This is a genomic window from Nocardia sienata NBRC 100364 (genome assembly GCF_001613205.1).
Taxonomy (GTDB): Bacteria; Actinomycetota; Actinomycetes; order Mycobacteriales; family Mycobacteriaceae; genus Nocardia; species Nocardia sienata.
In genome coordinates, this window is sequence record NZ_BDBX01000024.1 from 168,534 (window position 1) to 263,573 (window position 95,040).

At 67.8% G+C, this 95,040-nt stretch carries 91 protein-coding genes and 1 pseudogene (1 of these 92 cut by a window edge); 43 read left to right on the top strand and 49 right to left on the bottom strand.

Annotation, left to right across the window (positions count from 1 at the left end):
• On the top strand, window positions 1-377 hold the 3' end of the coding sequence (locus NS4_RS15280; protein ID WP_063060192.1) for an SDR family oxidoreductase. 481 nt of this gene lie to the left of the window's left edge; only the last 377 of its 858 coding nucleotides appear in the window; its start codon lies off the left edge, out of view; its stop codon occupies window positions 375-377.
• 45 nt (window positions 378-422) lie between these two features.
• Window positions 423-920: a VOC family protein gene (locus NS4_RS15285; RefSeq protein ID WP_063060193.1), complete on the top strand. Its 498-nt coding sequence runs from the start codon at window positions 423-425 to the stop codon at window positions 918-920.
• A 291-nt stretch (window positions 921-1,211) separates the two neighbouring features.
• On the opposite strand, the gene NS4_RS32235 is transcribed toward NS4_RS15285, so the two are convergent.
• A complete protein-coding gene (locus NS4_RS32235) occupies window positions 1,212-1,676 on the bottom strand; it encodes a hypothetical protein (protein ID WP_157106066.1) in 465 nt (154 codons plus the stop codon).
• Between the two features lie 559 nt (window positions 1,677-2,235).
• On the opposite strand from NS4_RS32235, the gene NS4_RS15295 reads away from it, so the two are divergent.
• From NS4_RS15295 to NS4_RS15305, 3 genes are all read left to right on the top strand, one after another.
• Window positions 2,236-3,357, top strand: a complete 1,122-nt coding sequence (locus NS4_RS15295; RefSeq protein ID WP_063060195.1) for a class II histone deacetylase — start codon at window positions 2,236-2,238, stop codon at window positions 3,355-3,357.
• Window positions 3,358-3,537: 180 nt separating this feature from the next.
• Window positions 3,538-3,921 carry a nuclear transport factor 2 family protein gene (locus NS4_RS15300; RefSeq protein ID WP_063060196.1) on the top strand — a complete coding sequence of 128 codons (384 nt, stop codon included), beginning with the start codon at window positions 3,538-3,540 and terminating at the stop codon, window positions 3,919-3,921.
• A gap of 1,049 nt (window positions 3,922-4,970) precedes the next feature.
• Window positions 4,971-5,990, top strand: a complete 1,020-nt coding sequence (locus NS4_RS15305) for an alpha/beta hydrolase (protein ID WP_063060197.1) — start codon at window positions 4,971-4,973, stop codon at window positions 5,988-5,990.
• A gap of 48 nt (window positions 5,991-6,038) precedes the next feature.
• Here NS4_RS15305 and NS4_RS15310 read toward each other — a convergent pair whose 3' ends face one another.
• From NS4_RS15310 to NS4_RS15330, 5 genes are all read right to left on the bottom strand, one after another.
• On the bottom strand, window positions 6,039-7,481 hold the full coding sequence (locus NS4_RS15310; RefSeq protein WP_063060198.1) for a wax ester/triacylglycerol synthase family O-acyltransferase: 1,443 nt from the start codon (window positions 7,479-7,481) through the stop codon (window positions 6,039-6,041).
• 608 nt (window positions 7,482-8,089) lie between these two features.
• The gene (locus NS4_RS15315) at window positions 8,090-10,309 is read right to left on the bottom strand and encodes a glycosyltransferase family 39 protein (protein WP_063060199.1); all 2,220 of its coding nucleotides are present in this window, start codon (window positions 10,307-10,309) and stop codon (window positions 8,090-8,092) included.
• Window positions 10,306-11,559, bottom strand: coding sequence for a bifunctional glycosyltransferase family 2/GtrA family protein (locus tag NS4_RS15320; protein WP_063060200.1), 1,254 nt, complete (start codon window positions 11,557-11,559; stop codon window positions 10,306-10,308). The genes NS4_RS15315 and NS4_RS15320 overlap by 4 nt, the downstream gene beginning before the upstream one ends.
• Before the next feature lie 347 nt (window positions 11,560-11,906).
• Entirely contained in the window at window positions 11,907-12,746 is an 840-nt protein-coding gene (gene thiD / locus NS4_RS15325; protein ID WP_063060201.1) for a bifunctional hydroxymethylpyrimidine kinase/phosphomethylpyrimidine kinase, read from the bottom strand.
• 80 nt (window positions 12,747-12,826) lie between these two features.
• A complete protein-coding gene (locus NS4_RS15330) occupies window positions 12,827-13,384 on the bottom strand; it encodes a TetR/AcrR family transcriptional regulator (protein ID WP_063060202.1) in 558 nt (185 codons plus the stop codon).
• A gap of 40 nt (window positions 13,385-13,424) precedes the next feature.
• Between NS4_RS15330 and NS4_RS15335 the strand changes: the two genes are divergently transcribed.
• Window positions 13,425-14,669 (top strand): KasA/KasB family beta-ketoacyl-ACP synthase, encoded by a 1,245-nt coding sequence (locus NS4_RS15335; RefSeq protein ID WP_084487300.1) that lies wholly within the window; start codon window positions 13,425-13,427, stop codon window positions 14,667-14,669.
• A 181-nt stretch (window positions 14,670-14,850) separates the two neighbouring features.
• Here NS4_RS15335 and NS4_RS15340 read toward each other — a convergent pair whose 3' ends face one another.
• A complete protein-coding gene (locus tag NS4_RS15340; RefSeq protein WP_063060203.1) occupies window positions 14,851-15,204 on the bottom strand; it encodes a nuclear transport factor 2 family protein in 354 nt (117 codons plus the stop codon).
• Window positions 15,205-15,321: 117 nt separating this feature from the next.
• Here NS4_RS15340 and NS4_RS15345 point away from each other — a divergent pair, with 117 nt between their 5' ends.
• Window positions 15,322-16,101 carry a helix-turn-helix domain-containing protein gene (locus NS4_RS15345; protein WP_245665422.1) on the top strand — a complete coding sequence of 260 codons (780 nt, stop codon included), beginning with the start codon at window positions 15,322-15,324 and terminating at the stop codon, window positions 16,099-16,101.
• Window positions 16,102-16,224: 123 nt separating this feature from the next.
• On the top strand, window positions 16,225-16,848 hold the full coding sequence (locus tag NS4_RS15350) for an NAD(P)-dependent oxidoreductase (RefSeq protein WP_063060204.1): 624 nt from the start codon (window positions 16,225-16,227) through the stop codon (window positions 16,846-16,848).
• A gap of 215 nt (window positions 16,849-17,063) precedes the next feature.
• Here NS4_RS15350 and thiC read toward each other — a convergent pair whose 3' ends face one another.
• Complete coding sequence (gene thiC, locus NS4_RS15355; protein WP_063060278.1) at window positions 17,064-18,692, bottom strand: phosphomethylpyrimidine synthase ThiC; 1,629 nt, start codon at window positions 18,690-18,692, stop codon at window positions 17,064-17,066.
• A 180-nt stretch (window positions 18,693-18,872) separates the two neighbouring features.
• Here thiC and NS4_RS15360 point away from each other — a divergent pair, with 180 nt between their 5' ends.
• Window positions 18,873-19,451: a Uma2 family endonuclease gene (locus tag NS4_RS15360; RefSeq protein ID WP_232330679.1), complete on the top strand. Its 579-nt coding sequence runs from the start codon at window positions 18,873-18,875 to the stop codon at window positions 19,449-19,451.
• A gap of 5 nt (window positions 19,452-19,456) precedes the next feature.
• Here the strand turns inward: NS4_RS15360 and NS4_RS15365 are convergent, their stop codons facing one another.
• Genes NS4_RS15365 through NS4_RS15375 form a run of 3 tightly spaced genes read right to left on the bottom strand, consistent with a single transcriptional unit; the run spans window position 19,457 to window position 21,907 of the window.
• A complete protein-coding gene (locus NS4_RS15365; RefSeq protein WP_063060279.1) occupies window positions 19,457-20,272 on the bottom strand; it encodes an exodeoxyribonuclease III in 816 nt (271 codons plus the stop codon).
• 44 nt (window positions 20,273-20,316) lie between these two features.
• Window positions 20,317-21,327, bottom strand: a complete 1,011-nt coding sequence (locus tag NS4_RS15370) for an N-acetylglutamate synthase, CG3035 family (RefSeq protein WP_063060206.1) — start codon at window positions 21,325-21,327, stop codon at window positions 20,317-20,319.
• Window positions 21,317-21,907 carry a peptide deformylase gene (locus NS4_RS15375; protein ID WP_063060207.1) on the bottom strand — a complete coding sequence of 197 codons (591 nt, stop codon included), beginning with the start codon at window positions 21,905-21,907 and terminating at the stop codon, window positions 21,317-21,319. The genes NS4_RS15370 and NS4_RS15375 overlap by 11 nt, the downstream gene beginning before the upstream one ends.
• Window positions 21,908-22,154: 247 nt before the next feature.
• Between NS4_RS15375 and napA the strand changes: the two genes are divergently transcribed.
• The 5 genes from napA to NS4_RS15400 all read left to right on the top strand — a co-directional run bounded on the left by napA (window position 22,155) and on the right by NS4_RS15400 (window position 26,996).
• Window positions 22,155-22,502: a nucleoid-associated protein NapA gene (gene napA, locus NS4_RS15380; protein ID WP_063060208.1), complete on the top strand. Its 348-nt coding sequence runs from the start codon at window positions 22,155-22,157 to the stop codon at window positions 22,500-22,502.
• 410 nt (window positions 22,503-22,912) lie between these two features.
• Window positions 22,913-23,476 carry a LytR C-terminal domain-containing protein gene (locus tag NS4_RS15385; RefSeq protein WP_063060209.1) on the top strand — a complete coding sequence of 188 codons (564 nt, stop codon included), beginning with the start codon at window positions 22,913-22,915 and terminating at the stop codon, window positions 23,474-23,476.
• Between the two features lie 125 nt (window positions 23,477-23,601).
• On the top strand, window positions 23,602-24,288 hold the full coding sequence (gene sodC, locus NS4_RS15390) for a superoxide dismutase[Cu-Zn] (protein WP_063060210.1): 687 nt from the start codon (window positions 23,602-23,604) through the stop codon (window positions 24,286-24,288).
• A gap of 21 nt (window positions 24,289-24,309) precedes the next feature.
• A complete protein-coding gene (locus tag NS4_RS15395) occupies window positions 24,310-25,455 on the top strand; it encodes a glutamate--cysteine ligase (protein WP_063060211.1) in 1,146 nt (381 codons plus the stop codon).
• A gap of 89 nt (window positions 25,456-25,544) precedes the next feature.
• Window positions 25,545-26,996, top strand: coding sequence for a phosphatase PAP2 family protein (locus NS4_RS15400; RefSeq protein WP_063060212.1), 1,452 nt, complete (start codon window positions 25,545-25,547; stop codon window positions 26,994-26,996).
• Here the strand turns inward: NS4_RS15400 and mnhG are convergent.
• From mnhG to NS4_RS32240, 9 genes are all read right to left on the bottom strand, one after another.
• Entirely contained in the window at window positions 26,959-27,303 is a 345-nt protein-coding gene (mnhG, locus tag NS4_RS15405) for a monovalent cation/H(+) antiporter subunit G (protein ID WP_063060213.1), read from the bottom strand. The two genes, NS4_RS15400 and mnhG, sit on opposite strands and share 38 nt — an antisense overlap.
• Window positions 27,300-27,560, bottom strand: coding sequence for a monovalent cation/H+ antiporter complex subunit F (locus tag NS4_RS15410; RefSeq protein WP_063060214.1), 261 nt, complete (start codon window positions 27,558-27,560; stop codon window positions 27,300-27,302). Before NS4_RS15410 ends, mnhG begins: the two co-directional genes overlap by 4 nt.
• On the bottom strand, window positions 27,557-28,099 hold the full coding sequence (locus NS4_RS15415; RefSeq protein ID WP_063060215.1) for a Na+/H+ antiporter subunit E: 543 nt from the start codon (window positions 28,097-28,099) through the stop codon (window positions 27,557-27,559). The genes NS4_RS15410 and NS4_RS15415 overlap by 4 nt, the downstream gene beginning before the upstream one ends.
• An 8-nt stretch (window positions 28,100-28,107) precedes the next feature.
• Window positions 28,108-29,703, bottom strand: coding sequence for a Na+/H+ antiporter subunit D (locus NS4_RS15420; RefSeq protein ID WP_063060216.1), 1,596 nt, complete (start codon window positions 29,701-29,703; stop codon window positions 28,108-28,110).
• Entirely contained in the window at window positions 29,700-30,080 is a 381-nt protein-coding gene (locus NS4_RS15425; protein WP_063060217.1) for a Na(+)/H(+) antiporter subunit C, read from the bottom strand. Before NS4_RS15425 ends, NS4_RS15420 begins: the two co-directional genes overlap by 4 nt.
• Entirely contained in the window at window positions 30,077-32,866 is a 2,790-nt protein-coding gene (locus NS4_RS15430; RefSeq protein WP_063060218.1) for a Na+/H+ antiporter subunit A, read from the bottom strand. The genes NS4_RS15425 and NS4_RS15430 overlap by 4 nt, the downstream gene beginning before the upstream one ends.
• A gap of 161 nt (window positions 32,867-33,027) precedes the next feature.
• A complete protein-coding gene (locus NS4_RS15435; protein ID WP_063060280.1) occupies window positions 33,028-35,280 on the bottom strand; it encodes an AAA family ATPase in 2,253 nt (750 codons plus the stop codon).
• Window positions 35,281-35,541: 261 nt separating this feature from the next.
• Window positions 35,542-36,012 carry a hypothetical protein gene (locus tag NS4_RS15440; protein WP_084487306.1) on the bottom strand — a complete coding sequence of 157 codons (471 nt, stop codon included), beginning with the start codon at window positions 36,010-36,012 and terminating at the stop codon, window positions 35,542-35,544.
• 108 nt (window positions 36,013-36,120) lie between these two features.
• The gene (locus NS4_RS32240; protein WP_157106067.1) at window positions 36,121-36,282 is read right to left on the bottom strand and encodes a hypothetical protein; all 162 of its coding nucleotides are present in this window, start codon (window positions 36,280-36,282) and stop codon (window positions 36,121-36,123) included.
• 200 nt (window positions 36,283-36,482) lie between these two features.
• Between NS4_RS32240 and NS4_RS15445 the strand changes: the two genes are divergently transcribed.
• On the top strand, window positions 36,483-36,935 hold the full coding sequence (locus NS4_RS15445; RefSeq protein ID WP_063060281.1) for an SRPBCC family protein: 453 nt from the start codon (window positions 36,483-36,485) through the stop codon (window positions 36,933-36,935).
• On the opposite strand, the gene NS4_RS15450 is transcribed toward NS4_RS15445, so the two are convergent.
• Window positions 36,910-37,956: a beta-ketoacyl-ACP synthase III gene (locus tag NS4_RS15450; protein ID WP_063060220.1), complete on the bottom strand. Its 1,047-nt coding sequence runs from the start codon at window positions 37,954-37,956 to the stop codon at window positions 36,910-36,912. The two genes, NS4_RS15445 and NS4_RS15450, sit on opposite strands and share 26 nt — an antisense overlap.
• A gap of 258 nt (window positions 37,957-38,214) precedes the next feature.
• Here NS4_RS15450 and NS4_RS15455 point away from each other — a divergent pair, with 258 nt between their 5' ends.
• The 8 genes from NS4_RS15455 (at window position 38,215) to NS4_RS15490 (ending at window position 44,319) form a co-directional block, all read left to right on the top strand.
• Complete coding sequence (locus tag NS4_RS15455) at window positions 38,215-38,475, top strand: GlsB/YeaQ/YmgE family stress response membrane protein (protein ID WP_063060221.1); 261 nt, start codon at window positions 38,215-38,217, stop codon at window positions 38,473-38,475.
• Window positions 38,476-38,618: 143 nt separating this feature from the next.
• Entirely contained in the window at window positions 38,619-39,344 is a 726-nt protein-coding gene (locus NS4_RS15460; protein ID WP_063060222.1) for a phosphatidylserine decarboxylase, read from the top strand.
• Window positions 39,344-40,267, top strand: coding sequence for a CDP-alcohol phosphatidyltransferase family protein (locus NS4_RS15465; RefSeq protein ID WP_063060223.1), 924 nt, complete (start codon window positions 39,344-39,346; stop codon window positions 40,265-40,267). Before NS4_RS15460 ends, NS4_RS15465 begins: the two co-directional genes overlap by 1 nt.
• Before the next feature lie 58 nt (window positions 40,268-40,325).
• Window positions 40,326-41,084 carry a Clp protease N-terminal domain-containing protein gene (locus NS4_RS15470; protein ID WP_063060224.1) on the top strand — a complete coding sequence of 253 codons (759 nt, stop codon included), beginning with the start codon at window positions 40,326-40,328 and terminating at the stop codon, window positions 41,082-41,084.
• Between the two features lie 170 nt (window positions 41,085-41,254).
• Window positions 41,255-41,548, top strand: coding sequence for a DUF222 domain-containing protein (locus NS4_RS15475; RefSeq protein WP_030524663.1), 294 nt, complete (start codon window positions 41,255-41,257; stop codon window positions 41,546-41,548).
• Between the two features lie 364 nt (window positions 41,549-41,912).
• Window positions 41,913-43,538 carry a chaperonin GroEL gene (gene groL / locus NS4_RS15480; protein ID WP_063060225.1) on the top strand — a complete coding sequence of 542 codons (1,626 nt, stop codon included), beginning with the start codon at window positions 41,913-41,915 and terminating at the stop codon, window positions 43,536-43,538.
• Between the two features lie 149 nt (window positions 43,539-43,687).
• Entirely contained in the window at window positions 43,688-43,906 is a 219-nt protein-coding gene (locus NS4_RS15485; protein ID WP_030524661.1) for a type II toxin-antitoxin system VapB family antitoxin, read from the top strand.
• Entirely contained in the window at window positions 43,903-44,319 is a 417-nt protein-coding gene (locus NS4_RS15490) for a PIN domain nuclease (protein WP_063060226.1), read from the top strand. The genes NS4_RS15485 and NS4_RS15490 overlap by 4 nt, the downstream gene beginning before the upstream one ends.
• 110 nt (window positions 44,320-44,429) lie before the next feature.
• Here NS4_RS15490 and NS4_RS15495 read toward each other — a convergent pair whose 3' ends face one another.
• The 3 genes from NS4_RS15495 to NS4_RS15505 are packed head-to-tail and all read right to left on the bottom strand — an operon-like array spanning window position 44,430 to window position 47,298.
• On the bottom strand, window positions 44,430-45,221 hold the full coding sequence (locus NS4_RS15495; RefSeq protein WP_063060227.1) for an ABC transporter ATP-binding protein: 792 nt from the start codon (window positions 45,219-45,221) through the stop codon (window positions 44,430-44,432).
• Window positions 45,218-46,300, bottom strand: a complete 1,083-nt coding sequence (locus NS4_RS15500) for a FecCD family ABC transporter permease (RefSeq protein ID WP_169811767.1) — start codon at window positions 46,298-46,300, stop codon at window positions 45,218-45,220. The genes NS4_RS15495 and NS4_RS15500 overlap by 4 nt, the downstream gene beginning before the upstream one ends.
• The gene (locus NS4_RS15505; RefSeq protein ID WP_063060283.1) at window positions 46,297-47,298 is read right to left on the bottom strand and encodes a FecCD family ABC transporter permease; all 1,002 of its coding nucleotides are present in this window, start codon (window positions 47,296-47,298) and stop codon (window positions 46,297-46,299) included. Before NS4_RS15505 ends, NS4_RS15500 begins: the two co-directional genes overlap by 4 nt.
• Window positions 47,299-47,492: 194 nt before the next feature.
• On the opposite strand from NS4_RS15505, the gene NS4_RS15510 reads away from it, so the two are divergent.
• The gene (locus NS4_RS15510; protein WP_063060228.1) at window positions 47,493-48,509 is read left to right on the top strand and encodes an ABC transporter substrate-binding protein; all 1,017 of its coding nucleotides are present in this window, start codon (window positions 47,493-47,495) and stop codon (window positions 48,507-48,509) included.
• A 163-nt stretch (window positions 48,510-48,672) separates the two neighbouring features.
• Here the strand turns inward: NS4_RS15510 and NS4_RS15515 are convergent, their stop codons facing one another.
• Complete coding sequence (locus NS4_RS15515; RefSeq protein WP_063060229.1) at window positions 48,673-49,506, bottom strand: siderophore-interacting protein; 834 nt, start codon at window positions 49,504-49,506, stop codon at window positions 48,673-48,675.
• Window positions 49,507-49,584: 78 nt separating this feature from the next.
• On the opposite strand from NS4_RS15515, the gene NS4_RS15520 reads away from it, so the two are divergent.
• Window positions 49,585-51,657, top strand: coding sequence for a prolyl oligopeptidase family serine peptidase (locus NS4_RS15520; RefSeq protein ID WP_063060230.1), 2,073 nt, complete (start codon window positions 49,585-49,587; stop codon window positions 51,655-51,657).
• Window positions 51,658-51,668: 11 nt separating this feature from the next.
• On the opposite strand, the gene NS4_RS15525 is transcribed toward NS4_RS15520, so the two are convergent.
• The gene (locus tag NS4_RS15525) at window positions 51,669-52,529 is read right to left on the bottom strand and encodes an alpha/beta hydrolase family protein (RefSeq protein ID WP_063060231.1); all 861 of its coding nucleotides are present in this window, start codon (window positions 52,527-52,529) and stop codon (window positions 51,669-51,671) included.
• A 43-nt stretch (window positions 52,530-52,572) separates the two neighbouring features.
• Window positions 52,573-53,205 (bottom strand): TetR/AcrR family transcriptional regulator, encoded by a 633-nt coding sequence (locus NS4_RS15530; RefSeq protein ID WP_063060232.1) that lies wholly within the window; start codon window positions 53,203-53,205, stop codon window positions 52,573-52,575.
• A 245-nt stretch (window positions 53,206-53,450) separates the two neighbouring features.
• Here NS4_RS15530 and NS4_RS15535 point away from each other — a divergent pair, with 245 nt between their 5' ends.
• A complete protein-coding gene (locus NS4_RS15535) occupies window positions 53,451-54,137 on the top strand; it encodes a ZIP family metal transporter (protein WP_063060233.1) in 687 nt (228 codons plus the stop codon).
• 62 nt (window positions 54,138-54,199) lie between these two features.
• A complete protein-coding gene (locus NS4_RS15540) occupies window positions 54,200-55,492 on the top strand; it encodes an MFS transporter (protein WP_063060234.1) in 1,293 nt (430 codons plus the stop codon).
• 178 nt (window positions 55,493-55,670) lie between these two features.
• Here the strand turns inward: NS4_RS15540 and NS4_RS15545 are convergent, their stop codons facing one another.
• Both NS4_RS15545 and NS4_RS15550 read right to left on the bottom strand, forming a co-directional pair.
• Window positions 55,671-56,693 (bottom strand): NADP-dependent oxidoreductase, encoded by a 1,023-nt coding sequence (locus tag NS4_RS15545; RefSeq protein WP_063060284.1) that lies wholly within the window; start codon window positions 56,691-56,693, stop codon window positions 55,671-55,673.
• Between the two features lie 299 nt (window positions 56,694-56,992).
• Window positions 56,993-58,063, bottom strand: coding sequence for an AraC family transcriptional regulator (locus NS4_RS15550; protein WP_245665424.1), 1,071 nt, complete (start codon window positions 58,061-58,063; stop codon window positions 56,993-56,995).
• Between the two features lie 117 nt (window positions 58,064-58,180).
• Here NS4_RS15550 and lpdA point away from each other — a divergent pair, with 117 nt between their 5' ends.
• Together lpdA and NS4_RS15560 are read left to right on the top strand one after the other, a co-directional pair.
• Entirely contained in the window at window positions 58,181-59,584 is a 1,404-nt protein-coding gene (lpdA, locus tag NS4_RS15555; RefSeq protein ID WP_063060235.1) for a dihydrolipoyl dehydrogenase, read from the top strand.
• Window positions 59,585-59,710: 126 nt separating this feature from the next.
• Complete coding sequence (locus NS4_RS15560) at window positions 59,711-60,133, top strand: hypothetical protein (RefSeq protein ID WP_063060236.1); 423 nt, start codon at window positions 59,711-59,713, stop codon at window positions 60,131-60,133.
• A 114-nt stretch (window positions 60,134-60,247) separates the two neighbouring features.
• On the opposite strand, the gene NS4_RS15565 is transcribed toward NS4_RS15560, so the two are convergent.
• A complete protein-coding gene (locus NS4_RS15565; RefSeq protein WP_063060286.1) occupies window positions 60,248-61,069 on the bottom strand; it encodes a maleylpyruvate isomerase family mycothiol-dependent enzyme in 822 nt (273 codons plus the stop codon).
• A 328-nt stretch (window positions 61,070-61,397) separates the two neighbouring features.
• On the opposite strand from NS4_RS15565, the pseudogene NS4_RS33890 reads away from it, so the two are divergent.
• Window positions 61,398-62,033, top strand: a pseudogene (locus NS4_RS33890) (phosphatase PAP2 family protein); the annotation flags it as partial.
• A gap of 15 nt (window positions 62,034-62,048) precedes the next feature.
• On the opposite strand, the gene NS4_RS15570 reads toward NS4_RS33890, so the two are convergent.
• The 6 genes from NS4_RS15570 to NS4_RS15595 form a co-directional block, all read right to left on the bottom strand.
• Window positions 62,049-62,573 carry a LuxR C-terminal-related transcriptional regulator gene (locus NS4_RS15570; RefSeq protein WP_084487310.1) on the bottom strand — a complete coding sequence of 175 codons (525 nt, stop codon included), beginning with the start codon at window positions 62,571-62,573 and terminating at the stop codon, window positions 62,049-62,051.
• A 495-nt stretch (window positions 62,574-63,068) separates the two neighbouring features.
• A complete protein-coding gene (locus NS4_RS15575; RefSeq protein WP_063060237.1) occupies window positions 63,069-63,614 on the bottom strand; it encodes a carboxymuconolactone decarboxylase family protein in 546 nt (181 codons plus the stop codon).
• 121 nt (window positions 63,615-63,735) lie between these two features.
• A complete protein-coding gene (locus NS4_RS15580) occupies window positions 63,736-64,452 on the bottom strand; it encodes a polysaccharide deacetylase family protein (protein WP_063060238.1) in 717 nt (238 codons plus the stop codon).
• A gap of 50 nt (window positions 64,453-64,502) precedes the next feature.
• Window positions 64,503-64,901, bottom strand: a complete 399-nt coding sequence (locus tag NS4_RS15585; RefSeq protein ID WP_063060239.1) for an ArsR/SmtB family transcription factor — start codon at window positions 64,899-64,901, stop codon at window positions 64,503-64,505.
• Entirely contained in the window at window positions 64,901-65,557 is a 657-nt protein-coding gene (locus NS4_RS15590) for an SRPBCC family protein (protein WP_063060240.1), read from the bottom strand. The genes NS4_RS15585 and NS4_RS15590 overlap by 1 nt, the downstream gene beginning before the upstream one ends.
• Before the next feature lie 645 nt (window positions 65,558-66,202).
• A complete protein-coding gene (locus NS4_RS15595) occupies window positions 66,203-67,057 on the bottom strand; it encodes a patatin-like phospholipase family protein (protein WP_084487312.1) in 855 nt (284 codons plus the stop codon).
• A gap of 171 nt (window positions 67,058-67,228) precedes the next feature.
• On the opposite strand from NS4_RS15595, the gene NS4_RS15600 reads away from it, so the two are divergent.
• The 3 genes from NS4_RS15600 (at window position 67,229) to NS4_RS15610 (ending at window position 70,643) form a co-directional block, all read left to right on the top strand.
• The gene (locus tag NS4_RS15600; protein WP_063060287.1) at window positions 67,229-67,606 is read left to right on the top strand and encodes a VOC family protein; all 378 of its coding nucleotides are present in this window, start codon (window positions 67,229-67,231) and stop codon (window positions 67,604-67,606) included.
• A gap of 174 nt (window positions 67,607-67,780) precedes the next feature.
• Window positions 67,781-68,653, top strand: a complete 873-nt coding sequence (locus tag NS4_RS15605) for a nuclease-related domain-containing protein (RefSeq protein WP_063060242.1) — start codon at window positions 67,781-67,783, stop codon at window positions 68,651-68,653.
• A 166-nt stretch (window positions 68,654-68,819) separates the two neighbouring features.
• Window positions 68,820-70,643: an acyl-CoA dehydrogenase gene (locus NS4_RS15610; protein WP_063060243.1), complete on the top strand. Its 1,824-nt coding sequence runs from the start codon at window positions 68,820-68,822 to the stop codon at window positions 70,641-70,643.
• Window positions 70,644-70,705: 62 nt separating this feature from the next.
• Here the strand turns inward: NS4_RS15610 and NS4_RS15615 are convergent, their stop codons facing one another.
• Complete coding sequence (locus tag NS4_RS15615; RefSeq protein WP_063060244.1) at window positions 70,706-71,185, bottom strand: MarR family winged helix-turn-helix transcriptional regulator; 480 nt, start codon at window positions 71,183-71,185, stop codon at window positions 70,706-70,708.
• Window positions 71,186-71,236: 51 nt separating this feature from the next.
• On the opposite strand from NS4_RS15615, the gene NS4_RS15620 reads away from it, so the two are divergent.
• The 5 genes from NS4_RS15620 to ramB all read left to right on the top strand — a co-directional run bounded on the left by NS4_RS15620 (window position 71,237) and on the right by ramB (window position 75,983).
• Window positions 71,237-72,463, top strand: a complete 1,227-nt coding sequence (locus tag NS4_RS15620) for a multidrug effflux MFS transporter (protein WP_281219112.1) — start codon at window positions 71,237-71,239, stop codon at window positions 72,461-72,463.
• Between the two features lie 93 nt (window positions 72,464-72,556).
• Complete coding sequence (locus tag NS4_RS15625; protein ID WP_063060245.1) at window positions 72,557-73,762, top strand: inorganic phosphate transporter; 1,206 nt, start codon at window positions 72,557-72,559, stop codon at window positions 73,760-73,762.
• The gene (locus NS4_RS15630; protein ID WP_063060246.1) at window positions 73,762-74,043 is read left to right on the top strand and encodes a hypothetical protein; all 282 of its coding nucleotides are present in this window, start codon (window positions 73,762-73,764) and stop codon (window positions 74,041-74,043) included. Before NS4_RS15625 ends, NS4_RS15630 begins: the two co-directional genes overlap by 1 nt.
• Complete coding sequence (locus NS4_RS15635; RefSeq protein ID WP_063060247.1) at window positions 74,043-74,396, top strand: DUF3349 domain-containing protein; 354 nt, start codon at window positions 74,043-74,045, stop codon at window positions 74,394-74,396. The genes NS4_RS15630 and NS4_RS15635 overlap by 1 nt, the downstream gene beginning before the upstream one ends.
• Before the next feature lie 180 nt (window positions 74,397-74,576).
• Complete coding sequence (gene ramB / locus NS4_RS15640) at window positions 74,577-75,983, top strand: acetate metabolism transcriptional regulator RamB (protein WP_063060248.1); 1,407 nt, start codon at window positions 74,577-74,579, stop codon at window positions 75,981-75,983.
• A gap of 21 nt (window positions 75,984-76,004) precedes the next feature.
• Here the strand turns inward: ramB and NS4_RS15645 are convergent, their stop codons facing one another.
• Together NS4_RS15645 and NS4_RS15650 are read right to left on the bottom strand one after the other, a co-directional pair.
• On the bottom strand, window positions 76,005-76,961 hold the full coding sequence (locus tag NS4_RS15645) for a hexose kinase (protein WP_245665426.1): 957 nt from the start codon (window positions 76,959-76,961) through the stop codon (window positions 76,005-76,007).
• 96 nt (window positions 76,962-77,057) lie between these two features.
• Window positions 77,058-78,047, bottom strand: coding sequence for an XdhC family protein (locus NS4_RS15650; protein ID WP_063060290.1), 990 nt, complete (start codon window positions 78,045-78,047; stop codon window positions 77,058-77,060).
• A 733-nt stretch (window positions 78,048-78,780) separates the two neighbouring features.
• Here NS4_RS15650 and aceA point away from each other — a divergent pair.
• From aceA to NS4_RS15675, 5 genes are all read left to right on the top strand, one after another.
• Window positions 78,781-80,070: an isocitrate lyase gene (gene aceA, locus NS4_RS15655; RefSeq protein WP_063060249.1), complete on the top strand. Its 1,290-nt coding sequence runs from the start codon at window positions 78,781-78,783 to the stop codon at window positions 80,068-80,070.
• A 299-nt stretch (window positions 80,071-80,369) separates the two neighbouring features.
• Entirely contained in the window at window positions 80,370-81,239 is an 870-nt protein-coding gene (locus NS4_RS15660) for a 3-hydroxybutyryl-CoA dehydrogenase (RefSeq protein ID WP_084481302.1), read from the top strand.
• A gap of 103 nt (window positions 81,240-81,342) precedes the next feature.
• Window positions 81,343-83,649, top strand: coding sequence for a 5-methyltetrahydropteroyltriglutamate--homocysteine S-methyltransferase (metE, locus tag NS4_RS15665; RefSeq protein ID WP_063060250.1), 2,307 nt, complete (start codon window positions 81,343-81,345; stop codon window positions 83,647-83,649).
• 61 nt (window positions 83,650-83,710) lie between these two features.
• Entirely contained in the window at window positions 83,711-84,766 is a 1,056-nt protein-coding gene (locus tag NS4_RS15670) for an NAD(P)-dependent alcohol dehydrogenase (RefSeq protein ID WP_063060251.1), read from the top strand.
• A 543-nt stretch (window positions 84,767-85,309) separates the two neighbouring features.
• Window positions 85,310-86,434 carry a S1C family serine protease gene (locus NS4_RS15675; protein ID WP_245665428.1) on the top strand — a complete coding sequence of 375 codons (1,125 nt, stop codon included), beginning with the start codon at window positions 85,310-85,312 and terminating at the stop codon, window positions 86,432-86,434.
• A 19-nt stretch (window positions 86,435-86,453) separates the two neighbouring features.
• On the opposite strand, the gene NS4_RS15680 is transcribed toward NS4_RS15675, so the two are convergent.
• The 10 genes from NS4_RS15680 to NS4_RS15725 form a co-directional block, all read right to left on the bottom strand.
• Window positions 86,454-86,987 carry a vitamin K epoxide reductase family protein gene (locus NS4_RS15680; protein WP_157106071.1) on the bottom strand — a complete coding sequence of 178 codons (534 nt, stop codon included), beginning with the start codon at window positions 86,985-86,987 and terminating at the stop codon, window positions 86,454-86,456.
• Between the two features lie 29 nt (window positions 86,988-87,016).
• On the bottom strand, window positions 87,017-87,763 hold the full coding sequence (locus tag NS4_RS15685) for a DsbA family protein (RefSeq protein ID WP_084487316.1): 747 nt from the start codon (window positions 87,761-87,763) through the stop codon (window positions 87,017-87,019).
• Window positions 87,764-87,902: 139 nt separating this feature from the next.
• A complete protein-coding gene (locus tag NS4_RS15690; RefSeq protein WP_063060252.1) occupies window positions 87,903-88,748 on the bottom strand; it encodes a polyphosphate kinase 2 family protein in 846 nt (281 codons plus the stop codon).
• A 12-nt stretch (window positions 88,749-88,760) separates the two neighbouring features.
• Complete coding sequence (locus NS4_RS15695) at window positions 88,761-89,501, bottom strand: ESX secretion-associated protein EspG (protein ID WP_063060253.1); 741 nt, start codon at window positions 89,499-89,501, stop codon at window positions 88,761-88,763.
• Window positions 89,498-90,070, bottom strand: a complete 573-nt coding sequence (locus NS4_RS15700) for a hypothetical protein (RefSeq protein ID WP_157106068.1) — start codon at window positions 90,068-90,070, stop codon at window positions 89,498-89,500. Before NS4_RS15700 ends, NS4_RS15695 begins: the two co-directional genes overlap by 4 nt.
• Window positions 90,063-90,491, bottom strand: coding sequence for a hypothetical protein (locus NS4_RS15705; protein ID WP_063060255.1), 429 nt, complete (start codon window positions 90,489-90,491; stop codon window positions 90,063-90,065). Before NS4_RS15705 ends, NS4_RS15700 begins: the two co-directional genes overlap by 8 nt.
• A 181-nt stretch (window positions 90,492-90,672) precedes the next feature.
• Window positions 90,673-91,353, bottom strand: a complete 681-nt coding sequence (locus NS4_RS15710) for a class I SAM-dependent methyltransferase (protein WP_063060256.1) — start codon at window positions 91,351-91,353, stop codon at window positions 90,673-90,675.
• The gene (locus NS4_RS15715; RefSeq protein WP_063060257.1) at window positions 91,350-92,591 is read right to left on the bottom strand and encodes a saccharopine dehydrogenase family protein; all 1,242 of its coding nucleotides are present in this window, start codon (window positions 92,589-92,591) and stop codon (window positions 91,350-91,352) included. Before NS4_RS15715 ends, NS4_RS15710 begins: the two co-directional genes overlap by 4 nt.
• A gap of 35 nt (window positions 92,592-92,626) precedes the next feature.
• Window positions 92,627-94,030 (bottom strand): ABC1 kinase family protein, encoded by a 1,404-nt coding sequence (locus tag NS4_RS15720; protein ID WP_063060258.1) that lies wholly within the window; start codon window positions 94,028-94,030, stop codon window positions 92,627-92,629.
• A 127-nt stretch (window positions 94,031-94,157) separates the two neighbouring features.
• Window positions 94,158-94,844 (bottom strand): TetR/AcrR family transcriptional regulator, encoded by a 687-nt coding sequence (locus NS4_RS15725; protein WP_063060259.1) that lies wholly within the window; start codon window positions 94,842-94,844, stop codon window positions 94,158-94,160.
• Between the last annotated feature and the right edge of the window lie 196 nt (window positions 94,845-95,040).

Below are 95,040 nucleotides of genomic sequence, written 5' to 3' on the forward strand. Positions count from 1 at the left end.
GTGCCGCGGGCCGGGGCGCGATCGCCTCGGCCACCCGCGCCGACCTGGCCGAAGCCGCTGCCATCGTCCTGACCTCCCCCGACGACCAGGCGGGCAAGATCTACGAGCTGACCGGTGATACGGCCTGGACGCTCGACGACCTCGCCGCCGAAGCGGCCGCCGTATCCGGAAAGAGCGTCACCTACACCGATCTCCCCGCCGCCCGGTACGCCGAAATCCTGACCGGCGCGGGTCTTCCCGGATTCCTGGTCGAACTTCTCGTCGACGCCGATACCCGGATCGCCGAGGGCGCACTCGCCACCGTCGCACCCGATCTGGTCGACTTACTGGGCCGGCCCGCCACCTCCCTGCACGACGCCGTCGCCGCCGCGCTCTGACAACTCCGCCCACCATCCCGGTGGTAGACCCAGAAGGGAAGCACCATGGCCGTACGCAGGCTCAACCACGCTGTCCTCTACATCCGCGATCTGGACCGCGCAGTCGACTTCTACACCGCCACCCTGCGGTTCGTCGTCGCCCACCAGGTCCCGGGCAAGGCTGCCTTTCTCCGGGCGCCGGACACCGAGAACGACCACGATCTGGGCTTGTTCGCGCTCGGTGACCGCGCCCCCGGCCCGCACCCCGGTAGCGTCGGCCTCTACCACCTCGCCTGGGAGGTCGGCACCCTCGGTGAACTCGCCGAAGTCGGGCAGCGGCTGCGGTCCCGGGGCGCGCTCGTCGGCGCCTCCGACCATCTGATGTCCAAATCTTTCTACGCGCAAGACCCGGACGGAAACGAGTTCGAGGTGATGTGGCGGGTACCCCGCGCCGACTGGCCCGATACCGAGGACCTGCGGCCCCATCCGCTGGATCTCGACGCGGCGGTCGAGCGCTGGGGCGCGGACCTGGCAACCGGCGCGGCGGCGGGCTCGCCGACCTGATACGCCGCGATTCGCGGGTGCATCCACCTGATGATTCGCGATCGCGGGTGCCCCCACCTGATACGTCGCGGTTTGCGGGTGCCCAGGACCTGATACCGGCAGGTGGACGAAGACGGACGACATCCCCGGTCCATCGCTGATACGCGGCCGACTCCGGTGCGCGAAGGTTCCCGGGCCGATATCCGGCGGGCCGGGGCGGCCGTGCACGGCACTGCCACCGGGTGGGGCCCCGTGCCGACCCGGCGGCAGTGGTCGCGCCGGTCCCGTTACCCCCGGCGACCCGTTCCCGCGCTATCCCGTGGGGCCGTAGTCCTGCACGCCGCCCTGCTGGTCGATAGTGGGATCCTGCTGCTGATCGATGGCGGGTGCCTGCTGGTCGGTGTCGCCGGGCTCCTGTTGGTCGGTGTCGCCCGGCGCTCGTTGGTCGGTGCCGCCCGGTGCCTGTTGGTCGGTGTCACCGGGTGCTTGCTGGTCGGTGTCGCCCGGTGCTTGTTGGTCGGTGTCACCGGGTGCTTGTTGGTCGGTGTCACCGGGTGCCGGCTCGTCTTCTGCCTCGTCCTGGACGGGCAGGCCCAGACCCAGAAGCAGGTCATCGATACCGGGAAGGCCCGGAATACCCAAGAGACCGGGTTGGCTGTCCTGCTGATCGACGGCTCCCTCGGCGGGTTGCGCGGTGGCCGCCGGCGCGGCGAGGGCGACCGCGGCGGGGACGGCCAGTGCGGCGAGCGCGACGGCGGCGGTGTTGCGGATCGACATGTGTAACCCCTTCTCTCTCGGTGATCGGGTGGGAAGTGGTACGCGTGCGGATCGAGCACTTCGGACCATACGGGGAGCCGAGCGCCCTCCGGGGCAGGTCGGTAGAGTCGGCGATTACGCTTGGAGCTATGCAGAAGATCTAGATAAATCTCCAGGTCAGGCATGATTTTCCGCTGTGTAGTGACGTGCGATACCGCTTCGGTGACGCTGTATGCGTTGCGCGGGAGCGGCCACCGGCCCCTCCTCGCGAAGATGGAGAACTTTCGCGCCACCGATGAGTTCTCGCCGCCCGCCTCGTCGGTAGCTGTAGGGGCGGCGGGCCGTAGATCCGAGATACTGGACCGCCGCTCCGCTGTCGGATGTAGGACCGCTGCCCGAAGGCATCATGCGCCCGCTCGCGATGAGCCGGGAGATCTCCGCGGGCAGAAGCTCGACTGCCCGTGTTCCGGTTGCGGCCCCGGCGTGGTTATGGCTCGATGAGTCGGCGCTGTCGATCGACTGCGCTCGGTTTTCCGTCCGCGCTCGCTCGAGCGGGTAGCGGACACCAAGGAGTTCGACCATGACGATCGGATATGTCTGGAACACGGTCTACGGATGGGCCGACACCGGTTCGGGAAGTCTGTTCCCCGCCGATGCGACCGCCGGACTCCAGCCGATAGGTCACCATCTCGCCCACCCCGATACCAAGCGGCGGTTCCACGAACTGGTCGCCGTTTCCGGGTTGCTCGACCGGCTGCAACCGGTGCGGGCGGTTCCGGCCACGGAGGCGGATGTTCTCCGTGTACACACCGCCGAGCATCTGGCCCGGATCAAGGAGGAGAGCCTCCGGCCCAAGGGCGGGGACGCCGGTGACGGATGTTCGCCGTTCGGGCGCGGGGGTTACGAGATCGCGGCGCTGTCCGCCGGCGGTGCGATCCGGCTCGTGGACCAGGTGGTCTCCCGGGCCGTCGAGACCGGTTACGCGTTGGTCAACCCGCCGGGACATCACGCGTACCGGGCCGGTGGGATGGGTTTCTGCATTTTCAACAATGTTTCGATAGCCGCCGCCTACGCCAAGGACGTCCTCGGGCTGGAACGGGTGGCCGTGGTGGATTGGGATGTCCACCACGGCAACGGCACCCAGGAGATCTGGTACAGCGACCCGTCGGTGCTGACGATTTCGCTGCACCAGCATCTGTGCTTCCCGCCGAACTCCGGCTATCCGCAGGAGCGGGGCGCCGGTGCGGGCGAGGGTTTCTCGATCAATATCCCGCTGCCACCGGGCAGCGGTGACGCCGCCTATGTGCACGCCGTGGACCAGGTCGTACTGCCGGCGCTGCGCGGGTTCCGGCCCGAGCTGATCCTGGTGGCCTCCGGTTTCGACGCGAGCATAATGGACCCGTTGGCCCGCCAGATGGTCACCAGTGCCGGATTCGCACAGCTCACCCGCCGCGTGCTCGATGTGGCGGCCGAACTCTGCGAGGGGCGGATCGCGTTCGTCCAGGAGGGTGGATACAGCCCGCACTATGTGCCGTTCTGTGGGCTGGCGGTGCTGCGCGAAATGCTCGGTGACCCCTACGAGCCGGACCCGTACAGCCCGATCGTCTCCACCCAGGGTGGAGATGTGCTCCTGGAGCACGAAGCCGCAGCGATCCGGGCGGCAGTACCGGGCTCGCCCCGGGCAGCGGCCGAGGCGCGGTAGGTCCGGGGCCCGGCGGAAGAAACTCCGCGCCGCCGCCTCGAAACCATTGCTACAGGTCTCGGCTCAGCTGAACGCAGGGCGCTCCGCGATGTTCGGCGCGCCGCGTGCGCATCCACTACTGTGTGCTCGCAGTAATCGAAAACCGTTCCCTGCGCAGGGAACTCAGCGAGGAGTTGGTTGATGACGTCGGTCCGGAAGGCCGTGGAGGACTACTACGAGCACATCGACTCCGGCCGGTTGGCCGATGCCGTGCAGTTGATGACCGATGACGTGAAGCTGACCTTCGCCAATGCCGAACCTGTGACCGGGCGGGAAGCGGCCGCCGCCTCTATCCAGTACGTGCTCGACCAGTGCACCAAGATCCGGCACACCGTCTTCCACTGGATGGAGCCGCAGACGGCCGCGGACGGTACGGCCGAGGTCACTTTCGAGATCCGCATCCACTACTGGCTGAAGAACGGTAAGGAGCTCGATATCCCCGGCGCGGTGTACGCGAGCTTCGACGCGGACACCCAGTGCACCGAGCAGCGCCTCTACGGGGACCTCACCCAGGTGTTCGCCTGAACCTGCCGCATATGGTGCGCTGATACGTCGATGGCTCGGGCCCGTCCGGTCCGAGCCATCGCCATATCAGCGACGATCACCTCCGGCCCATGCGTTTTGCGGCACGTCCGGCACCCGAGTCGCGGAGGGGCGCTCCGCAGTTCATCGCCCGCCGAGGAACCGGCGCGTCTTCCCGATGCGGGTGGCGTGCGCCGTCGATACCGCGGGATACGGCTTGTGATCCGGTCCGGGGCCTAGTGCCGTAACAGGAGCGGGGGCCCGAAGGGTGAGCCAGGTCGGTAGTTTTGGTAAGAGGAGGCGCCCGCCGGCGCCGACTTGTTCTGGCGCGCTTCGGCACAGTACCGGCCCAGACACCGGCGGAGTCCAGCGCATGCGGTGCCGGCTTATCGCTTCCGCGCCGCGCGTTCGGCGATTTCGCCACCGGGCGGCCTGCCGTGTCGTGGACCCCGTGCGTATCCGTCCTCGGGGTTCCGGTGGCGGGCGCAGCGGGTCACGACCGATTGCCAATGAGTTGCCAGCTTTCCGTAACCGGAATTAAGAGGAATTTCTTGCGGTAAAACTGGTCGCTTGATATGTTGCCTGGGTCACTGCCAGATACCGCGGCCGTGACCGTCCTCCCCGGCTGTGGGCCGTATCCGTGAGGACGTCTGCACCCTCTCGAGGAGTTTCACTATGGGTTCGATGGGCGATCTGCTCACCGCGTTGATTCCGGCACTCGGTTCGGCCGTCGCAGGTGACGGCCTCCTGGATGTCTTCCTCGGTTCCCTGCAGGGAATCATCGCCTGATCCGGCAAAAGGCAAACCCACTTTCATCGAAATTCCACGCGGATTTTCGATAATTCAGCACTAAGGAGCACGACATGGGATCCCTCATGGACATTCTGGGCATGGGCACCGCCAGCGCCGGAGGTATCGGTACGAATATCGTCAACGCGCTGATCACCCTGAGCGGGGGCACCCCCGCCGCCGGTAAATAATTCGACGGTCGCATATGGGGTCCGCCCGATCGCGACGGGTGGACCCCGTGCTCGAAAGCCACGTGTAGGTTCATGATTCCACGACGCAGGAGATGGCCGGTATATCTGCCGGCGATACTGTTCGTTCTCGCCCTCGGCGCGGCACCGCGCGCCGCCGCCACACCGGAAGCGCACATTGTTTCGGTCGAGCCCGGCACCGGGCGATCGGTCGAGGTCACGGTGTATTCACCGGCCATGCGGCGTGATATCGGTCTGCAGATCCTGCGTCCGGCCGATACCGGCACTCCCGCGCCGACGCTCTACCTGCTCAACGGTGCCGGCGGCGGCGAGGACGCCGCGACCTGGTCCGCGCAGACCGACGTATCCGATTTCTTCGCCGACGAACACGTCAATGTGGTGATCCCCCGGGAGGGGGCCTTCAGCTACTACACCGACTGGCAGCAGGCGGATGCCGGCCTGGCCGCGAAACTGGGCAACAACGGCCGGAACATGTGGGCGACCTTCCTCACCGAGGAACTACCGCCCGTGGTCGATTCCGCGTTCAATACCACGGGCCGGAACGCGATCGCGGGAATCTCGATGGCCGCGACCTCGGTACTCGACCTCACCATCCGCGCGCCCCACCTCTACAGCGCGGCGGCGGCGTACAGCGGATGCGCGATGACCAGCGATCTTCTCGGTCAGGCGTTCGTCACGCTGGTGGTGAGTCTGGGCGGCGGCGATGCCGAGAACATGTGGGGCCCGACCGGCGGCCCGGGGTGGCGTGAACACGACCCCTACCTGCAGGCCCACCGGCTCCCCGCTATCCCGATGTACATCACCAGCGGCACCGGGCTGGCCGGGCGATACGACAGCGCCGACGATCCGCGGCTCGACGGAAATCAGCGAATGCTGTGGAACCAGCTGCTCATCGGTGGCGGAATCGAGGCCGCGGCCGACTATTGCACCCGGGCGCTCCAGCGCCGCACCCAGGAGCTCGGCCGAACCGATATCGTCTACGATCTCCGTCCTTCCGGCACCCATTCCTGGGGGTACTGGCAAGACGATCTGCACCGATCCTGGCCGCTGCTGGCCGGTGCACTGACCTCCTGAACCCTTCGCGGCCGGGCCCCGCCGGTATCCGGCGGGGCCCGCGGCGCGTCAGTCCAGGGCTTGCACCAGCGCGCGGAACGATTCCCGCAGCAGCTCCCGGTAGCGGGCGGGGTCCGGCATCATCGCCTTGTCGACGCTGAAGGTGAGCACTAACTCCTCGCCCTGTGCCGAGATCAGATGCCGCAAACCGTCACCGTCCATCGGCGGCAGGACACCGAACACCCGCAGCAGCGGGGCGCCGCGGAAGGTCAGCCCGGCACCCAGCGGCGGAACATTGCTGATCGTGGTGTTGTGCAGCGGAACCGAGGACAGATCGGCGAACGAGCGATGTGCCCGCGCCCGGCCCGCCGCTCGCAACAACCACGCCGGCGCGGTCTCGACCCGCGCGGCGTGCCGGAGTACCGCCGGATCGCTGTGCCGGCGCCGCTCCCGGCGCACCGACTCACCGATCGCCGACAATCGCGCTCGTGGATCGCGGTGGCCGGTGTGCAGATCGACCGTCATCTGGCACAGCTGGTTCGCCGAATTCCATTGCGCGATACCGCGCATCGACATCGGAACCATCGCCGCCAGCCCGTCCGCTGGCGTCTCACCCTTTTCGTCCAGGTAGGCGGCGAGCGCGCCGGAGACCACGGTCAGCATGACATCGTTGACTGTGACGCGTTCGGCGCACCGGGCGCGCAATGCCGTCACCTCGGACAGCGGCAGGTACACCTGCTCCATCAGTACGGTCGGGCCGATCGCGCGGTTGAAGCGGGTCGCGGGACGTACGGGTATCGGCTCGTGTAGCAGCCCCGCCTCGATCCGGGCCCGCGCCGCGGCGTTCGCCGCCCGGGTACGCGACAGTCCCCTTGCGAAGTGGCCGATACGGTAGGGAAACAGCACGGCGGCACGTAATGTCGCCGCCGATCTCGACCACTGGTTCGCCGTCGGTGCGGCCGGCGCCTCCCGGCCGCCGAAGAGTTCCAGTTCGAGCTTCCGGGTCGCCATACCGTCGCAGGCGCTGTGATGGAATTTCAGTGCGACGACCGTGGCGTCTCCCGGGATCTCCGGAACAGCGCGGACTCTGTCGAACACCTGGATCTGCCACGGCGGTCGAGTGAGATCCATACGTGCCATGGCCATCTCCGCGAGCCGGGCTCGCACGGTGTCCCAGTCGGCTCCCGACGGCCCGGCCACCACATGCTCGGCGATATCGAGCGCCGGATCGGGAACCCAGTACGGCAGGTCCAGATCCATTGGGACACGCCGCAATCGCCGCTGGAACAGGGGCGCGAAACCCAGCCGCGCCCGAGCCCAATCCCGCAGCGCGTCGGTATCCACCGGTTGGGCCCCGGCGGCGTCGAAAACATAGACCGCAACGATATTGGACGGGTGCCGCTCGGTTTCGTCGTAGACGAACACCGCGTCGCGGGGCGCCAACTGCTGTTTCGCCACAATGCCTGCGGGCTTTCTCGCGGCGAGTACTCCACTGTTCCCGTATATCACCATGTTTCCTGCCGGGCGGTACCGATATGAAGAATTGCCTGGTCGTGACAGGCAGCTTGGTCGATCCTAACGGTCCGGCGCGCGGTGTCCAGGGGAATGCGTCTGTCAGGAACGCCGAAATTTCAGAACCTGGTGAATTATCGGCAATGCGCGGGCACGTACCACTCGGATTTTTTCTCTGTCTCGGACGGCCTGTCGGTTGGTGCAGTGCGGCCGGTTTTCGGAATGGAGTTACTTCTCCGCTTCCGGGGCATTATCTCGTTCGCCGGGCGGCGCGAGACCGGTCGGTGCCGCCCGTCGGAGTCGTCACTCCAACGGCGGACGGAGAACCTCGCATAATAGCGGAGAAGAATCAATCTGAGCTGGTCGCCGGATATTTGCCCGAGACGGTGTCTGATCGTGGGAACATCTGTGCCACAGCCTGATTCCGACCGGTAGCGCAGGACGTCGCCTGCTGGGCCCGGTGCGCGAGGTCCGACTCGGACAACCGAGTCCGGCAGTGGCGCTACGGCGCGTCCGCTCGGTGTCCCTCCCGGCCCGAGCGGCACGGCGAGTCGGAACGCTGCCGGCCCGTCCCGATACGGACCGGGCCGGCAGTGTTCAGTGCCGGCTCACTTCGGCGCGGTGAGATCGTAGAGCGTGACCCCGTCCACCTCTTTCGCGGTGAAGTTGTCCGCGACCCACTGGGATATCGCGGAGGTCGTGCCCTGCCGGCCGCCCGGTCCGGATCCGCCACCGATGAAGTAGTGGATCTGCCCGGAGGCCACGTATTGCTGGAACTGCTCCAGCGTGGGGGAGGGGTCGCTGCCGTTGAACCCGCCGATCGGCATGATCGGCAGCTCGGTGGCCAGCTGATATCCGGCGGCGCCGTTGGAGGAGATGGCGGCCGCCGCCCAGGTGTAGGCGTCGCCGTTCTCCCGCAGCAACGCCACCAGCGCATCGCTGGGACTGCTCGCGTTCAGGAATCCGCCGCCGGGCCCGCCCCGGCGATTGCCGTCACGTCCACCGTCGCCGCCGATCGCGCCGCCTCCGGGCCCGGTCCCGCCGGCGATCATCCCGGGCAGGCCGCCCGGCCCGCCGTTCATACCGGGTATCCCACCCGGACTGCCGTCGATATTCGGCAGACCCGCCGGCCCCCCTGGAAATCCGCCGGTGCCGTCGTTCGTGCCGGACATCTCGTCGGGGTTTCCGGTCGTGCCGGGCATCCCGCCTGGATTGCCGTTCATGCCGGGCATCCCGCCGGGATTACCGTCGATACCCGCCATCCCGCCCGGACCACCGTCCATTCCGGCGGGGAATCCCGGCATCTCGCCACCCATACCGGGCGGTCGCATACCGCCGAACATCCCCGTGTTCGGCCCGGCGGTCGGAATCGAGCCGGCGTGGCCGGTGTTCAGCGTGTCCACCGTGTAGGCGACCGGTCCGGCCAGACCCACCGCCGCGGCGAGCACGGCAGCCGCCGCGGTCGCTCGGCCGGGCAGCGGTGCGAGGAGCGCGGCCGTCGCGACGATACCTCCGGCCAGTACCGCCCACCGCAACCACGGCAGGAAGTCCGCACTGCGTGAGAGCAACATCCAGGCTGTGGCGGTGGTCAGGCCGACCGCGAGCGCGGCCGCTGCCCTCACCCACCACCGGGACCGTTCGCGCCAGAACAGCACCGCGCCGATACCCACCAACGCACCGACGGCCGGGGCCAGCGCCACCGTGTAGTACTGGTGGAAGATCCCGGCCATGAAGCTGAACACGAGCCCGGTGACCAGCAGCCAGCCACCCCACAGCAGCACCTGCGCGCGGGGACCGTCGGTACGGGCCGCCCGGCCGCGCAGCAGCAGTCCGGCGACCAGCGCGACCAGCGCCGCGGGGATCAGCCAGGCGATCTGCCCGCCCTGCATCTGGTCGAACATCCGGGTTATCCCGGTCCGGCCCCACATACCGTTACCGCCGGGTGGTAGTTCGCCGCCCGGGCGGACACTGCCGGTCTCGTTACCGTTCAACCGACCCAGCCCGTTGTAGCCGAGGGTCAGTTCGATGATCGAATTGTTCTGCGAACCACCGATGTAGGGGCGCGAATCGGCCGGCCACAATTCCACGGCCAGAATCCACCAGCCCGCGGCCACCACCATGGCGGCACCGGCGGCGAACAGCTGCGCGATACGTTTGCCGAGTCGCGGCGGTCCCGCGAACAGATAGACCAGAGCGAGGGCGGGCACCACCAGCACGACCTGCAGCTGTTTGGCCAGGAATCCGAACCCGATGAAGGTCCCGGTGAGTACCAACCAGCGCCAGCGCCCGTCGTCCAGCGCGCGCATCATCGCCCACACCGCGGCGACCATCAGCAACACCAGCAGCGCGTCCGGATTGTTGAACCGGAACATCAGGGCGAACACCGGGGTCACCGCCGCTGTCAGCCCGGCGATCAACCCCGCCGCCGGGCCGAACGAACGCCGCACGATCGCCCGGACCAGCGCCACCGTCGCCACCCCCAGCAGCACCTGAGGAACGAGGATGCTCCAGCTGCTCAAACCGAACAGGCGCACCGACAGCTCCATGAGCCACAACGACGCGGGTGCCTTGTCCACGGTGATGGAGTTCGCGGCATCGGAAGAACCGAAGAAGAACGCCTTCCACGACACCGAACCCGCCTGGATGGCGGCGGAGTAGAAGGAGTTGGCCCAGCCGTTGGCACTCAGGTTGTACAGGTAGGAGAGTCCGGTGGCGAGCAGCAGCGCCGCCAGCGCGGGGTACTCCCAGCGGTTCGCGCGCGCCGGTCCGGGAGCGGTCGTGCCGACCGGGGGCGCCCCGGTTCCGGGAGGAGTCGCGGTCACCGTCATCGCACGACCTGCTCGGCTACCGGTGCGGGGCGGCCGCTCTCACGGAACACCCAGCGCAGCCCGACGAACCGCATGAGAGTGGCGATCAGGTTCGCGACGACCAGGACGAACAACTCCAGCTGCACCGGTGCGCCGGGCGCCCAGTGGTGCAGGGCGAACAGGGAGCCGCTGGTCACCAGCAACCCGAAACCGAAGATCAGCAGACCCTGGAACTGGTGCGACACCATCCCGCTCTGCCCGCGCACCCCGAAGGTGAACGCCCGGTTTGCGGCGGTATTGCCGACCGCGGTGATCAACAGGGCCGTGAAATTGGCGACCTGCGCACCGGCCATCGGTTGCAGCAGCAGGTAGAGCAGCATGTAGGCGAGGGTGGAGCCGACCCCGACCAGTGCGAACCGCACCAGCTGGCCGACCATGCCGAGCGGCACCCCGGGTACCAGCGGCTCGCGGCCCACCGCCGCGCGGAGCTCGGCCAGCGGGAGCGATCCGGTGGCCAGCGCGCGGCCCATCCGCCAGATGCCGCGCAGATCCTTGTAGGCGGTATCGACGATATCGACGCGACTGTCGAGGTCGTCGATCCAATCCACCGGCACCTCGTGGATCCGCAGCCCGGCACGTTCGGCGATGACCAGCAGTTCGGTGTCGAAGAACCACTCCACGTCCTCGACCAGCGGCAACAGTTTGCGCGCCACCTCGGCGCGCATGGCCTTGAAACCGCACTGGGCGTCGGAGAAATGCGCTCGCAGCGTTGCTTTCAGCAGCAGGTTGTAGCAGCGGGAGATGAATTCGCGCTTCGGTCCGCGCACCACCCGGGACCCGGAGCCCAGCCGGGTGCCGATCGCCAGATCCGAATGACCGGAGACCAGCGGTGCGACCAGCGGCAGCAGCGCGTTCAGATCGGTGGAGAGGTCGACATCCATATACGCGACGACCTGCGCGTCCGAACCCTGCCACACCGTGCGCAGCGCCCGTCCGCGACCTTTGGCGTCGAGGTGGACCACCCGGACGCCGTCCAGTTCATCGGCGAGGAGTTGCGCCACCGCCAGCGTGGAATCGGTGCTGGCGTTGTCGGCGACAGTGATCCGCGCCGGAAACGGGAACCCGCGGTCGAGATAGTCGCGAAGTCGGCGCACACACACGCCGAGATCGGTTTCTTCGTTGTACACGGGAACGACCACATCCAGCACCGGCGGCGCCGCGGTGTGTTCCCTGAGGTCCGCCGCTGCGGCGAGGGTCACGGTCTCGGTCATGTGGACCAGAGTCGGTGGGCGGGCTGGGGCCCGGCTCCAGCCAACCTGGGAGGTAGCTGTGTACCTCGCTCCGCCGGGCCCGGACCTTCACGCTCCCGGCCGGGAGCACCGACCGTCCCCGCACGGCACTGCCGGTGCCCGGTGGACGCCCGGCCGCGAATGCCGGCGGCGGCCATCGGCCCGGCCGATGGTGAGCGCTGACCAGGCGGGAAGGCGGCGCGCCGGGGCCGACCCGTCCGGTGTCACTGAGCGAACGTCGTTGTTCCGGTCTCCACTCCGTTGTGGGGATGTTCGTGACACCTCGAGTATGGACCCGCCCACCGACAGGTTCGCCGACTCGGCCGACGTCAGCTCAGCCGCCACAGCGGGGAGACCGGACCGTGGCCTTTACCCAGGTCATAGGCGGCTTCCAGGCTGCGCCGGGTCCATTCCTTGGCGAATTCGAAGGCGTCGGGGACCGAATAGCCGTGGGCCAGCGCGCAGGCCAGTGCCGCGGCGAGGGTGTCGCCGCCGCCGTGATCATTGCCGGTCTCGATACGCGGGGCGGAGAACTCCAAGAACTGGTTGCCGTCGAACAGCAGATCGGTGCTCTGCGCCGAGGTGCGCAGATGGCCGCCCTTCACCACCACCCAGCGCGGTCCGAGCCCGTGCAGCGCCTCGGCCGCGCGGCGCGCGGACCCCGCGTCGGTGACCTCCACCCCGGTCAGCAACCGGACCTCGTCCAGATTCGGAGTGACGATGGTGGCCAGGGGGAACAGCGTGTATCGCACGGCGTCGAGCGCTTCGGTGTGCAGCAGCGGATCGCCATGCATGGAGGCCGCGACAGGGTCGACCACCAGCGGCACCCCGGCGTCGTGCCCGATGCCGACCTCCCGGCAGACCCCCGCCACGGCCTCGATGATGTCACCGGAGGCGAGCATGCCCGTCTTCGCGGCGCCGATACCGATATCGCCGACCACCGAGCGCACCTGGTCCGCGACCACCTGCGGGGGAATCTCGTGGAACCCGCTCACGCCCACCGTGTTCTGCACGGTCACCGCGGCCACCGCCACCAGTGCGTGCACTCCGCACAGGGCCATGGTCCGGGTATCGGCCTGGATTCCGGCCCCGCCTCCCGAATCGGTCCCGGCGATGGTGAGCACCCGGACCGGCGTCTGTCCCGGGGGTGTCAACGGCAACAATCTCACGCGGTCACCCTACGTGGGCGGGGTTCGCGCCCGGGTGGGTGTCTCGAGTCGGCAGGCGTAGGACCCAGGTTTCCGGCGGGTCAGCGGATGGTGTGGTCGATGAGCCGGCGGGCCGCCCGGTCGGTGCGTTCGATATCGCCGGTGATGAGCCGGTCCTGCAGGATGCCGCGCAACCCGGAAACCAGCACCGTCGCCACCACTTCGGGTTCGTCGTCCGGGTTCAGTGCGCGCAGGCCCGCGGTGAGGGCGGTGACGAATGCCGCCGTGGCCTTGTCGGCGTAGCCCGCGTAGGGGCCGTGGGGTGCGCAGGCCGCGCCGAGGACCTGGAGCATCACCCGCACACTGACCGATCCCGAGCCGGTGGTGTTCGAACGCCAGAAATCCCACAGCCGTTCCCGCAGCGCGGCGGCGTCGTGTACTTCGGCGAACACGGCCGTGAGATCCGGGCGATGGGTCGCCAGGGCCTGGACCAGCAGTTCTTCTTTGGTGCCGAAGTAGTAGATCAGCATCCGGGAACTGGTGCCCAGGGCGGCGGCCAAGGGGCGCAGCGAGAGGTCCGCGAGGCCGCGTTCGGCGATATAGCGCACCACGGCATCGAGGATCTCGGCGCGTTTGGCGTGGTCGAGTGGGCGGGCCATGGGTTGACTGTAGCGAACGCTACAGGTATTCATTGACCCCGTGACTGTACCGATCGCTTCAGAAACTCCGGCGGCGGCGCAGGTGGTCGTCACCGGGTACGCGGGCGCCACCTCGATCGCCGGGGATATGGACGAGACCTGGTCGGGGCTGCTGGACGGCCGGACCGGTATCACCACCCTCGACGACGATTTCGTCGCCGAATACGACCTGCCCGTACGTATCGGAGGCAAGCTCGCCGCGCATCCGGGTGCGCAGCTCACCCGGGTCGAACAACGCAGGCACTCCTACGTCGAACAGCTCGCCCTGGTGCTCGGACGGCAGGTCTGGTGCGCGGCGGGCCGGCCGGAGGTGGAGGGTGAACGGCTCGCGGTGAGTATCGGCACCGGGCTGGGCGGCGGCGACGCGCTCATCGACGCGGTCGACGCGATGCGCGCCGGTGGCTACCGCAAGGTTTCGCCCATGTCGGTGCCCATGGTCATGCCCAACGGCCCGGCGGCGGCAGTCGGCCTGGAAATCGGCGCGAAGGCAGGAGTTTTCGCGCCGGTCTCGGCGTGCTCGTCCGGTACCGAGGCCGTCGCGCAGGCCTGGCGGCTGATCGCCACCGGCGAGGCGGATGTAGTGGTGGCCGGTGGCGTCGAAGGTCATATCCACGCCGTGCCGATCGCCGGTTTCGCCATGATGCGGGCGATGAGCACCCGCAACGACGATCCCGCCGCTGCCTCGCGGCCGTTCGACCGGGACCGGGACGGTTTCGTCTTCGGTGAAGCGGGTGCGCTGCTGGTCCTGGAATCGGAGCGGCACGCCCGCGCCCGCGGTGCCCGCATCCACGCCCGGGTGCTCGGCGCCGGAATAACCTCCGACGCCTATCACATCGTCGCTTCGGATCCGGCGGGCGAGGGCGCGGCGCGCGCCATGCGCAAGGCGATCGCCGTCGCGGGACTGGCGCCCGCCGATATCGGGCATGTCAACGCACACGCCACTTCGACCTCCATCGGTGACGCCTCGGAGGCGGCCGCGATCGAGGCGGTCACACCCGACGCCTCGGTCTACGCGCCCAAATCCGCGCTCGGACATTCCATCGGCGCGGTCGGCGCCCTGGAAACCGTCCTCACCGCGCTCACCCTCCGGGAGCAGGTCGTACCGCCCACCCTCAACCTCGAGAATCCCGATGCGGACCTGGATATCGTGCACGGCCGCGCCCGGCCGCAGCGGATCGAGTACGCGCTGACGAATTCGTTCGGGTTCGGCGGTCACAATGTGACGCTGGCGCTGGGCCGCGCCTGACGCGGCGACCGGCGCAAGCACGACCGGGCTGCGATGACCGATTCCCGAGCCCCTCGGCATCCGGGGGCGGACGCATTTCGTCGCGTCCGGCCCCGGACCCGTCACCGCGGAAGGCCGGGTCGGCACAGGTGTAGCCGAGTAGGCTCCCGGCCGCAACCGGCGCCGGACCGACCGTCCGGGATCAGCCCGGCACCTTGTCCAGGAAGCCCAGCACCGTTTCGATGCGGCCCTGCTCGTCGGTGACCAGAACGTCGAAACCGATGATCACCGGCTCGGCACCCGCGGGCCCCAGGCCCCACTGGAACCGGACCTGGCGGTGGTGGGCATCCGGTTCTCCGACCGGGGTGAACACGAATCCGGGGAACTGCTCGTGCACCGCGCCGATGGTCGCGCCGATCGCGTCGAGACCGGCCGCCTCGGCCAGCGGATCGATATAGGACGCTTCCGGGGCCCAGTGCGTATTCAGCAGTTCTTTCCGGGCGGCCGCGTCGGTGGTGTTCCAGGTCTGCAGGTAGGCGGTGACGGTGTCTTTCATCAAAGTTCCTTCCGGGGTTGTGTGAACCAGGTGCCATAAGCATCACCGGGATCGGCGGCCCCGACGATTACCTCGGAGGTAATGGGATCGGTTACTGCGGCGGCTACGATTTCGGATGTGGTGATCACGGATACCGAACCCTCGGTCGGCGGCCTGCTGCGGTCCTGGCGGGAGCGGCGCCGGCTGAGTCAGTTGCAGCTCGCGTCACAGGCCGAGGTGTCCACCCGCCATCTCAGTTTCGTCGAGACCGGCCGTTCCCGGCCCACTCGGGAGATGGTCGAACGCCTGGCCGGGCACCTGGACGTCCCACTGCGCGAACGCAACGAACTGCTGCTCGCGGCCGGTTACGCGCCGAGCTACGGCCAGCGCGAGGTGGACGCACCGGAACTGCGGTCGGTGATGGACGCCTTCCGGATCCTGCTCGACGCGCACCTTCCGCATCCGGCTCTGGTACTGGACCGGTGCTGGGATGTGGTCGACCGCAATACCGCCACCGACGCGCTGCTCGACGGTTGTGCCCCCGAACTGCTGGAACCGCCGGTCAATGCCATCCGTATCTCACTGCACCCCGGCGGCCTGGCGCCCCGGATCCGCAACCTCGGACAGTGGCGCAACCATCTGCTCGGCCAGGTGCGCGGCCGGTTGGAAGCCACCGGCGACGGCCGGCTGAAAGCGCTGCTCGACGAGGTATCCGCCTATCCGTGCCACGACGGTGGCGCCCGGGCGCGCACCGATGTGGTGGTGCCGTTGCAGTTGCGGGTGGGGGAGGCGGAGCTCTCCTTCTTCAGCATCACCGCCTCGGCCCTCTCGGCCACCGACGTCACCATCGACGAACTCCATATCGAAGCCTTCTACCCCGCCGACGAAGCGACGGCCCGGCTGTTCCGAACCGGCTGAGCCACAGCCAATAGCCGTAGACGCTCGCTTATGCAGACGAGCGTACGAGCCATGGTTCGTCTCGCATTCGCTTGCTGTACTGGATTCAGCCACAAGGCAACGGATTTCGAGTCAGGAGCAATCATGCGAATCGCGGTTTTCGGAGCGACCGGCACCGTCGGACAGCACATCGTCGAGCAGGCGCTGGCGCGCGGATACGAGGTCACCGCGCTGACCCGCGACGCCGGCCGGATCGCCCGCACCCACGAACACCTGCACATCGTGGAAGGTGATGTGCTCGACCCGGGGGCGGTCGAGCGCGTCGTCTACGGCCAGGACGCCGTACTGGTGGCACTGGGCAACGGGCGCAAGGGCGTGGTACGGGCGGAGGGCACCCGCACGATCATCGAGGCAATGAACCGCACCGGTGTGAAACGGTTGATCTGCCAGTCCACGCTGGGCGCCGGTGACAGCCGCGCCAATCTGAACTTCGTCTGGAAGTACGTCATGTTCGGTCTGCTGCTGCGCCCGGCCTACGCCGACCACCAGCAGCAGGAGTCCTATGTCCGGGCCAGTGATCTGGAGTGGACCATCGTGCGGCCCAGCGCCTTCACCGACGGCCCCCGCACCGGGGCCTACCGGCGGGGTTTCGGTGTGGACGAGACCGGGCTGAGTCTGAAGATCTCCCGCGCCGATATCGCGGAGTTCCTGCTCGACCAGATCACCGACCGCACCTATGTGCACCGTGCGCCCGGGATCTCCAACTGAGAAGACGAAGGAGGCTTCGACGCAAAGGTGCCACGGCCGGCGGGCTCCGGTTCCGCTATCGGAGTTCCGTTCCGGGCGGCAGCCGAACCGTGCGGCGAAGAGGCCGGTTGCGAAAGCGAAGGACCGACCTGGTTACCGGCAGTAGGCAACATCATCGGGTGATGGACTCTCTTCCGGGCGCGGGCGGCCCACTCCTCGGCGGGCCGCCCGGTCCGTCAGGACACCACCGGCAGATAAACCTTTTTCCCCGCCTCGGTGAACTCGGCCGACTTCTCGGCCATGCCCGCCTCGATGGCATCGGCATCTGTCAGATTGTGCCGCTCCGCGTATGCGCGGACATCCGCGGAAATGCGCATGGAGCAGAACTTCGGACCGCACATCGAACAGAAATGTGCCGTTTTCGCCGGCTCCGCGGGCATCGTCTCGTCGTGGTATTCGCGCGCGGTATCGGGGTCCAACGACAACGCGAACTGGTCGCGCCAGCGGAATTCGAACCGGGCCTTGGACAACTCGTCGTCGCGGCGCTGGGCGTGCGGATGGCCCTTGGCCAGGTCGGCGGCGTGTGCGGCGATCTTGTACGTGATGACCCCGGTTTTCACATCGTCGCGATCGGGCAGGCCGAGATGTTCCTTCGGGGTGACGTAGCACAGCATCGCGGTCCCGGCCTGCGCGATGATCGCCGCGCCGATGGCCGAGGTGATGTGGTCGTAGGCGGGCGCGATATCGGTGGCCAGTGGGCCGAGGGTGTAGAAGGGAGCCTCCTCGCACAGCTCCTCCTCCAGGCGCACGTTCTCCACGATCTTGTGCATGGGCACATGCCCGGGACCTTCGATCATCACCTGTACGCCGTGTGATTTGGCGATCTTGGTGAGCTCGCCCAGCGTGCGGAGTTCGGCGAATTGCGCCTCGTCGTTCGCATCGGCGATCGAACCGGGCCGCAGACCGTCGCCGAGCGAGAAGGTGACGTCGTAGCGCGCCAGAATCTCGCACAACTCCTCGAAATGGGTGTACAGGAACGACTCCCGGTGGTGGGCCAGGCACCACGCCGCCATGATCGAACCGCCCCGCGAGACGATCCCGGTGACCCGTTTCGCGGTCAGCGGCACATAGCGCAGCAGTACACCGGCGTGCACCGTCATATAGTCGACGCCCTGCTCGCACTGCTCGATCACGGTATCGCGGTAGATATCCCAGGTGAGCGCGGTCGGGTCACCGTTGCATTTCTCCAATGCCTGGTAGATCGGCACCGTGCCCACCGGGACCGGAGAGTTGCGCAGGATCCACTCGCGCGTCTCGTGAATGTTCTTGCCGGTGGACAGATCCATGATGGTGTCCGCGCCCCAGCGGGTGGCCCACACCATCTTCTCGACCTCTTCGGCGATCGAGGAGGAGACGGCCGAATTGCCGATATTGGCATTGATCTTCACCAGGAATTTCTTGCCGATAACGGTCGGCTCCAGTTCCGGATGCCGGTGGTTGGCCGGAATCACCGCGCGACCGGCGGCGACCTCCGCGCGCACCAGCTCCGCCGGCACGCCCTCCCGCGCGGCGACGAAGCGCATCTCCGGGGTCACGATCCCGGCCCGGGCCCAGGCGAGCTGGGTGCGCGGGCCGGGCACATCCGGCTTGTCCCACTCGCCGCGGAGCGCGGGCAGGCCCGCCTCGAGGTCGATGGTCGCGGTGTCGTCGGTGTACGGGCCGGATGTGTCGTAGACGTCGAAATGGTCGCCGTTGGTCAGCTCGATCCGGCGTACCGGAATACGCAGACCGTCGATCTCCTGATAGTGCTTGACGCTGCCCTCGATCGGACCGGTGGTCACAGAATCGACAGGTGTGGTCGTCATATTTTCTCCCTACGCCGGCATTACCCGGTCAGGTTCATACGGTCGACGGCCCTGAGCGCTCCGTGGAGCTAGCCGTCCTCTCAGCCCGCTGGTGCGAGCCCCCGTTGGCATCTGAAATTTTCCGCCGCCGACCATACCCGCCTCGGGCCGCATCCGCCGACCGAGAGATAGGGTCTATCCGTGACCCTCTCGCATGGATCGCTGATGACCGTGGACGAGTTCGAGGAACTCGACGCGGCGGCTCAGCGGATTTCCGAAGGGCTGCGGCTCGAATATCTGAACGGCCTGCTGGCCGCGAAGGCCCGGCCGGATACCAACCACACCCGGATCGTGCAGTGGCTGGCGCGGTTCCTGGTGCCGCGCCGGTCCGAACTGTGGCTTTTCGCCGATCGCGGCCTGCGGGCCGGGCGCACCGGCGGCAGTCGTGTGCGACCCGACGCCATCCTCGCGCCCGCCTCGGCCTTCGCCGGTGAAGGTGAATGGTCGGATCCGCAGCCGGTGTTCATGACCATCGAGATCAGTTCCCGGGCCCAGCACACCGAACTGCGGGATCGGCTCGACAAGCCGTTCCTGTACGCGGCCACGGGTATCCCGCTCTACTTCCTGATCGACCGCGGCGCCGCGGAGGTGAGTGTGTACAGCGAGCCCGAGGACGGGCGCTACAGCACCAAGGTGACCGTGCCGTTCGGCACCGATATCGAAATCCCCGAGCCGCTCGGTGTCTTCCTCGCCACCGATCCGCTCGCGGACTGGCTGTAGCGGCGTCAGAGGGTGAATTCGGCGATCACCGGAGCGTGATCGCTGGCGCCCTTGCCCTTGCGTTCCTCCCGGTCCACCCCGGCGTCGGCCACCGTCGCGGCCAGGGCCGGTGAGGCGAGCACGAAATCGATTCGCATCCCTTCCTTACGCGGGAACCGCAGCTGGGTGTAGTCCCAGTAGGTGTACACGCCGGGGCCGGGAGCGAAGGGTCGCATCACATCGGTGAAACCGGTATCGGTGATCGCGGTGAACGCATCCCGTTCCGGCTGGGAGACATGGGTTCTTCCGGCGAACAGCTCCGGCGACCACACATCGTCGTCGGTGGGGGCGATATTCCAGTCCCCGACCAGGGCCGTCTTCGCCTGCGGGTCGGCGGCCAGCCAGCGGGCGGCGTTGTCGCGGAGCGCGGCCAGCCAGGCCAGTTTGTACTCGTAGTGCGGATCGGCCAGTGCGCGCCCATTGGGTACGTACAGACTCCACACCCGGACTCCGTCGCAGGTGGCGCCCAGAGCCCGCGCCTCTACGGTCGGTGAGGGGATGAGCGTATCGGCGGCGTCGCGATCGAATCCGGGCTGGCCTGCGAACCCGATCTCCACATCGTCGAGCCCCACCCGCGACGCGATCGCCACCCCGTTCCACTGGTTCAGCCCCACATGCGCGACCTCGTAGCCGGCCTCGGCGAAACGCTCGAAAGGGAACTGGTCGTCCCGGCATTTGGTCTCCTGGATCGCCAGCACGTCGATGTCCTGGCGATCCAGCCAGGCCAGCACCCGGTCCTGCCGGGAACGGATCGAATTGACATTCCAGGTGGCCAGGCGCAACACAATTACCTTTTCGCGAGACGGGTGGATCGCAGTCCGGGGCGTTACTGTCCGACTGGACCCGAACTGCCGGGGACGGCGTAGCGGTAGCTGTGGTGATCGACGAACCCGAGTTCGCCGAACAGCTCCAGGGCGTCCACATTACCGGCCTCGACCTGTACGTAGGCGTGTGTCGCGCCACGATCGCGACCCCAGCGCAGCAGTTCGCCGCAGACGAGTGCGGCCAGGCCGTGCCGTCGATGGGCGGCCACCACCGCCACACAGGTCAGGCCGACCCAGCGGCGGCCGTCGGAGGCGGTCGTGAGCGCGCCGCGGGCGATGGCGATGGGATTGGGCAGGCCCAGCGAGGCGAAACCCAGCTGCCCGTCGTGCACGGCGGAGAGTACTTCGGGCAGCGGGACCGTGGCGGAATGGCCGCTCGGTTCGTCACCGCGGTAGCGGTGGATCTCCAGCCACGCGATATCGGGTTCGGGCGCGATACGCACCATGGACGGGCCCTGTGGGAGGACGAAATTCTCCAGGTCGATGCCCAGGACATGGGTTTCGCCCCAGCTGTTCCAGCCCGGCGGCACGGTGGCCAGCCGGTCCGGAAGCGCCAGTTGCAGCGGCAGACCCTGTGCGGCGTACCAGGCGCCGATGCGGTGCAGGGTGTCCGGCGTGATCCGGGCCGGCCCGTTGGAATCACCTATGGGCACCGCGGAATTGGCGCGCCGGGTGTAACCGTGTCCGGCACGCAGCAACCAGCCGTCGATCCAGGCCGATTCCGTGCCGGGCCAGCCGAACGCCGCGGCGGTTTCCAGTGCGCGGATCTCCGAGGTGCGAATCGGCCGGGGAGCCAGCGATTTCAATGCCACCACGCTGGCCGCCGGGATCAGCACCGGATGGCCGTCGGCCGCCAGGACGGTCAGCGGATTCGTCTCCACCACCTCACCGATCACATCGGTGAGCGGCGGGCTGCTCCCCTCGGGGAGCCGGTATCGCACCACGACCCGCTCGCCGAGCGGGATCTGCGAGATCGGGATGTCGCCGTCGGGTTCGTGTGGGTCAGTCGTCATGTCCGAAGGGGTCCGGGTCGCTGCCGGGTAGCCAGGTGCGGCCGGGGACGCCCCAGCCGTTGCGTTTGACCGCCTTCTTCGCCGCACGCGCGTGGCGTCCGACCAGGACATCGATATAGAGGTGGCCGTCGAGATGACCGACCTCGTGCTGCAGCATGCGGGCGAAGAAACCGGTGCCTTCGACGATGACGGGTTCGCCGTGCTCATCGGTTCCGGTGACCCTGGCCCAATCGGCCCGGCCGGTGGGGTACTGCTCGCCGGGTACCGACAGACAGCCCTCTTCGTCGTCGTCGGGATCGGGCATGGTCTCCGGGATCGCCGAGGTTTCCAGGACGGGGTTGATCACGGCTCCCCGGCGTCGTGCAACGGTACCGTCCTCGGCCCGATCCGGGCAGTCGTAGACGAAGAGGCGCTTGGATACTCCGACCTGGTTGGCGGCCAGGCCGACACCGTTGGCGGCGTCCAGGGTCTCGTACATATCCGTGATCAGCCCGGCCAGTTCCGCCGGCGATTCGGTCACCGGCGCGGTGGGACCGTGTAGCACGGGGTCGCCGACGATCACGATGGGCAGGATTGACATGACAAGAGCTTATTGGGGGCGGCGGCCGCCGACGAAAAGGGCCTGCTCTGCGTGGTCGCCGTTGCCGGTTCCGGGCAGGTGGAACGGGTTCTCACGCAGTATGTGGTACTCCCGTACCGGACACGCCGGACGTCGACGGCAGCGCTCGCCCGGACGGCGTGGTTCAATATCTCGAGGCAGTAACACGGTGACACGATCGTGCCCTGATACGGCGATCGCGTCCGGTGGTAACTCGGCGAGGAGCAAGATGGACGGCGCAGCAGCGCGGGATCTTTCCGCAATCCAGGGCGGTCCTCCGGCCAGCACAGCGAATACGAATCCCGAAGGGGCCCATGATCCCGAGAGCGGCCTGAGTCGCCGCGAACACGAGATCCTGGCCTTCGAGCGACAGTGGTGGAAGTACGCGGGCGCCAAAGAAGAGGCGATCCGCGAACTGTTCGCACTGTCGCCGACCCGTTACTACCAGGTGCTCAACACCCTCATCGACCGGCCCGAAGCCCTCGCCGCCGACCCGATGCTGGTGAAGCGCCTGCGCAGGCTACGCGCCAGCCGGCAGAAGTCGCGGGCGGCGCGAAAGCTCGGCTTCCAGGTCTGACGCCGAGCTCCCGGCGGTTGCCGCGGTGGAGCCGGCTCCGCATCGCTCCCGTTCGCGTCTTTACGGCTCCTCGGACGGACGACATCCGGGGTCAGGGCCCGCCCGATGCCGGCCCGACGGAGCGAAGGAGCGCAGCGACCGAGCGTGTGCAGTCGACCGTCCAGAGACCGGTGACCATTGAGCACTGACAGTGTTGTGAGCCTCCCCGGGTTGGTCGAGGCGCACGACAGCATGCACCGTGTGTCTGCTCTGGATGGTCGACCTCCCTGGTCGGCGCCCGCCCCAGCGACTGAGCGGAGGAGGGAAGAATCGGGGACACAGGGCCCCGACCCGCGCGCCGATATACACAGCCCCGACCCGCCCCGCCGGAGGCGGGGCAAATGAACACAGCAGGCGCTAGGCTCGGACGGGTGAGCAATTCGAACCCTGGCTCCGGTGGACCGCCGCTGCGTGCGACGGCAATGGTTCTGATCGCCCTGTCGATCGTTTTCGCCGGTCTGGGCGCGATGTCGCTGTCGAGTGCGGACTCGGAAAGTTCGGACAACGCCGAGAGCACGGCGGCCTCGTCGACGACCGCGCTGGCCGCGCCGCGCGCGGGCACCACCACCGCCGCCGCGCCGACCACCACCGCGGCCGCCGAAACCGGCACCACCACCACCGCCGCCGCACCGACCACCACCGCGGCGGCCGGCGGGGTCGATCGATCGGCCCCGGTCCGGGTGCTCAACAACAGCATGGTCGCGGGTCTGGCGTCCACGACCGCGAACGAACTCACCGCGCGTGGCTGGACCAACACCTCCACCGGCAACTATGCCGCCACCACGCTCGAGAACACCACCGTGTACTACGGTCCGGCGCCGGCCGACGAGGCCACCGCCGCCGCGGTAGCCGCGGATATCGGGGCCACCACCGCGCCGATGATCCCGGGGCTGGGCGACGGTTCGGGAGTCGTCGTGGTGGTGACCGGGCGGTGACACGCGTCTCCGGGGGTCGGGGGCGTCCCGGCCGAGCCGGGGCGGCGTGGCATCATCTTGTGCGTCGAAAGATCGTTGTCGAAACGCTCTACCCTTAAACTCGGTACTCGTAAAGGAGTTCCCTGATGGCACAGTCCACTTCTCGTCGCCGGTCTTGGCGGAGCGTGACCCCGGTGCTGGCTGTCGCGGCTTTCGGCCTCGTTGCCTGCACGAACAGTCAGGAATCCAGTGACGTGACGGGGACGACTCCGCCGGTGTGGACCTCGTCCCCGGCCCCGGCCGGTGGCTCGGGCGAGCACGGGGAACAGCCGGGTTCCCCGGCCGGATCGGGGACCGAGGTCGAACTGAAGTCGCCGAGCGGCGCGAAGATCGGGACGGCGAATATCGCCGACGAGGGCAACCATCTGCGGATCACCGTCGACACAACCGGTTTGACCCCCGGCTTCCACGGCCTGCATATCCACCAGGAAGGCAAATGCGAGGCGAATTCGGCCCCGCCGGCCGGTGGTGCGCCCGGTGACTTCCTGTCCGCGGGTGGACATCTGCAGGTCGGCGGTGCCACCGGGCATCCCGCCAGCGGTGACCTGACCTCGCTGCAGGTCCGCAAGGACGGCCACGGCTACCTGGTGACCACCACCGATACCGTCAGCCTGAGTGATATCCGGGGTAAGGCGATCATCGTGCACGCCAATTCGGACAACTTCGCCAATATCCCGGACCGTTACAGCCGCGAAGGTGGCGCCGGCCCGGATCAGCAGACGATGAGCACCGGTGACGCGGGCGGCCGGGTCGCCTGCGGCGTCATCGGCTAGACGCACGACGGAGGGGCCGATATGGGTGGGGCGCGGATCGAGCCGGTGCCGTTCCGTGGCTCGCCTCGGCCGACCGTGGGAATCGAATGGGAGATCGCGCTCGTCGACAAGACGAGCCGCGATCTGTCCAATACGGCGGCAGCCGTTTTCGACGCGGTAGGTGAGCTGCGGGCACACGACGGCACTCCGCAGGTGACCAAGGAACTGCTCCGCAACACCGTGGAACTGGTCACCGGAGTGCACGAAACCGTCGGGGCCGCCGTGGCGGATCTGTCCGGCACCATGGACACGGTGCGCCGGGCCGCCGACGCCCTCGGGGTGGACCTGTTCTGCGCGGGTACGCATCCGTTCGCGCAGTGGTCCACCCAACAGCTCACCCGGTCCGAGCACTACGACGAACTGATCGAGCGTACGCAGTGGTGGGGTCGGCAAATGCTGATCTGGGGCGTGCACGTGCACGTCGGTGTTTCGCACCGCGACAAGGTTTTTCCCATCCTGAACTCCCTGCTGCTGTCCTATCCGCATCTGCTGGCGCTATCGGCCTCCTCGCCGATGTGGTCGGGTTCGGATACCGGCTACGCGAGCAATCGCGCGCTGATGTTCCAGCAGTTGCCCACGGCGGGACTGCCGTTCCAGTTCGAGAACTGGGACGAGTTCGAACACTATGTGCACGATCAGATGGAAACCGGTGTGTTCGAGCAGCTCGGCGGTATGCACTGGGATATCCGGCCCGCCCCCAAATGGGGGACCATCGAGGTACGTATCTGCGATGGGATCTCCAACCGGGCGGAGCTGGCCGCGCTGGCGGCGTTCATCCACTGTCTGATCGTGGATCTGGACGAGCGGGTGGAACGCGGGGAGTCGCTGCCCACCCTGCCGCCGTGGCATGTGCAGGAAAACAAATGGCGGGCCGCGCGTTACGGACTGGACGCCATCGTGATCGTGGGTGACGACAACCGTGAACGCCTGGTCACCGAGGATCTCGACGATCTGCTGACCCGGCTGGAGCCGACCGCGCGGCGTCTGGATTGCGCGGCCGAACTCGCCGCGGTGGCAGATATTCCACGGCGCGGCGCCAACTATCAGCGGCAGCGGCAGGTGGCGGCGGCCGCGCAGGGGGATCTGATCGCGGTGGTGGACGCGCTGGTCCGCGAACTCGATAGCTGATCCCGGCCGGTACGCTGCTGTTCCGCAGCCCGGTGACCTGCCGTTCATGTGCCGTTTACGATGGTCGGGTGCTAGTCGAAAACCCGAATATGGGAGCTGGAGCAGCGGCGCACAGTTCTGTGCCGCGCCGGGGGGTTCGGGTCGCCGCCGTCGCCGCGGTGCCGGTACTGCTGCTGGTGTTGCAGGGCGTGGCGATGTGGCGGGATTTCGAGGGGCCGCTGACGAGCCTGGCCCGCGACTACATCGGTACCCCCAAGTCCATGACCGTGCCCTGGGCGGGCCTGGTTCTCGCGTTGGTCGGTATCGCGGCCCGGCGCCGGTGGATCGCCGCGGGGGCGGCCGTGCTGATCGATCTGGCGTACGCGGGGGTCCGGCTGCTGCTGGGAGAGCCGTTCACCGTCGGCAACGGGCCGGTCCTCGTGCTCACCGCGTTGGCGCTGGTGGCCTGGATGCGCTGGACGGGCGTCGAACGGCGTAACGCGCTGCACGCCGCCGCGCTGGGCGCGCTGCTGATCCTCGCGACCAAGGTCGGCGATGTCTGGCTGCACATCACCGTGGATCTGCGACCACAGGTACTGGATCAGTACGTGATGCTGGCCGATCACGCGCTCGGTGATCCGGCGTGGGTGATGGGCCGGGTACTGGAAACACTGGGGCCGATACCCGATGCGGTGCTGCACTGGGTGTACATCGAGCTGCCGGCGGCGGCCATCGTGGTGGCGGTATGGCAGTTGCGGTCGGTGGCGGCGGGCGGCCGGTGGCCGAATCACTATCTGGTGCGCACCTTCTTGGTGCTGGGTCTCGTGGGGCCGCTGGTGTACATACTGTTTCCCGTGGTCGGCCCGATGTTCGCCTACGGGATCGACGGGAACGGCTTCCAACTGGGCAATTTCTGGCCCGATGTGCTGCCGCCGCTCGACCGCGCGCCGGTTGCGATGGACTTCGACTCGTTCTCGCCGCGCAACTGTATGCCCTCGATGCACACCGCCTGGGCGCTGGCGCTTTTCCTGCACACCCGCCGTCACCCCGATGGTTCGCTCGCGCCGACCTGGTTGCGCTGGGGCGGAATGTTCTGGCTGCTGTGCACATTGGCCGCGACCCTCGGTTTCGGTTACCACTACGGCGTGGACCTGGTCGCCGGGGCGGTGCTGTGCCTCACCGTGGAGTCGGCGCTGCGTGAACCGGAACGGGGCTGGGGGTGGTTCCGGGTCCGGCTGGTCGCCGGTGGCGCGGTGATCCTGGTGACGCTGCTGGTCGGCTACCGGTATCTCGCGGTCCAGATGGCCGACTATCCGGTGGTCGCGGGATCGGTGGTCTCGGCCCTGCTCGCGGCGATGGCGGCGGGTTTCCACGCGACGTGGTTCGCCCGGCGCCGACCCGCGCGACCGATTCCGGCCGAGATGGCGAGACTGCCGGAGCGGGCCGCGGACGCGGTGGTCGCCACGTCCGATCCACTCGATACGGCGGCGGCACCGGATTCGGCGGCAGTGGCGGCCGGCGGGCTCACGGCTGTTGATCCAGTTCGTCCTCGAGTTCGTTGACCACCAGTAGATCCTTGCGGTGTAGCTGCTCCCGGTAGGCGGTGCGCCCGATCAGGTGGGCGATCACCGGCGCGGTGAGCAGCGTGAACAGGCCGACCAGTACCAGCATCCAGACATTGGGGTCGTCGTAGACCCGGATACAGGTGCCGGCCAGCACCGAAATGAGACCGATGACCTGCGGTTTCGTCGCGGAGTGCATCCGTAGCAGCGTGTCGGGGAACCGGACGATGCCGACAGCCGCGGTCAGCGACAGGACCGCGCCGAAAATGATCAGGATGCCGGAGATCCAGTCGAATACGGTGTTCATCGATCGTCCCGGACCCGGAAGCGGGTGACGGCGGCCGAGCCGAGGAAACCCACCAGCGACAGCGCGACGATGGCGGGCACCACGCTGGTGTCGCGGCTGTAGGCCGCCCACACCGCGAGGCCGCAGATCGCCATCGCGATGATCGAGTCGATCCCTACCACCCGGTCGAGGGTGTCGGGTCCTGCGAGTATGCGGTAAGCGGTGATCAACGCGGCCGCACCGAGCAGGACCGCGGCCACCACGGCCACGACGATCATCTGGTCACCTCCTGACCGGTCGGCGGCGGGAGCGGGGTGGCACGACGTTCCAATCCCTCGATCAGCAACCGCTCCAGCACCCGGATGGTGCGGTAGAACTTCGCCACCGACTCCGTACTGCTCACATCGATGACGTGCACGTAGGCCGCGCAGTGTTCGCGATCGATCTCGAGCACCATGGTGCCCGGGATCAGATTGATCAGGTTGGTGCACAACACCATGACCAGATCCGACCGGAACGCGAACTGCACCTTGAGCACGCCGGAATGTGGCGGTGGCCCGGGCCGCAACGCGAACCAGGCGAGTTGCAGACTGGATTCCAGCGCGTAGTAGACACTGATCGCGACCAGTTTCACCAACGGTACCGGCCGTAACCGTCCGCGCGTCGGTATCCAGGGCAGCGGGAGGGCCACCATGATGACCGCCCCGACGCCGGCACCCGCCAGCACATTGGCGACGCTGACCTGCCCCCAGAGCGCCACCCATACCGCGGTCAACCAGACCAGGACGCCGACGCGCAGCACATTGTCGCGGTTCACCAGTCTGCTCATCGAGGTCCCCCGCCCAGGACCGCGCTGATATAGACGCTGCGGTCCTGCAGTTCCGCCGCGGCACGGTCGGCGATCCCAAGGACCGGGCCCGCCCACACCGTCAGCGCCAATCCGACCGCGACCAGTGCCGCGGTCGGTAGCACCATCATGACCGGTAACCGGCCCGGGTCGGTGCGTTCGTCGTAGAGCATGTCGGTGTTGTCCTCCACCAGCGACGGCAGGGTGGCGGAAACCAGATGGCCCTCGGGGGCCTGTTCCCGGGGACGCCAGAACGCCTTGCTCCAGGTCCGCGCCATGACGTACAGGGTCAGCAGACTGGTCACCACCGACCCGGCGACCAGCACCCACGCGAGCACGCTGCCGTCCTGCGCGCCGGCCTGGAGCAGGGCCACCTTGCCGATGAAACCGGAGAAGGGCGGGATCCCGCCGAGGTTCAGCGCCGGGATGAGGAACAGTCCCGCCAGCAATGGGCTGGCCGCGGCCAGCCCGCCCACCCGCCGCAGCGAGGTGGAGCCCGCCTGGCGTTCGATCAGTCCGGCCACCAGGAACAGCGCCGTCTGCACCAGAATGTGGTGCGCGATGTAGTACACCGTGCCCGCCAGCCCGATCGAGCTGGCGATACCCACCCCGAACATCATGTAGCCGATATGGCTGACCAGCGTGAACGAGAGCAGTCGCCGGATATCGCTCTGCGCGATGGCACCGAATATGCCGATCAGCATGGTGAGCAGGCCGCTGATCATCAGCAGGTTGTCGAATCCGCCGTCCGGGAAGAGCAGGGTCTGGGTGCGCACGATCGCGTACACGCCGACCTTGGTGAGCAGACCGGCGAACACCGCGGTGACCGGCGCCGGTGCGGTGGGGTAGGAGTCGGGCAGCCAGTTCGACAGGGGGAACACCGCGGCCTTGATACCGAAGGCGACCAGCAGGACGGCGTACACCGCTTGGCGGATGCCGTCCGGGATGGCATCCATTCGCTGGGCCAGTTGCGCGAAGTTGAGGGTGCCGGTGGCGCCGTAGGTGACGGCGGTGCCGATCAGGAAGATCAGCGACGACACCATGGAGACCATCACATACGACACCCCGGCACGAATACGTTCCGCTGTCGCTCCCAGGGTGAGCAGGACGAATGAGGCGACCAGCAGGATCTCGAACCCGACGAACAGGTTGAAGAGGTCTCCGGCCAGGAACGCCATCGCCACACCCGCGCTGAGAACCAGGTAGGTCGGCCAGAAGATGGAGGTCGGCTGGCGGACCTGGGCGTCGCTGATGTTCTGGCCGGCGCCGTAGAGGGCGACCGCGAGCAGCACGATCGCCGAGACCAGCAGCATGGCCGCGGAGAGGCGGTCCACCACGATGGTGATACCGATGGGTGTCTCCCAGCCGCCGACCTGGACGGCCACCGTACCGTCGCGGTCGGCCAGATACAGCAGTACCGCGCAGACGGCCACCGCGGCGCTCAGCGCGACCGTGGCCAGGATCCGCTGGACCCGGGCGCGGCGCCCGGCCACCAGCGTCGCGGCGGCGGCCAGCAGCGGGATGAGCACCGGCAGCGGGGCGAAGGCGGGGACCAGATCGGGCGACAAGCTCATTCTTCGGGCTCCTCCGGCCGGCGCGCGGCGATCCCGACATCCTCCGGGTCGTTCTCGACTTTTTCGCTCGTGGTCAGGATGTAGGAGCGATAGGCCAGCGCCAGCACGAACGCCGAAACCCCCATGGTGATGACGATGGCGGTCAGTACCAGCGCCTGGGCCAGCGGGTCGGCCATGGTGCTGTGTTCGAGATCGTCCGTGCCCCGGATCGGTGCCGCCCCGTCGGGTCCGCCCATGGTGAGAATGAGCAGGTTGACCGCATTGCTGAACAGCAGGATGCCGAGCAGCATCTTCGTGACGGTGCGCTCGAGCAGCAGGTACACACCGCAGGCCACCAGTACGCCGACGACGATCAGCAGGGTCAGATTCGCGCTCATGACTGCACCAGCTCGTCGTCGAGGCGCGCGCCGAGGCTACGCAATACGTCCAGTACGAGACCGACCACGATCAGGTAGACACCGAGGTCGAAGAACAGCGAGGTCACCAGTTTCACGTGGCCGAGCAGCGGAACCGTCGCCTCCACGATGGCCGAGCTCAGCGGCGGCGCTCCCAGCAGCAGCGAGGCGCCGGCGGTACCGGCGGCGAGGATCAATCCGGCGCCGAGTAGATGGCCGGCCTCCACCGGTAGTGCTTCACCGAGTTCGTACTGGCCGCCCGCGAGATAACGCAGTACCAGGGCCAGCCCCGCGATGAGACCGCCGGCGAAACCGCCGCCGGGCGCATTGTGGCCGGAGAAGAAGAAGTAGACCGACAGCACCATGATGGTGGGGAACACCAGGCGGGTCGTGATCTGCAGGACCATCGAGCGCTCGCGGCGGTCGACCAGCCGGCCCGCGGGCAGCCAGCCCACTTTCCCGGGCAGATAGTTGGGCGCGTCGGCGGCACGCGGCGGCAGACCGAACCGTCGGCTGCGAAACACCAGCGAGGCAACCCCTGTGGCGGCCACGACCAGCACCGATATCTCGCCGAGCGTATCCCAGGCACGGATATCGACCAGCAGCACATTGACCGCGTTCTTGCCGCCGCCGAATTCGTAGGCCGCATCCGGAATGTGCTCCCAGATGGGCCGGGCATTGCGCGCCGCCGCGGCGAACGCCGCCAGCACCGGAACCGCGATACCGGCAGCGATGGCGATCGACGCCCGGCCGACCTGGAAACCGGCCTGCTGTTCCGGTCCGATCTCGGCCGGGAAGGCCCGTAGCACCAGGACGAACACCACCAGCGTCAGCGTTTCCACCAGGAATTGCGTCAAGGCCAGATCGGGCGCGCCGTGCAGGGCGAAGACGACACCGCATCCGTAGCCGGTGAGCCCGACTACGAGCACGCTGGCCAGACGGTTGCGCAGGACGGTAGCGCCCAGCGCCATGGCGATCATGATGGCGCCGATCACCATTTGCAGCGGGGAGTCCCACAGGCGTAGTTCGACCCCGGCCCGGGTGCCGACCGCCAGCACCACCGCGGGCACGATCACCAGGGTGCCGAGGATGACCGCCTGGGTGAGCGGCAGCGAACCGCGCTGGACGGCACCGGTCATCCGCAGGGAGAGCCGGTCCGCCGCGCGCAGCGCGGCGTCGTAGCCGCGGTCGGCGTTGCCCAGCAGCGTCGCCGATTCACCGAACCGGTCCTGTGCCGAGAACAGGGCGAGACCACCCGCGATGATCACCACGGTGAGCAGCAACGGCAAGGTCAGGCCGTGCCAGAGCTGTAGGTGACCGGTCAGTTCGCCGGATAGCGTTTCGGCGTAGGGCGCCAGGAGACCGTCCATCCAGGGGGCGGCGAGCCCGGCGCCCAGCGAGCCCACGGCCAGCAGCACCGGCGCGGCGCTCAATCCGATGCCCGGCGCGTGCCACCGGGGGACCGGGACCCCGGGCTTGTCGGCGAAGGCGCCCCAGATGAAGCGCGCGCTGTAGGCGACGGTGAGCATGGACCCCAGTACCAATCCGGCGGCCAGCAGCAGCCGCACGGTGGGCGAGAGCGGGGCGGCGTCGAGTTCGGCGGCCAGTGCCGATTCCTTGGCCACGAATCCCCAGAGCGGCGGGATCCCCGCCATACTCAGCGCGGCCAGCGCCGCGGCGCCGAAGAGCACCGGTGAGCGGCGGCCCAACCCGGATAGTTCGCGCAGGTCACGGGTACCGGCCCCGTGATCGATTATGCCGACCACCAGGAAGAGCGCGGCCTTGAACAGCGCGTGCGCCACGACCAGGCCGATACCGGCGAGCGCCGCATCCGGGGTACCCAGACCCACCATCGTCACCAGGAAGCCCAGCTGACTCACCGTGCCGAAGGCCAGCACCAGTTTCAGGTCGGTGACCTGCATCGCGCGCAGACCCGCGAGCAGCATGGACGCCAGACCGAGGGTGAGGACGAGCGGCCGCCAGACCGGGACATCGGCGAAGGCGGGCGCCAGGCGCGCGATGAGGTAGACACCGGCTTTCACCATGGCGGCGGCGTGCAGGTAGGCGCTGACCGGGGTCGGCGCGGCCATGGCGCCCGGCAACCAGAAGTGCAGGGGCACAATGGCGGATTTGCTCAGTGCGCCGACCAGGACGAGCACCACGGCGACCTGTATCGCGATGCCGCCGGGAGGGTCGGTGGCGGCCAGCAGATCCGACAGCAGGTAGCTGTCGTAGGCCTCGCCGAGGATGATGATGCCGGCGAGCATGGCCAGCCCGCCCGCGCCGGTGACCAGCAGGGCCTGCAGGGCGGCCCGGCGGCCCGGCACGCTGTCGGAGTTGTGGCCCACCAGCAGGAACGACAGGACGGTGGTCACTTCCCAGAAGGTGAACAGCAACAGCATGTTGTCGCTGGTCACCAGGCCGAACATGGCGCCGGAGAAGGCGACCAGCCAGGCGGCGAAGGATCCGAGCTTCGGCTCCTCGTCGGTGAAATAACGGGCGCAGTAGGCCAGGACCAGGGCGCCGATCCCCAGGACGAGCGCGCTCATCACGGTGGCCAGGGAGTCGAAGCGCAGGTCCATGCCGAGATCGATGGTGGGAGCCCACTGCATCCGAACCCGTATCTCGTCGTTCCAGTGGGCGATCACCCAACCGAGGCAGCCGAGCGGTACCAGCGCCAGCGGATAGAACGCGTTGCGGCCGAGTACTCGCACGGCGTAGGGCGCGATCAACGCGGCCAGGGCATGTGCGAGCAGGATGGCGAGCAAGCGTTACCTCCGTCGAGATAGGGGCGGCGGGGTATTGCGCGCTCATCATATGCGAGCACGAACTGGGACAATCGTACAGATTAAGAGATCCGCGCCCGTATCCGGCTACCCTCGGGCAACCATTTCACCAGGTCAGGCATATCGGACAGAACGGGAACGAATCAGCGACGGGATTCCGCGTACCGGCGCAGCGACTCCACCTGATCGGCGTCCAGCGAGGGGCGCACCGCCCGGCGGGCGGCGTCGATATCCGCGGCCGTCACATCCGCGGCATCCACATCGCGGCGCATGGCCGCCAGTGCCGCCTCGCGCAGCAGCGCCGCGCAGTCCGCGGCGGAGAAACCGTCCAGCTCGGCCGCGAGCCGGTCCAGGTCCACCGACTCCGTCAATGGGACCGCGCGGCCGGTCGTGCGCAGGATGGCCGCCCGGGCTTCGGCGTCCGGTGGAGGCACGAACACCAGCCGTTCGAGCCGGCCGGGACGCAGCAGGGCCGGATCGATCAGTTCGGGCCGGTTGGTGGCGCCCACCACCACTACATCGCGCAGCGGTTCCACTCCGTCCAATTCGGTGAGCAGCGCCGCCACCACCCGGTCGGCGACTCCGGAATCGGAGCTCTGGCCGCGGCGCGGCGCCAGCGCGTCCACCTCATCCAGGAAGATCAGCGACGGCGCCGAGTCCCGGGCCCGCCCGAACAGCTCGCGCACCGCACGTTCGGAGGAGCCCACCCATTTGTCCATCAGCTCCGCGCCCTTGACCATGTGAACGCTCAGCTGGCCGGTACCCGCCAACGCCCGCACCAAGAAGGTCTTGCCGCAACCGGGCGGGCCGTACAGCAGCACTCCGCGGGGCGGCTCGATACCGAGGCGCGCGAACGAATCGGGGTGCCGCAGCGGCCACAGAACCGATTCGGTCAGCGCCTGTTTGGTCTCGGTCATATCGCCCACATCGTCGAGACCGAGATCGCCGATCGCCAATTCCTCGGTACCCGAACGTGACAGCGGCCGGATGACCTCCAGGGCGCCGCGCAGGTCCTCGTGTTCGAGCAGTGGTTCGGTACCGTCGCGGCTCGCCCGCGCGGCCGCCCGCAGGGCCGCCTCCCGGCACAGCGCGGCGAGATCGGCGACCACGAAACCCGGGGCGGCCGAGGCGATCTCGTCCAGCCGCAGCGCACCGGTGGGTACCTTGCGCAGTAACTGCTCGAGTAGTGCCCGGCGTAACCCGGCGGTGGGCAGCGTCAGCGCGAGTTCCCGGTCGCACAGGTCGGGGGCCCGCAATCGCCGGTCGATCGCCGCCGGCCGGGCGGTGGTGGCCAGCAGTGCCACGCACGGCTCGGCCAGCGCCGCCCGCAACTGATCCAGGATCAGCGTCGCGACCGGATCGGCCGGCTCGGGAAGCAGCGCATCGATATCGGTGATCAGCAGAATGCCGCCCCGGCCCGACCCCACGGCCGCGGCCGCGGCGGCGACCGCGCGCAACCGGGCCCCGCTCTCCGCCGCACCCACCGACGGCCCGTCCAGTTCCACGATCCGGCGCGGCGCCGCGACCGCTCTGGCCAGCGTGGTCTTACCGACCCCGGCCGGGCCGGTGATGAGCACACCCAGACCCGGGGTCGCGCCCAGCGCCTTCAGCAATTCGGGTTCGTCCAGTGCCAGGCTCAGCCATTCGGCCAGCTTCGCCGCCTGTTGTTGCACCCCGGCCAGATCCTCCACCCGCAACTCGGGAGGCGGCGCTGTCGCGACCGGAACGGATCCGGGTAGCTCGCAGCCCCTCACCGTCTCGAGGTGGCTCGGCGCCAGTGCCTGTTCCGGACCGAAATGTTCGTTCACCCGGACAGGAGCCGGCTGCTCACCGGTGGCGACCCCTGCCGTCCACTCGACCGCGGTATTCGGCTGCACACTCACCGGCGCGCCGGGCGGATCGGTGGTGACCACGGTGAGCAGTTCGGAGGTCCAGGCGATCCCGAACGCCCGCGACAACGCCTGGCTCGCCACCGACGACGGGATATCCGGTCCCAGTTCCCGGGGTAGCAGGGACACCGTGTCGCCCACGGTCACCACCTTGCCCAGCAGCGCCTGGCGCAGCGTGGCCGCCGGAATCGACTGCGTGGCCTGCCGGGACCCGCTCACGGTGATGTGTCGGGCGCCGTACACCACGGCCGGTGACACCACCACGCCCGCGTTCTCCCGGAGGCCGGCATTGGACAGGGTGACGTCGTCGAGCAGCGCGGTGCCGGCCGGAGTTCCCGCCGGCGCCCGGCCCACCACAGCTGCGGTACGGCGTGCGCCGATGAGTGAGACGCCGTCCCATTCGCGTAACCCGAGGGCGGTGAGCGCCTCGGGATGCAGCCGGACCACCCCGCGCCGGGCATCGGCGGCGGAAGGATTCAGACGAACGGTCAACGCCAACTCAGCCACTGTGCCATTCTGCGCCGCTTTCCGGAATGCGGGGGCGCGGGGCCGGTGACCGGCGCCGAGGATCACCGGGTTCGCCGATCTCGCGGCCCGGTGCCGGCCACCGCGAGCGTTTCCGGCGGGTAGCCCAAATCGCGGCCCGGTTACGGCAACCGCATATACCGCCGATCAACAGGCCGAGGTTGACGTGCCGGCCTGGGCGCCGACACGCTCGCGGCGATCGATAGCTGAAAGTATGCCACTCGGGCCGACCGGCCCGTTTCTTCACCCGTTGACGACGATCCCCGCGACCACGGCGACCTTCTGATCGGCCAGCTTCTGGGAGTTGCACACCAGCTTGGCGGTGCCGAGTGCGGCATTGGGGTTGTTCACGAACGCGCTGTCGGGGTTCTCGGCGAGGATCTGGCCGATGAGTTGCTGCTGCTGCGGTTCGTCGAGCTGTGCGAACTGGCCGCAGGTGGTGTCGGAGGGGCGGCCCGGGGCGGGGGCGTCCGCGGCGGAATCGTCCTCGGTCGCGGTGGTCTCCGGCGATTGTGCGGGGGTTTGTTCCGCTCCGGGAGTGGTGGTTTCGGCGGTGGCGCCGTCGCCGGATTCCGTCTGTGGCGCGGTCTGCGCGGTCGCGGTGTTCTTGCGCAGGCCCGACGCTTCGGCCGGCTCTTCCTCCGAAGAGCAACCCGAAAGCGCCAGCGCCGCGGTGGCGGCAGCGGCGAGCACAACAGTTGAGATTCGCTTCATAACGCATTCCCCGGTGGTCAACCACGCCGGAGCCTCCGGCGCGACCAGCAGCGTACCGGGTGGGTACGTGGCGGCCCCGGCCGTAGCCGGGGCTGCGGGGACCGGGGTTCAGACTCGGTGGTGCAGGACCATATCCAGTTCGGTGGGGGTGAGCAGACGTTCCAGCCGTTCGTCGATCCTGGCTTTTCCGGAGGGGTCATCGGGTTGGAGTGCCGGGAGTTGCGGCAGTCCCTCGGTGGTCTGGCGGCGCAGTAGCGAGCGAAGGTTCACGGCCCATCACCTCACGGTAGCTGTGTATTTGCTGGCGACGCGACTTGCTGGCGGTGGCGTGTACGGCAACCGATGGGGTCCCGCAATCGATTCTGCTGCCGGATGGGTGATATCGATACGCGGCGGGGGAAAATGTGACCGACCCGTCGCCGATCGCTATTCTTCCTGATACTTGGAGTTTCATCTACCCGGAGGCAACGTTGCCGAAAAACCTGGAAACCAGCATCGATATCGCCGCACCGCCGGAGCGGGTCTGGGCGGTGCTCGCCGACCCGAGCCGGATGCCGGAGTTCAGCCCCCAGTGTGTCCGGATGATCCCGATCGGCAAGCCGAAAGCGGGCACGCTGACGGTCAACCTCAACCGGGACGGATGGAAGTTCTGGCCGACCACCTCGCGGATCCTGCGCTATGAAAAGAACAGCGCGCTGGCCTTTCGGGTGAGCCAGAACCGGACCGTGTGGACCTACACACTCGAGCCCACCGAGAACGGGACCCGGCTGATCGAACGCCGCGATGTCCCCAACGGCACCACGTGGGTCTCGCGGACGCTGATCAACGCGGTGCTCGGGGGCGAGGCGGTGTTCGAGGAGAACCTGGTGGCCGGGATGAACGAATCGCTGGCGAAGATCAGGACAGCGGCCGAGGCGCGCTGAACTTCGGCAGGTTCACGACCTGGGCCGCGTAGGAGAGTCCGGCGCCGAAGGCGATGAGCAGCGCGGTATCGCCGGGCCGGGACTGCCCGGTGCGCAACAGAGTCTCCATCGCCAGCGGGATCGAGGCTGCCGAGGTGTTGCCGGCTTCCTCGATATCGTTGGCCAGCGCGCAGTTCTCCGGCAGTTTCAGCACCCGCGCCATGATCTCGATGATCCGGCCGTTGGCCTGGTGCGGGATCATGGCGTCCAGGTCGTCGGTGGACAGACCGGCGCGGTCGACGGCGTCGCGGCAGACCTTCTCCAGGGAGTGCGCCGCCCACCGGAACACCGCGGTGCCCTCCATGGCCAGATAGGGGCGGACGGCGTCGGTGCCCTTCTCCTCGATCTCGGCGAAGAACTCGACCCAGTCCTTGTCCTGGCGGATGACCCGGTGCTGAGTGCCGTCGGAGCCCCAGACCGTCGGCCCGATGCCCTGTTCCTCGGCCGGGCCCACCACCACGGCGCCCGCGCCGTCGGCGAACAGGAACGCGGTACCGCGGTCGGCCGGGTTGACGGTGTCGCTGAGTTTCTCCACCCCGATCACGAGCACGTGCGAGGCGGTACCGGCGCGAACCAGGTCCGATGCCATGGCCAGGCCGTGGCAGAATCCGGCGCAGCCGGCCGAGAGATCGAAGGCGGCGGCGCCGCCGGTGCCGAGTTCGGTGGCGATCCGGGGCGCGGCGGCGGGGGTCAGCAGCAGATGGGTCGACGTGGCGACGATGACGCAGTCGACCTGGTCGCCGGCGATACCGGCCGCGTCCAGGGCGCCGCGGCAGGCGGCCACGCTCATCGAATGAATGGTCTCGGTGTCGTCGGCGAAGCGGCGGGTGCGGATACCCGAACGGGTGCGGATCCACTCGTCGCTGGAATCGATCGGTCCGGCTACTTCGTCGTTGGTCACGACTCTTGCCGGGCGGTACACGCCCAGTCCCAGGATCGCGGTGTGCTGCGCCCCGGTCGTCTGGGCGATCTGAGTAGCCATGGTGCTTCTCCTATGTACCTGCGGCTGGGCCGCCGCGGGGGTGGGCCCGATTTCGATGTGAGTTCCTCACCCGCCGACCGCGTGATCGCGGTCACCGGGCAATCCGGAGACATGAGGCACCCTCATATTATCCCACGGACGTGCCACGGCATCGGCAATTCGATATTCGCCGGGGTTATAGAGATCGACTCCGGGTATTGCGGCGGTACACGCCCGCGGCCGCGGCCGTGTACCCGGAGAACAAGCGAGGAAAAACTCATGCTCGGACTCGGCATCATCGGCTGGATCATCATCGGCGGTATCGCCGGCTGGATCGCCAGTAAGATCATGAAAACCGACGCCCAGCAGGGCATTCTGCTCAATATCGTGGTAGGCATCGTCGGCGGCCTCATCGGCGGCTTCCTGCTCTCGGCATTCGGTGTCGACGTGAACAGTGCGGGCTGGTTCTTCAGCTTCTTCACCTGCCTGGCCGGCGCCGTCATCCTCTTGTTCCTGGTGAAGTTGGTCGTACGGAGGTAGGCCTCGGCTCGACACCCGGTGCCACCGGCCTGTTCGGCGTAAGGTGTGAACGCTTGCGCCGACAGGTTCGGCCGGCCCGTGCGCGGTGACCGGTCGCCACCCGAGAGTCCGCGCCGATCGAACCGAGTACGAAAGAGGAATCAGTGGCACGCCGTCCCACGCCGCCCGGCACCCCGGAAACCACCGGTCCGGCCCATCTGGCCGATCTGGTGCGCAGTGCGATCCCGCCGATGCATCCGGCCGGATTGCCCTTCGTGGCCGTTCCGCTGGGGGCCGCGGTCCTGGGCCGCAGGCGGCGCTGGGTCCGCCGGACCGCGCTGGCCGCGGCCGCGGCGAGCGCCGCCTTCTTCCGGCACCCACATCGGGTCCCGCCGAATCGGCCCGGAGTGGTGGTCGCCCCCGCCGACGGTGAGGTCGCCCTGGTCGACACGGCCGCGCCCCCGCCCGAGCTGGGTCTGGGCGATCAGCCGCGGCCCCGGGTGAGCATCTTCCTGTCGGTCCTGGACGTGCATGTCCAGCGCACGCCGGTCTCGGGTGTGGTACGCGATGTGCGCTACCGGCGCGGGCAGTTCAAATCCGCCGACCTGGCCGATGCCAGCGAGGTCAACGAACGCAGCAGCATGCTCATCGATACCCCCGACGGGCAGCAGGTGGTGGTGGTCCAGATCGCCGGTCTGCTGGCCCGGCGCATCGTGTGTGACGCCGCTGCCGGTGACCGGATCACCATCGGCGACACCTACGGCCTCATCCGGTTCGGGTCTCGGGTGGACACCTACTTCCCGGCCGGCACCGAACTGCTGGTGAACATCGGCCAGCGGACGATCGGGGGGGAGACGATGCTGGCGGTCCTGCCGGCGGCGGGCGCGTGATGGAGCAGGTCATCGAAGGCAGGCGGCGCCGATCGATCCGGCTGCTGCCCAGTATCGTCACCATCCTGGCGCTGTGCTCGGGTCTGTCCGCGGTGCGGTTCGGCCTGGAGGGTGAACTGAAGATCGCGCTCGCCATGATCGGCGCGGCCGCGGTACTGGACACCCTCGACGGCCGGTTGGCGCGGTTGCTGTCGGCGACCACCAAGATCGGCGCCGAGCTGGATTCCCTCTCCGATGCCATCTCCTTCGGGGTGGCACCCGCGTTGGTGCTCTATGTGGTGCTGTTCAACGGCGAGAGCAGCGGGTCGGGCTGGATCATCGCGCTGCTGTTCGCGGTGAGCATCGTGCTGCGGCTGGCCCGGTTCAACACCCTGCTCGACGACGACACCCGTCCGGATTGGGCGCGCGAGTACTTCGTCGGTGTCCCGGCTCCGGCCGGCGCGCTCATTGCGATGGCCCCGATCGCGGTGTATGTACAGTTCGGCGACGGCTGGTGGACGAGTTTCCCGGTGGTCGCGGCGTGGACCGTCTTCACCGCGGCGTTGTGTGTGAGCACCATCCCGACGCTGGCACTCAAGTCGGTGTCGGTTGCCCCGCAGGCCGCCGCCGGGCTGCTGGTGCTGGTCGCGCTGGCCGGCGCGGCGCTGATCACCTACCCCATCGTGCTGTTGCTCGTGCTGATCGTGCTGTATCTCGGACATATTCCTTTCGCGTGGTACTCACGGCGCTGGGTGGCGGCCCGGCCCGAGACCTGGCAGTACAAACCGGCCGAGCGTCGCGCGCAGCGCCGGGCCGACCGCCGGTTGACCGTGTTGCGGCGTCCGGAGATCCGGCGGCCGGTACTGCGCCGCCCCGATATCCGGCGGCCGGCTCTACGTGGCGATTCGCGGTTGCGGTTGCGCCGGCCCGGGGGGCGGAACTGAGGGATTTCTGCGTCAACCCCAGGTTGACGATGGTCATGCGTCAACCTATAGTTGACGCATGACTACAGTACGTCTGGACGATCTCATCGAGGTCATCAAGAAGGCCCGGCCCGACAACGCGCTGGAACAACTCGCCGACGCGGTGGTCACCGCGGGGCATCTCGGTGAGCTGGCCGACCATCTGATCGGTCATTTCGTCGATCAGGCCCGGCGTTCGGGTGCCTCGTGGACGGAGATCGGCGCGAGCATGGGGGTCAGTAAACAGGCGGCCCAGAAACGCTTTGTGCCCAAGCCGCCGGGCGATCCCACCGCCGAGATGGCTACCGATGCCGGCTTCGGCAAATTCACCCCGCGTGCCCGCGCGGTCGTTGTGGCGGCTCAGGAGGCCGCGACCATCACCGGCAGCGCCGAGATCTCCCTCGGTCATCTGGTGCTGGGCCTGCTCAGCGAGGCGGACGGTCTCGCCGGTCAGCTGATCGTGGAACAGGGCGTCGCCCTCGCGGATGTCGCGAGCGCGGCGCTGACCGCGGTGGGCGGCGACGCGACGGCCGGACCGGAGGCCTTGAAGGCCGCGACCGCCGCCGGCAAGATGAGCGGACTCGTCCCCTTCGGTGCCGAGGCCAAGAAGGCGCTGGAGTTGACCTTCCGCGAGGCCCTGCGGCTCGCGCACAACTACATCGGCACCGAGCACATCCTGCTCGCCGTCCTCGAGCTGGAGAACGGCTCGGGGATCTTGAGCGATACCGGATTGCGCAAGGAGCCGATCGAGACCAGATTGATCGAACTACTGCAGCAGATCGTCGCCGAGAAGAAATAGCGCACCTCGGCCGCGGGGGTACCCGGGACGCCGTGCGCCCTGCGTTCGGCGCGATTCGAACAGTTCGTGGTGCGTGGTGTGTGGGCGGCCACCGCCCGCTGTGCCGGTATTACCGCAGGCGGGGGCTCCGATGCACTCGATCCGGGGCGGTATCCCGGTAATCTATAGCAATGGCGGATGAAACGGACTCCGACCTGGTGGCCGGTGAGCACCGGGACGATCTGCTGCGCGCATTGACCTATGTCTCCACCGAATCGTTGTCGGACGGGAGCTATGTGGTCAACGGCGATCTACCGCCGGAGGTCGCGCCGCCGTTCATTCGCGCCATCATGCGGGTCGAGGCCGAACTGCTACTGCACGATGCCGAGTTCGTCACGATCGACGAGGGAGAGCCGCGCACCCCGGAGGAGCGGCGCGCGGATGCCTTTCTGGCCCTTGCCCTGCGGGTCACCGACAGTCTTTGAGGTCCGGTGCCGCGGGTTCGCGACCTCTCGGTCTCGATTCTGCACTCCGCCGCTGGAGTCGCTGCGCTCCGTCGCTCTGTCGTCCCGGAATCGAGACGGGCTCTCGAACCTCTTCGGGGGCCGGAGCGGGAGTAGCTGTGGTCTGTGCGGCGGTCGACCTTGCACTCGGCACCGGTGAGTGCTAAAAATGGCATTGGCACTCCCCACCGGAGAGTGCCAAAGGTCGGGACGGTGAGATCGGGTACCACGACACCCCTGGTCGTCCGTCGCGGGCACCGAACCTGGCCACAAGCGTAGCTAAAGGGTGACCCGACAATGCGGTCATCCTGTGTGTCAGCCTCATTACTTGGAGGATCTCACCGCAATGGCCAAGACAATTGCGTACGACGAAGAGGCCCGTCGCGGCCTCGAGCGGGGCCTCAACAGCCTCGCCGACGCGGTCAAGGTGACGCTGGGGCCCAAGGGCCGCAACGTCGTGCTCGAGAAGAAGTGGGGCGCCCCCACGATCACCAACGATGGTGTGTCCATCGCCAAGGAGATCGAGCTGGAGGACCCGTACGAGAAGATCGGCGCCGAGCTGGTCAAGGAAGTCGCCAAGAAGACCGACGATGTCGCGGGCGACGGCACCACCACCGCCACCGTGCTCGCCCAGGCGCTGGTGCGCGAGGGTCTGCGCAATGTCGCGGCCGGCGCGAACCCGCTGGGCCTGAAGCGCGGCATCGAGAAGGCCGTCGAGGCCGTCACCGCCAAGCTGCTCGACTCCGCCAAGGAGGTCGAGACCAAGGAGCAGATCGCCGCCACCGCCGGTATCTCCGCGGGTGACGCGTCCATCGGTGAGCTGATCGCCGAGGCCATGGACAAGGTCGGCAAAGAAGGCGTCATCACCGTCGAAGAGGCGCAGACCTTCGGTCTGTCGCTGGAGCTCACCGAGGGTATGCGCTTCGACAAGGGCTACATCTCGGGCTACTTCGTCACCGACCCCGAGCGTCAGGAAGCGGTCCTCGAGGATCCCTACATCCTGCTGGTCGGCTCGAAGGTCTCCACCGTCAAGGACCTGCTGCCGCTGCTGGAGAAGGTCATCCAGGCCGGCAAGCCGCTGCTGATCATCGCCGAGGACGTCGAGGGCGAGGCCCTGTCGACCCTGGTCGTGAACAAGATCCGCGGCACCTTCAAGTCCGTCGCCGTCAAGGCGCCGGGCTTCGGTGACCGCCGCAAGGCCCAGCTCGCCGATATCGCCATCCTCACCGGTGGCGAGGTCATCAGCGAAGAGGTCGGCCTCTCCCTGGAGACCGCCGGCATCGAGCTGCTCGGCCAGGCGCGCAAGGTCGTCGTCACCAAGGACGAGACCACCATCGTCGAGGGCGCGGGCGACGCGGAGGCCATCCAGGGCCGCGTGGCGCAGATCCGCACCGAGATCGAGAACTCGGACTCCGACTACGACCGCGAGAAGCTGCAGGAGCGCCTGGCCAAGCTGGCCGGCGGTGTTGCGGTCATCAAGGCCGGTGCCGCGACCGAGGTCGAGCTCAAGGAGCGCAAGCACCGCATCGAAGATGCCGTGCGCAACGCCAAGGCCGCCGTCGAAGAGGGCATCGTCGCCGGTGGTGGCGTGGCCCTGCTGCAGTCGGCCCCGGCTCTGGACGACCTGAAGCTCGAAGGTGACGAGGCGACCGGCGCGAACATCGTGAAGGTGGCGCTGTCGGCTCCGCTGAAGCAGATCGCCTTCAACGCCGGCCTCGAGCCCGGCGTCGTCGCGGAGAAGGTTTCCAACCTGCCCGCCGGTCAGGGCCTCAACGCCCAGACCAACGAGTACGAGGACCTGCTCGCCGCCGGTGTCGCCGACCCGGTCAAGGTCACCCGCTCGGCCCTGCAGAACGCGGCCTCCATCGCGGCCCTGTTCCTGACCACCGAGGCCGTTGTCGCCGACAAGCCGGAGAAGGCGGCCGCCGCGCCGGCCGATCCGACCGGCGGCATGGGCGGTATGGACTTCTGAGTCCTGCCACCCGGCAATCCTTTTCGAATCGAGGGCCGGTCCACCTACGGGTGGACCGGCCCTCGGCGTATCTATCGCTACGTTGACGAGACTTTGGGTATCCTAGGTATCTATATCTGACATAAGGGATGTCCAGAGAAGGTGGTGACATGGGATCTTCCAAGACGCCGATCGAGATCGATGACGAAGCGCTGGCGATCGCGGCGGAGGTGCTCGGTACCAAGACGAAGAAGGATACGGTCAATGCCGCCCTTCGTGAGGTCGGTCAACGATTGGTCCGCATGCGCGCTCTCGCCCGCCTCGGCGAGATGGCCGACGGAGGCGACTTCGACGAATTTCTCGGCAACAAGGCGGCCTACCGCCGGTGACCCCCGCCATCTACCTCATTGATATCTCTGGGCTGTTCCGGATTCTCCAGGAGCCCTACCGGAAGGCGTGGGCCGATCAGCTGGCTGCGGGAGTGATCGCCACCTGTCCGATCGTGGAACTCGAATTCCTGTATTCGTCCAGATCATTGGCCGACCGGCTCGAGAAGCGGCGGCTACTGCATGATCTGTTCGGTTGGACCCCGATGCCGGACCGGGCCTACGAGCGGGCCGAGGAGGTTCAACAGCTGATGACGGAGCGGGGAACACACCGTTCGGCCGGCCCGGTGGACCTCCTCATTGCGGCGACCGCCGAACACAGCCGACTCACAATCCTGTCCGATGACAACGATTTCGCGACTGTTGCCCGGATCACCGGGCAACAGGTGGCGTTTGTAGCCGGTGCTTCCGGCTGAGCCCGGATCGCCGGATCGTGCTTCGACCATCGTTCGTCGATCGGCACCGGTGGCGACGCGATCAAAGCCTGGCGATCGCCGACCGGCAGTGTTGACCGGCTTGGCACCGATCAGAGCGGGATGACGTGCGGACGGCCCGCGGTCGGCTCGGTGACCACCTGCGCGGCGAGGCCGAAGACATCGCGCAGCACGTCCGGACGCACGACCTGCGCGGGGGTGCCCTGGGTGACGATGGCACCGTTCTTCATCGCGACGAGATGGTCGCTGTAGCGAGCGGCCAGCGAGATGTCGTGCAGGACCATGAGAACCGTCCGGTTGTGCTCGCGGTTCATCCGCACGATCAATTCCAGTAGTTCCACCTGATGTGCCAGGTCGAGGTAGGTCGTCGGCTCGTCCAGCAGCATGATGCCGGTTTCCTGGGCGAGTGTCATGGAGATCCACGCCCGTTGCCGTTGGCCACCGGAGAGTTCTTCCAGTCTGGCGCCGGCCAGGTCGAGCATGCCGGTGCTGTTCAGGACGTCCCGCAATGTTGTCTCGTCCAGGACCGAGAACTGTTCGTACCAGCGCTGCCTGGGGTGGCGCCCGCGTGAGACGAGATCGGCGACCGTGAGACCGGGCGGCGCGGCGGGAGACTGGGGCAGGATACTGACACGCCGGGCGACCTGCCGGGTGGGCAGGGTGTTGATCGGCTTGCCGTCGAGCAGGACTCGACCGGCCCGGGGAGCTATGAGCCGACCGAGGCCGCGCAACAATGTCGACTTCCCGCAGCCGTTGGGGCCGATGATCGACGTGACCGATCCGGTCGGCACATCGAAGGTCAGATCGTTGACGACCGGGGCGCCGTCGTAGCCGAGGGCGAGATTCTCCGCGCGCAGTACGGAAATCGTTTCCGGGTGACTCACGTCAGCTTCCTTTGGTTCCGTAGGACCAGAAAGAGGAGATAGGGCCCGCCCAGCACCGCGGTGGCCACACCGACGGGTAGCGATACCGAGAGCGCGTTCGCGGCGAGGGTGTCGGCGACCGAGACGAATACGATGCCCACCAATCCGGAGGTCAGAATCGGCGGCACGGTCGACCGGGTGAGCAGCCGCGCGATCTGGGGGCTCGCCAGCGCGACGAAGACCAGCGGGCCCGCGACCACGACCCCGGTGGCGGCCAGCAGCGTCGCGAGGGCCAGCGCGTACAGGCGAAGGCGGCCGATCCGGATCCCCAGTCCCAGCGCGATATCGTCGTCCATGGTGAGCAGCATCAGCCGCCGCCCCAGCAGCAGCGCGGCCACCAGCAGGACCAGGGCCAGCAGACCCATCGGCCGGATCAGCGGCCAGTCCTTGCCGTTGAGTGAACCGGACATCCAGGTCAGCGCCTGCGCGGCATTGCTGACATCACCGAGGGTCAGCAGCCAGGTCGTCAGGCTCACCGCGAGTCCGTTGATGCCGAGCCCGACGAGCACCAGGCGGTAGCTGTCCAGAGTCGCGGAAAAGGCGAGCAGGAAGAGCAGGGCTCCGGCCAGGATGCCACCGCCGAACGCGGCGACCGGCAGACCGACCCCGGCGGCCAACCCACTGAGACCGGCGGCGCCACCACCGGCCAGCACCAGCACGGAGACCGCGCCGAGCGAGGCGCCGGCCGTCACGCCGAGGATGTCGGGGCTGGCGAGTGGGTTGCGTGCCACGGTCTGGGTGATCGCCCCCGCCATGGCCAGACAGCCGCCCGCGATGACGGCCCCCACGGCGCGCGGCGCCCGGAATTCCGTCACGGCGAGGTGGAGCCGGGAGTTCGAGTCATCGCCCAGCAGCGCACGGACGCCGGCGTCCAGTGGGAGCGCGGAACCACCGTTGGCGATATGGATCGCGGTGGCCGCCAAGGCCAGCAGGGACAATGCGACACCGACCCACAGCGCTCGGGGCATGACGCGCACCGAGACCGGACCCCACCGCAGGACGCGGGTGGGCGCGAGCAGGTTCGGGGCCGGGCCGCTCATACGGTCACCAGCCGGCGCCGGCGAGCGAGTAGTACGAAGAACGGTGCCCCGATGACCGCGAGCACGACCCCGACCGACAACTCACCCGGCCGGGCGATCACCCGGCCGGCAGTATCGGCGACGAGGACGAGGAATATGCCGAACGCGGCTGCCGCGGGCACCGAACGACGATAGTCGGCACCGACGAGTGCCCTGGCGATATGCGGTACCAGCAACCCGGCGAAGGCGATCGGACCGGCCATGGTGACCGCGGAGCCGGCCAGCAGTGTGATCGCCCCGATGCCGGCACACCGCGCGACGGGGATGGAGGTCCCGAGCGATCGCGCCGCGTCCTCGCCGAGGGCGAGTGTGTTGAGCGCGCCGATATTGAGCACGGCGAGCAGCAGCCCCGCGACCGCGAAGGGCCAGATCGCTTCGAGCGAGTCCGGGCGCGCCGCCAGTGAACCCACCTGCCAGAACCGCAGCGTGTCCAAGGACGCGCTGTCGAGCAGTACCAGCCCGGTGACCAGGCCGCCGCACAGCGCGGTGACCGCCGCGCCGGACAACACCAGCGTGATCGGCGTCGCCCCGTTACGGGCGGCGGTACCGACCGCGAACACCACCACACCGGCGAGCAGCGCGCCCACGAAGGCCAGACCGGCCTGGGCGGGTACCGGCAGGGAGCCGAACAGGAACGTGGCGGATACGATCGCCAGCGCCGCGCCCTGATTGATACCGAGCAGGCCGGGTTCGGCGACAGCGTTGCGCGTATGTCCCTGGGTCAGGATTCCGGCGACACCCAGGCAGGCGCCCGCGGCGATGCCGACGAGGGTGCGGGGCCAGCGGAGTTCGCGGATCGTCACATCCATATCGGTGCCGGTGGGGGTGAAGATCGCATGCCATACCTCCGGCAGGCTCGACGGGCTGCTCCCGACACAGACGCTCACCAGCACGGCCGCCACCACCGCGGCGACCGGCACGCCCACCATGACCAGCGGTGCGCGACCGGGACGAGGCATGGCACCGCGGCGCGGCGGGACCGCAGACCCGACCGGCGATTCCGGGACATCCGAGGTGGTCTCGCCGGTCACCGGTTCGCTCGCACCGGCACTGTCGCCATCTCGGTTCTCCTTGCTAAGGTTCAGCAACGCATTGGGCAGCCTATCCTTATTCGGATGTCGCGTGGTAGCCCACCTGAAGGAAAGGTGACCTCATGCGAGTGATGTCCCGCCGGTCGATAGCCCAGCGATCACTGACTCCCCTGTTGGTGGGCGGACTGCTGTTCGCCGGAGCGTGTGGTGGCTCGGGTGATTCGAGTTCGAATGCTCCCGCCGGTGCGGGGGCCCCGATCTCGGTCGAGCACGCCATGGGTACCACGACCATCGACGCGCCACCGGAACGCGTTGTCGCACTGGACCCGAGTTTCTCCGACGCCGCGCTGCTGCTCGACGCCCCGCTCGTCGGGTACGTCCAGTATCGCGAGGACCGGGACAATCCCTTCCCGGACTACCTGGGCGATATCGACGACGTGGTGGCCGATTCGGTGAACGTCGGGACGATTGCCGAGCCGGACCTGGAGAAGATCCTGGAGCTCGAACCCGATCTGATCATCTCGGCGAAAGTGCGCCACGAGCCGCTCTACGATCAGCTGTCCAAGATCGCGCCGACGGTGTTCTCCGAGACCACCGGCCCGACGTGGAAGCGCAACGTCGTACTTCTCGGCGAGGCGCTGGGTAGAAAGGACCGAGCCGAAGAGCTGGTGACCGGCTATGAGGAGCGCGCCGCCGCGGTGGGAGAACAGATCCGGGCCGCGCATCCCGGCGTCACCTATTCGCTGGTCCGATTCGCCGGTGAGAACACCGCCCGGCTCTACTCCAGCAGTTCGTTCATCGGGGAGATCATGGCGGACATGGGCATCCCGCGTCCCGCCGGCGCACCCGACGCCGACGACAGCATCTTCACCCCGCTGTCGGTGGAGCAGATCCTCGCCGCCGACGCGGGAATCGTCATGGTTTCGGCCTACACCCCGCCGGGCGCCGAAGGGGACTCCAGCCGGGATCAACAGGCGTCCTTCGAAGGCAATCCGCTCTGGCAGCGCCTCACCGGCGATGTCGTTCACGTCGATGACGAGCCGTTCGTCCTCTCGGTGAGTGTGCAGGGGGCGCACGCCTCGATCACCACGCTCGCCGAACATTTCGGCGTCGATCCGCGCGAGGACCTGATCCCCTGACCGATCGAGCGCCGGCCCTGGGCTGCGGGGAGTCGTAGGCAGAGCTGGCTCTACGACTCCGTCGGCAGGCCGGAGCTCGGGCCGGCGGAGGCGGCCGCAAGAGGTGATCTGCCCCCGCCGGTGGCTTAGAGCTCACCGCGGTGGCACGGACGGCCGTTGCCGATCAGCCAGCGGCGGCCTTGCCGAGGCGCCAGAAGCCGCTGAACATGATGTCGGACTTGACCATTCCGCGGTCACGTACCAGGTGGCGGCGTACTCCGGACACGAGTTGCTGCTCGCCCACGACGAAGGCGTAGCCGGGCCCGTGTGGGAGGTTCGCCGCGCGCACGGCCGCGGTGGCCGGCGCGCCGATCCGGACGCGGGAGTCGGCGCGGGGCAGCCAGTGCACCCGCACGCCCGCCGGCTCGCCCAGATCCTGCATGTCGGTGTGGTGGGGGACTTCGATATACGCCGCGCCGCACAGATCCCGCGGCGCCGATCGCAGCACACCCGCGATCGCGGGCAGCGCGCTTTCGTCGCCGACCAGCAGTGACCAGTGGGCATGTGGCGGGGCCTGATACATGATGCCTTCGTCGAGCAGACCGACGGGCATGCCCGGGCGCACCCGGCCGGCCCATGCGGAGGCCGGGCCGGTATCCCCGTGGGCGACGAAGTCAATATCGATCTCGGCGTGCTCGCCGAAGAACCCGGCGCCCGCGGGGCGGAATCCGCGCACGGTGTAGTTACGGATCAGTGGCCGGGTATCGCTGCTCATCGCCAGACATTGCGCATACCAGAGGGTGTTCTCCGCCGCGGTGGGCAGGCGCAGGCCGGTTTGCCGGGCCCGCGGCAGAAAGAGGCGCAGCCACTGGTCGTAGCCCATCGGCGTGAAGTCGGCGAGGTCGGGCCCGCCGACCGTGACCCGGATGAAGCTGTGGCCGATACGCTCGGCGGCCAGGGTTTCGGCGGTGCGGATCCGCCGCTGTGCCGGTTTGACGTATTTGGTGCGCGTCGCCATGCGTATCAGGTTAGCAATGCCTTACCTAATGTTGGTGGTAGCCGATTCCCGCGCGTCCGGTTGGGTGACAATGGTCGGATGAGTGGCGTACAGGACAGCGGAACCGATCCTTACCTCTGGCTCGAAGAGGTCACCGGCGAGCGGGCACTCGATTTCGCACGGGCGCACAACGAGGTCGTCATGGAGCGGTTCGCCGCCGGCGACCGGTTCGACGCGCTGCAGCGCCGGATACTGGACATGCTGGACACCGACGCCAAAATCGCCTTCCCCGGGCGGCGCGGGCAGTGGCTGTACAACTTCTGGCGCGACGCGGCGCATCCGCGCGGTCTGTGGCGGCGCACCACCTTCGCCGAATATGTGAAGGCGGAGCCCGAATGGGACGTCCTGATCGACCTCGACGCGGTCGCCGCCGCCGAGGACGAGAACTGGGTCTGGGGCGGTGCCGGAGTGTTGCGACCGGCCCAGAGCCGGGCGCTGATCAGCCTGTCGCGCGGTGGGGCGGACGCGAAGGTCGTTCGTGAATTCGATATGGAAACACGCCAATTCATCGCGCCGGAGGACGGCGGCTACTTCCTGCCCGAAGCGAAGTCGCGGATCAGTTGGATCGATATCGATTCCGTTTATGTAGGAACGGATTTCGGTCCCGGCTCGCTCACCGGATCCGGATATCCGCGGATCGCGAAACGCTGGCGCCGGGGCACCGCGCTCGATACCGCCGAAACGGTATTCGAGGGCGCGGTGACCGACGTCTCCGTCTCGGCGGGTTACGACCGGACCCCCGGCTACGAGCGGCACTACATCGCACAGACCACCGATTTCTTCAACGAAGAGGTGTTCCTGCTCGAGGACGACGGTTCCCGGATCCGTCTGGAGACACCGTCGGACGCCGACGAGTCGTGGTACAAGGAATGGCTGCTGGTCCGGTTGAAATCGCCGTGGGAAGTCGGGGGCCGCACCTATTCCGCCGGTGCCATGATCGCCACGAATTTCGTCCAGTTCCTCGCCGGCGGGCGAGATTTCGAGGTGCTGTTCGAGCCGGACGCGCACACCTCGCTGCACGGTTACGGCTGGACCGAGAACCATCTGTTGCTGGTGACCCTCGAGGATGTGCAGACCAAGCTGTACGTCCTCACCCCGGGTGCCGGGGGCTGGCGCACGGAACCGCTCGCCGATACCCCCGCCATGGCCACCACCGGCATCATGAATCTCGATCCGCTCGAGGGCGGGGACGACTACATGCTCATGACCAGTGGATTCACCACACCCACCACCCTGCTCGCGGGGTCGGTCGGTGCGCCGGTGACCGAGTGGAAACAGGAGCCCGCGTTCTTCGACGCGACCGGTATCGAGACCGAACAGTTCTTCGCGCGCTCGGATGACGGAACGTCGATCCCGTATTTCGTGATCCGGCACCGCGAGACCCGGGATACGCCGGCACCCACTGTGATGTCGGGCTACGGCGGATTCGAGGTGTCCCGGACTCCCGGCTACGGCGGCGCATCCGGTATCGGATGGCTGGAACAGGGCGGCACCTATGTGATGACCAATATCCGCGGCGGCGGGGAATACGGGCCGCAGTGGCATACCTCGGTGCAGAAGGAGAACCGGTACAAGGTGTACGAGGATTTCTCCTCGATCGCCCGTGATCTGGTGGCCCGCGGGATAACCACCGCCGACCGGCTCGGCGCTGTCGGCGGCAGTAACGGCGGTCTGCTGATGGGGGTGATGCTCACCCGCTACCCGGAATTGTTCGGGGCCATCGTCTGCCAGGTGCCGCTACTGGATATGCGCCGGTATCACCGGTTGCTGGCGGGCGCGTCCTGGATGGCGGAATACGGTGATCCGGATGTGCCGGAGGAATGGGCCTATATCAGCCGGTACTCCCCCTATCAGCGGGCCGCGGAAACCGGTGCGGGCGCCACCTATCCGCCGATCCTGCTGACCACTTCCACCCGTGACGATCGCGTGCATCCGGGGCACGCCCGCAAAATGGCGGCGCTACTGGAGGAACAGGGCCACCGGGTCTGGTATCACGAGAACATCGAGGGCGGGCACGGCGGCGCCGCCGACAACAAGCAGTCGGCGTTCCAGGCGGCCCTGATCTACGAGTTCTTCACCCAGATGCTCATCGAGGGCCGGACCGCGAAGTGATCCGGTGTCGGTCAGCGATCGTGTAACCACTTCTCGATACGGTCGACCACATCGGCGGGTTCGGAGATCCAGCCGTTGTGGCCCAGCGGCCGGGGTACGTGCCAGGTCGTCTTGTCGACGTTCGGCAGTTTGTCCAGCAGATGCCCGGCCGATGTCCGCGGGGCCAGTTCGTCGCCGGTCAGGGTGATGGAGAGTACGGGCAGTTTCAGCCGGGTGAGGCGTTCCTCGTAGTCGATATCGGCACCGGCCGGGTCGAACCGGCCGGTGCGGGCCAGCCGGGCCCAGTCGGAGACGAGCACCTTCGACTGGCGGCCGAAACCGTTGGGGCCGAGTTTGTCGCCCGGCCAGACCCCGGCCAGCGTGGCGGTCAGCGAGACCGCGGCGGTGCCGACCAGCATGCCCGGCCCGAGCAGGCCGCGAAAACCCCGGTAATAGGGGGTGCCGGAGGCGACGAGAATCAGTCCCGCGAGGCGGCCGCGGACCCGCGCCGCGTACAGCGCCGCCAGTTGCCCGCCCATACTGTGGCCCAGCACGTACGGGGTGCGGTCGGGGAAGCGGGTGCGCACCACCTCGAAGATCGCCGGGAAGTCCACCGCGGCGAGTTCGTGGTATCCGTAGGTGCTGGCCGCGCTCGGTTTGGATGAGCCGGCGCCGTTGCCGCGCAGTTCGCCCACCGCGACATCGATGCCGCGCCGGGCGAGCGCACGAGCGAAATAGAGGTAGTACTCGGCGGGAACACCCAGCCCGGGTATCAGGACGACCACCGGACGAGGTGTGTCCGGAGTGACCGGACGCCCGTCCGATCCCGTGGCCGGGACCAGCCGCACCGTGACGGTGCTGCCGTCGGGCATCTGGATCGCAACGGTCTCCACCGGGTCAAGGCTAGCCGCCGAACGTCCTCGCCCGGCGGTGTGGTCAGGCCCGGATCGCGCCCACGATGATCCGGCTCAGCACCCGGATCACCTCGTCGAGCGGTTGCCGCGGTTCGGCGCCGCTCCATTCGTCCACCACATAGTTGACCGCGCCGATGATGGCGAGCATCCGCAGGTCGTAGTCACCGGTCGGGATCTCACCGTGCAGTGCGGCGTCCTCGGCGGCCTTGGCGAGCACCGAACTCCAGGCCCGGCGCGATTCCCCGCGCATCTTCTCGACTTTGGCCCCGGCGCCGACCACTTCGACGAGCACGACCCGAGCTCGTCGCATATCGGTGCCGATGGATTGCACATAGGCGCGGATGGCGCCGTCGATCCGTTCCAGCGCGCTCTTCTCGGTGCTCTGATCGAGGGAGGCGAGCACCGCGGTCCGTGACTCCCGGTCGATGAGAGCGAAGAGTTCCACAAGGAGCGATTCGCGGCCGGTGAACTCTTCGTAGAACTGGCGCGAGGACAACCCCGCATCTTTGCAAATGGCCCCGACCGAGCTATTGGCATACCCGTCTCTCGCGAAAACCGTCAGGCCGGATTCGAGAAAACGAGCGCGTCGCTCGCGTTGCCGATCTTCTACGGGCTGCCCGGCATACCGTCGTCCCGAATTCGCTTCCTGTGACATCGCGCAGAACAATACCGAAAAGCCCGATCACCTCGTCATCGATCGGGCCTTTCGTAGCCTGCCGGTAGCACGGTACGGGGTTGCCGAAAGTTGGCTGTCCGCAACCCGGGTCGCCGGGGAAACTGCCAAACCGGACAATGCCTGGATCTCGCTGGTACAGCGGATTTTAAAGGGAAATTATAGAATAATTTCCATGGGCCCGGCATGACCACTGCAATAACCCGGCAACACATAGTGTTCACCTTATGGGAACCGCGCTGCTGTATGGGCTGGGTACGGCAATTCCATTGCTGATCGGTGCGGCCATCGGATTGCGAACCACATTGCCCGAGCCATTGCTCGCCTCGCTGATGGCTTTCGGCGCGGGCACCATGATCGCCGCCGTGACCAACGAACTGTTCGAACCCGCCTTCTTGCAAGCGGGGGCATTCACCGCCGGCGTGGCGCTGTTTCTCGGTGCCGCCGTGTACGTGGTCGCCAACCGGCTCCTCGAACGCAGGGAGGGCGCGGGTGCGGTGGGCTGGGCCCTGATGCTCGGAACGGTTCTCGACGGTGTTCCGGAGAACACGGCCCTCGGCGTATCGCTGGGGTCGGGCGGCGGGATCGTGCTGCTGGTCGCCATCGCCGCGGGCAACGTACCGGAGGCGATCGGCGGATCGGCGCTGCTGCACCGGCAGCGAAACGTCGCACCCGCTGGAGCGTTCACCCTGTGGGTCCTCACCGGCGCGGTCCTCGTCGTGGTCACCGTCGCCGGAAACCTGCTCTCCGATCACCTCCAGCCGACCCATATCAGCGCGATCCAGGCCTTCGCGGGCGGCGCGACCATCGCGGTCCTCGCCGATTCGCTCATGCCGGAGGCATACCGGGAGGGTGGCTGGTGGGTCGGCATGGCCACATCTGTCGGGTTCCTCGTCGCGTTTCTGCTGAGCTGATCGGCCGAGCCCCCGGAAAATCGGTTCCCTCGCCCGCCCGGCCGGCGAATGATGCGCAAGGTATGGCAGCCAACGCATTCCGCTCCGGACTCCGCCGCAAGGCGGAGCCGTTGCGGGTGCGCGCCTTCCGGGGAATATTCGTCGGCGCCGTGTGCTCCGGCGTCACCGACGGGATCGTCCCGGTGGCCTTCGCTGTGCACTCGATACAGGAATTCGGCTCCGCCACATCGCTCACCGTCATCCTGATCGCTCTGTGGGCCGGCCGGTTCGCCTGCACTCCGGTCGCCGGTCTCGCTGCCGCTCGCCGCGACCCGTTCGCAGTGATGATCGGTTCCGATGTGGTGCGTATGGTCGCGCAGGGTGGGCTGGCGCTGGTGCTGGTGGGTACCGGCCGTGATTCGCTGACGGCAATGGCGGTTTCGGCCGCGCTCTTCGGCGCGGCCACCGCTTTCTACGCCCCGGCGCTGTCCACCGTCCTGCCCACAGTGGTGCCCGGACCCGGTCTGCGCCCGGCCAACGCGCTGATCGCCCTGGTCACCGATATCAGTGTGCTGATCGGTCCGGCGGTGGCGGTGGTCCTGTCGGAGACGGTGGGATTCGTCTGGATTCTGGTGTTCGACTCGGTGACATTCGGAATGAACCTGGTCGCGCTGGTCTACGCGCGGCGGGCGGCTCACGCTGTTCTCCGTCCCGATGAGCCGGCGGATTGCCCGCGGTCGACCCTGGGTACGGGTTGGGCGACCCTGCGCGGAACGGTCACCGGTGCGCCATGGCTCGGCTGGTCGGTCGCGCTCTGGTTCGCGGTGTCCTTCGTGATCGGCCTGGTAGCGGTGGCCGGTCCGGCACTGACCGTCACCGCGACCGGTGGTGGCGGGCTGTGGGCGGCCCTCGCCACCGGAATGGCAGTGGCGGCGCTGACCGGGTCGTTGTCGGTGATCGCCGGGGCGGTGCGGTTCGGCTGGCGCTGCGGGTCCACCGTGCTGACCACCGCGGTTGTGTTCGAGGCGGTCGCCGTCGCGGGCTACGGGCTGGACGTGGTCGGTCCGGTTCTGTTGTTCATCGGCTGTCTGACCGCGGGGTTCGCCATCTCGATCACCGGGGTCGTCTGGCAGGCTCTGATCCAGGCCGAACTCCCGGCCGATGAGCTCGGTGTCTTCGGCTCGGTCGAGGGGTTCGCCGGTGCGGCGGGGGTCCCGGCCGGGATGGTGGCCGGCGGGACGGCGGTGTCCACGGCCGGGACAGTATTCGTCGCGTGCGGTGCCGTCGGAGCTCTGCTCGCCCTCACCGCTGCCGTACGGGCGAGTATGCGCACATCCGGACCGTCCCGCGCGGCCGCCCGTCCCGGCGGGGTGTGAGCCGCACGGCTTCACCGTCGGAATCGGTGCCGGATCGGACCGGCTTTCTCCTGGTGGGCTGCGAGTCTCGGGATACAACTGACCGGAACCGGTACCGGGTCGCCCGCCCCGCCGCCGTCCCACTCGGTATTCGCCGAGCGGGTCCGGTGCTCCCGGGCCCAGGCGGATCGCGACAGTGTCACTCCGGGGCGAGCCGGACCAGCATCTTGCCGGCATTCGCGCCGGACAGAACACCGAGGAAGGCGGCCGGGGCCTGGTCGAGTCCGTCGTACACCGTCTCCCGGGTGTGCAGCGTGCCGTCGGCCAGCCAGGCCGCGGCCTTGGCGATGTACTCGCCGATCAGCGGCAAATAGCTGTTCACCAGCATCCCGCGCAGTGTCAGCTCCTTGGTGGCAGCCAGGAACAGATCGGGCCCCCGCCGGCCCGGGTCGCCGTTGTAACCACTGATCGCACCGACCAGTGCGATTCGGCCGTGCGGACGCATGGCCTCGACCGCGACCCGCAGCTGGTCGCCACCGACGCTGTCCAGATAGACATCGATACCGTCGGGTGCCGCCTGTGCCAGGCGAGCGGACAGATCGCCCGCGCGATAGTCGATGGCGGCGTCGAATCCGAACTCCTCGGTGAGCATTTCGGCCTTGACGGGTCCGCCTGCCGATCCGATCACACGGCCGGCACCGAGCACCCGGGCGAGCTGCCCGGCGACGCTGCCGACCGCACCGGCCGCGGCCGAGACGAATACCGTGTCTCCGGGACGGACCGGCGCGATATCGGTCAGAGCAGCGTAGGCGGTGAGCCCTGTGGTGCCGAGAGCACCGAGGTAGTGGTGCGGTGCTGCGAGGGTCGGGTCGACCGGCGTGGCGGTGGCGGCGTCGATCACCGAATGTTCGCGCCAGCCCGCGAAGTGCGTGACGATGGTGCCGACGGGGACACCGGCGGCCCGGGAGGCGACCACTTCGCCCAACGCCGAACCTTCCAGCACCTCGCCCAGCCGGAACGGCGGGATATAGGAGGGCCGGTCGTCCATGCGCCCGCGCATGTACGGGTCAACCGACATCCAGGTATTGCGGACCAGGATCTCACCGTCGGCGAGGTCCTGGATCGGTGCGGTGACCAGTTCGAAGTTCGCGGCGGTCGGTGCTCCGGACGGGCGCGCGGCCAAACGGATCTCGCGCGTGGTGGTAGGCGGTGCCGATTCCACCGGGGCGGCTGTGCCGGTCGCCGGAGTCCTCGGGGTGGTCGGGTTCTGCTGGGTGTCCTCGCGCACGGCTTCTGCCTCTCTCGTTTCACGGACTGTCGATATCGCTAACGAGAAGCTATGGCGGTTCAGGGTCGGCTCCCAGGTCCTCGCCCGCCATGATCCGGTCCTGCCGCGCCACCGCCGCCCGGCCGGTCTCGGCTGTCTACCCGCCACCTCATGCGTGCTGTCCTGTTATCGGCACTGCCGGGACGACGCCGGGCTCCGGCATCCGGATCAGCGGCCGGGCGGATGCGCGGCGATCAGCGATTTCGATGGCCCCCCGGCGATCCGCCACTCCACCGCCGGTAGGCCTTGCGCAGCGCACGATCGTCGGTGAAGGCCAGGCGGGCCGCGACGGCGGCGGTGGTCCGGCCGGACCGCAGTAGTTCCTCGGCCCGGCGGTAGCGCGATTCGTCGAGTTCCCGGCGCCAGGTGGTGCCGTGTTCGGCCAGCCGTCGTTGCAGGGTTCGCGGGCTCACCGTCAAGCGGGCGGCGACGCCGGTCAGGGTCGGGGTACCCGCATCGATGGCGGCGGCGAGTGCGCTGCGGAAATCGTCCAGCGGTCCGGAGATCGGGCGGGCCGCGGCGAGTACGAGGTCGGCGTGGCCGCGCAGCAACTCGGCCAGAGCGGGATCGGCGCGCACCAGTGGTGCCTCGGCGTCGGCGGCGGCGAAGGTGATCGTATCGGCGGGCGCGTCGAAGTCGATGTGGCCGGTACCGAAGGCTTCGATGAGGGTCCGGTGTTCGCGCGGCGCCGGACGGCCGAAGGTGAGGCGGACGGGGACAACGGGGCGGCCGAGTCCCTCCCGTGCGCGCCTCAGGTAGTAGCCGAGTACGTATTCGTTGATCACCGCCGCGACCCGCGGGTCGTCCGCGGAGGTACGGAAGCCGACGGTCAGCTCGCCGTCGTAATGCAGATCGAAGCCTTCGGCAGTGGCGGTGACCAGTCGGTGGTAAGGCTGGGCGGCGGCCAGCGAATCCGCGAGGGTCGCCCCGGTGGTGACGAGATAATCCCAGGTGCTGAGCCTGCCGAGCGTTGCGTCGTCGGCGACTGCGAGACCCGCGCCGGGGCCGGCGTCCGCCAGCAGTTGCCACATCTGGACCAGCGAGTGCAGGGGCACCCGGTCGAGTTCGCCGCGCAACTCGCTATCGCTGGTACCGGGGATCGTCGCCAGTCGTCCCGGGTCGGCGCCGGTCCGCAGAGCGGTGCCGCGGACCAGGCGGATCAGCTGCGACGAGACAGTCCCGATCGTGGGATCGTTGTGCCCGGGGCGGGCAGCGGTGTAGGCGGCGTCGACGGGGTCCAGGTCAGGGGTTTGAGCGCTCGCCACGGATGCCACGGTAGTCATCGCGGCCATCCGGCGGACGACCCGCGGGTAACCAGAGGCGCCTCCCCATTGCCGGGGCTAGCCGAGTGAACATCCAGCAACAGCGTTAGGCTCGACACCGTGACTTCCCACTACGATGTCGTCGTTCTCGGTGCTGGTCCCGGCGGTTACGTCGCCGCGATCCGCGCCGCTCAACTCGGCCTGCGAACAGCGATCGTCGAGCAGAAATACTGGGGTGGCGTGTGCCTGAACGTGGGCTGCATCCCGTCCAAGGCACTGCTGCGCAACGCGGAGCTGGCTCATATCTTCACCAAGGAAGCGAAAACCTTCGGTATCAGCGGGGAGGCGACCTTCGATTTCGGAGCGGCCTTCGATCGCAGCCGTAAGGTCGCGGACGGCCGGGTCAAGGGCGTCCACTTCCTGATGAAGAAGAACAAGATCACCGAGTACGACGGCAAGGGTTCGTTCACCGGCCCGAACGAGCTCTCGATCGAGCTCGGCAAGGGCGGCACGGAGTCGATCACCTTCGACAACGTCATCATCGCCACCGGCACCAACACCAAACTGCTGCCGGGCACCTCTCTGAGCAAGAACGTCGTCACCTACGAGGAGCAGATCCTCACCCGCGACCTGCCGGGTTCGATCCTGATCGTCGGCGCCGGCGCCATCGGCATGGAGTTCGGCTACGTCCTGCGCAACTACGGCGTCGACGTGCGCATCGTGGAATTCCTGGACCGCGCGCTGCCCAACGAGGACGCCGATGTCTCCAAGGAGATCACCAAGGCGTACAAGAAGCTCGGTATCACCATCACCACCGGTGCGGCCGTGCAGTCCATCGACGACGACGGGTCCAAGGTCACCGTCGCGATCAAGGACAACAAGTCCGGTTCGGTCGAGACCGTCACCGTCGACAAGGTGCTGCAGGCCGTCGGCTTCGCGCCCCGGGTCGAGGGCTACGGCCTGGAGAACACCGGTGTGGCGCTCACCGACCGCGGCGCGATCGCCATCGACGACAATATGCGCACCAATGTGCCGCATATCTACGCCATCGGCGATGTCACCGCGAAACTGCAGCTCGCGCACGTCGCGGAGGCACAGGGCGTGGTCGCGGCCGAGACCATCGGCGGCGCGGAGACGCTGACCCTGGGCGACTACCGGATGATGCCGCGCGCGACCTTCTGCCAGCCGCAGGTCGCCAGCTTCGGTCTCACCGAGCAGCAGGCGCGCGACGAGGGCTACGACGTGAAGGTCGCGACCTTCCCGTTCACCGCCAACGGCAAGGCACACGGTCTCGGCGACGCCACCGGTTTCGTCAAGCTGATCTCGGACAACAAGTACGGCGAGCTGATCGGTGGCCACCTGATCGGCCCCGACGTCTCCGAACTGCTGCCCGAACTGACCCTGGCCCAGAAGTGGGATCTCACGGTCAACGAGCTGGCCCGTAATGTGCACACGCACCCCACGCTGAGCGAGGCGCTGCAGGAGGCCATCCACGGCCTGGCCGGGCACATGATCAACTTCTGATCTCGCCCGGTTCTCGTCTCCCGACCCGGCATCGTGCCCGCACGGTGCCGGGTCGGTTCGTATCCGGTGGCCCGGACGGAACGAGCCGGCCGCCCGGGGCGCGGTGGGCGGGGATATATTCCGGCGATGAGTACGGAACCGCTGTCCGCCCGTTTCGGGTTGACCGGCATGCGTTCGATTCTCGGGGTTTTCGCGGTTCTGTTGCTGTCCGTGGTCTTGCTCGGCGCGGTCTTCGCCGACGCCCGGATGGTGCGCACCGAGGTGCTTCGCGTCGAAACCCAGCCGCCGACCGTCGAATACGACGGTGCGACCTACCACGCGGGCCTCCTGAGGAAGGAGAGTTGGCTGCTGCACCGGCGGCTTCCGGATGTGATCATGGTCGGTCGCTACCCGCATATGGGGTACGGACATCCTGTCTACTTCGAAATCCTCGGCAACAGCGACCCCACGCTCGAATCGGCACGATGGAGCCCCGAGGGAGTCACGGTACGCCTCGACTCGGGGCACGAGATATTCGTCCCCGCAGCATCTTTCACCGGCGGCCGCTAGTGATCTGCCGCCGTTGAGGTAGTCGAGTTCGATCTCGCACTGCGAGAGCTGGAAGGGCAGGCTTCACCGGCGTGTGAACGGATCCGCTCCACCTCATGTAGCGGTGATCATGATTCATGCAACCACCGCAAGTAGTGTTGTTGCCTTCTTCGTGAGTTCCCGATCGCCACGCAACTCAGAACGCTGACGTGCCTGCTCAACTGTTATACCGCGACTGGCCAGCCGCCAGAGCGAGTCCTGGTCCATACGCACTACCGCGGTAGGTTTCTGGGCCCGCTCGGCCGTCAGGTTCCAGCTCGTCCCGTCGGAGATCACCGACCACAAACCGCCCGCCGGACCTGTGATCTCGAACTGCACCGCTGTCCCGCCCGGCCGAACCTCGGCCCGGAGCGCCCACGGCACCGCGTGCAGGAAAGTCACGAGCACCGGACGCATCAGTGCGACCTCATCGGCGCCACGACGAGACACCGCGTCGCGGATCTGCTGCTGATGGACCCAGAACTCGGTGTACTCACGGGCAATGTCGAGCCAGGACGGACTCGTACCAGTCCCCGCCCACGAAACGTTGAGCCGTGCGGGTCCGGCAAGATCCGCTGTCGCTGCCCAGACCCGATCCAACTCGGGGCCCAGGTGGGCGAGCAGGTCTGTGAGCACCTGGGGGCTGCACTGACGCATCGCACGGACGAACTCCCCGTTCACGCGCGTCAAATAGGCGGGCAAGGTTTCGTCGTCGGCGAACACGGCGCCATCGTGCCCGTCTCGGTTGCCGGAGATCCGCCGCATGTAGTCATTCAGGATGTGCGCGGTCACATCGGCCACGCTCCAGCCAGGGCACACCGTCGGCTTCTTCCAGTCCGCCGAGTTCAACGACCGGAGCATCTCGAGCAGCGTCTGCCTTTCACGCTGGAACAGCGGCCGAACATCGAGTGGGATCATGGTCACGCAGTCAACCGTTCTCGACATCACTGTGCCACCGATTTCCGAGTCGGCCGGCCGCGCCTTTTTCTCGCCAGGCTTCAACCGTGCATGCGACAGTCTGGGTGTGGTGGGTGGTCTCGACGGTTACTCGCTGTTTTCGAGTACTCGAAAGCGCTTCGCTGCGGGGCGCCCGGCCGCTCTGTGATCCCGGTCCCAAGCGGGATCGCCCAGCATCTCGGTTGTGGAGGCCGGAACTTCGAGTGTGTCAACCCTGACGATGGTCATACCGGATGGGTGGTCGTTCGGGCGATGTGGTGGGTAGTCGCCGCTCTTAACGTCATTCGCTATGCGAATCAGGGTGTGGGCCGAGACGGGCCGATGGTTGTTTGTCGCGGTACTGACAGTGTTGGCCGGTGGTGTGGTTGTGGTGTGGCTCTCCCCAGGAGGTTTGGGGCAGCCTGAGCCGATCGAGATCACCGAGGGACCTTCGGTGTCGGTGTATCGAGGGCTGGCCGGTGCCTTCGGTTCCTCCCCCGCGTTGGCGCGGTCGGTGGAGTGGCTCGGAGAGGGTTGCCTGCTGGTTTTGGGCGTGCTCTGGGCGTGGTCGGGGTGGTCGGGCTTTCGGGGCCGACAGTGGCTGTGGGTAGTGGCGGCCGGGACGACGGCACTGGGCACGGTCGGGGCATATGTGATCAGCGAGGCGGTGAAGTTGGTTGTGGATGAGGAACGGCCGTGCCGCGCGGTGGGTTCGGCGGCCGATGTCGTCGCCTGTCCGCCGGCCGGTGATTGGTCTTTTCCCAGCAATCACGCAACTCTTGCGGGGGGTCTGGCCGTGGGGCTGGTGGTCATGTGGCGCAGGTCGGCTGCTGCGGTGGTGGCGTTGATGGTCCTGGTGGTGGTATCGCGGGTGGCGGCGGGGGTCCACTACCCGCACGATGTCCTCGCGGGTTGTGTGCTCGGGGCCTGCGCGGTCGGTGCGCTGCTGGCCGTGGTGAGATCAGCGGCGCCGGTTGTGCGAGGTGGTATCCGGCGCGGCGACACCGGCCTGGAAGGCCACGACCGCAGCGGCCGCGCGGTTGTCGACGCCGAGCGTGGCCAGGATCGAACTCACATGAGTCTTGATCGTCCCCTCCACCACGGTCAACCGGCGCGCGATCTGCCCGTTGGTCAGTCCGGCACCCAGCAGGGCCAAAACTTGTCGCTCCCGCACGGTAAGCGCTTCGACCAGGGCGCGGGCGCTCGCCCGGCTATCGGTCACCGACTGCGGCCCGGAGTTCACCAGGTGGGCAACGACTCGGGCGGCGACCTTCGGTGACAGGTAGGCGGCGCCGTCGGCCACCGCGTGGACGGCGGCGATGAGTTCCTCCGGGTCACCGGATTTGGTGAGGAATCCGGCAACCCCGCCGCTCAAGGCCTGCAGAATGTAGTCGTCCTCACCGAAAGTGGTGAGAATGATCAAGCCGGTGGATGGTGCGAGCTGCTGGATCCGGCCCGCAGCGGTGATGCCGTCCAGTCCGGGCATCTGGATGTCGAGAGCTGCAGCTGCGCGGCACGGTCCCAGCCCGCTCTGGTCAGCGCGCGCGACAAATACCAGAGCCGACCGAAAAACCACGGCACCATCCCGCCGGCCACGAATACAACCGAAAAGACACCGACAGCAGACGTCGAGGTCGGCCACACCGACGCCACGACCACAACCGACGCCGCCACGACGACCCACACCGCTGCCGCAGGCCACACCGAACGCGCGTGGACGCCCGCGAAAAAACCGCACACCACCACCCCTACAACCCACCACCACTGGACCACAACCAAACCCGCCCCCGTGACCACCGACCCCAACAACACCCCCTCCAGCCACCGCGCCGGCAACCTCGGACTTCCAGAAAGCAGCTCCGACCGATCCACACGCTGACCTTAGGACTCGAGGAAACATCTCCTGTACGGGTGATCAAGGGTGGCAGGTGCGTCGCCCACTACTCGCACACTGCGAGACACGCCCAAGCCGCGCGGGCGATCAGAACTCGTCGCGGCGGATACGGAGGGTGGTGATGGTGGCGGCCAGACCCTCGTATTGATTGACCAGCAGCACGATTTCGATGAGGCGGCGATCGTCGTAGTAGGTGGACAGGTGCTCCCAGGCGGCATCGTCGATATCGCGGGTGCGGACCAGTTGATCGACCGCGGTGAGCAGGGCACGGTGTTTGTCGGTCCAGCCCTGCGCGTCGGCTCCGGCCCGGATCCGCTCCAGGATCTCCGGTGTGATCCCGGCCCGCCGGCCCAGGCGGATGTGGTGGTCGGTCTCGTACGCGCAGTCGCGCAGATGGGCCACCCGAAGGATGACCAGTTCGGTATCGTGCCGGCGCAGCCGCCCGCCCGGCATGAGAGTGCCGGAGAAGTGCAGCCAGCCGCGGAACAGCCGCCCGGCCCGGCCCAGCGTGCTGAACAGCTGCGCGTCGGAGGTGCCCGAGGCACGCGAGAGCACCTGCCAGGCCGCCCAGTTCACCGGGCCCAGCTCACGGAGGCGGCCGGGTGCTATCCGTGGTCGCTCCTGCGAAACCATCACATCGTCCTCTCCGGTGTAACTGTCGTACGATCACAGCGCCCGGCTCGGTGTGGCGCGGCTGTGCTCCCGAACCTACCTGCCGGTGTGCTGCTCGAACAGGTGGCTTTCCCGGAGCGTGTCACGAGCGTGTGGAATCGCCGTGATCGAGGAGTTCGGAGACCGTGACGAACCGATAGCCCTGCGCATGCAGTTTCGCCGCGATCGGGACGATGGCGGCCCGGGAGGCCGCCCCGGAGCCGTACATGGTGTGCAACAGGATGATCGATCCCGGGCGCACCTGGTCGACGGCGGCCTCGACGATGTCCTCGGTGGAGGTATTGCCGTCCTCGGGTTCGACATCCCAGGTCACCGTGGTGCGGTCGTGGTCGGCGAGGTAGTTCGGGAGGGTCCACAATTTCTTGCCGTAGGGCGGGCGGAAGGTGATGTCGCCCTGATAACCGGCGGCGCGTATCTCGGCATCGGTACCTTCCACCTCGTCGGCCACCGTGCCGGGCGAGACCAGCACCATCCGCCGGTGGTTGTAGGTGTGGTTGCCCAGCTCGTGACCGGCCGCCACGATCGCTCGGCCCAGCTCGGGGCGGGCGGCCAGATCGCGGCCGTTGAGATAGAAGGTGGCGGGGATACCGGCGGTGGCGAGCAGATCGAGCACCTCGGGGGCGCGCTCGGACGGCCCGTCGTCCAGCGTCAGGGCCACCACCTTCTCATCGGTCTGCACGCGGTCCACCAGCCGCCCGGCCAGCTGGTAGGTCCGCGAGTTCATCAGGAAATAACCGCCGACCGCGACGATCAGTACCGTCACGACGGCAATTACCGACGCCGCCAGCCACTTTCGCATCCAAGGTGTATAGCAGGTGCCGGGCCGGCGGGCCAGCGTAGGAGAAGCCGTCAGGCGGTCCGGTCCCTACGATCCGATCCTGTTCCGGCGCTCTTGCCTCGGCGTTCGCGTTTGCCACGGGCGATCTCGGTGGCCAGGGCGTCGAGTGGCTGGGCGAACCGGGCCAGCGGATCCACCAGTTCGGCGAGCCACTCCCGGGCGTCCGCGAGCCCCTGCGGTTCCAGTGCGTAGAACCGGCGATTGGCTTCCGAGCGCACGCGGACCAGTCCGGCTTGCCGTAGCACCTTGAGGTGCTGTGATACCGCGGGCTGTGAGATCGGGGTGTGCCCGCGGATCTCCTCGACGAGGGTGCCGGCGGAGCGTTCACCGCCGGCCACCAGTTGCAGGATCGCGCGGCGCACCGGATCGCCGAGTGCCTCGAACACGTTCGCCGGGGAGGGCCGGCCCATCAGGATCGCTCCTCCTCCTCGGGGTTGACGGTGTAGAAGCCGGTGGTCGCCTCGGCGCTCGCGTGGGCCTGCGCCGGATCGTCACCGTCGGCGATCGCCGCCTCCGCCCAACCGGTCGCCGCGGTCCGGACGAATTCCAGCCCCTCGGTGGTGGCCGGGAATTCCAGCGCCACCGCCGGGTCGACTGCCGCGCCGGTTTCCAGATGCAGGCCGAGCCCCATGAGCGCCAGATCCCAGCCGACGCCCACCGCGCCGGGGCCGAATTGTTTCCACATATCCGGATCGACCGGTGCTTCGTGCACCAATTCCAGGGTGGTCCCGCCGACGCCGGGTTCCAGCCGGATATCGAGCCAGGAAACCATGGGCCCCATCTCCCAGGTCACCGCGAATCGCTTCGGGCGTTCACATTCCTCGACCACACCGCCGGCATTTCCTTCGAGCTGGTACCTGCCGCCGACGGCCAACTCGCCGGTCACCGGCAGGAACCAGCGCGGAATCCGTTCGATATCGGTGAGCGCCTCCCAGAGATCGTCCGGATCGGTGGCGTAGGTACGCCGCGCCACGGCGATCCGCGTGACCGCTCCCTGTCGTTCGGCGGTGCGGACCTCCCGGGTGACCAGTCCTGCGATGGCAGCCGGATCGGTGAGCAAACCCATGTCTTCCTCCCTTTATAAGTTACAACTTATATTAGCGCAGTGTTGCCGGCGGTGCCAGGCCGGGCGCGCGGTCCGGTCCGAGGCGAATGCTCCCCGCTTCGGGCGGGCAGAGGGTCGATTCGCTAACCCGGTGGTGGCGAAACCGGTGACAACGCCCTGTGGGCGGCGACCGGCGGGGCGCCGGCCGTACATCGACCGCCTCGCCGACGGTGCCGATACCGCGTGGGCTCACCCGGCCGGGTCGCTACGCCGAGCTCCCGAAGCTGCCGCAATGCTGCTTCTCGGCGACGCCGGCACCGCGATCGGGCGCGCCGGGAAGATCGAGCGGGTACGGCTCTCGCCCTGGCGCCGCGGTCGATTACTCATGGGGTATCCGCTCGGGCGTGGGCCCGGCGTCGCAATCCCGAACGCGCACCGGCCGTCCTGTTCGAGGCCGAACTACTCGCCTCGGAACCGCTCTACCGGCACAAGTCGGTCCGTGGACGACCGCGGGCCCGCTAGGCGTGGACCGGGCCGCCCCCCGGCCTCGGCGAGTCCGTGGCGCGGAGTGGACGCGGCACCCATCCAACCGGTGACGGATCGTGCCGGCCGGGCGCGCGGCGGTCTACGCGCCGTTGGCGGTCCGCAGGTGATCCGACGCCGGTCTTAGGCGGTGGCCGGTGCGACGGGCCAGAATTCCTTCAGCTCGGCCGCCGCTGTCGCTGCCTGCCGGATGCCGGATTCGTAGGCCGGGGCCAGTGCGGTATCGGCGAAGAGGTCGGTGCCGAACGCGGCGACGGCGATATCGTCCGGACGTATCGAGATCTCCCGAGCCGGTCCGAGTTCCCGGTCGGCGCGGGTGCGCGGATACACATGCGCCAGCGGTTCCAGGATCACGATCACATCGTGGCCAGCCGCGAGGTCGGCATTGACGGTGGACCGGATCCCACCGTCGATGTAATGTCGGCCGGCGATCTCGATCGGGGGGAAGACCCCCGGCACCGCGGTACTCGAGGCGAGCGCCTCGACGAGGGTGGCGGCACCGTCGCGGGTCCAGGCGGTCAGCGTCCCCGACCCGATATCGATAGCGGTGATGCGGAGATCGTGCTCGGGCCATTCGGCGAAACCGACGAGCGAGCCGATGCGGTCGATATGCATTGCCGGGTCGCCGGCGCCGGCGCCCAGGGCGAGCTCGCCGACTCGTTGGAGTACCAGGTCGCGATCCTGATCGACGGCGCGCAGCAGCGAAGCGATCTCCAGCAGCGGCGCGTAGTTGTGCCGGGTCGGCTCGGCGTCGCGCGGTCGCGGGGTCAGCAGCGTGGCGATATCGATTCCGGAGGCGAGGGCCGAGCCGACGACCGCCCCGGCGGAGGTGCCGATGATGCGGTCGGCCAGTGCCAGATCGACTCCGGCATCGCGTAGGCCGATCGCCAGGCCGCTCAACCAGGCGATGCCGACAGGGCCACCGCCCCCCAGCACCAGCGCGATCGTGGGCGTTGCGGGAGGCCGAGCGTCGGACATGGCACGAGATTAGCCGGACGAAGCGGTTTCCGCCGGGCGCGACCGACCGGTATCGCCGAAGGCCGGTGCCGGCCGAGTTTCCGGCGTGCGGTGGATCACGGTGCGGTCCGCGATCGGGTCGGGTACAAATACTACGTACACCATACGGTGTTAATGGAAAACGGAGGTCTCATGCGCATCACCGGATCCGCCATCTCGCTCAACGTCGCCGACCCGGCCGCATCGGCGGAGTTCGTCACCACCCATTTCGGCTTCGCCGAGCAGATGGCGGCCGACGGTTTCGTCTCGCTCGCCCACCCCGAAGCCGGGATGAACCTCATCTACCTGCGCACCGGCCTGTCCACTTTCAAGCCCGAACGCGTTGCCGGCTCCGCCGGGGACGGGTTGCTCGTGGTGTTCGTGGTGGCCGATATCGATACGGAATATGCGCGCCTGCAGAAGGAAGGCGCCCCGATCGTCACCCCCATCGAGACCGAGGAATGGGGCGAGCGCTACTTCCAGACGACCGACCGGAACGGGATCATCTACCAACTCGTGCAGTGGGTCTGAGAACCGCAGAGGTCGTCGCACCGGGTGCCGGCGCCTCGGGGCCCGGTGCGCTGATTCCCGATTCGCCTGAACCGCAAGGCATATGAGTGGTACGAAAGTGACCGGCGGGCCATGATCGACACGGGGGTCGATGGTGGCATGAGGGGCAACGACACACGGCAGAGGTAGAGCGCGATGCTGGTGAAGGTCGACGATCGGGCGGAACTATCCGCGGCCGAAAAGGAATTCGTGGCATGCCTGCGGCAGCTGCCGACAACCGGCCTGGCCATCGTCGACCTGCGGATCGGCACCCAACGCGGAACCCGGCAGATCGGGGCGGTGATCTGGACGCCCCAAGGCGTTCTCGTGATCGAGGTGGTCGGGTTCCGCAGCCGGCAGAGTGGGGTGCTCACGGTTTCGCCGGATCGGCAGTGGCAGGTGGGCGAGGCCGCAGCGGATCTGGAACTGGAATTCGGTGTGAATCCGATACGGCAGCTGGAGAGTGCGGTGCGGGAGGTCGAGCTGGCCTTCGAACGCGCCACCTACGACCCCGGACAGTTGTGCGGGGCAGTGGCGCTGGTGCCCATGCGGGGCGTGGTACTGCGGCCGGGCCGGGAAACCCTGCGGCCCGGATTGGACGTGGTGGTCGGAAACGCGGTCGAATCCACCGAACTGCGCATCTTCCTGGAGAATTTCGCACCCGGGCCGCCCCGCTGGACACTGGGCCGGGTCTGCGCGGCCACCCGGGCGCTCACCGGCTGGGCGCCGGATCGTGCCGAGCTCATCGCCGCCGGTTTCGAGGACAAACTGCCGGAGCCGCCGAAGACGCCGCGGGAGCGGCCCGGTTGGCGGCGCCCGGATTCCGGCCGCACCCAGGACATCATCGGCTGGGCGGTGCTGGGGGTCGCGGTACTGGGCGTACTGATCGTGCTGGGTGCGATCGCCGGTTCCCTGCTCGCCGACGGTCCTGCCGCCGAACCGGCGGCACCCAGCACCACCGTCGAGCCGACCGTGCCCGCCGCGCCCGGAGGCCCGGTGGAGTGCTGGCCGCTGCAACCGGATTGCTGAGGCGATGGCACCCGTCCTGGACACTGCTCGCGGACGCGGACCAGGCCTCGTGAGGCTACGGTTGCGTACCCGGCGCAGCGTCCGGCACCCTTCAGTTCGTACGATGTCAAAAAGCCTGTAACCGGGCGGTCCCCGGCCGCCGACCGTAACGACCAGGAGGGCAGCCGTGGGTCACTATCAGGCGAATCTGCGCGATATCGAGTTCAACCTCTTCGAGGTGTTCGAACTGGGCAAAATCCTCGATACCGATGCGTACGGGGATCTGGACACCGATACCGCGCGCGAAATCCTGGCGGAGGTGAAACGCCTGGCCGAGGGCCCGGTGGCGGAGTCCTTCGCGGCCGCCGACCGGGATCCGGTTGAGTTCGTCCCGGACACTCGTTCGATCATCGTCCCGGAACCGCTGGCCAAGACCGTGCACGCGGTCCGGGATGCCGGGTGGAACCGCCTCGGCAAACCCGAGGAGATGGGCGGGATGCCCGCCCCCGCCGCACTGTGCTGGGCGGTGAGCGAGATGATCACCTGCGCCAATCCGGCCGCCGTGTTCTTCGATATGGGTGCGGTGATGGCGCAGGTGCTGTTCGGTATCGGTACCGATCAGCAGAAGCACTGGGCAGCGGCCGGTTTCGATCGGCACTGGCAGGGCACCATGGTGCTCACCGAACCCGACGCGGGTTCGGATGTGGGCGCGGGCCGGGCCAAAGCGGTCGAACAGCCCGACGGCACCTGGCATATCGAGGGCGTCAAACGTTTCATCTCCGGCGCCGATGTCGGTGACACCGCGGAGAATGTCTTCCACCTGGTGCTGGCCCGGCCCGAGGGCGCGGGACCGGGTACCAAGGGCCTGTCCCTTTTCTACGTACCGAAATTCCTGTTCGACCCGCAGACCCTGGAACTGGGCGAGCGCAACGGCGTGTACGTGACCGATGTCGAACACAAGATGGGCCTGAAGTCCTCGCCCACCTGTGAACTCACCTTCGGCGGTGAGAAGCCCGCGGTGGGCTGGCTGGTCGGCGACAGCCACAACGGGATCGCCCAGATGTTCAAGGTCATCGAGAACGCGCGCATGATGGTCGGCGTCAAATCCAGTGGGACCCTGTCGACCGGATACCTCAACGCGCTCGCCTACGCGAAGGAGCGGGTGCAGGGCGCCGACCTGACCCGGATGACCGACAAGACCGCGCCTCGGGTTCCGATCACCCGTCATCCCGATGTGCGGCGCAGTCTGGCCATGCAGAAGGCCTATGCCGAGGGTCTGCGCGCGGTCTACCTCTACACGGCGATCCATCAGGACGCCGATGTGGCACAACTCGTTTCCGGAGTGGACGCCGAAACGGCGCACCGGATCGACGATTTCCTGCTGCCCATCGTCAAGGGCGTCGGTTCCGAGCGGGCCTATCAGTACTTGACCGAGTCGCTGCAGACGCTGGGTGGTTCGGGCTACCTGCAGGACTATCCGATCGAGCAGTACATCCGCGACGCGAAGATCGACTCCCTGTACGAGGGCACCACCGCCATCCAGGCGCAGGATTTCTTCTTTCGCAAGATCCTCCGGGACAAGGGCGTCGCGGCCGCGCAGATCTTCGGCCAGATCACCGCTTTCCTGGAGGCGCCCACCGGCCGCCTGGAAACCGAGCGGGCCCTGCTGCGCACCGCGCTGGCGGATGTGCAGGCGATGGCGGGGTCGCTCACCGGCTACGCGGTAGCCGCCCGGTCCGAACCCACCGAGCTGTACAAGGTGGGGCTCGGCTCGGTGCGGTTCCTGCTGGCGGTGGGCGATCTGCTGATCGGCTGGCGGCTACTGGTGCAGGCGGAGGTCGCCACCGCCGCACTGGCCGCGGCGGATGAGCGCGATCGACCGTTCTACACGGGCAAGATCGGGGTGGCGAGCTTCTTCGCCAAGAACGTGCTGCCCACACTCACCGCGACCAAGGAGATCATCGCGGCGATCGATACCGACATCATGAACATGCCCGAAGCGGCATTCTGATCTCACCGGCCCGGCCCACCCCTGTCCGCGTGGGCCGGCCGGTGTGCGGGCGGTAGCGGCGGTCAACCGGTGCGCGGGCGTGTCGTCCGTGCCGGTGTCGCGCTGGTGAGCGCGTCGGCCAGGGCGCGCAGACCGCCGATGGCCGCGGTCAGGCTCCGCTGATCCTGCGGCGACAGGGTCGCGAGGGCATCGAGGACGAGCCGGGTGCGTACCGTTTCCATCTCGCGGGCGTGCGCGATGGCCTTCTCGGTGGGCAGGATCCGGCTGCAGCGGCGGTCCGCGGGATCGGGTTCGCGGTCGATGAGCCCGTATTCGCCCAGTTGACGCAGTGTCACGCTCATATTGCTCGGCTGCATACCGGTCAGCGCGGCCAGTTCACCCGCCGCGGCGCCGGGGTTGTGCACGATGATGCGCAGCGCCTCGAACTGGGTGTCGGTGAGCGGTTCGGTGCCGGCGAGGCGCGGGGTGGCCTTACGAACCGCCCGCGCGACCTCGCGCAGCGCGTGGTCCAGCGCACGAAGCTCGGAGGAGTTGGTGCTCACTCGGCCATGATAACTTATGTATGCATAAATAAGTATCAAGGAGGAGGCACCGTGCTACCGATTCGAACGCGCCCCGGGGTATCCGGGCTGCTGCTGGTGGTGCTGGCGCTGCTCTCGGCGGCGGCGCCGTTCGCGGTGGACATGTATCTGCCGGCATTCACCGACCTCGCCGCCGATCTGCACACCAGCGCGGCGAGTGTGCAGCTCACCCTGACCGCTTTTCTGGTCGGTCTCGCCGCGGGGCAGTTGCTCATCGGGCCGCTCTCCGATCGGTTCGGCCGGCGCAGGCCACTGGTCGTGGCCACCGCGATCACCGTCGTCGTCACCGTGATCTGTGCGCTGGCACCCACCATCTGGTTGCTCGTCGCCATGCGTTTCGTACAGGGGTTGACCGCCTCCGCCGGGCTGGTGATCGGCCGTGCGGTCGGCGCCGACCGCACCGAAGGAGCGGCCACCGCCCGGCTCTTCACCCTGTTCTCCGCGATCGGTGGTATCGCACCGGTGGTCGCACCGCTGCTCGGCGGTGTATTGGTATCCGCCGGCTGGCGGGCCGAGTTCTGGGTGCTGAGCGGAATCTTCGTGCTGATGTTCGCGGGCGCGCTGATCGTGGTGCCGGAATCGCTGCCGCCGGAGCGGCGCCACCGGGCCGGTGCCGGTGGAACGCTCCGTACGCTGCGCGGTATCGGTTCCGAGCGCGGCTATCTCGGGTACATCTTCGCCTTCGCGCTCGGATTCGCCGGGATGATGTCCTATATCTCGGCTTCGCCCTTCGTGATCGAGAACGTGCTCGGCATGTCCAACCGGGCCTACACGATCGTGTTCGCCACCAATGCCGCCGGCATGGTGGCGGCCGGAGTGGTGATCTCCCGGCTCGTCGGCCGATTCGGCCCGGCGCCGATCCTGCGGATCGGGCAGCTGGTGATCTTGGCGGCCGCGACCGTGTTGCTCGTATTGCTGGCCACCGGTGCGCCGGCGGCACTTGTGCTGCCCGTCCTCTTCGTGATGGTGGCCGCCACCCCGACGGTCATGGGCACCGCCAGCGCACTGGCGATCGGCCGGGCGCGCCATGCCGCCGGTTCCGCCTCGGCGCTCATGGGCGCGCTGCAGTTCGCGCTGGGCGCGGCGGTATCCCCACTGGTCGGTCTCGGCGGGCCCGCCACCGGTGTACCGATGGGTGTCGCCATCGTGGTCTGCGCCTGCCTGGGCATCCTCGCGCGGCGGGTGGGGGACACCGCGGGTGCGGTGGTGCCCCGGGACCGGGAGCCGGCCCACGCGTGATCCCGGCGGATCCACGCAGGTAGCGGCTACCTTCCGGCGACCGGCCGGTCCCGCCGGACCGTACCGGCCGGTGCATGCCGCACAATGCAAGGCGTGACAGTTGAGCTGCTCATTCTCTTGGTCGTCATTGTCACGGCGCTGGCTTTCGACTTCACCAACGGTTTCCACGACACGGCCAATGCGATGGCGACCTCGATAGCTACCGGGGCGCTCCGCCCCAGAGTCGCGGTGACCCTGTCCGCGGTCCTGAATCTGGTGGGCGCGTTCCTGTCGGTGGCGGTGGCGGCGACGGTGGCCGAGGGGATCGTGCGGCTCGACCAGGTGTCCGGGCACGACCTGCTGCTCATCGTCTACGCCGGATTGGTCGGCGGCATCCTGTGGAACCTGCTCACCTGGCTGTTCGGCCTGCCGTCGAGTTCCTCGCACGCATTGTTCGGTGGGTTGATCGGCGCGACCCTGGCCGCCCTGGGCTGGAGCGGGGTGGTATGGATATCCGCGGAAGGCGGAGTGATCAACAAGATCGTGATTCCCGCGCTGCTCGCACCCGTCGTCGCCGGTCTGGTCTCCACCATCGGCACCTGGTCGGTGTACCGGATCACCCGCGGCTCCCACCCGGACAAGGTGAGCACCGGATTCCGGTGGGGTCAGGTCGGCTCGGCGTCGCTGGTGTCGCTGGCGCACGGCACCAACGACGCGCAGAAAACGATGGGCGTCATCTTCCTGGCCTTGATCGCCTACGGTGAGCTCTCTGCGGACTCGGTCATGCCGCTGTGGGTGATGGCCGCGTGCGCGTTCGCGATCGCGGCCGGCACCTACCTCGGCGGCTGGCGGATCATCCGCACCCTCGGTAAGAAACTCGTCGATATCGATTCGCCACAGGGGCTGGCGGCCGAATCGGCCTCGGCGGCGATCATCCTGACCTCCGCTCATTTCGGGCTGCCGCTCTCGACGACGCAGACCGTCACCGGTGCGATCCTCGGTACCGGCCTCGGCAAAGGGGCGGAAGTGCGCTGGGGGGTGATGGGGCGGATGGTCGTGGCCTGGCTGCTGACCCTGCCCGCCGCCGGCATCGTCGGCGCGATCTGCTGGACGCTCGCCTACTACATCGGCGGCCTGGCCGGGGTGCTCGTGGTGTTCACGTTGCTCATCGCGCTGGCTACCGTGATCTATCGGCGCTCGCTGCGGGACAAGGTGTCCAGCGGCAATGTCAACGCTGTTCCCGACGCCGACTGCGGGCCGGGGGACACCTCGCCCGCGCAGCAGCCACGGGTCGCCGGGCCGACATCCGAGGAGGCGTAATGGATACCGTGTCGACGAATCTGCGGTCGCTGGGGGAGGTGACGCTGGCAGCGCTCGTGCTGGGCGCCGGGTTGCCCATGGTGTTCGCGCTCGGGGTGCGGCTGTGGTCGGCCGCGGCGACGACCGGGCCGGACGGATCGGTACGGCGTAACCCGACCGCCCTCGCCGGCGCGGGCCTCTGCCTGGTCGCCGTGCTCGCGGTGGTGGTCGCCGCGGTGCTGTTCGTCGCGAAGGCGTTCCTGGCCGAACGGCTCGGTATCCACCTGTTCGGGCAGGCGTGATGGCCACCGGGAACGAATTGCCGCCGGAGCGGTCGGGACTGCTGGCCCGGGTGCTCGCGTGGTTGCGGGCCGGGTACCCGCAGGGCGTGCCCCAATCGGATTATGTGGCCCTGTTCGCTGTACTGCACCGGGACCTGACCGAGTACGAGGTCGTCCTGGTCGCCGAGGAACTGGTGCGTGACCGGGGGGACCGGGAGATCACCCACGCCGAAGTCGAGGCCGCGGTCAGCCGGCACGCCCGGGAGCAGGCGGGTCCGGAGGACATCGCGCGGGTGGCCTCGCATCTGGCTGCCGGCGGCTGGCCGTTGGCCTCCCCGTTGGCCGAGATCGCCCGGCCGGAAGAGGACCGATGACGGTCCCGGCATGATGATCACCGAGGTCACCGGCGAGATACCCGCGCAGACGGATCCGCGGCGAGGGCCGTCACATCTGGATCCGTCCGGCCGGCCTCACTGAACCGGCGCGCGGTGACGGAAGCGAAATTCTTGCTAACCCGGTTATCGCATCGTGCGAACGACCCCTAAGCTGGACATATGGCCAAGACTTACGTCGGCGCCCGGTTGCGGCAACTGCGGACCGAACGCGGGCTCAGCCAGGTGGCGCTGGCCCAGCAGCTGGAAATATCGGCCAGCTATCTCAACCAGATCGAGCACGATGTCCGGCCGCTCACCGTACCGGTGCTGCTGCGGATCAGCGAGGTCTTCGGAGTCGAGGCGACCTTCTTCTCCCCGCAGGACGACACCCGGCTCATCGCCGAACTGCAGGAAGTGGTGATGGACCAGGAACTGGGCATCGAAGCCGATGCCCGCGAGATCGCGGAGATGGTGTCGGCCCACCCGAGCATGGCCCGGGCCCTGGTCAATATGCACAACCGCTACCGCAACACCAGCGCCCAGCTGGCCGCGGCCACCGAGGACCGATTCGCCGACGGCGCGGGCAGCGCCACCATCAGCAAACCGCACGAGGAAGTACGCGACTACTTCTACCAGCGGCAGAACTATATCCACGAGCTCGACACCGCCGCCGAGGAACTGGCCAACCGCATCCGCTTCCACAACGGCGACGCGCACAGCGAGATCCCCAAGGTGCTGCGCAGCTACGGCGTGCGGATCATGGAACGTATCGATCTCGGCGAGGGCGTGCTGCACCGGTACGACCCGGACAGCCAGGTGCTCGAGATCGCGCCGCATCTATCCGGTGGCCAGCGCCTGTTCAAACTGGCCGCCGAGCTGGCCTATTTCGAATGCGGGCAATTGCTGGAGAAGCTGGTGGACGAGGGGAACTTCTCCGGCCCGGACGCGCGCAGACTCGCCATGCTCGGCCTGGCGAACTATTTCGCCGCCGCCACGGTGCTGCCCTACACCTACTTTCACGAGGTAGCCGAAGGTTTCCGCTACGACATCGAACGATTATCGGCATTCTTCGCGCAGAGCTACGAGACCATTTGCCACCGCCTGTCCACCTTGCAGCGACCGGAACTGCGCGGAGTCCCCTTCTCGTTCGTCCGGGTCGATCGGGCCGGCAACATGTCGAAACGTCAGTCCGCCACCGGTTTCCACTTCTCCTCCAGCGGCGGTACCTGTCCGCTGTGGAATGTGTACGAGACCTTCGCCTATCCGGGCAAGATCATGACGCAGATCGCGCAGATGCCGGACGGCCGGAAATACCTGTGGGTGGCGCGCACCGTGGAACGCCGCGCGACCCGGTACGGGCAGCCGAGTAAAACCTTCGCGATCGGGCTGGGTTGCGAGATCCGGCACGCGGCACGGGTCGTGTACGCCGACGGTATCGATCTGCGGGAGGCCAACGCCACCCCCATCGGCGCGGGCTGCCGGGTCTGCGATCGCGCCAACTGCCCCCAGCGTGCCTTCCCCCCGCTCGGTAAAACCCTCGATATCAGCGAACACCGGAGTTCGGTTTCCCCGTACGTCCTGAAGTAGGCGGTGAGCGGGACCTCGAGGTCAGGCCGATTCCCGGCCCGGAGTCTCCAGTTCCGAGATCTGCACGGTCGGGGCCAGGTGGCCGCGCAGCCGCCGATCGATCTCACCGGCCACCGGGATGACCACCGAGGCGGCCGAGGTGGCGACCGCGTCGACCAGGATCGCCGGCCAGTCCGGAGCCTGCGTGGTGGCCAGGGCCGCGATCACAGCGGCGGTCACCGGATCGCCCGCTCCGGTCGGGTTACCGGTCAGGGGTTCGGGCAGCCGGGCTTCCCACGACCCGTCCGGGGTGACCGCGACCATGCCGTGTGGTCCCCGGGTGATGATCACCGCGCCCACCCCGCGATCCACCAGCGGCCGGGTCGCGGTGACCAGCGCCTCCGGCGTTTCGGGGCGGCAGTGGGTGAGCGATTCGAACTCGTCGAGACCTGGCAGCAGTACCACCCCGGGCACCCGGGAGGCCATTCGCAGTGCCGGTCCGTGCAGGTCACAGACCGTGGGCACGCCCGCGTTCAGCGCGGTCTGGGCGATGCGCGCGGGAAGGCCGGGATCGACGCCGTCGGGTAGTGACCCGGCGATCACCAGGCCCGAGATATGCGTCAGCATGCCCGATACACGAACCTCGAGTTGTTCGCAGGCGTGCGGATTGGATATCCGCGCCCCCGGTTCGCGCAGCGCGGTCGCGGTGCCGGTATCGGATTCGCTGATCACCACGGTGCGCCGGACCCACGGCAGGGCATGCACGAAATCCACCGGCATCTCGGCCTCGGCGGCGGCGGCGAATGCGTGGTCGGCGAAGCCGGTGGCACGGGCATAGCGGCCCAATTGGTTGAGCACTCTGGTGACGTTGATGCCCTTACCGCCGAGGCGCTGCTCCACCGAGCGAACCCGGTGGGCCTGCCCATGGGTGAAATTCTCGACGCGGTAGGTGACATCGTAGGCGGGATTCATTGTCACGGTGAGGATCACGAGAACCACTGTCCACGAGAGTCGGCACGGCACAAGATCAAGGGCGCGATTGCGAGGGTGATTTCGGTCGCCCTCGCCGGGGCCGGGGGCGAGGGCGCGCTGCGCTCAGATCGCGGCCTCTGCCGGGAAGGGTACGGTGATCCGGCCCAACCGCCCGTTCCGTGCGGCCACCATCTCCGCGGTCACCGCCAATGCTGTTTCGGTGGCCGTGGCCGCACCGATATCCATTCCCGCGGGGGAGTGCAGCCGGGCCAGTTGCGTCTCGTCGAACCCGCTCGCGCGCAGGTCGTCGAGGCGGCGCGCGCTGGAGACCAGCGAGCCGACCGCACCGATATAACCGATCTCGGGTAGTCGGAGCGCGACCGTCAGCAGCGGAATCTCGAATTGTGGATCGTGGGAGGCCAGCACGATACCGGTGGATGAGTCGATCTCGCCCTCGGAGACCAGCATGTTCAGATAGCGGTGCGGCCAATCGCAGACCACCTCGGCCCCGGGGAAGGATTCCGGCACCGCGAATGCGGGGCGCGGATCGCAGATGGCGACCCGGTAATCGAGCAACTGCGCCTGCGCCGAGAGCGCCGCGGCGACGGTATTGGCTCCGAACACCACCAGCAGCGGGGGCGGGGCGAACGAGGCCACGAAAATATCGGACTGCGGTAGCGAGACCAGTTCTGTCGCGTGTCTTTTATCGGTGATCAGATGCTGTCCGATCATTCCCGGTTCGGGATTCCACACCACGGTGAAAAGTGTGACCCGCCGATGTTCGGCTATTTCGGCGGCGATGGTCGGGAATTCCGGAAAATGTCCGCGGGAAAACGGCTCGGTGAACACATCGATCACCGCGCCCTCACCGCCGGGCACCGGGAGCCGGTGCAGAGCGCGCTGCCCGGTCCGGGCCGCCTGCAGGGTCGATTCGTAGACGGTGTCCTCTATTCCGGTGGCCGCCATGGATCCGTAGATCATGCCGTCGGGATCCACCAGAATCGCCGTACCCACCGGAATGTCCACCTGGCCACCCGTGCGCACGATGGTGGCCAGCCCGCCGGTCCGGCCCGAACGCCACACCTGCAGCAGGTCGTCGACGATGTCGCGCATCAACAGCTCCGATCCCACCGTGCGACGGAGGGCAGGCGCTCACCATCGGCACCCGTCACCGATGACCGCGCACGTGACGGACACCCTAGCGCTGTTCTCTGCGAATTTGGCACGCCTGCGAAAATCTCGTCGGGCGAGAACATGAATGGTCGGCCAAGTGTTGTGCACCGACACCGTCCCTGTCTGGGCATGTTGTGAAATTTTGGGGGTTCACCCCCGTGATGTACTCCCCGGCGGCGGGAAGAGAGAGGATCCACCGGGGGGCCGCAAGCCCGCACCCCACCTTTGCGAGCAATCCACTTTCTGTCCTTCGCGCGCGTCCGCCTTTCGCTTTCACGCGAGTCCGCAGGGCCGCACATCGCATCTGAAGGCGCGCGACATCAGTTATGAACGTCCTCACAGGGCCGAGTCGGGCCGGGTGGGGTCGACCGCGATCCCCACCTCCGCTAACAGTACAAGCGTTACGCTAAAACCCCATGTCAGAGCTACTGGTGAGTAGACTTGACGGTGGTTACGCGCTGGCAACTTTCGCAGGATTGGCAAAGTTGTGGGCGATCCTAGCTCAGATTCACAGAAGCAACAGGTAGACGGCCTTTTGATGGTGTGCCATGGTGTGGAAGTACACCCACCGGGCATTGCAAGCCTGCAAATCGTCGTTCCAGCAGTGCGACGCGGAAACGCTTCGTCGACGCGGACACGGCGGACCGACCGACCAAGGAAGTGGAGTCGCAAGATGTCGACCACCGGCACCCCGAAGACCGCCGAGGAAATCCAGAAGGATTGGGACACCAACCCGCGCTGGAAGGGCGTCACCCGCAACTACACCGCCGAGCAGGTTTCCAAGCTGCAGGGCACCGTTGTCGAAGAGCACACCCTCGCGCGGCGTGGCTCGGAGATCCTGTGGGATCTGGTGAACAACGAGGACTACATCAACTCGCTGGGCGCCCTCACCGGCAATATGGCGGTGCAGCAGGTCCGCGCGGGCCTCAAGGCCATCTACCTGTCGGGCTGGCAGGTCGCCGGTGACGCGAACCTGTCCGGTCACACCTACCCCGACCAGAGCCTCTACCCGGCCAACTCGGTGCCCGCCGTGGTTCGCCGCATCAACAACGCGCTGCTGCGCGCCGACGAGATCGCCAAGGTCGAGGGCGATACCGCCGTCGAGAACTGGCTGGCCCCCATCGTCGCCGACGCCGAAGCCGGCTTCGGTGGCGCGCTGAACGCCTACGAACTGCAGAAGGCCATGATCGCCGCCGGTGCCGCCGGTGTGCACTGGGAAGACCAGCTGGCCTCGGAGAAGAAGTGCGGCCACCTGGGTGGCAAGGTTCTCATCCCCACCCAGCAGCACATCCGCACCCTGACCTCCGCGCGCCTGGCCGCCGACGTCGCCGAGGTGCCCTCGGTGATCATCGCCCGTACCGACGCCGAAGCCGCCACCCTCATCACCTCCGATGTGGACGAGCGCGACCGCGAGTTCCTCGACGGCACCCGCACCGCCGAAGGCTTCTTCGGCGTGAAGAACGGCATCGAGCCCTGCATCGCGCGCGCCAAGGCCTACGCCCCCTACGCCGACCTCATCTGGATGGAGACCGGCGTGCCGGACCTCGAGGTCGCGCGCAAGTTCGCCGAGGCCGTCCGCAGCGAATTCCCGGACCAGCTGCTGGCCTACAACTGCTCGCCGTCCTTCAACTGGAAGGCCCACCTGGACGACGCCACCATCGCCAAGTTCCAGCGTGAACTCGGCGCCATGGGCTTCAAGTTCCAGTTCATCACCCTGGCCGGCTTCCACTCGCTCAACTACGGCATGTTCGACCTGGCCTACGGCTACGCCCGCGAGGGTATGACCGCCTTCGTCGACCTGCAGGAGCGCGAATTCAAGGCCGCCGCCGAGCGTGGCTTCACCGCGATCAAGCATCAGCGCGAGGTCGGTGCCGGCTACTTCGACACCATCGCCACCACCGTCGACCCCAACACCTCGACGGCGGCGCTGAAGGGCTCCACCGAAGAAGGACAGTTCCACTGAGTTGTCTGCGGCGCCCGGACTCGGGCCTCTGGGCCCGAGTCCTTCGGGACCGATCGTGGTACTCCGTCTTCTGACGGGTATCCCGGACCCACTACCTCGGTAGGGGTGTACCGCCCCCTCGCAACAGCCCGGCGAGGGGGCTTCGGTCTCTCCGGCGCGCCGGACCCGACCGCCCTAGGCGCTCAGCGGTCGGCATTGTGGACGAAAGTGACGAGGGCTCCGAGCCCGCGCTGCCGGAGGCGGCGCCGATGAACACAGCCCCGCGCCGCCGAGGCGGCGCCATGGAATAGGAGTGGGACGTGAACGAGAAGATTCAGCGTGTCGGTGTCATCGGTGCCGGCCAGATGGGCGCGGGTATCGCCGAGGTGTGCGCTCGTGCGCATGTCGATGTGCTCGTGTACGAGCAGACCCGAGATCTCGCCGCAGCCGGCCGATCGCGGATCCTGCGGTCCCTGGACCGGGGCGTGAGCAGCGGCAAGATCACCGAGCGCGAGCGGGAACAGGCGGCCTGGCGGCTGCGGTTCACCTCCGACCTCGGCGATTTCGCGGACCGGCAGCTCGTGGTGGAGGCCGTCCTGGAGGACGAGAAGGTCAAGACCTCCATCTTCGCCGAACTCGACAAGGTGGTCACCGACCCCGGCGCGGTGCTCGCCTCCAACACCTCCTCCATCCCGATCATGAAGATCGCGGTGGCGACCAACAACCCCGAGCGGGTTGTCGGTATGCACTTCTTCAATCCCGTGCCGGTGCTGCCGCTGGTCGAACTGGTGACCACACTGAAGACCAGCGGCGCCGTCACCGAGCGGGCCGAGAAATTCGCGGCCGAGGTCCTCGGCAAGGAGATCGTGCGTTCCTCGGACCGTTCCGGCTTTGTCGTCAACGCGCTGCTGGTGCCGTACCTGCTCTCGGCCATCCGCATGGTGGAATCCGGCTTCGCCACCAAGGAGGATGTCGACAAGGCGATGGTGCTCGGCTGCGCCCACCCCATGGGGCCGCTCGCACTCACCGACCTGGTCGGCCTCGATACGGTGAAATCGATCGCCGACTCGATGTACGGCGAATTCAAGGAGCCGCTGTACTCGGCGCCGCCGCTGCTCATGCGCATGGTCGAGGCGGGGTTGCTGGGCAAGAAGTCCGGCGCGGGCTTCTACCAGTACAACAAGGCGTAGGCAGTCGGCGGTCACCGAGATGAGCGGCGGAGTGAACAACCGGGGCTCATAGGGCCCCGACCCGCCCCGCCGCAGGCGGGGCAACTAGACACGGAGGTCGGCAATGGTCAACGTCGGTGAAGGGTTCGGCTCGAGTGTGCTCGGGTATCCGCGGATCGGTCCGCACCGGGAGCTCAAGCGCGCGCTCGAGGCGTACTGGCGGCAGGCGATCACCCGGGAAGAGCTGCGCGCGGTGGGACGCGATATCCAGGAGCAGCAGTTCAACGAGCTCGCCGCCACCGGGCTCACCCAGGTCCCGGGGAATACCTTCTCCTTCTACGACCATGTGCTCGACAACGCGCTGCTCTTCGGCGCGGTGCCGTCGCGTTTCGCGGAATTCCGCGCCGATCTGGATCCGCTGGATTTCTATTTCCTGATGGCACGCGGCCGGCCCGATCTACCACCGCTGGAACTGGTGCGTTTCTTCGGCACCAACTATCACTACCGGCAACCGGAACTCGATGCCGATACCGAATTCTCCCTGCATGCCGAGGCGCTGCTGGATGAATGGGACCGGGCGATGGCCGTGGGCATCGAACAGCGGCCGGTGGTGCTCGGGCCGGTGTCGTTGCTGCTGCTGTCCAAAGCGGGGAGTGTGCCCGGTGAATCGGCCGGGTTCGACACCATCGATCTGCTGGACCGGCTGCTCCCGGTCTACGAGCAGTTGTTCGAGATCCTGGCCCGGCGTGGCGCCACCTGTGTGCAGCTGGACGAACCGTGTTTCACCGCCGAACGCTCCGCCGCCGAACTCGCCGCCTTCGAACGCGTCTACGACCGGTTGTCCAAGGCGCCGCTGCGGCCGCGCATCCTGGTCACCGGGCAGTACGGCGATTTCGGGGAAGCGCTGCGCATTCTCGCCGGTACCGGCGTGGAGGCGATCGGCCTCGATCTGGCCTCGTATCGGATGCGGCCCGAAGATCTGGCGCAGATTCCGGGTATCCGCCGCAAACGGCTGTACGCGGGGGTCATCAGCGGCACGAATGTGTGGCGGGCCGACCGCTACGTCACCCTGGAATACCTGAACGAACTCGCCAAAGTGTGCCCGGACCTGGTGGTCTCCACCGGGACCACGCTGCTGCACGTGCCCTACGATGTGCTCGCCGAATACGATATCGACGGGAATGTGGCCGATCGGCTCGCTTTCGCGAAACAGAAAGTCGGCGAGGTCGTCTCACTGGCCAAAGCACTCACCGAGGGGCCCTCGGACAAATGGCGTAAACGCCCCGGCGAAGTGCATTTCAAACAGAAACACGCGGTGCGCCAGCGGGTCTACGCGATCACTCCGCAGATGCGGGAACGTGTCCCCTATGCCGAGCGCCGGGCCGCGCAACAGGAGAAATTGCAGCTGCCGCCGGTGCCGGCCACCACGCTGGGGTCTTATCCGCAGAGCGTCGAAGCCCGGCAGGCCCGCCACCAGCTGGGTGAGGGCCGGTTGTCCTACGACGAATACCGCAAGAAGATCGAGGCGGAGATCGCCGCCACCATCGCGTTGCAGGAAGATATCGGTCTCGATGTGCTGGTGCACGGCGAGCACGAGCGCAACGACATGATCCAGTATTTCGCCGAATTACTGGACGGTTTCGCCACCACGCATTTCGGCTGGGTCCAGGTGTACGGATCGCGCTGTGTGCGTCCGCCGATCATCTACGGCGACGTGTCCCGGCCGGCCCCGATGTCGGTGGAGTGGATCACCTATGCCCAATCGCTGACCGACAAACCGGTGAAGGGCATGGTCACCGGGCCCGTCACGATGGTGGCGCGTTCGTTCGTCCGGCAGGACCAGCCGCTCTACGAGACGGCCGACCAGGTGGCGCTGGCGATCCGCGACGAAGTCGTGGATCTGGAGCGCGCCGGTATCGGCATCATCCAGGTCGACGAACCGGCGCTGCGGGAGCTGTGGCCGGCCCGGCCCGAAGGCCGCGCCGAATACCTGCGCTGGGCGATCGGGGCATTCCGGCTCGCGACCTCCGGTGTGGCGCCCAGTACCCAGATCCACACCCATATCCCGTACTCGGGCCGTACCGAGATCGTGCAGGCCATCGAACAGCTCGACGCCGACGTCACCGCGATCGTGGCCACCCGGTCGATCGAGTGGGTGCTGAAAGCGCTGGAGGAGGACTACGCGTCCGGTCACGGGCTCAGTCACGGGGTCGGTCCGGGCGTATACGAGAGCCGTTCGGCCCGGATCCCGGATATCGACGAACTGGACGAGCTGCTCACCGCGGCTGCCGCGGCGGTCGGCCCGGACCGGCTCTGGGCCAACCCGGACGGCGGCCTCAAGACCCGCCACCACTGGCAGCTCGATCCCGCCCTCCGCAATATGGTCGCCGCCGCCCGCCGCGTCCGCCGCCGCCTGGAATCCGAGCGGTGAGCGCGGCCGCCTGAAACACACACCTTGGCAAGAATCGGTATGCGACGGTAGGCATGGACGCATGAGTAGTGCTGTAGCCGCCTATGCGATGGCCGGACCCGAGGCCGCGTTCGAGAAGGTCACCATCGAGCGCCGGGAGCTCGGACCCCACGATGTCCTGATCGATATCGCGTATGCCGGGATCTGCCATTCCGATATCCACACCGCCCGCAACGAGTGGGGCGGCGCGGAGTATCCGTGTGTGCCGGGCCACGAGATCGCGGGGACCGTCGCTGCGGTGGGATCGGCGGTGACCCGCCACCGGGTGGGCGACCGGGTGGGCGTGGGCTGCATGGTGGACTCCTGCGGAGTGTGCGAGCCATGTCTGGCGGGTGAGGAGCAGTTCTGTACCCGTGGCGCGGTGATGACCTACAACTCCCGGGTGCCGGAGGAGGTGCAGCCGGGCGGGCACACCATGGGCGGATATGCCACCCGGATCGTGGTGACCGAGAACTTCGTGGTCGCCATCCCGGAGGGCATCGATCTGTCGGTGGCCGCGCCACTGTTGTGCGCTGGAATCACCCTGTATTCGCCTTTACGACAATGGGGCGCGGGACCCGGGAAAAAAGTCGCGATCATCGGAATGGGCGGCCTCGGTCATATCGGTGTGAAAATCGCCGCCGCGCTGGGCGCCGAGGTGACGGTGCTCAGCCATTCGCTGAGCAAACAGGACGACGGAAAGCGATTCGGCGCGCACCACTACTACGCCACCAGCGACGCCCAGGTGTTCCGGCAGTTGCGCAGCAGCTTCGATCTCGTCATCAACACCGTATCCGCGGACCTGCCGATCAACGACTACATGAAGCTGCTGCGGCTGGATGGGACGCTGGTCGTGCTGGGGCTGCCGGAGGCCCCGCTCCAGGTCCAGGCCCGGGTGCTGGCCGGCCGCCGGCGTTCGCTGTCGGGTTCGATGATCGGCGGTATCGAGCAAACGCAGGAGATGTTGAATTTCTGTGCCGAGCACGGAATCGGCGCGGAAATCGAGTTGATTTCCGCGGACGAGATCGACAGCGCGTACGAGCGTGTGGTGGCCAGTGATGTGCGCTATCGGTTTGTCATCGATACCGCGACCATCTGAGTGATTCCGCCGGTTCGATCCGGCGGATTGCCGGGTTCGAAGTCGATTCGATCGGTCGCCGTCGAACAATCGGTCACCATCGAACAAAGGGTTTCGGCTCGTGTACGCCGTTTATCCACACTGTGGAGAAGGCTGTGGAAAACCGCGCTCCACGGTGTGGATGAAGGCCGAGCGGCTGTGGATGGATTTCCGGCCGGCAGGGCCCGGGATACGGAATTCTATTGATTCGGTTTCCGCTGGATAACGAGAGGGCCATATACCGATTGCGCCGATCGGCCGGTTCGTGCGGGCAGATGCCGACATCGGGGCCGGTTTTCGCCCGGACGGTGTAAAGGGCCGCCGCGGGGATGTGACATGGATGTGACCGGGGCGGCCCGATGGTAACGAATCAACAGGTATCCGGCCGGTGTCTCCCCAGGCCCGCGCCGCCTGTGGATAACCGGGGATGCCTGTGGATAACTTGCGACAAGGAGAAGAAACTCGACTGCTGCGCGTTGATCCGGGCGACAATGGTCGTGATCGGCTGCGGCAGCGGGAGGCTCCTTGGACAACCAGTGGCAGAGCGCCGGCTCCCGCGGGCCCACCGGCGGGGCCCGCGTGCTCGTTACCGTCTTCGCCGCGGTGCTGGCTCTGGGGGCACTGTTCGGCTACCGGGGCGAACTACCCGGCCTGGCGCAGCCCGGCCGCAGTGCCGTCGCCACACCCGTCCGTCCCGCACCGCGGCCGCCGCTGAACGCGAGCGAGGTGACCCGCGGTGTCTCGCCGGTACTGGTGAACATCACCGCCGCCGCCCGTCCGTTCGGGGCCGCGGCGGCCGGATCCGGAATAGTTCTCACCGGAGAAGGACAGGTACTCACCAGCCACCATGTCGTGAAGGGCGCGAAGACGGTCCGGGTCAGTCGCGTCGCCGACGGTGCCGTATACACCGCCGAGGTACTCGGCTACGACGCCCGCGCCGATATCGCCCTGCTCTCCCTCGCCGGCGCGCGGGGGCTGGCCACCGCGCGTATCGGCAGTTCGGCCGGGCTGCGCATACGGGACGAGGTCCTGGCCATCGGTAACGCCGGCGGAAGCGGCACGGCCACCGCGGTCACCGGGGAGATCAGCGATCTGGACAGCACGATCATGGCCTTGAACCAGCAGGACCTGTCCCGGCAGGCACTGACCGGGATGCTGGAGATCGAGGCGGCGGTCAGCGCGGGCCAGTCCGGTGGGGCGGTGACCGATTCCACCGGTGCGGTCGTCGGGGTGATCGCCGCGGCATCCGGTAATCGGGATCCACCACCCGGCGCGGCCGAGGACCCACCCAACGGTTACGCGGTCCCCATCGACGCCGCCATGCGGATCGTGCAGCAGATCCGGTCCGGTACGCCCACCGAATCCGTGCACATCGGTCCCACCGCCACCCTGGGGGTACTGATCTCCGACGCGCGACCACACGGCGCCCGCATCGATATGGCGATCCACGGTCTGCCCGCGCAGGCGGCGGGCCTGACAGCCGGGGAGATCATCACCTCGCTGGACGGTCGCGCCGTCACGAGTGCGCGCGCGCTGCGCGCGGCGATCGACACCCGCAAACCGGCCGAAACGGTGCGGCTGGGTGTGCGGGGGCAGGACGGCAGCGAACGGTTCGTCGTGGTGCGGTTGGTCGCCGGCACACCGGGTTAGGGGCGGGCCGGCGACGCGTTCAGAACAGCGACAGCCAGTAGTCCTGGAAACGGAGGAACACCAGCACCAGCACCACGGCGTAGAAGACCGCGACGAAGGTCCAGCGCCATTCCGCGATCACCCGCAGCGCGCCCCGATCGTTACCCCACAGCTGTTCGGTGAGTACGGCGAGCAGGGGTGTGATGATCGCCCACACCAGCATGCAGTAAGGGCACAGCGCATTGATGCGGTACAGGCTCTGGAAGATCAGCCAGCAGATGAACAGCGTTCCCGCGGCCGTCCCCAGCCACAGCCCGGTCCAGATCCAACGGGGCAGCCCCATCCCCGCGACCGAGAGCACACCGAGCGTCACGACCACGGAGAACCCGGCCACCCCGATGATCGGGTTCGGGAAGCCGAGCACCGCCGCCTGATCGGTAGCCATCACCGAACCGCAGGACAGCACCGGGTTCAAACTGCACGAGGGGATGTAGCCGGGCTCACTGAGCAGTTTGAAATCCTCGACCAGCAGGACGAACGCGGCGACCCAGCCGGCCAGGCCGCACAGCAGCATTGTCCAGGCGGCAGGCGGCGAAGTGCGGATCACCGGCCCGCAGCCGCCTGGATCGCGGCGGTCAGCGGCGCGGTGTCGAAGCCCGTGCGGTCCTGGTTCAGCGTGAGTTCGACCTTGTCACCGTTGACGAAAACCGTCGGCGTACCGTCGATCCCCTCGTCCAGCGATTCCTGGGATTTCGCGGCGACGAAACCGTCGTATTTGCGGTCGGTGATGCAGTCGGCGACGGCGGGGTCGGTATAGCCCGCCTGCTGGGCGATGGCGATGAGCTGTTCGTCGGTCAGGCCGGCGCTGCGTTCGGGCGGCTGCTGCTCGAACATGAGCTTCAGCCAGTCCTGATATTTGTCGGTACCGGTCTCGGCGACACAGTAGGAGGCGTTCGCGGCCCGGGTGGAGTATTCGGTACTCGACATCTGGTCGAGGTAGCTCACGATGTTGTATTCGATCGCGGCGGTGCCGTCGGCGACCGATTTGCTCAGCAGTTCGCCGTGGTCGGCCTCGAACTGTTTACAGACCGGGCACTGCATATCCGCGACGATCCGCACGATCGCCTTCGCTTCCGGTCGCCCCACCCGGATGGCGCCGTTATCGGTTGCCACCGCCGGGACGGCGCCCACCTCGCCGGAACCGGAGTTGCGCACGGCCAGGCCGATACCGATCGCCGCGACCAGCGCGACCAGTACGGCGGCCACGCCGACCTGTATCGCGATCTTGCGGTTGCGGTCCGCGCGCGCGCCCGCCGCCAGCGGATTCGGCCGCCCGGGGTTTTTGCTCACCGTGCGTTCACCACGCCTTTCCCTCGCCTCGCCTGCCCCGGCCACTTGTAGGTTCACCAGGGGGCGCCGGGTTGCCCGGCGCATCGCCCATCATTGTCCGGCTTGCTGAGAGTTTCCATAGCCCATCGATCCGCGCCGGTCAGGCTGTGTCGAGCCGGCGCAGTTCTTCAGCCGGGTCGAAATTCGCCGGCGGCCAGCTCAGATCCAGTTTCTCCAGCGCCTCGATGAGCAGTTCGGTCACGGCCAGGCGCGAGAACCATTTCGCGTCGGCGGGCAGCACATACCAGGGTGCGTAGTCGGTGCAGGTGCGGTCCAGCAGATCCTGATAGGCCTGCTGGTAGGCGGGCCAATAGGCGCGCTCGTCGATATCGCCGGGGCTGAATTTCCAGTACTTGTCCGGTCGTTCCAGCCGCTCGCGCAGCCTTTTCTTCTGTTCGTCGAGCGATACGAACATGGCGACCTTCACCAGTGTCGTTCCCGCCTCGGTCAGCTCCTGTTCGAAATCGTTGATCTCGGTGTAGCGCTGCTGCCAGACCGCTTCGGGCACGAGCTCGTGCACCCGGGCGACCAGCACGTCCTCGTAATGTGAGCGATCGAACACCCCGAGTTGCCCACCACGCGGCAGGGCTTTGCGGATCCGCCACAGGAAGTGATGCCGCTTCTCCTCCGCGGTCGGCACGCCGAACGCGGCGTGATCGACGCCCTGCGGGTCCACCGAGCCGATGACATGACGCACGATCCCGCCCTTGCCGGCGGTGTCCATGCCCTGCAGGATCAACAGCACGCTGCGCTTGTCACCGGAGCGTCCGTTTGCGTAGAGCTTCTCCTGTAAACCGGCCAGCACCTCGCCGCGTTCGGCCAGCAACGCTTCTCCATCCTTTTTGCGACCCTCGAACCCGGGCCGGGCGGAGGTGTCCATATCGGCGATACGCAGGCCGTCGGCGCGCAGGGCCCGGCTCGCGGGAATTTTCCATAGCTCGGACATCCGACAGACCTATCACAGTCCGGGAGTGCTGCCGTGGATGCGGGCCAGGCTCTGCAGGTTGTCGGCGAACTCGGCATCGCTGACCGGTGCGAGGGTCAGTACATCGGCGGTGGTGAGCAGATAGCGGCCGTCGTCCCGGATATCGAGCCAGCTACGGTGCAGCGTGGGCGGTGACATGGGCTCGTCCGGCGCCACCGTGACGGTGATGAAACCGCGGGCGTCGACGGGTTCGCGCAGCGCCGCGCGGAAGCGCGCGGCGTCTCCGTCTCCGTCGCAGGGGGACAGTGGGGCATCGGTGAGTACCGCGTCCTGGGGCTGGTGGAACGGGCCGTGGGCGCCGGGGCGGGCGGAACCGATCAGCTGCACCAGCCGGCCCCCGAGGTCCCGGGCATGACACATATGGACGGTGACCTTCGTGGGTGTGGCGTGCAGAACGGCGGCGTGATGATCGATAACGGCGGCGAAGCCGAGGATCTGCTCGGTATGCGGCTGGTCGCCGTGGCGGATGAGCGCCGGTCGCTCTCCGGAAATCGTGACTGCGGTGGCGTCCGGGCGGGCGCAGAGCATGAGCGCGGCTGCCAGATCCGGGTCGGCCTGTCTGGCGAACCGCTGTGGTAATCGCAGCGCATCCAGTTCCGATTCGGTGCGCACGGCGCTGGCCGGGGCCAGATTCACCGGGTAGGGCCGGCGGTCCAGGCTTGTCTCATTGGCCCAGACGTAACTGAACTCGTCCGGAGTCAGGATCCACTTCACCGGCGCGGGCTCCCGCCGGTGCCGGTGGATCCGTCGGGGAACCGGGGTACCCGGTCGCCGGAAGCCGGGAGGGTGGGGTTGTAGATGGTGGTCATCGCGTCCTGCGCATCGGCGGCGGCCGCGGCGGCGGCGATATCGTGGTCCATCCGGCGGCGGCCGCCGTGTACGGCCTCGGCCGCCGGGTCGTCGAGAGGCCGATAGGGCTGCGGCGGGGCCAGTGCCGACCGCAATGTCTGTGCCGCTTCGGTATTTCCCTCCATCAATCGCTGGAGTGCGCGGCACGCCGCATAGGTCTCGTCACCGCCGGCGATGAACTCCCGCGTCGCTTGCCGGGCCGCATCCGCGGAATGCCCCGACCAGCGCTCGAATTCGCGACGGGTGGTGTCGGCGAACGCGGCGAAGGCATTCGCCACGGCGTCCGCGTTCGACTGCCACGCCGCGGCGGCAGCGCCGAGCGCACCGGGATCGAGCGCCTCGTGTACCCGGTCCCAGATCTCCTGATGGGTGAAACTGCCGAAACATTCGCGTTCGGGTGCGTAGGGCGGATCGTTGCCGGCGGGTTCAGCCATGGCTGTCCTCATGGTGGCGGTCGCGGTCGAGACCGGGATGAGCCGCCACCACGGAGAGGGCGGCGCGGTTGGCGAGATCGGCCTCGGCGAGCCGGCCGCCGGCGGCGAGATAGGCGGCCTTGAAGCAGAGCGCGGTCTCCTGGAGCGCGGTGAGGGTGGCCAGGTACTGCACCGCCTTATCGCGGAACCCCGCGGCAAGGGCGTGGCCGGTGGGCAGATCGGGGAAGCCCGCGGTGCCGTGGGTTTCGGCGATGCGGTGGCCGCCGGCTCGCGCCGCTTCGAGGTCGGCGACCAGGACGTCGCATGCCTGCGCCAAACGCAGTGCGACGTCTTCGGCGAGGGTGAAGGCGTTTTCGCCCCCGGCCGTGGCCGCGGTGTAGAGCCGGCGGGCCGTGTTCTGCCCCACCTCCGGTACCGACATCTGGAATCCCCCTTCCGGCCCGTGGGTACGCCAGCCGACTCTACCGACGAGTAGCCGCGGATGCGCGGGATAACCCGCCGGTCATAGGGATTCGGCTGTGAATTGGCGCACGCGTGACGGGGCGCGGGCAGCAGTGTATCGAAGGGTGGCAACGGGTCGAGCACTTCTCTCGCGGAATCCGTCAGACGCCGGACGTCGCCGACCGGCCGGCCTCGCGGCCCGCCGCTCCCGCGGCCGGGCGGGTGGCGGTCACGTATTGGAACAAGCGGTGTACGGATTGGTCGATATCGACCAGCCCGGCTTTCGCGAACAGCTCCGGGAAGGTTCGGCCGCCGAACATGCGCAGTCCGCTCACTCCCGCGGTGAGCCGGGTGAGTTCGCCGACCGGGTTGTCCGGGCGATGGCTGGTGGTGATGGCGATCCGGCCGCCGGGCGCCAGCACGCGGATCATCTCCCGGGCCGCGACCAGTGGGTCGGGAATGAGGTACAGCGCGCCGAAACAGCAGACGGCGTCGAAGGTCTCGTCGGCGAACGGCAGATAGCGCGCATCGCCGCGTACATATCCGGCGCGCGGCCCGGCATTGTCGGCGCGGGCGCGCGCCAGCATGGGCGGCGAATAGTCGATCCCCGTGACGTAACCGTCGGCCGGTACGTGCTCACTCAGGAAATGGGTGAAATTACCCGGTCCGCAAGCGATGTCGAGGACCCGCCGCGACCTGTCGAGGTGCAGCGACTCCACCGCGAACCGGCGATCGGCGGCGGTGGTGCGGCCGGTGGCCAGATAGAACACCGTGGGCCGCCAGACTTTTTCGTAGACCGCCGCCAGTGCCGGGGCGTTCATGGTGCGCCGAGCGAGATTCATCCCAGCGGCTCGACATCGATCGTCATCCCGGCCGCGCGCAGCCGCGCGGTCAGCGCGTCGCCCATGGCCGCGGCGGGCGTCAGCACACCGGCGAGCTCGGGTTTGTCGTCGAAGGCCAGTGCGAGACCGCTTTCGCCGAGCATGACCGAGGTCGCCTTGTACCCGGGGTCACCGAGACCGGCGAAATCGGCGCGATACCGCGCGCCGGAAGAGGTGCGGGTGTAGGTGCGCATGCGGAACCAGCCGCTCTCCCGGGTGGCTTCGCTCGGGCCGGTGCCCGGCGCGGGCAGCACCCGGTCGAGCACCGCGCGACCGGCGCCGAACCGGGACAGCAGACCACCGACCGCCATCCCGGCGACGATACCGCCGGAGATACCCGCCGCGATCACCGGCGCCAGGAGCGAGTTCCCGGCGCCCATGGTCTCTCGGTAGCGGAAGTTCTTGCCGTACACCCAGCCGAGCAGGCCGTTGCTCCGGCGCACGATCTTGGTGTTGTGCGAGGCCATGACGAATGTGCCGACCCAGCCGTCCAGACTCGGATCGATCTCGCGTCCCCGCTGCAGGGTGAGATCGGACTGGCGGCCCACCTCGGGGTCCATGGACCTGTCGGGGCTCAGCGAATAGGGGTGACCGAGTACCGCGCCTTTCGATCTGTCCGCCGCGACCGCCTCCATCATCGCCCGGCCGGAATCGATGGTGCCGCCGCTGACCCCACCGCGCAGGGTCGCGACCAGGGTGGTGTCGCCGAGCTCGCCGGTGTTGTCCGCGACCGTCCTCCGATAGAGCTGATAGACGCTCAGATCCGAAGGGATCGAATCGTATCCGCACGAGTTCACGATCTTGGCGCCCGTGCGCGCGGCCGCGTCGTGGTAGGCGTCGATGGCGTCGCGGATGAACAGCGGTTCACCGGTGAGATCCGCGTAGTGGGTACCGGCCTTCGCGCAGGCCGCGACCATCGGCATCCCGTAGCGCAGGTACGGCCCGACCGTGGTGATGACCGCGGTCGTGCGGGCGGCGAGGGCGTCCATCGACTCCTGATCGGTGGTATCGGCCACCACCAGACCCCAGTCCGCGGCCCCGATCTCGTCGCGTACCGAGGCGAGTTTGCCCGCCGAACGTCCGGCCAGCGCGATACGCGCCCCGGCCGGCGCCGCGCCCAGCAGGTACCGGGCGGTGAGCTTGCCGACGAAGCCGGTCGCGCCGAAGACGATCAGGTCGAATTCGCGAGTGTCGGTCATGGATAGAACCCCTTGGATATGTCCGGTTACCGCGGCTAACCCGTACGCCGCTTACCGCGTTTGGCCGGCCGGCGCCCCGCCAGCCACTGTCGATGGAGGCGCCCGAGTTCGGTGACCGGCTCCTCGCCGTACAACCATTCCCGGGCGATGCGATGCCAATTGGCGGTCGCCTCGAGCTGACCCAGCATGCCGAAGGTCAAGAAATCGGCCCGCCGCGAGAACAGATGCTCCGGCGGCAGATTCTGTTGTTTCATCCCGGAGAATTCACTGGACCGCGGGTCCACTGCCAGCAGGAACGCGCCGCTGGCCAGTTCCGGGGTGATGGTGAGTTCCTGGTCCACCAGGCACCATTCCGATGCCGAGAGCACATACTCCAGGCATTCCTCGACCCCGATCTCGTCCGCCGAATCGATGATCCCGCGCTGGATCATCAGCTCACGCAGATCCGCGCCGCGGTCCTCGGCGGCCGCGCACAGGCAGATCGCCTCGAATCGGACATGGTCGGGATCCATCCGGTTGAACAGTCCGAAATCGAGGAACCCGACCCGGCCGTCCGCGGCGAGCAGCACATTACCCGGGTGCGGGTCGCCACAGAATTCGTTGAAATCGAACAGCGATCCCACATAGAAGCGATAGATGATCTCGCCGACCCGGTCGCGATCGGGTTGCGGCATCCGGCGGATGTCCTCGAACGCGGTACCGGCCAGATACTCGGTGACGAGCACCCGCCTGGTGCTGTGTTCGAGAACCGGCCGCGGGATGACGACGAAGGGGTGGTCGGCGTAGAGCTCCGCGATATCGCGCTGGGTTTCGGCTTCGATGTGATAGTCCAGTTCGGCTTCCATGTTCAGCCGCAACTCGTCGAGGACCGCCGGAGTGACCCACGGCATCGCCGACTGCAGGACCCGCCGGAACATGTTCAGATTTTTCAGATCCGCCCGGACCGCCGCATCGATACCCGGATACTGCACCTTCACCGCGACCTCGCGGCCGTCGTGCAACCGGGCGAAATAGACCTGCCCGATGGAGGCAGCCGCGATGGCCTCGGGTTCGAACTCGGCGAACACCGCGTCCAGCGGCTGCCCGTAGTCCTCTTCGATCACCGCGCGCATGGCCTCGAACGACACCGACGGCGCGGCATTGCGCAGTACCGCGAGCCGTTTCTGGAACCGTTCCCGATGCTCCGGTGGCACCAGGTCCAGGTCGAGTACCGACATCATCTGGCCGAGTTTCATGGCCACGCCCTTCATGGTGCCCAACACCATGACCAGCTGTTCGGTACTGCGCAGGATCGACTCCTCGGCCATCCGGGCACGGACTGCCTCGGACCGGCCGCGCATCGAGAGCCGGGCGCGTTGTTTGCGCATCATCGAACCGGCCGCCACCGCACCCAGCTTGGTGCCGCGGGCCAGCCGGGATGTCGGCACTTGTTTCGCCATCGAGGAACCTCCGTTGGTGCCGACGCCGCGCCTACGACGACAGAAGAACACCCTCGGTTCCTCGTCACCGCACGGCAATCAGACTAGCCAACCCGGACGGGTTGTCGAGCCGGGCGAGCTCGTCGGCTCAGCCGGCCTGGTCGTCGGGGGAAACCGGGGGCAGCACATGCTCCTGTTCGGCGAACCTGGTCCGCGAACCGCCGGCGCGGGCCATTCCCTCGATGGCACTCCATACCATCATCGTGAGGTAGTCGATGACCTCTTCTCGGGGCAGCGTCTTGTGGGTGGTCCACCAGTGGGTCGCGAGCTGGATGCCGCCGACCAGCACATAGGACCACAGCATCACCCCTTCGGTCTCGATACCGCGGGCGCTGCCGCGTTCGGTGATGGCGGCCGCGACGACCTCCGCGAACAGCCTCTCGAAATCGGCCAGCGACGACGGATCACCCGACCCGGTGCCCATGATGAACCGGTACACCTCGGGATCTTCGTCGACCGCCCCGACGTATTCGGCCAGCGCCGACCGCACCAGCTGGTATTCGTCGGCATCGAGGCTGATCGCGCCGTACACACGCGGCATCAGGGTGATCTCGATGAACCGCTGCATAGCGGCGTTGACCAGGTCGTTCTTATCGGAGAAGTAGCGGTAGAGGACGGTTTTGGACACACCGATCTCGGCGGCGATCTCGTCCATACCGGCGCTCCCGCCGCGGGTGCGCACCGCGGCCAGCGTGCCGTCGACGAGTTCCTCGCGGCGGTCGATCTTGTGTTGACGCCAGCGCCGTTTGCGCCCGTCGGTCCGCGGGGTACGCACCGGCGCCGATCGATCGGCGGATGTCCCGATATCGAGCAGGTCTTCGGTGGACAGCGTGGGCTCCTCGGTCCGGACGGTTCACGTGCGTTCCACTCTAGGCCCCATCCCTACCCGGGTGGCTCGTTTGGCCCTTGTGCAACCGATCCCACACTCGTGTACCCGCCGGCTATCCGATCAGCTCCATCGGCGCCGAGAT

Excerpts from the sequence above, each read along its gene's own strand:
- NS4_RS15285 (WP_063060193.1), top strand. The coding sequence starts at position 423 with ATGGCCGTACGCAGGCTCAACCACGCTGTCCTCTACATCCGCGATCTG.
- NS4_RS32235 (WP_157106066.1), bottom strand. The coding sequence starts at position 1,676 with ATGTCGATCCGCAACACCGCCGCCGTCGCGCTCGCCGCACTGGCCGTC.
- NS4_RS15295 (WP_063060195.1), top strand. The coding sequence starts at position 2,236 with ATGACGATCGGATATGTCTGGAACACGGTCTACGGATGGGCCGACACC.
- NS4_RS15300 (WP_063060196.1), top strand. The coding sequence starts at position 3,538 with ATGACGTCGGTCCGGAAGGCCGTGGAGGACTACTACGAGCACATCGAC.
- NS4_RS15305 (WP_063060197.1), top strand. The coding sequence starts at position 4,971 with ATGATTCCACGACGCAGGAGATGGCCGGTATATCTGCCGGCGATACTG.
- NS4_RS15310 (WP_063060198.1), bottom strand. The coding sequence starts at position 7,481 with ATGGTGATATACGGGAACAGTGGAGTACTCGCCGCGAGAAAGCCCGCA.
- NS4_RS15315 (WP_063060199.1), bottom strand. The coding sequence starts at position 10,309 with ATGACGGTGACCGCGACTCCTCCCGGAACCGGGGCGCCCCCGGTCGGC.
- NS4_RS15320 (WP_063060200.1), bottom strand. The coding sequence starts at position 11,559 with ATGACCGAGACCGTGACCCTCGCCGCAGCGGCGGACCTCAGGGAACAC.
- NS4_RS15330 (WP_063060202.1), bottom strand. The coding sequence starts at position 13,384 with ATGGCCCGCCCACTCGACCACGCCAAACGCGCCGAGATCCTCGATGCC.
- NS4_RS15340 (WP_063060203.1), bottom strand. The coding sequence starts at position 15,204 with ATGAAAGACACCGTCACCGCCTACCTGCAGACCTGGAACACCACCGAC.
- NS4_RS15350 (WP_063060204.1), top strand. The coding sequence starts at position 16,225 with ATGCGAATCGCGGTTTTCGGAGCGACCGGCACCGTCGGACAGCACATC.
- thiC (WP_063060278.1), bottom strand. The coding sequence starts at position 18,692 with ATGACGACCACACCTGTCGATTCTGTGACCACCGGTCCGATCGAGGGC.
- NS4_RS15370 (WP_063060206.1), bottom strand. The coding sequence starts at position 21,327 with ATGACGACTGACCCACACGAACCCGACGGCGACATCCCGATCTCGCAG.
- NS4_RS15375 (WP_063060207.1), bottom strand. The coding sequence starts at position 21,907 with ATGTCAATCCTGCCCATCGTGATCGTCGGCGACCCCGTGCTACACGGT.
- napA (WP_063060208.1), top strand. The coding sequence starts at position 22,155 with ATGGACGGCGCAGCAGCGCGGGATCTTTCCGCAATCCAGGGCGGTCCT.
- sodC (WP_063060210.1), top strand. The coding sequence starts at position 23,602 with ATGGCACAGTCCACTTCTCGTCGCCGGTCTTGGCGGAGCGTGACCCCG.
- NS4_RS15395 (WP_063060211.1), top strand. The coding sequence starts at position 24,310 with ATGGGTGGGGCGCGGATCGAGCCGGTGCCGTTCCGTGGCTCGCCTCGG.
- NS4_RS15400 (WP_063060212.1), top strand. The coding sequence starts at position 25,545 with ATGGGAGCTGGAGCAGCGGCGCACAGTTCTGTGCCGCGCCGGGGGGTT.
- mnhG (WP_063060213.1), bottom strand. The coding sequence starts at position 27,303 with ATGAACACCGTATTCGACTGGATCTCCGGCATCCTGATCATTTTCGGC.
- NS4_RS15410 (WP_063060214.1), bottom strand. The coding sequence starts at position 27,560 with ATGATCGTCGTGGCCGTGGTGGCCGCGGTCCTGCTCGGTGCGGCCGCG.
- NS4_RS15420 (WP_063060216.1), bottom strand. The coding sequence starts at position 29,703 with ATGAGCTTGTCGCCCGATCTGGTCCCCGCCTTCGCCCCGCTGCCGGTG.
- NS4_RS15425 (WP_063060217.1), bottom strand. The coding sequence starts at position 30,080 with ATGAGCGCGAATCTGACCCTGCTGATCGTCGTCGGCGTACTGGTGGCC.
- NS4_RS15440 (WP_084487306.1), bottom strand. The coding sequence starts at position 36,012 with ATGAAGCGAATCTCAACTGTTGTGCTCGCCGCTGCCGCCACCGCGGCG.
- NS4_RS15450 (WP_063060220.1), bottom strand. The coding sequence starts at position 37,956 with ATGGCTACTCAGATCGCCCAGACGACCGGGGCGCAGCACACCGCGATC.
- NS4_RS15455 (WP_063060221.1), top strand. The coding sequence starts at position 38,215 with ATGCTCGGACTCGGCATCATCGGCTGGATCATCATCGGCGGTATCGCC.
- NS4_RS15465 (WP_063060223.1), top strand. The coding sequence starts at position 39,344 with ATGGAGCAGGTCATCGAAGGCAGGCGGCGCCGATCGATCCGGCTGCTG.
- NS4_RS15470 (WP_063060224.1), top strand. The coding sequence starts at position 40,326 with ATGACTACAGTACGTCTGGACGATCTCATCGAGGTCATCAAGAAGGCC.
- NS4_RS15475 (WP_030524663.1), top strand. The coding sequence starts at position 41,255 with ATGGCGGATGAAACGGACTCCGACCTGGTGGCCGGTGAGCACCGGGAC.
- groL (WP_063060225.1), top strand. The coding sequence starts at position 41,913 with ATGGCCAAGACAATTGCGTACGACGAAGAGGCCCGTCGCGGCCTCGAG.
- NS4_RS15485 (WP_030524661.1), top strand. The coding sequence starts at position 43,688 with ATGGGATCTTCCAAGACGCCGATCGAGATCGATGACGAAGCGCTGGCG.
- NS4_RS15500 (WP_169811767.1), bottom strand. The coding sequence starts at position 46,300 with ATGAGCGGCCCGGCCCCGAACCTGCTCGCGCCCACCCGCGTCCTGCGG.
- NS4_RS15505 (WP_063060283.1), bottom strand. The coding sequence starts at position 47,298 with ATGCCTCGTCCCGGTCGCGCACCGCTGGTCATGGTGGGCGTGCCGGTC.
- NS4_RS15510 (WP_063060228.1), top strand. The coding sequence starts at position 47,493 with ATGCGAGTGATGTCCCGCCGGTCGATAGCCCAGCGATCACTGACTCCC.
- NS4_RS15515 (WP_063060229.1), bottom strand. The coding sequence starts at position 49,506 with ATGGCGACGCGCACCAAATACGTCAAACCGGCACAGCGGCGGATCCGC.
- NS4_RS15520 (WP_063060230.1), top strand. The coding sequence starts at position 49,585 with ATGAGTGGCGTACAGGACAGCGGAACCGATCCTTACCTCTGGCTCGAA.
- NS4_RS15530 (WP_063060232.1), bottom strand. The coding sequence starts at position 53,205 with ATGTCACAGGAAGCGAATTCGGGACGACGGTATGCCGGGCAGCCCGTA.
- NS4_RS15535 (WP_063060233.1), top strand. The coding sequence starts at position 53,451 with ATGGGAACCGCGCTGCTGTATGGGCTGGGTACGGCAATTCCATTGCTG.
- NS4_RS15540 (WP_063060234.1), top strand. The coding sequence starts at position 54,200 with ATGGCAGCCAACGCATTCCGCTCCGGACTCCGCCGCAAGGCGGAGCCG.
- NS4_RS15560 (WP_063060236.1), top strand. The coding sequence starts at position 59,711 with ATGAGTACGGAACCGCTGTCCGCCCGTTTCGGGTTGACCGGCATGCGT.
- NS4_RS15565 (WP_063060286.1), bottom strand. The coding sequence starts at position 61,069 with ATGATCCCACTCGATGTTCGGCCGCTGTTCCAGCGTGAAAGGCAGACG.
- NS4_RS15570 (WP_084487310.1), bottom strand. The coding sequence starts at position 62,573 with ATGCCCGGACTGGACGGCATCACCGCTGCGGGCCGGATCCAGCAGCTC.
- NS4_RS15575 (WP_063060237.1), bottom strand. The coding sequence starts at position 63,614 with ATGGTTTCGCAGGAGCGACCACGGATAGCACCCGGCCGCCTCCGTGAG.
- NS4_RS15580 (WP_063060238.1), bottom strand. The coding sequence starts at position 64,452 with ATGCGAAAGTGGCTGGCGGCGTCGGTAATTGCCGTCGTGACGGTACTG.
- NS4_RS15585 (WP_063060239.1), bottom strand. The coding sequence starts at position 64,901 with ATGGGCCGGCCCTCCCCGGCGAACGTGTTCGAGGCACTCGGCGATCCG.
- NS4_RS15590 (WP_063060240.1), bottom strand. The coding sequence starts at position 65,557 with ATGGGTTTGCTCACCGATCCGGCTGCCATCGCAGGACTGGTCACCCGG.
- NS4_RS15595 (WP_084487312.1), bottom strand. The coding sequence starts at position 67,057 with ATGTCCGACGCTCGGCCTCCCGCAACGCCCACGATCGCGCTGGTGCTG.
- NS4_RS15600 (WP_063060287.1), top strand. The coding sequence starts at position 67,229 with ATGCGCATCACCGGATCCGCCATCTCGCTCAACGTCGCCGACCCGGCC.
- NS4_RS15605 (WP_063060242.1), top strand. The coding sequence starts at position 67,781 with ATGCTGGTGAAGGTCGACGATCGGGCGGAACTATCCGCGGCCGAAAAG.
- NS4_RS15630 (WP_063060246.1), top strand. The coding sequence starts at position 73,762 with ATGGATACCGTGTCGACGAATCTGCGGTCGCTGGGGGAGGTGACGCTG.
- NS4_RS15635 (WP_063060247.1), top strand. The coding sequence starts at position 74,043 with ATGGCCACCGGGAACGAATTGCCGCCGGAGCGGTCGGGACTGCTGGCC.
- ramB (WP_063060248.1), top strand. The coding sequence starts at position 74,577 with ATGGCCAAGACTTACGTCGGCGCCCGGTTGCGGCAACTGCGGACCGAA.
- NS4_RS15650 (WP_063060290.1), bottom strand. The coding sequence starts at position 78,047 with ATGCGCGACATCGTCGACGACCTGCTGCAGGTGTGGCGTTCGGGCCGG.
- aceA (WP_063060249.1), top strand. The coding sequence starts at position 78,781 with ATGTCGACCACCGGCACCCCGAAGACCGCCGAGGAAATCCAGAAGGAT.
- metE (WP_063060250.1), top strand. The coding sequence starts at position 81,343 with ATGGTCAACGTCGGTGAAGGGTTCGGCTCGAGTGTGCTCGGGTATCCG.
- NS4_RS15670 (WP_063060251.1), top strand. The coding sequence starts at position 83,711 with ATGAGTAGTGCTGTAGCCGCCTATGCGATGGCCGGACCCGAGGCCGCG.
- NS4_RS15680 (WP_157106071.1), bottom strand. The coding sequence starts at position 86,987 with ATGCTGCTGTGCGGCCTGGCCGGCTGGGTCGCCGCGTTCGTCCTGCTG.
- NS4_RS15690 (WP_063060252.1), bottom strand. The coding sequence starts at position 88,748 with ATGTCCGAGCTATGGAAAATTCCCGCGAGCCGGGCCCTGCGCGCCGAC.
- NS4_RS15700 (WP_157106068.1), bottom strand. The coding sequence starts at position 90,070 with ATGGCTGAACCCGCCGGCAACGATCCGCCCTACGCACCCGAACGCGAA.
- NS4_RS15705 (WP_063060255.1), bottom strand. The coding sequence starts at position 90,491 with ATGTCGGTACCGGAGGTGGGGCAGAACACGGCCCGCCGGCTCTACACC.
- NS4_RS15710 (WP_063060256.1), bottom strand. The coding sequence starts at position 91,353 with ATGAATCTCGCTCGGCGCACCATGAACGCCCCGGCACTGGCGGCGGTC.
- NS4_RS15715 (WP_063060257.1), bottom strand. The coding sequence starts at position 92,591 with ATGACCGACACTCGCGAATTCGACCTGATCGTCTTCGGCGCGACCGGC.
- NS4_RS15720 (WP_063060258.1), bottom strand. The coding sequence starts at position 94,030 with ATGGCGAAACAAGTGCCGACATCCCGGCTGGCCCGCGGCACCAAGCTG.